Source organism: Pseudorhodoferax sp. Leaf274 (genome assembly GCF_001422445.1).
Lineage (GTDB): Bacteria > Pseudomonadota > Gammaproteobacteria > Burkholderiales > Burkholderiaceae_C > Pseudorhodoferax.
In genome coordinates, this window is record NZ_LMNA01000025.1 from 228704 (window position 1) to 340464 (window position 111761).

Below are 111761 nucleotides of genomic sequence, written 5' to 3' on the forward strand. Positions count from 1 at the left end.
TGCGCCGTGGGCCTGGCCGCCGGCGCATGCGCGCTGGTCACGGCCGCGGCCGCGGCTGCGGGCGCCTCTGCCGGGGCCTGGGCAGACGCCAGCGCGGCGACGAACATCAGGAAAACCGCCAACGCAGCGGCGAAGAATGGTTTCAACTTGGGCACCTTGGTCTCCTGGGGATGCTCCGGCATCCGTTCCAACTAAAAATAACAAGAATTGCATACGATGTATGCGAAACACGCCGAGCGTCGATTCTGCAGACTTTGCAATCGTTTGTTGTCTAGGGAAATCCCGCGTGGGATCATCGAAGCCGGCCTGCAATCAGTTGCATGCAGAATGCTGCCCGCGCATGCCGAAGCGGGCTTGCCGTGCACCCATCAAGCCGCGGCCGACCGCCGCCGCCTCGACCCAGGAGTCTGACCAAGTGACTGTGCCCATTGCGCGACGCCAACCGACCGACCGCCTGCAGATGGCAGACATCGCGCGGCTCGCTGGTGTGTCCGTGTCCACGGTATCCCGTGCGCTGACCGGCAGCCATCTGGTCAACGAGCGCACGCGGCAGCGCGTGGCCGAGCTGGCACAGTCGCTCAACTACTCGGTCAATGTCGGCGCGCAGAACCTGCGCTTGAAGCAGAACAACACGGTCGCAGTGGTGGTGCCCTACGGCACCGGTGGCGGGCAGGACTTCTCGGACCCCTTTTTCCTGTCCTTGCTGGGCGGCATCGCGGAAGCCTGCAACCAACTGGGCCACGAGATGCTGCTCACCAGCATCAAGCCCGACCGGGGCGACGCGATCGCCCTGCCCTACCTGAGCGGCAGGGCCATCGGCATCATCTCGCTCGGGCAGAACCATCACCATGTGCAGCTGAATGACCTCGCCATGCGGGCCGTGCCATTGGTGGTGTTCGGCGCCAAGCTGCCGCACGATCTTTACTGCACCGTCGGCAGCGACAACGTGGCCGGCGGGGCGATGGCCACCGAGCACTTGTTGGCCCAGGGCGCCCGGCGCATCGCCTTCATCGGCGATGCAGACACGCCCGAGCCCGGCCTGCGCTACCAAGGCTATCTGCAAGCCCACCAGCGTCGGGGGCTGACACCCGATCCGGCGCTGTGCCGCAAGCTGCCCTTCGTCCGTGAGCTGGTCGAAGCCGATGTGGCCACCATGCTGCGCGACGGCCTCACGTTCGACGCCGTGTTCGCCGGCAGCGACATCAGTGCCATGGCGGCCATCGGCGTGCTGCTGCGGCACGGCAAGCGGGTGCCGCAGGATGTGGCGGTGGTGGGCTATGACGACATCGTGCTGGCCCAGCTCGTGCAGCCCGCGCTGACCACCGTGCGCCAGTGCGTGCATGCCGGCGGCACGGCACTGCTGGACGCGCTACTGCGCCAGGTGAACGGCGAGCGCCCTTTGTCGGTCGTGCTGCCGACCACGCTGGTGCGTCGGGACAGCACGCGCTAGAGGCTTGCGGGCATCCAGCGGCCCGCTCCAGTTTTCAGCGCCCATCACGGCGGCAGCGCCCACACCTGCCCATCGGCCACCGCGTAGCGACGGCGCTGCGGTACCGCATCCACGCGCCAGCCCCCCGTGAATTCGCCGAACGCTGGCAGCCAGGCCTGGCCCGCCTCGGCCACGAAGCACGGCAGCCGCAGCCGGTCGCGGCCCGGGCCCTGGAGCACGCAGGCCGGGTGCACGTGGCCTGCCAGCACGAAGTGTGTGGCATGGCGCTGCGGATGGTGGCAGCACGCGAACGGGCCCAGGAGGTGCGGCTCGTCGACCACGGCGATGCCCAGGCCCGGCGGTGGATCGCCGGCATGGCTGTCGTGGTTGCCGCGCACCAGGGTGATGGCCAGCGCCGCATGCCGCGCGCGCCAGCCGGCCAACGCATCCAGCAGGGCCGGCGTGCGGGCCGTCTCGGCATGCAGGAAGTCGCCCAGCACCACGAGCGCCTGCGCGCCGTGCCGCGCGACCAGCGCGTCCAGCCGCGCGAGGTTGCGCTGCGTGGTGCCGGCCGGCACGGGCTGGCCCGCGGCGCGGAACGTGGCGGCCTTGCCCAGGTGCAGGTCGGCGAGCAGCAGCGTGCGGCGCGCCGGCCACCACAGCGCGCGCTCGGGCAGCAGCACCAGCGCCTCGCGGGCCCAGGCCACGGCGTGGCCGGGCATCACCGGCGCGCCCTCGCGCGGCGCGGCGCACGCACCGGTGTCGGCAGGTCGCTCTGCCGGCCGAACTGCAGGCTGGCCTGCACCTGGTCGGCGCCATCGCCACCGCCATTGCCACCACCATTCCCATCGGCAGCGCCGCCGGCGGCCTGTTCGAGCTGGGCCAGCATGCGGGCGATGCGGTCGGCCACGCGTTCGTTGGACAGCTGCTCGCGAAAGCGCTCGACCATGAGCGGAAACGCGAACGGCGTGGGCCGCGCCAGCGCGCGCAGCACCAGCTGGCGCTCGCCCATGCGCTGCAGCGCCGCCTGCAGCCGGCCGACTTCCAGCTCCTGCGCCAGCAGCTCCTGCTCGGCCTGCACCAGGAGCTGGTTGGACGGGTCGTATTGGCGGAACACCTCCCAGAACAGCGAGGACGAGGCCTGCAGCTGGCGGCTGCTGCGCCGCTCGCCCGGGTGGCTCTGGAAGATCAGCCCCGACACGCGCGCGATCTCGCGGAAGCGCCGCTGCGCCAGTTCGCCCGCGTTGAGGCTGGCCAGCACCTCGGCCAGCAGCGCGGGGCCGTCGTGGGCCTGGTGCAAGAGCGTGGGCAGCAGCGTCGGCCAGTCGACCTGTGCGGCGCTGAGCAGCTCGAAGCCGTAGTCGTTGACGGCGATGGAGAAGGTGCGCGGCGCCTGCTGCGCTGCGCGCCAGGCCAGCAGGCTGGCCAGGCCCAGGTGCACCTGGCGGCCGGCGAAGGGATACAGGAACAGGTGCCAGCCCTCGCGCGACTTGAGCGTCTCGGCCAGCAGCGTGTCGGGCGTGGGCAGGGCCGACCAGCGGCGCTGCACGTCGAGCAGCGGCTGTGCGCTGCGCATCTCCGGGCTGTCGTACCGGCCCTGGTCGGCATGCGCCAGCTCGACCACGGCCGCATCGGCCAGCAGCGAGGACAGCGGCATGCGCCCGCCATTCCAGCGCGGCACCGCCGCCTTGCGTCCGCTGGCGCGCCGCACCCAGGCCGTCATGTCGTGGATGCGCACCAGCTCCAGCAGACGCCCGCCGAACATGAACGCATCGCCCGGGCGCAGCCGCGCCGCGAACCCCTCCTCCACGCTGCCGATGCGCGCACCGCCCACGAACTGCACGACCATGCTCGCGTCAGCCACGATGGTGCCGATGTTGGCGCGGTGGCGGCGCGCCAGCCGCGCATCGGGCACGCGCCACACGCCGTCTGCGTCCGGCACCACGCGGTGGTAGTCCGGGTAGGCCGTCAGCGCCGTGCCGCCCTGGCGTACGAAATCCAGGCACCACTGCCAGCGCTGCGCATCGAGCTGCGCATAGGCATGGGTCGTGCGCACCTCGGCGTACAGGTCGTCGGGCAGGAAGCCGCCGCCCAGCGCCACCGTCACCAGGTGCTGCACCAGCACGTCCAGCGGCTGCGCCGGCGGCTCGCGCGCCTCCACCAGTCCGTCCTCCACGGCCGCGCGGGCCGCCGCACCCTCGACCAGCTCCAGACTGTGCGTGGGCACCAGGGTGATGCGAGAAGGCCGGCCCGGCGCATGGCCGGAACGCCCGGCCCGCTGCAACAGCCGCGCCACGCCCTTGGGCGACCCGATCTGCAGCACGCGCTCCACCGGCAGGAAGTCCACGCCCAGGTCCAGGCTGGAGGTACAGACCACGGCGCGCAGCTGGCCGGCCTTCAGCCCCGCCTCCACCCACTCGCGCACGGCGCGGTCCAGCGATCCGTGGTGCAGCGCGATGCTGCCGGCCCAGTCCGGCCGCGCCTCCAGCAGTGCCTGGTACCAGATCTCGGCCTGCGAGCGCGTGTTGGTGAAGACCAGCGCGGTGCTGCAACTCTCCAGTTCCTGCACCACCTGCGGCAGCATGGCAAGGCCCAGGTGCCCGGCCCAGGGGAAGCGCTCGGCGCGCGGCGGCAGCAAGGTGTCGATGGCCAGCTTCTTGGGCACGGCCCCGCGCACCAGGTGCCCCGGCTGGCCCGGGCCCAGCAGCACCTGCATCGCCTGCTCCAGGTTGCCCAGCGTGGCCGACATGCCCCAGGTGCACAGTTGCGGCCGCCATTGCCGCAGCCGTGCCAGTGCCAGCTGCACCTGCACGCCGCGCTTGTTGCCCAGCAGCTCATGCCATTCGTCGACCACCACCAGGCCCACGTGGGCAAACAGTTCGCGCGCGCCGGCCCTGGCCAGCAGCAGCGACAGGCTCTCGGGCGTGGTCACCAGCACCGAGGGCAGGCGCCGGTCCTGCGCGCTGCGTTCGGCCGACGTGGTGTCGCCGCTGCGCGCGCCGGCCGTCCAGTGCGGGGCCAGGTCGGCCAAGGGCTCGCGCAGTGCGCGCAGCGTGTCGGCCGCGAGTGCACGCATCGGCGTGATCCACAGCACCGTGAGCGGCGCGCCGGCCCCGCGCGCGGGCGGCTTGCCGGCGAATGCGCCGAGCGCGCCGAGCCACACCGCATAGGTCTTGCCCGCGCCCGTGGTGGCATGCAGCAGGCCGCTCTCGCGCGCGGCCAGGGCCTGCCAGACCTCGCGCTGGAACGCGAACGGCTTCCAGCCGCGTGCGGTGAACCAGGTGGACAGCGCCTTTTTCATTGCGCAGCAGCATGCCATGCGGCACGCGCGGGCCGCGCAGGACAAGCCCGCGATGCGAGGCCGGCCGCCGGGCCTCAGCGCGTGCCGTCCCGCTCGCGCAGCAGGTGGTACAGCACGATGGCGCCGAAGGTGGCGGTGCCGATGCCGCCCATCTTGAAGCCCGCGATCGACAGCGTGAGATCGCCTGCCCCCGCCGTGAGCGCCACGCCGGCCGTGATCAGGTTGCGCGGGCGCGAGAAGTCCACCTTGCTCTGCACCCAGATGCGCCCGCCCGTGGCCGCGATGAGGCCGAACACCACCAGCGCCAGGCCGCCGATCACGGGCACCGGCAGCGTCAGGATCAGCGCGCCGAACTTGGGCGAGAAGCCCAGCAGCAGCGCCACCAGCGCGGCCACCACGAACACCAGCGTGGAGTAGATGCGCGTGACGGCCATCACGCCCATGTTCTCGGCATACGTCGTCACGCCGGTGCCGCCGCCCGTGCCCGAGACCATGGTGGCGATGCCGTCGGCCATGAAGGCGCGGCCCATGAGCGGGTCGAAGTTGCGGCCCGTCATGGCGGCCAGGCCCTTCACATGGCCCAGGTTCTCGGCCACGAGGATCACGGCCACGGGTGCGATCAGCAGCATGGCCGTGCCGTCGAACACCGGCGTGCTGAACCTGGGCAGGCCGAACCAGGCCGCCTGCCCCACGCCCGAGAAATCGATGGGCTTGGCCCAGCCCAGGCCGTTGGCCGCGATCCAGTACAGCGCGTAGCCGCACAGCGCGCCCAGCAGGATCGGCAGCCGCCCGGCCACGCCGCGGCTGCGCACCGCGATCAGGCCCACGGCCAGTGCCGTCAGCAGGCCGATGGTGGTGTCCACGGGGGTGGCGCCGAGCATCCGGACCGCCACTGGCGCCAGGTTCAGGCCGATGGCGGCCACCACCGTGCCCGTCACGATGGGCGGCATGAGCCGCTCGATCCAGCCGGTGCCCGCCACCTGCACCACGAGGCCGATCAGGAAGTACAGCAGCCCGCAGGCGATGATGCCGCCCAGCGCCACGCCGATGTTGGCGTTGGGCCCGCTGCCCGCGTAGCCCGTGGCCGCGATCACCACGCCGATGAAGGCGAAGCTCGAGCCCAGGTAGCTCGGCAGCCGGCCGCCCGTCATCAGGAAGAAGATCAGCGTGCCGATGCCCGAGAAGAAGATCGCGGTGTTGGGGTCGAAGCCCATCAGGATGGGCGCCAGCGCCGTGGAGCCGAACATCGCGACCACGTGCTGCACGCCCATGGCGATGGTCTGGCCCGTGGGCAGGCGTTCGTCGGGTGCGACTTCGCCGCCGGTCTTCAGGGTCCAGTTCGGGAACAGGCTGGCCATGGCAGATCTCCTTGTTGTTGCCTTGTCATGGTGGCGCACACGGTGCCGGGCGGCGGGCGCCGGCGCGATGGTGCGACCGCGCGATTGTGTGCCAGGGCAACGGCCGGGCGTGGCCGGCAAGGAGGTTGAAGGCGCTGCGGCAGCAACGTGCCGCAGCGCCTGTGGCGGGCGCGGCTCAGCGCGCGGCCAGCGTCGGCTGTGCCGCCAGCAGCGTCGGCTGCTGCGGCGCGGCCACGGCACCGATGTCGGCACCTTCCGCCGTCGGCGGCAGCGTGCCCTCGCGCTGCGCCTGCTCCAGCTGGGCGAGCACTTCGGCCCGCGTGAGCGTGCTCGGCGCGCTGGCGACGGGTGGGATGTAGCCCACCTCGCCGGACGCGTGCACGTCGGCAAGGCAAGGCGTGGCGACAAAGGCGGCGGCCATCCAGGCCGACGCGATCCATTGGGTGTTCATGGTTCGGTCCTCGCAAGTTGGGTTGCAGCTTCTCATCCAACGCAGCGGACCCCATGCCCGCGGCGTGCTCGATGAGTTCCCGGGTATGCGCACCTCACCGATGGCTGCATTGTGGAATTCGAGGGACCGACCGACATCCTCACTTCGAACGAGCCGCTAGGGCCGGCCGCCGGCAGGCTGCGGCGGCACCACCAGCACGTCGCTCTGCGCGAGTTCCAGCACGCGCTCGGCCACGCTGCCCAGCAGCAGCCCGGTGAGGCCGGAGCGGCGCTGCGTGCCCAGCACCACCAGCTCGCCCGGGTGCTCGGCGCCATGCTCGCGCAGCAGCAGGCCGGGGTCGCCGTAGGCCAGGCGCAGCGTGGTGCGCGCACGCACGTCGGCGGGCAGCGGTGTGGCGTCCAGGAACATCCGCGCCTGCTCCTCGGCCGCGGCGCGTCCGGCCTGGCGCGCCTGCTCCACGTCCATGCCGGCCAGCAGCGGGTAGGGGTTGCCGAAGGCGTGGAACAGCGTGAAGCCGGCCTGCGGGAACAGCGCCACCGCCGTCTGCAGCGCGTGCCGCGCATGCGCGGAGAAATCGCTCGTGACCAGCACCTGGGTGTAGGCCGCGCGCGCGCGTTCGCGCACCACCAGCAGCGGCACGGGCGCGCGCCGCGCCAGCGCCTCCACGGTGGAGCCCAGCAGCGCGCGCGCCAGCGCCTCGTGGCGGGCCACGCCGGTGACGACCAGGCCGCAGCGCTCGGCCTTGGCCACCGCCAGCACGGTGCTGGTCAGCTCGCCCTGCTCCACATGCACGATGGGCGGCACCGAGGCGTCGGCCAGGTCGGCACGCAGGCGCCGCTCGGCCTGGCGGCGCGCGGCGCGCTGCGCCACCGCGTCGGACGACAAGGCCAGCACCGGGTGCGTGACCAGCCCGGCCGCGGGCGGCACCACGGTCAGCGCCACCAGCGGCACGCGCCACGCGCGCGCCAGCAGCAGTGCGCGGTCCAGCGCGCGGTCGCTGCGCGGGCTCAGGTCGGTGGCCAGCAGCACGCTCTGGTGCATGGCTTCGGTCATGTCGCTTTCCCTTTCAATTCTTCGAACCTCCGGCGCCACCATCGGGCGCGTCGGCGGCCATGGGCCATCGGCCATGGTAAGGCGCTGTGCAACGCGGGCCCACGCGCGCCGGTGGACAATGCCGGCCGGAGACCATGCAGCCCACAAGACACCGGCCGGCCCCGTTGCGGGCCCACACAGCGCAGCCACCGCGGGGCATCCGGCCCTGCGCCGCGCACGCCCCCACCCCCGGCCCGGGAGGCCTGCCATGACGCTGCTGAGCCTGTCGATGGTGGTGCTTGCCGCGCTGATCCACGCCACCTGGAACCTGCTGGCCAAGCGCGCCGCCCATGCCGGCACGGCCTTCGTGGGCGCGAGCACGGTGGTGGCCTGCGCGGCCTACCTGCCCTGGGTGGCATGGCAGCTCACGCACGGCGGCATGCCCATCGACGGGCCGGTGCTGGCGTGCATCGTCGCCAGCGGGCTGCTGCACCTGGTCTACAGCATGTGCCTGCAAAAGGGCTACCGCGTGGCCGACCTGTCGGTGGTCTACCCGGTGGCGCGCGGCACCGGGCCACTGCTGTCCTCCATCGGCGCTTTCGTGCTGCTGGGCGAGGCGCCCTCGTTGCACGGCCTGCTGGGCCTGGCGGCCATCGTGCTGGGCATCGCGCTGATCTGCACCGACGGCCGGCTGGCCATGTTCCGCCAGCCGAGCGCGTTGGCCGGCGTGCGCTGGGGCGGCGCCACGGGCGCGCTGATCGCGGGCTACACCGTGGTCGACGCCTATGGCGTGAAGGTGCTGGGCGTGGGCCCGGTGGTGCTGGACTGGTGCTCCAACCTCGTGCGGCTGTGCGTGCTCGCGCCCTGGATGCTGCGCAACCGCGCCGCCGCGCTGGCCGCCATGCGCGGGCACTGGTGGCTGGCGGTGGCGGTGGGCCTGCTCTCGCCGCTGTCCTACATCCTGGTGCTGGCCGCGCTGGAGATGGGCGCACCGCTGAGCGTGGTCGCGCCCACGCGCGAGATGTCGATGATGGTGGGCGCGCTGTTTGGCATGCTGGTGCTGCGCGAGCGCGTGGGCCCGGCCCGGGCCGCGGGCTGCGTGCTCGTGGTGCTGGGCGTGGTGCTGCTGAGCGGGGCCTGAGGCAGCATGCAGCCTCCGTCGTCGACGCCCATGCTGTCGTCCTCCCAACCGTCGGCCTACGCATCGTGGGACGCCGCACGGGCGCTCAGCGCGCCGTGGCTGCACAACACGGCCATCGGCACGGTGCAGCGGCTGGCCAGCGGCGAGGTGCTCTACGCGCAGGGCGACCTGCACGACTGCTTCTACCTGGTGCGCGCCGGCTTCGTCCACACCACGGTGCTGCGCAGCGATGGCAGCCATCTGCTGCTGGAGATCTTCGGTCCCGGGGCGATCTTCGGCGAAGCCTCGGCCTTCATCGACAAGCCGCGCTACGTCACCGCCACGGCCGTGACCGACGCGGTGCTGACCCGCTACCGCGCCAGCGAGATCCAGCAACTGCTGTCCGGCCATCCCGAGCTGCTGGTCTCGCTGCTGCAGCTGCTGGGCATCAAGCACCGCATCCTCATCGACAAGCTGGCCAGCTTCACGTCGGCCAGCCCGCAATCGCGGCTCGTCGACCTGTTCGCGCGCGCCGCCATCGGCCAGCGCCACCAGGACGCGCCACAGCTGCGGCTCACGCATGCGCAGATCGGCGCCATGACCGGGCTCAGCCGCGTGACCGTGACGCGCGCCCTCAAGCCGCTCGCGGCGCGGGGCTGGGTGGCCACGCGCGCCAAGGGCGTGGAGATCACCGACCCCGAGGCCTTCATCGCGCTGTTCGAGGCGCGCTGAAAAACCGGCCCGGTTTTGTATCGCTGGATACGCCCGGGCCGGCGTGCCGCCCCTATCGTGGCGGCATCGACAACGGATGGACGGAGACGGGATGCTGCTGCACCGACAACTCGCGCTGGTGACCGGCGCTGCGCGCGGCATGGGCGCTTCCATGGCCCAGGGTCTCGCGGCAGCGGGCGCCGACGTGGTCGTCACCGACCTAGATGCGCAGGGCGCGCAACGCACCGCCGCCGCGATCCGGCGGGCCGGCGGCACGGCCCACGCGCTCGCGCTGGACGTGACCGACCCGGCGCAATGCGCCGCGGTTGCCGACGCCACCGGGGCCTGGGGCGGGCTGTCCATCCTCGTGAACAACGCCGGCGTGCGGCCGCGCCATGCGTTCGACAGCGCCGACCGCGACCTGCAATGGCGCCGCGCCATGGACGTGAACCTGGACGGCGTGCGCCACATGACGCTGGCCTGCCTCGCGGCGTTGAGCGCCAACCGCGGCAGCGTCATCAACATCACCTCGATCACCGCGTTCCAGGCCTCGCCGATGTCGCTGGCCTATTCCACTTCGAAGGCGGCGGCCGCGATGCTGACCAAGGTGCTGGCACTGGAGCTCGCGCCGCGCGGCGTGCGCGTCAACGCCATCGCCCCCGGCGTCATCGCCACCGAGATGACCGCTGCCGCACGCCAGGACCCCGCGCGCAGCCAGTACCTGATGGGCCGCATCCCGATGGGCCGCTACGGCCAGCCCGGCGACTTGGTCGGGCCGGCCGTGTTCCTGGCCTCGTCCATGTCCAGCTACATGACGGGCGCCGTCCTCAACGTCGACGGCGGATACCTCGCCGCCTGAGCCTCGCACAACCACCTGGAGACACCATGGACCTGCATCGACGCCAACTGATCCTGGCCGCCTCGGCGGCCGCCGCCCTGCCTGCCGCGCGGGCACAGGCCTACCCCGCCAAGACGGTCAGGCTCATCGTGCCCTACCCGGCCGGCAGCACGCTGGACTTGGTGGCGCGCATCTTCACGGACGGCTTCTCGCGCCATTTCGGCCAGAGCGCCATCGTGGTGAACCAGCCGGGCGGCTCGGCCGCCATCGGCACGCGCGCCGCGGCACAGGCCGCAGCCGACGGCTACACCCTCCTCATGGGCACCAACCAGACACATGGCGCGAACTCGGCCCTGCTGCCCCAGCTGGGCTACGACCCGGTCCGCGACTTCGCGCCGGTGGCCGGCATCGGGCGGCTGCAGCACGTGCTCGTGGTGCGCAATGACCTGGGCGTGCAGACGCTGGACGCCTTCATCGCGCTGGCGCGCAAGCCAGGGCACAAGATCAACTACGGCTCCAGCGGCAACGGCTCGGCCTCGCACCTGGCGGCCGAGATGTTCAAGATCGCCACCGGCGTCCAGATGGCGCACATCCCGTACAACGGGAGCGGCCAGGCCGCGCAGGCACTGGTGGGCGGCCACATCGACGCCACCTTCACCACCATGCCCAGCGTGCTGAGCTTCATCAAGGCCGGCAGCATGACCGCGCTGGCCCTCGCGTCCAGCGACCGCGCGCCGCAGCTGCCGGCGCTGCGCACGCTGGCCGAACAGGGCGTGCGCAACGCCGAAGCCGACGCCTGGGCTGCGCTGTTCGCGCCCGCGGCCACGCCACCGGCGGTGCTGGCCACACTCACCGACTTCACGGTCAAGGCCTTCTCGACGCCCGCGCTGCAGGCCAGGCTGGACGCCACGGGCTTCGTGCCGATGGTCGTGCCCGGCGATGCGTTCCGCGTGTTCCTGGCGGCGGACATGCGGCGCTGGGCCGACGTGGTGCAGGCCGCGAACGTCAAGTTGGAGTGATGCGCGCCGCGCAGGATGCCGGCGCATGCCGTCCGCCGCCGGCGCGTCCCGGGCGGACCGCAGGCCGGCTCAGGGCGCGCGCACCAGCGCGTCGCGCAGGATGCGCCGGATCTCCAGGATCGCCAGCGGATGCTCCTGCACGCTGTGCTCGGAGGGCAGCACGCGCTCCGACGCGGCGCCCGCCAGGTGCGCGCTGGCATAGGGCACGATGCCGTCGCTCCCGTCGGCCAGCGGCAGCGTGGCGTCGGCCTGGCCGATGATGGAGTGGTAGCGCACACGCGGGCCGATCGGCAGCGCGGCGGCGGCCTGCACGAAGGGGTCGGTGTCGCGCAGGTTGTCGATGCTGTTGGGAATGCGCTGCGGCCCCGGCTCCTGGCCATCGGGGCCGGGCCGCCCGAACAGGCCGGTCACATCGCCGACCTGCTCCAGCATCGCCAGCGGCAGCGTCACGAAGTTGGCGATGCGGCGCGCCAGCCGGCTGCCCGCGAACGGCGTGCCCCGGTGCGGCGCGGCGATGAAGACGGCCTCGCTGACCTGCGGCAGCGGCTCGAACGAAAAATAGGGCGCCAGCCGCTCGCGCGCCTCGCGGACCGCACGCGCCTCGCTTGTCTCGTGTCTCTCGCGTGCGTCTTGCTTCTCGCCTGCGTCGGGCGCCGACAGCGCCGCGCGCGCCGCAGCCGGCAGCGTGGCCCACAGCCCGTCGCCGGAGGACGACACCAGCAGCCGCGCGAGCACGCCGCCCATGCTGTGGCCCACCAGCACCATGTCGCGCGAGGCCTTGGCCCGGCCGCCCGGATCGAAGTGGGCCAGCGTCTGCAGCAGCACATCGCGGATGGCCTTCTGGTTGAAGGCCAGCGGCGCGTTGCTGGGGTAGTAGACCTGCCAGATCTGGTAGTTCTGGCGCAGCAGCTCGTCGCCCAGCACCTCGTTGGCCACGTTGATCCAGGCCTCGGGGCTGCTCGCCAGGCCATGCAGCATGACGATGGTACGGCGATCCGGGTCGTAGGGCTGCATGAGCTGGATGCGCGGGCGCACGATGCCGTCGGACAGGCCGAACAGCGTGCGCAGCGATTGCGTGGCAAAGCCCGCGCGCGCCAGCCACAGGCCGTAGCCGGCCGTGAAGTTGGCGGCCAGCGGCACGCGCTCGGCGGCCAGCGGCGCCTGGGCGCTGCGGTACGGGTCGTACAGCATCAGCTGCACCGCGCGGCCGGCCAGGACGTCGGGCAGCGTGTCGCCCTCGAAGCGCAGCAGCGCCGTGATGGCCGGAAAGCGCGTGGCGTCGAAGGGCCGGGCCGCGTCGGCATCCCGGGGTTGCGGCAGCACGGCCACGAGTTCGGCGCCGAAGCCGTCGCGCCGGTAGGTGTTGCGCAGGCCCGTGAAGCGCAGCGAGGACGCCGGCAGCAGTTCGTCGGGCATCGGCGCGTCCGGCGGCAGGGCGAGGTCGTCGGCGTGGCTGTCGATGCGCCAGCCGCCCAGGGCCAGTGTCTCGCCACGCTGCGCGGCCGGCGTGCGGCTGTACACCTTGAACAGCAGCGTCACGGTCTGCTGCACGGCGTAGTTGTAGTAGTCGCGCACCTGGGTCTGGCGGTCTTCGAAGGCGCGCTCGCCGGGCCGGCGCGCGGTGAAGAACAGGTAGGCGTAGGCGTGGCGCGCGGTCTCCAGCCAGGCGTCGAGCACGATCTCGTCGGTGGCCAGCGCCTTGTCCGCCGCCAATGCGTTCTCCAGCCACAGCTCGGCCAGGGCCGACAGGCGCTGCTCCTCGCTGATGCCGCCCGAGATGCCGAGCGCGCCGCGGCAGGCTACCGGACGCTCGCGGCAGTCGGCGATGCCGACCACGCGCAGCACCTCCTGCGCCGTCTCGCTGAGCCGGCCGGTGGTCAGCACATCGCCGCGGCGCTCGGCCAGGTACTTGGCCGGCGAGACCGATGAGACCGTCACGCCGGCGCAGCCCGCCAGCAGCACGAGGGCCAGCCAGGCGGACATGCACGGGAGCAGCCGGGCCAGCCGCGTCACGGTGCGGCCTCCATGCCCGGCACGCCGCGCCGGATCGCCTGCGAGAACTGCGGATCGGCGTCGGCGGCCCTGGCGCGGTCGGTGATGCGGCCGGCACTGCGCAGTTCCTCGACCGTGTGGCCCGGCACCAGGCCGTCCACGCCGTGCATGTACTCGGGCAGGTAGCCCGAGGCCAGCAGCCGCCAGTCCAGCGGCAGACCGCCGACGATGCGCCGCGCCATCTCGTAGACGATGGTGGTGCAGTTGGCCGTCAGCGTGTCGTAGAAGCGCGGCTGGCGCGCCAGCGCGTCGGCCTCGGCCAGGTAGGCCAGGAACAGCGCGCGCTGCGCGGCCGGCGCCAGCTGCACGCGGTACAGGTAGACGTCTTCGCCGCGCACGTTGGTGCGCACGCGCAGGATGTCGCGTTCGTCGGCCGCCACCAGGCTCAGCTCGTACTGCTTGAAGAAGCCGGCAACGGCCGAGAACGACTCGCCGCGTTCGCGGCGGATCTCGATGGAGAACGCCAGCTGCCGGCCATCGTCGAAGCCGAACGAGACCAGCGTGTGCGCGATGGCCGGCCCCATCCAGTACGACAGCGCCATGTCGACCGAGCGCAGCCGGTCCAGGTCGTAGCGCCGGGTCTCCCAGCGCGCCGTGTAGTCGTCGTCGCTGCGCCAGTCGAAGTCGCGCACGTTGGCCAGCGTCACCACGCTGCCGTCGACCTGCGCCTGCAGGTGCCGGGCCACGTCGTCGGACCAGACGCGCGTGTCCGAAGGCGCGATGCGCACCCACCAGCCCAACAGCAGCACGAAGGCCACGGCGTAGGCCAGCACGGGCCGCGCCGCGCCGTCGCGCCACAGCAGGGCGATGGCGGCCAGGGCGAACACGGCCCAGCCGAGTGCCGCCACGCTGGCCCAGGGCGTCGGCAAGGGCAGGCGGTAGTGCAGCGCGGGCACGGCCCACAGGCTGGACAGCAGCAGCACCAGGGTCCAGGCGGCGCGGCCGATCATCGCGGTGTCGAAGGCAGGTTCATGGTCGGGCCGGATTATCCGGAAACACCCCTCAGCGGCTGGCGGCCTGGCGCGCCACCGCCAGGCGCCGACGCAGCGAGACCTCGGCCAGGTCCAGCTCGCCCACCAGCGTGCGCAGCGATGCGTCGTTGATGCGGTGCGCCTGGCGTTCGGCGTACAGGGTGTTGCGCTCCACGTGCAACGCGTTCAGGCGCAGCTCCATCTCCAGCAGGTAGCGCTGGCGGCGCTGGCGCACGGCCTCGGGCGACTCGGCCTGCGCCTCGGGCGTGGCCGGCGCGGCCGGGTCTTCCAGCAGGTCGATGCGCTTGCGGTAGTCCTGCGTGAGCCGGCCCACGGCCTCCTGCACCTGGGCCTGGCGCTCGGCGTCATCGGCGCCCGGCACCTGCTGCGCCATGTGCGCGATGGCCGCCCTGCAGGCCGCCAGCCGGGCGCTGCGCTCTTCCTGCACCGAGGCCGGCTCGCCGGGCGGCGGCAGCCGGCGCAACACCAGCGGCAGGCCAACGCTGCCGATCGCCAGCGTCAGCAGGATGGTGGCCGTGGCCAGGAAGACCAGGTGGTCGCGCGCCGGGAAGCCCGCGCCCCCGGGCAGCAGCAGCGGCACCGACAGCGCACCGGCCAGCGTCACGGCGCCGCGGATGCCGGCCAGCGTGGTGGCCAGGGCCAGCAGCGGCGAAGGCTGCTCGGCCATGGAGCCGCGCTCGTGCGCGCGCCACAGGCTGCCGCGCACGCCCAGCGTGAGCCAGATCCAGCGCAGGCCCAGCAGCGCCAGCGTGATCAGCAGCGCCTGGCCCGCAGGCAGCCACCAGTCCTCGCCGGCCGCCGCCAGCGTGGTGCCCACGATGGAGGGCAGCTGCAGGCCCAGCAGCAGGAAGATGGCGCCGTTGAAGGCCGCCTCCACCATGGTCCAGATGCCCTCGGTCTGCATGCGCTCGGCGACGAACTCGCCGCGCCGCAGGTCGGCGAAGTTGGTCGTGACCCCGGCCGCCACCGCGGCCAGGATGCCGGAGGCGCCGATGTGCTCGCCCACCAGGTAGGCCGCGAACGGCAGCAGCACGAGCAGCAGCACCATCTGCGTGGCCGCCACGTCGCCCACGCGCCGCGTGACGGTCTCGCGGCCCACGGCGAAGGCCCAGCCCAGGCCGGTGCCCACCGCCAGGCCGCCCAGCGCAACCCACAGGAACTCCTTGCCGGCGTCGGCCCACGAGAACGCGCCGGTCAGCGTGGCGGCCACGGCGAACTTGAGCGCCACCAGGCCCGAGGCGTCGTTGAGCAGCGATTCGCCCTCCAGCACGTGCATGGTCTTGGCCGGCATGCCCAGGTTGCGCGTGATGGCCGAGACGGCCACCGCATCGGTGGGCGAGACCACGGCGGCCAGCGCGAAGGCCACCGTGAGCGGCATCGCCGGGATCATCCAGTGGATCAGGTATCCCAGGCCGACCACGGTGAACAGCACCAGGCCCAGGGCGAGCCGCAGGATCGGCCGGTGCAGCGCGAAGAACTCGCGCTTGGGAATGCGCCAGCCGTCCGCGAACAGCAGCGGCGGGATGAACAGCAGCAGGAACAGCTCCGGGTCGAAGGCGATGTGCAGGCCCTGCTGGGGCCAGGACAGCGCCGCGCCCAGCGCGATCTGGATCAGGGGCAGCGGGATGGCGCGCAGGTAGCGCGCCGCGATGCCGGTCATCGCCCCGAGCAGGAGCACCAGCAGCACGGTTTCGACGGTATGCATGGACGGGAGTGGGAAGCGGACGGCCGCAGCGGCCGCAGGGGCGGACCCAGTATGCAGAAAAAGGCTGACACCGGCCTGGCGCCGCCGGTCGCGACAATGGCCGTGCATGCCTTCGCCGCGCCCTGCCCCCGCACTGCCAGCCGCCCTGCTGCTGCTCGCCGCCCTGCTGCTGGCCGGCTGCGCCCGGTTGCCGCCACTGGAAGGCCGCAGCGAGAGCCGCCTGGACGCCGACACCGCCGGCACGCGCCTGGGCCGCGCCGTGCAGCAGGCCGCCGCGCCGCATGCGGCCGGGCACTCGGGCGTGTTCCTGCTCGACCAGGGCCGCGACGCCTTCGCCACGCGCGTGCTGCTGGCCGAGGCCGCCGAGCGCAGCCTGGACGTGCAGTACTACATCTGGCGCGACGACATGTCGGGCCGGCTGCTGTTCGAGGCCCTGCGCCGCGCGGCCAACCGCGGCGTGCGCGTGCGCCTGCTGCTGGACGACCTGGGCAGCGCCGGCCTGGATGCGCCGCTCGCCGCGCTCGACGCGCACCCGCGCATCGAGGTGCGGCTGTTCAACCCCTTCGTGCAGCGGCGCTTCAAGCCGCTGGGCTTCGTCACCGACTTCATGCGCGCCAACCGGCGCATGCACAACAAGTCGTTCACGGCCGACGACCAGGCCACCGTGGTCGGCGGACGCAACGTGGGCGACGAATACTTCGGCGCCGAGGTCGACACCTTGTTCGTGGACCTGGACGTGCTGGCCGTCGGGCCGGTGGTGCAGGCGGTGTCCAAGGACTTCGACCGCTACTGGGCCAGCGGCTCCGCGTATCCGCTGGCGATGCTGGTGGACGCCGGCCCGGCCGCCCCGCCGCCGCCCAAGGACCTGCAGAACCTGCCCGAGCGCACGCGCGCCTACCTGGAGGCGGTGGCGCGCTCGGCCTTCGTGGCCGACCTGCTGGCGGCGCGGCTGCCGCTGCACTGGGCGCCGGTCGAGCTCGTCAGCGACGACCCGGCCAAGGGCCTGGGCGAGGCCGCCGACGCCGACCTGATGTACATGCGCATGGCCCGGCTGGTGGATGCGCCGGCGCACGAACTCAAGCTGGTCTCGCCCTACTTCGTGCCGACCGCGCGCGGCACCGCGCTGTTCGAGAAGCTCGCGGCGCGTGGCGTGGAGGTCAGCATCCTCACCAACGCGCTCGAGGCCACCGACGTGGCCGTGGTGCACGCGGGCTACATCCCCTGGCGCGTGCCGCTGCTGCGCGCCGGCGTGCAGCTCTACGAGATGCGGCGCGAGGCCGACACCCAGGCGCCCGACGCCAAGCTGCGCCTGGGCAGCAGCTCGGCCGAGAGCCTGCATGCCAAGACCTTCGTGGTCGACCGGCGCCAGCTGTTCGTGGGCTCGTTCAACTTCGACCCGCGCTCGGCACGGCTCAACACCGAGCTCGGCTTCGTCATCGACAGCGCCGTGCTGGCCGCGCAGCTGGACCAGCAGCTGCGCGAGAAGGCCCGCCAGCGCGGCTACCAGCTGCAGCTGGACCCGCAGGGCCGGCTGCAGTGGCTGGACGGGCGCAGCGATCCGCCGCTGGTGCTGGCGCAGGAGCCCGGCACCAGCCTGTGGCTGCGGCTGGGCGTGCGCGTGCTGTCCTGGCTGCCGATCGACTGGCTGCTTTAGCCTGGATTCGGCACCGTCAGGCGCATCCCACCGCCCGAATCCAGGCTCAGTCGAGCCGGATCGGCGGGCGCACGCGCGCCTGGATGCGGTCGGCCAGCCACAGCAGCCCGCCGCGCCAGAAGCCGTGCAGCCGCGCCTGGTGGCTGCGGTACAGCATGGCGTGGCTCAGCTGCGCGAGCCTGCCGCGGATGATGCCGCCGTCGAAGAAGCCGAACTGGCCCAGCGAGCCGAAGGCGTCGTAGTCGGCCAGCGAGACCAGCGCGCCGAAGTCGCGGAAGCGGAATGGCGGCACCGTGCGGCCCGCCGCCAGCACGTCCGGCAGGTAGCGCACCAGGTGCTGCGCCTGCTGGTGGGCCACCTGCGCGGTCGGTGGCAGCGGCCGCTCGCTGCCCGGCAGCGTGAGCGCGGCGCAGTCGCCCACGGCGTAGACGGCTTCGTCGCGCGTGGTCTGCAGCGAGGGATGGACCAGCAGCTGCTGGTTGCGGTTGGTCTGCAGGCCGTCCAGCGTGGCCAGCACGGCGGGGGCCTTCACGCCGGCCGCCCAGACCTGGAGCGTGGACGCCAGCAGGCTGCCGTCGGCCAGCTCCAGGCCCTCGGCCCGCGCCGCCTTGACCTGCGTGCCGGTGCGCACGCGCACGCCCAGCGACTGCAGGCGCTTCTGCGTGGCGGCCGAGATGTCCTGCGGGAACGAGGCCAGCAGCCGCGGCCCGGCCTCCACCAGCGTGATGGTGAGCCGCTCGGCCAGGCCGGTGGCGCCGTAGGCCTGCGCGGTCTCGGTCAACTGCACGAGTTCGGCCGCCAGCTCCACGCCCGTGGCACCGCCGCCCACGATGGCGATGGACAGCGGCTGCGCCATGGCCACGCACTGCAGCATGCGCAGCCGCACCTCGCGGCAGAAGGCATCGGCCTGCAGCCGCGAATCGATGGCGTGGCAATGCTGCGCCACGCCCGGCGTGCCGAAGTCGTTGGCCTGGCTGCCCACGGCCAGCACCAGCAGCTCATAGGGCAGTTCGCGCGCCGGCACCAGCAGGCGGCCGTCCTCGGCATGCAGCGGCGCCACCTGCACCACGCGCCGCGCACGGTCCAGGCCGCTCAGCGCGCCGGGCTGGTAGACGAAGCCCGCATCGCGGGCCTGGGCGACATAGGTGGTCTGCTGCTGGGCGATGTCGCGCGTGCCCGCCGCGATGGTGTGCAGCATGGGCTTCCAGACATGGGCCGCGTCGCTGTCCAGCAGCGTGACCGTGGGGGCACCGGGCCGGCCGCGCCAGCGCCGCCCGAGCGCGGTGGCGATCTCCAGCCCGGCAACGCCCCCGCCGACGACGAGCAGCCGCGCCCCGGGTGAATCGCGCGTTCCGAATCCAGCATCGACCATCGGTCGATTACAGCACCCGCACCCGGGGCAGGCGCCAGAACCTCGCCGGCCCGCAAGGGATTCGGGCCGACGCCCTCAGGCCACCGCAGGCTCGGCCGCCGCCTCGCGCTGCAGCCACTCTTGCAACACGTCGCGCTCCATCGGCCAGGCGATGTGGTAGCCCTGCCCTTCGTGGCAGCCCATCTCGGCCAGGGCCTGCCAGGTGGCCGCGTCCTCGATGCCCTCGGCCAGCACCTGCAGGCCCAGCTTGCGGCCGAGCTGGGTCACGGTCTCGGCGATGCGCGCGCCCTGGGCCTCGCGGATCTGGCGCACGAAGCCGCGGTCGATCTTGATGCGGTCCAGCGGCAGCCGCTCCAGGTAGCTCAGCGAGGAATAGCCCGTGCCGAAGTCGTCGATCGCGATGGTGATGCCCTCGGCGCGCAGCGCCGACAGCGTGGATTCCAGCAGCTGCGTGGGCAGCACGGCCACCGATTCGGTGATCTCCAGCTCCAGGTGGCGGCCCTGCAGGCCATGGCTGGCCAGCGCGGCTTGCACGGTGTCGAAGAAGCCCGGGTCGCGCAGCTGCGCCACCGACACGTTGACCGCCATGCGCCCCGGCGCGTAGCCGGCGTCCAGCATCTGGCGCATGGTGGCGCAGGCCGTGGCCAGCACCCACTGGCCCAGCGGCACGATCAGGCCGGAATGCTCGGCCACCGGGATGAAACGGTCGGGCGGCACGATGCGGCCGTCCTCGGTGCGCCAGCGCAGCAGCGCCTCCAGGCCGACCAGCGCGCCCGTGCGCAGGTCGCGCTGCGGCTGGTAGACCAGGTACAGCCGCGCATGGTCGATGGCGGTGCGCAGCTCGGACAGCAGCAGCGCGCGGTCGCGCGCCTCCGCGCCCATCTGCTCGGCGTAGCGCAGGTCCTGGCCACGGTGGTCGCGCTTGGCGCGCTTGAGCGCGATGGTGGCGTCCTTGACCAGGTCGGCACCGGCCTGCGCCGCATGCGGCAGCAGCACGTGGCCGCAGGTCAGCGTGACCTTGTGCGGCACGCCGTCCACCAGCAGCGGCTCGCGCACGCATTCCAGCAGGCGCTGCGGCATCACCTGCTCGGTGCTGCCGAGCACGCCGAAGGTGTCGGGCCCCACGCGCGCCAGCAGCACGCCGGGCGCCAGCGCCTCGGCCAGCCGCCGCGCCACGGCGGCCAGCAGCCGGTCGCCGAAACGGTGGCCCATGACGTCGTTGGCGGCGCTGAAGTCGTCGATGTCCAGCAGCGCCAGGATGTGGTGGCGCGCGCCGAGCCGTGCGCAGGCGTCGACCTTCTCGATGAAGTGCGCGCGGTTGGGCAGGCCCACCAGCGTGTCGAAGTAGGCCGACTGGTGCAGCCGCTCGAGCAGGCCGCGGTTGTGCCGCAGCGTGCGCAGGTTGGTGCAGAACACGTCCAGCAGCTGGCGGTCGGCCGTGCTGCGCAGGCGCGGGGCCTGCACGTAGACGGCCATGTCCTGCCCGTCGCGGCGCCCCATGTAGAGCGCGACGCCGCCCTGCTCGCCGTAGACGTTGCCGCCCTGCACCAGCGCACGCCGCAGCAGCTGGGCGGCCCGGCTCGCGGGCAGCGCCTGCAGCGGCTGGCCTTGCAGCCCGGCGAAGCGGCCGGCCGCCGCCAGCACCTGGCCGGTGCCCGCCGCGCCGGCCCCGGCTTCGCGCAGGGCGACCAGCCCCTCGCCGGGCACGTCCAGCACGGCGGCCAGCTGCGCGATGACGGCGCCGGCGAAGGCGTGCAGGTTGGTCTGCTCCAGCAGCGCCGCGCCGGACTGCACGATGCGCTCCAGGCTGCGCCGGCTGGCCTCGGTGTTGCACAGCTGCTCGTAGGCGCGCAGCGCCGCCGCCACGGTGGCCTGCAGGCGCGCCGGTGCCAGCTCGGCCTTGCTGCGGCAGTCGCCGATGTCGTAGCGCAGCAGCGTCTGCAGCGCGGGGCCCTGCAGTTCCGTGCGCAGCACGATGCGGGTGTGGTGCAGGCCCAGGCCGTCGCGCAGGAATTCGACCAGGCCGAAGTCGGTGTCCGGCGGCGCGGCCACGGCGAGCAAGGCGACCGCCAGGTCGCGTTCGTGCCGCAGCACGGCGCGTGCCTCGGCCTCGGTGCGTGCCTGCAGCAGCGCCACGGGGCGGCCGAACAGCACCAGGCCCTGCAGGCCGGCCTGGGCGGCGGCGTGCACGTCCTCGTCGCTGTCCACCACCAGCACGCGCCAGTCGCGCGTGGGCATCGCCGCCAGGATGGCGCCCGGCCAGGCCGGCGCCGGTGCGGGTCTGGGCATCTCAGCCGGTCTGCAGTTGCAGGTTGCCGCCGGCATGCGCCACGCGGTTGCGTCCGCCGCGCTTGGCGGCGTACAGCGCCTCGTCGGCCTGGCCATAGGCCTCGTCGAAGCTGGCACCGCAGGGCATGCAGCTGATGCCGAAGCTGGCCGTCACGCGGCTGCCGTCGGGCAGGCCGAAGGCATGGCCTTCGATGGTGCGCCGCGCGCGCTGGGCCACGGCCTCGGCGGCCTCGGGCTCGTCATGCGGCAGCAGCAGCGTGAACTCCTCGCCGCCGACGCGCCCGATGAGGCCCTGCGCCGGCACCGATTGCTGCAGGCAGGCCACCACGCCCAGGATGACCTTGTCGCCCACGGGATGGCCGAAGCTGTCGTTGATGCGCTTGAAGTGGTCGATGTCCAGCACGATCAGCGTGAGGCCGCCCCGCGCGAACAGCTGGTTCACGCGCTCGATGATGGCCGCGCGGTTCAGCACGCCGGTCAGCGGGTCGTGCGTGGCGCGGTGCCGCAGTTCGCCGGCCAGGTCCTGCAGCCGCTGGTTGAGCTGCGTCATCTCCAGCTCGGCCCGGTCGCTGCGGCGCACCAGGCGGCGCGTCTCGCGCAGCAGGCGCTCGTAGGCGGCGAGCAGCTCGCCCAGCGCCTCGTGGGCACAGGCCGGCCCGGCCGCATGGGCAGCGCGCGCGGCCAGCAGCGCGCGGTGCTCGGCATCGAACAGGTCGGGCGCTTCGCCGGGCGTGTCCATTTCAGGCCTGCCCCACCGGATGGCTGGTGAACGCGATGGCCGGGAAATCGTCGTGCAGTTCCTGGCCGAACTCGAGGATGGTGTCGTCCTCCGCGTCGTGGTACCAGTGCAGCGCGACCTGGTTGCCGGCCTCCACGGCATCGTCCAGCGCCTCGATCAGGTTGAACAGCATCTTGGTGCTGGAGCTGTTGAAGTAGGCCAGCGCGATGTGCACGGCGATCGCGCGGCCGTGCTGCCCGGCCAGGTAGGCCTTGAGCTGCGCGATGACCTCGCCGTAGAAGGCAGCGGCGTTCTCGGGGTAGGACTCGCCGCGCAGGTGCAGCTGGTGCGTGTCGAAGCGGAAGTCCACCTCCGGCGAACTGGGCGTCGGGGCGATGTAGAAGTTGTCCATGCGGGGTCTCGTGTCGGGGCTCAGATGGCCGCCTTGAGGTAGAAGACCGGCGCGCCGCCGGCCGCGTCGGCGGCGTCGAAGTCGAACTGCAGCGGTTCGCGCGCGTCGCGCGCCACGGTCAGCAGGCCGATGCCGGCGCCCTTGCTGCCCTCGGGCGTTTCCTCGCGCAGCGTCTTGCGGTAGGCCTGCTTGATCTCGTCCAGCGTCATGCTGCGCAGCGCCTCGAGCTTGCCGCGCAGCTCCTCGGCGATGCGCGACTCCACCGGGTTGGCGCACAGCAGCAGGAAGCTGCCGTCGCTCTCGCGCCGGATGCAGACCGAGCCGTGGCGCACTTCGCCCTCTCGTTGGGTCGGCGAGGTCAGCGCATCGGCCGAGTAATGCACGATGTTCTGCGCCATCTCGATGAAGCACGAGAACAGCTTGCGCCGCGTGGGCCCGGCCACGCCGGTGACCTCCAGCTGCAGCTTCACGGCATCGGCCATGGCCGCCACGATGTGCTGCGAGAAGTAGCCCATGTAGTAGAAGATGACCTGGTGCTCGCGCGCCAGGTTGAAGAAGGAGCCGTACTTGTCGGCGATGGGGTTCGGTGGCATGGCGGTGCTCAGGCGGAGAAGCTGAAGAAGGTCAGGTCGTCGCGGCGGTGGTGCTCGCCCTGCCAGGCGCCCAGGGCCTGCTGCACCGCGCGGTTGACGGCCACGGGCGTGCGCGCCGGCGCGCCCAGCACGGCCTCGCGCACGCGCTTCTTGCCCAGGGCGATGGCGCGCGGGCCGCCCACCTGGTCGATCAGGCCGTCGGTGGTCACGAACACCAGGCTGCCGGGCTCGAGCACGAGGCTGTGGTTGTGCCAGACGTAGCCGGCCTCGCTGTCCACATAGCCGACGCCCTTGCGCTGGCCCTCGACGAGTTCCACCTCGGCCGCACCGGGGCGCAGCACGAACAGCGCCAGCCGCGCACCGGCGAACACCAGGCGGCGGCTGCCGGGCTCATACCAGAAGAAGGCCGCGTCCATGCCGTCGTCCGAGCCCGGCGTGGCGTCCACGCCGCCCTGCTGGCCCAGGGTCTGCTTGATGCTGCGGTTGACCGCGCCCAGCAGCTGCGCCGGGTCGCGCGGGCCGTGCTGGTCGAGCGCCTGCGTGAGGCTGCTCGAGGCGATCAGCGTCATGAACGCGCCGGGCACGCCATGGCCGGTGCAATCGGCCACCGCGCCGAACCAGCCGCCCTCGCCTTCGCTGAACTGGTAGAAGTCGCCGCCCACCACGTCGCGCGGCTCCCAGACCAGGTCGGCCGAGGGGCAGACCCGCGCCAGCGCCTCGCGCGAGCTGCGCAGCGTGGACTGCTGGATCACGCTCGCGTACTCGATGCTGTGCATGATCTGGCGGTTGCGCGAGGCCTGCATGTCCGCCACCACGCGCATGAGCTGCAGGCCGTTGCCCACGCCGAGGAAGGCGCCGCCGCGCGTGATGATGAAGCCGTCGGACAGTGCCTTCTCGCCGAACTCGACCGCCTTGAAGGTCAGCGTGTCGATGTCCATTGCGGCGTCGACCACCAGCGGCTCCTTGTCCATGAAGGCGATGCAGCTCTTGCGCCCGTACAGCTCCATGCGGAACTGCTTGCTCATCTGGGACAGGAAGATGCTGCGGTTGATGAGGCCGATGGGCCGGCGCCCTTCGACCACCGGCAGGCTGACCAGGTCGCGGTGCCGGTTGAACATCTCCATGACCTTCTCGTTGGTCTCGTCGGTGGTCATGCACGGTACCGTGGCGCAGAGGTCTGCCGCGCTGGGCTGGCGGAATCGGGGGCGGAAATCGGTCAGGTACTCGGCGGCGGCGGACATGGCAAACGCTTCCTCAAATGTGAGGAAATGTTATGAACGCCGCGTGTCATTCAGATGACACAAGCCAAAAAGACACACCGCCTGCGGCGTGGCGGCTACGCCGGGCCGGGTGGCCTGTCGGTGGTGCGGCGGGCCGCATGCCGCTCGGCGTCCCGGTGCGGGGGGCGCGTGTATCGGCCCGTGCGCCGGGCCATGCGCCGCGCGGCGCGCTTGCGCAGCCAGATTGCCACGCCGGTGCCGCTGAGCACGGCCACCGCCAGCCCGGCCAGCAGCAGCACCGTGCGCCAGATCCATCCGCCCACATGGCCCATGTGCAGCGCCCCGAGCCAGTTGCTGACCGTGTTGCCGGGCTGGTCGCCCGTGGGCAGCCAGTGGCCGCGCACGGCGCCGGTCTCGGCGTCGATGAGCAAGGCGGTGTTGCCCACGTCAGGCCGCAGGTCGGCGCTGCTGTGCACCCAGTAGGCGTACAGGCCGCGCGCGGGGTTGTACATCAGCAGTTCCTCGGCGCCGATGCGCAGGCCGCGCTGCGCTGCGAAGGCGGCCATGCGCGCCCGTGCCACGTCCAGCGCGGCGGCCATGTCCAGCGGCGGCTGTGCCAGCGGATGGGCGCGCGCCGGCACGTCGCGGTAGGAGGTGTCGAAGGCCAGCCAGGTGCGCATGACCGGCATGTAGACCGGCTCGCGCAGGTTGAACATCACGCCGGACCAGGCCAGCCCGAACAGCAGCGCCCACAGCCACAGGCCGCCCGCGCGGTGCAGGTCGACGGTGCGCCGGTGGCTGCCGGCACCGCGCTTGAGCGTCCAGGCGCTGCGCCAGCGCGTCCACCACCCGCGCCGGCCGGCGGCGCCGGTCGGCAGGGTCAGCCAGGCGCCGGCCAGGCAGTCCAGCGCCCACAGCAGCGCGACGACGCCCATCAGCCCTTCGCCCCAGGGCGAAGGCAGCGCCAGTGCGCAGTGCACGCGGAACAGGAGCGGCACGATGTGCACCGCATCGAAGCGCAGCGCGCCGTTCAGGCGCCGGCCCTGGATGGCGCCGGTGGCCGGGTCGACGAAGACCTCGTCGTAGTCCAGCACCCGGGGCCGGCCGGTGGCGGGATCGGGCAGCGGCCGCACCGGCATGCGCAGCGTGCGGCCCGGCGTGGCGCGCAGGGCAACCAGCGCAGGTTCGGCATCCGGCGCCAGCTGCCGCGCGACGCGGGCGTGCAGTTCCAACGGATCGCGCAGCGGCGCGACGCCCGAGGCACTGCGGTGCAGCTGCGGCGCCAGCCAGGCCTCCAGCGTGTCGCCGAAGGCCAGCAGGCTGCCGGTCAGGCCGGCGGCCACGAGGAAGAACGCGGTGCACAGGCCCAGCCAGCGGTGCAGGTGCAGCACCGGCCCGCGCAGGCCCTTCACGACGGGATCACCACCGGTAGGTCAGCGTGGCGGCCAGTGCGCGGCGGTAGCCCCACTTGCAGCCATCGGCGAAGTAGCCGCAGGTGGCCACGTAGCGCCGGTCGGTCAGGTTGCTGGCGTTCAGCGCCAGCGTCCAGCGGTCATAGCCGGCGGCCCACTGGCCCAGCTCGAACAGCAGCGCCGCGTCCAGCAGCGTGTAGCCTGGCACGGCGACCGTCTCTTCCTCGTCGCCCCAGGTGCGGCCGACATGGCGCACGCCGGCCGACAGCTTCATGCCCGGCAGCATCTGCCAGCCCAGCCACAGCGAGGCCATCTGCCGCGGCGTGGCGCTGGGGGTGTGGCCCAGGTCCGTGCCGGTGCTGCGCGTGACCTCCACGTCGTTGAAGGTGTAGGCGGCCACGAGGTCGAGCCCGCGCGCCAGCGTGGCCTTGGCCTCCAGCTCGAGCCCGCGCGAGCGCACCTCGCCGCGCTGGACCGAGAAGTCCGGGTTCTGCGGGTCGCCGGTCAGCACGTTCTGGCGCCGCAGGTCGAACACCGCCGCCTGCAGCGCCATGCCCTGCCCCGCGGGCTGCCAGCGCACGCCGGCCTCGGCCTGGCGTGCGGTCTCGGGCCGGAAGGCGCGGTTCTGGGCGTCGGTGCCGACGGTGGGCGAGAACGAGCGCGCCAGGCCCACATAAGGCGCCCAGCCACCATCGGCCAGGTAGACGGCGCCGGCCCGCCAGGTGAAGGCGTGGTCGCGCTGGGCAGCGGTGGTGCCGTCGGCCAGCGTGGTGGTGCTGGTCTGCGAACGGTCCCAGCGCCCGCCCAGCGTGAAGGCCCAGCGCTCGCCGAGCTTGACCTGGTCCTGCAGGTACAGGCCGGTCTGCGTCAGGCGCTGGGAGCGGTCGTCGGCGGGCGCATCGGGCCCGATCGGCAAGGGCTGGCCGTAGACCGGGTTCATGAGGTCCAGCGACGGCATGGCGGCATAGGCCGCCCCGTCGCTGCCGCGAAAGCGCTGGTGGTCCAGCCCGGCCAGCACGGTATGGGACAGCGCGCCCTGGGTGAAGCGCCATTGCAGCTGGTTGTCCAGCGTGAAGCTGTGGATGCGCTCGCGGCCGGCCGAGCCGAAGCGGCGCACCAGCGGGCCGCCGTCATCGTAGCCGGCCTCGTAGATGCTGTTGGCCCGGGTCTCCTGCGCCGTGGCGCGCAGGTTCTGGCGCAGCGTGACGGACTCGTCCAGGCGGTGTTCGAACTGGTAGCCGGCCGAACTGCGCCGCTGGTCGAAGCGGTCAAATCCGGGCTCGCCGACGAAGCGGCGTTCGCTGATGGTGCCGAACGCCGCCGGCGCCAGGGTGCCCACGCGCGGCCACGCCTGGTAGCCCTGGCCGCGCGCATTGCGCTGGTGGTCCGCCAGCAGCGTGAGGCGGGTGTCGGCGTTGGGCTGCCAGGTCAGCGCGGGGGCGACGAAGAGGCGGTCGTCCTCCACGTGGTCGATCTGGGTGGCGCTGTCGCGCGCCAGGGCCGTCAGGCGCCAGCTCCAGGGGCTGTCGGGGCCGAAGCTGCCGCCCAGGTCGGTGGCGGCCTGGCGGCGCTGGTGCGAGCCCAGTTGCAGCTGCACCTCGCGCAGGTCCTCGCGCGTGGGGCGTTTGCTGACCAGGTTGACCGTGCCGCCGGCGTCGCCCTGGCCGTAGAGCACCGAGGACGGGCCGCGCAGCACCTCGACCCGCTCCAGCCCGTACGACTCGATCACGATGCCGCCCTGGCCGTTGAAGGCGAAGTCGCGCAGCCCGTCGCGGAAGGCCGAGCGGCTGCCGGCACTGAAGCCGCGCACGCCGATCACGTCGGCGCGCGGGTCGGGGCCGTTGGCCTCGGTCATCACGCCGGCCGTGTAGCGCAGCGCGTCGCTGACGGACTGCGCGTTCTGCGCGTCCATCTGGGCGCGCGTGACGATGCTGACGGATTGCGGCGTCTCGGCCAGCGGCGTGTCGGTCTTGGTGGCGGTGGCCGTGCGCCGGGCGACGAAACCTGCCGCCGGGCCGGTGGCGCTCTCGCGGTCGGCGAAGGCCTTGACGCGCACCTCGGGCAGCGCGGCGCCGCTGGTCGGTGTCGCCGATGCGGCCGGGGCCGGCGCCGGGGGTGCCGCAGGGGCCGCCTCGGCCGGGGCGCCAGGGCGCACGGTGAAGCTGCCGCTGGCCGTGACGGCCAGCACCAGCCCGCTGCCGGCCAACGCGCGCAGCGCCGCCTCCTGCGCGTCGAAGCTGCCGCGCAGCGCGGGCGCGGCCTTGCCGCGCAGCAAGGCCGGATCGGCCACCACGCCGCGGCCGCTGCGCCGCGCGATCAGCGCCAGCGTGCTGTCGAGCGGGCCGGCGGGGATGTCCCAGGCCTGGGCGGCGCGGGCTGGCGGCGGGCCGGCAGAGGCGTCCTGCGCGAAGGCGCCGGCATGGAGTGCGGCGAGCAGTGCGGCGGATGCGGCGGTGCGCAGCGCGGGCCGGGCGCGCGGACGGGAGAGAGGAGGCATGCGGAGGTTTCCTGCGGTCGGGGTCGGTGGAACAGTGCGGTCTCCAGCACTTGTCCAACGGGCGGGCCGAAACCCCTCATGCGGACAACGCGGATCACGCGGACCACGCGGCTCGCACGGATCCGGCCGATCAGGCCGCGCGTGGCTCGATCAGCGTCACCAGGCTGCCCCACTGGCGCACGCGGATCGGCTGGGTGTCCACCAGGTCCTGCAGCACGCGCTGCGGCCGGTCGAGCGCGAACACGCCGAAGATGCGCAGGCGCGCGGCCTGCGGGTCCACGCGCAGCAGGCCGGCGTGGTAGGGGCGCAGCGCGTCGACCACCTCGCCGAGCGAGAGGTCGCGCGCGTCCAGCAGGCCTTCGGTCCAGGCCGCCTGCGCCGTGGCGTCGACCTGCGCCAGCACGCGCACGCGGGTGGCGTCGAACACCGCGCCCATGCCTTCCTCCAGCGTTTCGGCCGCACCGCTGCGCGGCACCAGGTGCAGCCCCTGGGCCAGTGCGGTCGCGCGGGTGCAGCCGTCCTCCTGGCGCACCAGCAGCCGCGTGCCCCAGGCCTGGACGCGGCCTTGCGCCGTCTGCACGGCGAACGGGCGGCCGGTCGGGTCGTCGGCAACCTGCACCAGGATTTCGCCCGCGCGCAGCAGCACCACCCGTTCGCCGGCCGCGAAATGCATGTCGACGGCGGAACGGGCGTTGAGCGTGAGCTCGCTGCCATCGGGCAGCACGGCGGTGCGGCGCTCGCCGGTGGCGGTGCGCAGCTGCGCGGCCAGGGTCTGCAGCGGTGTGTGGCGGTTGACGAGCGCTGCCGCCGCACAGGCGGCGACGGCGGCCGCCCCGCCGCCCAGCACCGCGCGGCGGCCACGGCGTGACGGCCCGGCCGCCAGCGCCTGCAAGGCCGAGGCGGCCTGCCCCGGCTGCTGCTGCTCGGCCGCGCGGATGCGGGCCAGCGGCGCGGCAAGCAGGCGCTCGGCCGCCTGCAGCCGATCCCAGGCGGCGCGGTGCGCCGCGTCGGCGGCGAGCCAGCGCGCGAACGCACCCTGCATCTGCGCGTCGGCACGGGGCGACTGCAGCCGCACGGCCCAATCGGCGGCGGCGGCCAGCGCGGGATCGGCGGCCAGGCTCACCGGTGCCCCCGCCGGCCTGCGGGCCGCCCCGCCATGCGGGGGCGTGCCGGCGTGAAGCGCCCAGGCCCACGGTTCAAGGGACCACCTGCGCTTCCTGCAGCGCCAGGTGCAGCAGTGCCTGGCGCATGTAGCGCTCGATGGTCGCCAGCGACATGCCCATGTGCCGCGCGATGTCGGGATACGTCAGGCCCTCCAGCCGGCTCAGCAGGAAGGCCTGCCGCACCTTGGGCGGCAGCGCGCCCAGGTGCTGGTCCAGCACCGCCAGCGCCTCGCGTACGGCGGCCAGCGTTTCGGCCGAGCAGGCCATCTCGTCGCTGCAGCTCACGGCCAGGGCCTGCAGGTAGGCCTGCTCCAGCTCGCGCCGGCGCCAGAAGCTGTACAGCACGCGCTGCGCCAAGGTGGTGAGGAAGGCCCGCGGCTCCTCGATGCGCAGGGTCTGCGCCTTGGGCAGGAGGCGCAGGAAGGTGTCGTGCGCGAGGTCGGCGGCCTGGTGCGGGCAACGCAACCGCCGCTGCAGCCACAGGCGCAACCAGCCGTGGTGTTCCACGTACAGCGCGTGCAGCGGATGGGGCGGTTGCGGATTGGACACGGCGGCAATGAATGAGAACTCTTCTTATTCTATGGGCCAGTGCCGGGCGCGCCGCGGAAACAAAAAAGCCGGGCACGCGGCCCGGCTGGGTGGGAGCGGAGCGCCCGTCAGTCCACCAGGCGCAGTTCCACGCGGCGGGCTTCCTGGTCGGAGCCCGAGCCGGTCGAGATTTCGGGCTTGCGCAGCGCGATGCGCGAGGCGTCGATACCGGCGGCGACCAGCGCGGCGCGGACCGACAGTGCGCGCTGCTTGGCCAGCTCGGCGTTGCGGGCGGCGTCGCCGGTCTCGTCGTGGAAGCCCGACAGCACGATCTTGCGCGCCGGCGCGGCGGCCAGCGCCTGGGCCACGGCGGCGATGGCCGGTGCGGCCTCGGCCGGCAGTGCGGATTCACCGGTGCCGAAGTACAGCGTGGCGGCCAGGTCGCCGGCCAGCGGCGCTTCGATCAGCACGATCTCCTCGACGAGCAGCACGGCGGCCGGTGCGACCACCGCGGCGGCGGGCGCCGGCGCCTCGATGCTTTGCAGCTGGCGCACCACCATGGCGCTGACCGTGCTGATGACCACCAGGGCCACGACGCCGAAGGTGATCCACAGACCCACGCGCGTGGTGTCGTCCTTGTCTTCCTGGTACATGCTCAGAGTTCCTCGTCCGGATTGGTTTGCAAACAGCCGGCGATTCTAGACGGACGTGTATTCACCAACTGGCGCCGAACTGGCGCCGCAACCCGTCGATCTGCCCCGCATCCAGCGGCGGGGGCTGCACCAGCAGCCACAGCCGCGCGGTCTCCTCGAGTTCCTCCAGCGTGGCCATGGCCGCGGCCGGGCTGTCGTGCCAGACGTTGGGGCCCAACCGCGCCAGCATCACGGCGCGGATCGGCCGGCCTTGCTGCTGGTAGCGGGCGATGGCATCGGCCACGGCCTCGGCGGCCTCGGGCGCGCCCGGGCGGTGGTAGGCGATGTGCGGCACGCGCCCGACCTTCATGACGAAGTACGGCGTGATCGGCGGCAGCAGCTCGGCGGCCTGCTCGTCGCGCAACGAGCAGGCCACGAGGTGGGTGCTGTGCGTGTGGACGATGCAGCGCGCGGGCTGGGCCGTGGAGGCGCTGGCTCCGTAGATGCGCCGGTGCAGGACGATGGTCTTGCTGGCGCGGTCGCCGCCGGTCTGCCTTCCCTCTTCGTCGAGCCGGGCCAGGCGCGCCGGATCGAGCAAGCCGAGGCAGGCATCGGTCGGCGTGATCAGGTAGCCGTCGGCCAGGCGCACGCTGATGTTGCCGGCCGTGGCGTGCACGTAGCCGCGCGCGAACAGGCTGGCGCCCACGCGCACGATCTCGGTGCGGGCCGTGGCCTCGTCCAGGAAGGCCGTCATCGCCCGGCGAACGCCCTGGTGAAGAAATCCGGCGTGCCGAAGTTGCCCGATTTGAGCGTGATGTGCAGCCCCTGCGGCGCGGCCGGGCTCAGTGCATGGCACCAGGGCACGCCAGGGTCGATCTGCGCGCCGATGCGCATCTGCGCGATCTCCAGGGCCTGCACGCACGCGCCCGAGGTCTCGCCGCCGGCCACGACCAGCTGGCGCACGCCGAGTTCGACCAGGCCGCGCGCGATGCCCGCGATGGTCTGCTCGACCATGGCGCCGGCCTGTTCCACACCCAGGCGGCCCTGGATGGCGCGCACCGCCGCCGGCTCGGCCGAGGAATAGACCAGCACGGGGCCGGCTTGCGCGTTCGCCAGTCGCTCCCTGGCCCAGGCCAGTGCCTCGCCGCGCACGTCGGCACCGTCGGCGATGCGCAGCGGGTCGATGGCCAGCGCGGGCCGGCCCGTGGCGATGAACTCGGCCACCTGGCGGTTGGTCGCGACCGAGCAACTGCCCGAGACCACCGCCTGCAGGCCCCCGGGCGGCGGCAGCGCGGCAGCCTGCGAGTCGGGCGCGATGCCGAAATTGGCCGGCAGGCCGATGGCCACGCCCGAGCCGGCCGTGACCAGCGGCATGCCCTTGAGCGCGGCACCGAGCGCGACGAGGTCGGCGTTGGCCAGCGCGTCGACCACGGCGATGCCCACGCCCTCGGCCTGCAAGGCCGCGAACCGCGCGCGGATCGCGTCCGCCCCCTGTGCCACGGCCTGGTAATCCACCAGGCCGACCTTGTGCCGGGTCTGCGGCTGCAGCACGCGCACGAGGTTGGGGTCGGTCATGGGCGTCAGCGGGTGGTCCTGCATGCCCGACTCGTTGAGCAGCACGTCGCCTGCGAACAGGTAGCCCTTGAACACGGTGCGCTTGTTGTCCGGGAAGGCCGGCGTGGCGACCGTGAAGCCGGTGCCCAGCGCCTGCATCAGCGCGTCGGTCACCGGGCCGATGTTGCCTTGGGGCGTGCTGTCGAAGGTCGAGCAGTACTTGAAGTAGATCTGCCCGGCCCCCTGCTCCTGCAGCCATTGCAGCGCGGCCAGCGACTGGGCCACGGCCTCGGCCGGCGCGATGGTGCGGCTCTTGAGCGCGACCACCACCGCGTCGGCCTGCGCATCGAGCGGCGAGCCGGGCACGCCGATGGTCTGCACCACGCGCATGCCTGCGCGCACGAGGTTGTTGGCCAGGTCGGTGGCGCCCGTGAAGTCGTCGGCGATGCAGCCCAGCAGCAGTGAGGGTTTCATGGTGCGCCGATGGTACTGGCCGGCCCCATCGGCGCCGCCCGGGGAAAGCCCCTGCCCAGCCCTACCCCGCCCGCCGCTGCCCCGCCAGCCGGCGCACCACGGTGGCCAGCTGGTCGATCTCGCCGAAGGTGTTGTAGAACGCCAGCGAGGGCCGCACCGTGGTCTCCACGCCGAAGCGGCGCAGGATGGGCTGGGCGCAGTGGTGGCCGGTGCGCACGGCGATGCCCTCCTCGTTGAGCGCCTTGCCCACCTCTTCGGTGCTGTAGCCGTGGAGCACGAACGACATCACGCTGGCCTTCTCGGCGGCCGTGCCGATCAGGCGCACGCCCGGGATCTCGCGCAGCCGCTCCATGCCGTAGACCAGCAGCTCGTGCTCGTAGCGCGCGATGTTCTCGATGCCGACCCGGTTCACGTAGTCGATGGCCGCGCCCAGGCCCACCGCGTCGGCGATGTTGCCCGTGCCGGCCTCGAACTTGTTCGGGATCGGCTGGAACACGGTCTTCTCGAAGGTCACGTCGGCGATCATGTTGCCGCCGCCCTGCCACGGGGGCATGTCCTCGAGCACCTCGCGCTTGCCCCAGACCACGCCGATGCCGGTGGGCCCGAACACCTTGTGGCCGGAGAACACGAAGAAGTCGGCGCCGATGTCCTGCACGTCCACGCGCATGTGCGAGACCGACTGCGCGCCGTCCACCAGCGCCTTGGCGCCGGCGCGGTGCGCCAGTTCCACGATCTCCTTGACCGGCACCACGGTGCCGAGCGCGTTGGAGACCTGGGTCACGGCGACGATTCTGGTGCGGTCGTTGAGCAGCTTGCGGTATTCGTCCAGCAGCACCTGGCCCGAGTCGTCGACCGGGATCACGCGCAGCTTGGCGCCCTTGGCGGCGGCCAGCTGCTGCCAGGGCACGATGTTGGCGTGGTGCTCCAGGTTGGAGACGATGATCTCGTCGCCCTCGCCCACGTGCTGGCCACCCCAGCTCTTGGCCACCAGGTTGATGGCCTCGGTGGTGCCGCGCACGAAGATGACCTCGTCCACGTCGGGCGCGTTGATGAACTTCTGCACGCGCTGGCGGGCGCCTTCGTAGGCGTCCGTGGCGCGCGCCGCGAGCGCGTGCGCGGCGCGGTGGATGTTGGAGTTCTCGTGTTCGTAGAAGTACGCGATGCGGTCGATCACCGACTGGGGCTTGTGCGTCGTCGCCGCGTTGTCGAACCACACCAGTTGCCGGCCGTTGACACGTTCCTGCAGGATGGGGAAGTCGCGCCGCACGGCGTTGACGTCAAACGCCGGATGGCGGCCCGCATCGGCCTGCGGCACCGCACCGTGGGGTGCGGGCTTGGCTGGCGTCACGTAGCCGCTGGGCAGCACGACGGCATCGACGAAGTAGAACTTCGGCTCGGTGGACGGCGTGGTCTGCGGCGTGGCGGTGCCTGCCACCGGGGCGGTGGCTCGCGGCGCGCTGGGCGCTGCGAACGGTGCGCGGGCCAGGCCGTCCAGCGGGTCGGCCGAGGGCCTGGCATCCGCGCCCACGCCGCCGGCCGAAGGCACGCCATGGCCGGGGCTCAGGAAGTAGAACGGCGCAGCGCCGCTGGCCGGGTGCGTTGCGGCCTGCTGGGCGCTGGCGCCCGAGGCCTCGGGCACACCGAGCACGGCGCCGCCCAGGCGGGGCTCATAGGCCGGCAGCGCGCTGAAGACGGTGTCGGGCACCCCGTTGCCGGCCTGCGCATGCGGCAGCAAGGCCGGTGCGCGGTGCCCCAACGATGCCAGCGGCGTGGGCGAAGCCGGCAGCAGATTCACGCCGGGAATGATGCCCTGCGGAATCGGCGTGCCGGGCACCGACGGGCCGAAGCCCGCCGGGCTCACCAGCGGCGAACCGGGTGGCGCGATGTTCACGGGCGCCTGCACGCCGGCCGGCACGCCCGCCGAACCCAGCGCAGGCAGGGACGATGGGGGCGTGCCCGGCAGGGCTGCGAACAAGGCGTTGGCCATGCGCGCGAGCACCGCGGGATCGATCGGCGCCTCCGGCCCCACACCCTGGGACGGCAGAGAAGCAATGGTCATGAAACGCTACCCGTTCACTTGTAAGTGTCGAGCACGGAGTAGTCGTGGTAGCGGTTGATCTCCACGTCGTCCAGCACCGCGAGCGCGTCGGGCGTCAGAACCGCCAGCGAGCAGTACTGCGAGATCAGGTAGGAGGCGATGGCGTGGTTGTTGATGCCCATGAAGCGCACCGACAGGCCGGGGCCCTGCTCGCCGGGCAGACCGGGCTGGAACAGGCCGACCACGCCCTGGCGCTTGTCGCCCACGCGCAGCAGGATGATCTTGCTCTTGCCGTCGGCCACGGGCACCTTGTCCGAGGGGATCAGCGGCACACCGCGCCAGGTGATGAACTGCGAGCCGAACAGGCTCACAGTGGGCGGCGGCGTGCCGCGGCGCGTGGCTTCGCGGCCGAAGGCGGCGATCGTCAGCGGGTGCGCCAGGAAGAAGGCCGGCTCTTTCCAGACCTTGGTCAGCAACTCGTCCAGGTCGTCGGGCGTGGGCGCGCCGCTCAAGGGAAAGATACGCTGCTCGTCCGTCACCTGGGCCAGCAGGCCATAGTCCGGGTTGTTGATGAGCTCGCTCTCCTGGTTCTCCTTGATCGTCTCGATCGTCAGGCGCAGCTGCTCCTTGATCTGGTCGTGCGGGCTGCTGTACAGGTCGGAGATGCGCGTGTGCACGTCCAGCACGGTGCTGACCGCGTTCAGGAAGTACTCGCGCGGGTGCTCTTCGTAATCGACCCAGGTGCGCGGCAGCTGGTTCTCGGATTCCTTGGCCGTGCAGGTGACCTTGATGGCCTCGGGGTTCTTGACCTTGTTCAGGCGGTAGATGCCCGCCTCCACGGGCACCCACTGCAGCAGGTGCGTGAGCCAGCGGGGCGTGATCGTCGCCAGCTGGGGAACGGTCTTGGTGGCGTTGGCAAGTTGGCGTGCGGCGCCATCGCCCAGGGCGGTGGTGCCGCCTACGGTTGCAGTCATTCAAACTCCAGAGGTGTACACGGGAAGACGGCGGCCAGTGTCCGGCGCACCGCCGGCGGCCTCAACCGCCTATAGCCGCCAAGGCAGCCAGGGCCTCGTGGTGCGCACGCCGCACCGAGGCCACCTGCTCGCCGCGCGCCAGCAGCGAGGCGGGCGCCAGCTGCAGCGCCACGGCCAGCTTCTGCACGGTGAGGATGGACACGATCACGCGCCCGCGCTCGATCTCGCCCACGTAGCTGCGGTTCAGGTCCGACAGCGCGGCCAGGTGTTCCTGCGACCAGCCGCGCTGCTCGCGCAGCTGGCGCACGGCAATGCCGAAATGCTCGACCAGGGTGCTCATGGGGGTGCCTTCGCCCTCGGCTGCGGAGCAGGCGCCTTCGGGCGGCGGGGTGGCGCGCATGGCTCAGCGCGGCAGCGGTGCGTTCTGCAGGCTGGCCTGGGTCACGCTGGCGCCGCGCGGCACGTCTTCGGTGATCCAGACATTGCCGCCGACCACGGCGCCCGCGCCGATGGTCACGCGCCCGAGGATGGTGGCACCGGCGTAGATCACCACGTCGTCCTCGACCAGGGGATGGCGCGGCAAGCCCTTCTTGAGCTTGCCGTCGCCATCGGTCGGGAAGCGCTTGGCGCCCAGCGTCACGGCCTGGTAGATGCGCACGCGCTGGCCGATCACGGCCGTCTCGCCGATCACGACGCCGGTGCCATGGTCGATGAAGAAGCCCGCGCCGATGCTGGCGCCCGGGTGCAGGTCGATGCCGGTCTGCCCATGGGCCAACTCGGCGATGATGCGCGCCAGCAGCGGCAGGCCCAGTCCGTACAGGGTGTGGGCCAGCCGGTGGTGGATGATGGACAGCACGCCCGGGTAGCACAGCAGCACCTCGTCCACGCTGCCGGCGGCCGGGTCGCCCTGGAAGGCGGCCAGCACGTCGCTGTCGAGCAGGCGGCGCGTGGCCGGCAGGCTGGCGGCGAAGGCGTTGACGGCCTCCAGCGCGCGCTGCGCGGTCTGCTCGGCCGGCAACGGCGCGTGGCGGTGCGCGTAGTTCAGTTCCAGCCGCGCCTGCTGCAGCAAGGCATGCAGCGCGGTGTCCAGCTCATGGGCGACGTAGTAGTCCTCGCTCTCCACGCGCAGGTCCGGCGGGCCCAGCCGCATCGGGAACAGCACGCCCTTGAGGCCTTCGACCACGCGCGCCAGCGCATCGCGCGACGGGAACTCGCGCCCGCCGGGCTCGCGCGAGCGTTTCTGCGCCGCGCGCCATTCGTCGCGCACGCCATGCAGGGCGCGCACGACCTCTGCGACTTCGAACTGGGCCATTGTTTTCCTTGTTGTTGTGGTGGCGGACTGTGGTGGTGAAGGGCCGGTCAGTCCTGTACCCAGGGCAGGCCGTGGAAGCGCCAGCCGTCGCCATGGCCGCGCTGGCCGTTGGCGTCGATCTCGCCCTCGAAGCCTTCGAGCACGTTGTAGACGTGGGTGAAGCCAGCCTTGGCCGCGGCATCGGCGGCCAGGGCCGAGCGCTTGCCGCTGCGGCACAGCAGCAGTACCACGGCTTCCTTGCCGCCGGCCTTGGACAGCCTGGCTTCCAGCTCGCGCACGAAGCGCGGGTTGCGCGTGAGCGCCGTGCCGGTGGCCCAGGCCACGTGCTGGCTGCCGGGCACCTGGCCGACGAACTTGAGTTCCTCGGCCGAGCGCACATCGACCAGTTGCACGGCGCCGTCCTGCAGCAGCTTCCAGGCCTGTGGCGGGGTCACGCCGCCGGCATAGGCCAGTCCCTGCTCCGCGGCTTGCGCGCGGGCGTGTTCGAGGGCGGCGGGCAAGACGATTTCAGCGAGATCGGACGACATCGGGGCTCCTGGGGAAACGGGCATTGCGAGATGGGGTGAAACGAATGTAGGGGCCGCGCGCCGCAGGGCAAACGACTGTTTTTTCGTTTCCTAAGAACCCCAATGCATAAGCGATGGCCGCACGAAAAAAGGCCGCACGCCGGCCCCCGTTGGGAAACCTGCGTGCGGCCTTTTCCTGCGGTTGCGCCGCGCGGCCGAGGCTCAGACCGCGGCCAGCGCCTGCTCCAGGTCGGCCTTCAGGTCGTCGATGTGCTCGATGCCCACCGACAGGCGCACCGTCTCCTCGGTCACGCCGGTCTTGGCCAGTTCCTCGGGCGACAGCTGGCGGTGCGTGGTGGACGCCGGGTGCGTGGCCAGCGAGCGCACGTCGCCGATGTTGACGAGCCGGGTGAACAGGCCGAGCGCGTCCAGGAAACGCGCGCCCGCCTCGCGGCCGCCCCCGTGGCCCTGGACGCCGAAGGTCAGGATGCCCGAACCCGTGCCGCGCAGGTACTTGCGGGCCAGTGCATGTTCAGGGTGGTCCTCCAGCCCGGCGTAGTTGACCCAGCTGACCTTGGCATGCCCCTGCAGATGCTGGGCGATGGCCAGCGTGTTGGCCGTGATGCGGTCCATGCGCAGCGCCAGCGTCTCGATGCCCTGCAGGATCAGGAAGGCGTTGAACGGCGAGATCGCCGCGCCCGTGTTGCGCAGCGGCACCACGCGCGCGCGGCCGATGTAGGCCGCCGGGCCCAGGGCCTCGGTGTAGACCACGCCGTGGTAGCTCACGTCGGGCTCGTTCAGGCGCTTGAAGCGCGCCTTGTGCTGGGCCCAGGGGAACTTGCCGGAATCGACGATGGCCCCGCCGATGCTGTTGCCGTGGCCGCCCAGGTACTTGGTCAGCGAGTGCACGACGATGTCGGCGCCGTGCTCGATGGGCCGGCTCAGGTAGGGCGAAGGCACGGTGTTGTCGACGATCAGCGGCACGCCGTGGCGGTGCGCGATGGCGGCAATGGTGGCGATGTCGGTCACGTTGCCGGCGGGGTTGCCCAGCGACTCGACGAACACGGCCTTGGTCCGGTCGTCGAACAGCTTGTCGAAACTGGCCGGGTCGCGGTGGTCGGCGAAGCGCGTGGTGATGCCGAACTGCGGCAGCGTGTGCGCGAACAGGTTGTAGGTGCCGCCATACAGCGCGGTGCTGCTGATGATGTTGTCGCCTGCCTCGGCGATGGTCTGGATGGCGTAGGTCACCGCGGCCTGGCCCGAGGCCAGCGCCAGCGCGGCGATGCCGCCTTCGAGCGCCGCGACGCGCTGCTCCAGCACGTCCTGCGTCGGGTTCATGATGCGGGTGTAGATGTTGCCCGGCACCTTGAGGTCGAACAGGTCGGCGCCGTGCTGCGCGCTGTCGAAGGCGTAGGCAGCCGTTTGGTAGATCGGCGGCACCACGGCGCGCGTGGTCGGGTCCGGCGAGTAGCCGGCGTGCACCGACAGGGTCTCGAATTTCCAGTCTTTGGACATGTGTCTCCTTGGGATGATTTCAGTCTCTGATGGCGCAACGCGCCGTCTGCAGGATACGGAACCGGCATGCACGCCCTGGTTCCGAAGGCCGCGGAGCAGGCCATGCCAGCGGCCGCCGCGGAACTGGCTCTGCCAGGCCGCTGGCGGCGCCCCCTGGGGGGTATGGGACTTCTACACGCAGTGATAAGTCCAGACGGGGGGATATCAATTCACGTCGGGCTCGACGAACTCGAGCCGGTTGCCCGCCGGATCGTGCACGAAAAATCGCAGGTAGCCCGGCAGCGGCTGGTGCTCCTCGAGCGGGAAGGCCGCGTCGAGCAGGCGCTTGCGCAGCTGCGGCAGGCCCTGGACCTCGAACGACAGCGGTGTGAACCCGGGCGCCGCTGCGGCCGCCTGTTCGGTGGCGACCAGGTCCACGCGCTGGCCGCGCGCGGCGAAGCGCAGCACCTGGTCCGGCGGATGCGGCATCTGCGTGAGGCCCAGCAGCTCGCCATAGAAGTGCGCGACCGCGCCGGCCAGCGCCGGTGGATACGGCAGCTGCACGCGGTTGATGGCCTGGATGTCCATGGCCGCGCTCACCACGAGTGCGCCAGGGCCGGCACGGCCGGGCGCAGCGCCGCCAGCGCGGCAGCGCGCAGCCGGGCACGGCGTGGCACGTAGCCATGGGGCGCGCGGCGCGCCAGGGCCTGCGCCGAGCGCGGCGCCAGCTGCCAGGCGCTGGCGGTCACGTCCAGCACGCGCGCGGCCCAGTCTGCGGGGGTGGAGGATGGGTCGGATGGAAAGGTCACGGCAAGGACCATGGAAACAACTCCTGCAAGGGACGGCGGCCACGCAGGCCACCGTGAAGGTCGGGCGGATTGTGTGCAGCCGCCCGCCGCAAGGGAACGAACCAATCGTTAGAACCTTATGCGTGTAGCGCTGGCGACACCGCCCCGCACGGCGGGCCCACAAGAATCGGCGCGCGAACACCGCTTTCGCCCCTCAACGATGCGCGCCGCAGGCCCGGCGCGCCGCACCGGAGACCGCATGCCCCTTCACGTCCTTCCCGTCCCTGCTGCCCCTCACGGCGGCCGCCGGCGCCGCGCGCTCTGCGCCGCCACCCTTGCCCTGCCGCTGGCCTTCGCGGCCGGCCTCGCACCCGCCGGCGCGGCCGCGCAGTCCGACCGCCCGTACAAGCTGCTGGTGCCCTACGCGCCCGGCGGCGTGACCGACCAGCTCGCGCGCCTGGTGGCCGGCAGCATGGCCACGCAACTGGGCCAGCCGGTGGTGGTGGACAACAAGCCGGGCGCCAACACCATCATCGCGGTCGACGCGCTGATGCGCGAGCCGGCCGATGGCCACACGCTGCTGATGGGCGCGGGCTCCACCATGGTGCTGAACCCGCTGCTGATCAAGAAGCTCTCCTACCAGCCCCGGCGCGACCTGCGCATGCTGTCGGTGGTGGTCGACACGCCCATGGTCATGGTCGTGCCCGCCGCCCTGCCGCCCAACAACGTGGCCGAGTTCCGCCGCTATGTGCAGGCCAACCCGGACAAGGTCAACTACGCCTCGGTCGGCGTGGGCGGCTCGCTGCACCTGGCGGGCGAGCTGTTCGCGCAGAAGGCCGGCGTGGCGATGACGCACGTGGCCTACAAGGGCAGCGTGCCGGCCGTGACCGACCTGATCGGCGGTCAGGTGCAGCTGATGTTCGACGCGCCGGCCACCAGCCTGCCGCAGGTCAAGGCCGGCAAGCTCAAGGCCCTGGCCGTGACCACGCGCGAACGCATGCCGCTGCTGCCCGACGTGCCCACGGTGGGCGAGACGCTGCCTGGCTTCGACGCTGCGCTGTGGTTCGGCGTGATCGTGCGCGAGGGCACGCCGCCGGCCGTGGCCGCGCGGCTCAAGGCCGCGGTGGACCAGGCCCTGCTCGATCCGGCGCTGCGCCAGGCCATGGAAGCCCAGGGCAACATCGTGCGCAAGCCGCAGCCGCAGGAGGAGATCAATGCCTTCCTCGCCCGCGAGGAAGCGCAGTGGGCCGCGTTGATCAAGGCCGGCAACATCAGCCTCGACTGAGCATCTGCCTGTTTCGCAGGCACCGTGTCGCAGGCCGCGCCAGGCAAGGGTTTGCGGAGAATCCCCTGCCCTTGTCCACAGCCTTGCCCACGGTAAACCGGGACAAGCAGGCGTGCTGGAAACATGCCCAGAAACACCGACCAGAAACGAAAAAACCGCCCGAAGGCGGTTGTCTCGATGCGAAGGCGCAAGCGCCCTGGCGATCAGTAGTTGCTGCGGCCGCCGCCGTAGCCGCCACCACCGCCACCGCCGTAGCCGCCGCGGCCACCACCGCCGCCGCCGAAGCCACGGCTACCGCCGCCTTCTTCACGCGGGCGTGCTTCGTTGACGGTCAGCGCACGGCCATCGGCCATGGCGCCGTTCAGGCCATTGATGGCGGCCTGTGCTTCTGCTGCAGAGCCCATCTCTACGAAGCCGAAGCCCTTGGAGCGGCCGCTGTCGCGGTCTTGCATGACTTGTGCGGACTTGACTTCGCCGTAGGCGGCGAAGTTTTCGCGCAGGGAGTCGTTGGTGATGCTGTAGGCCAGATTGCCGACGTAGATGCGTGTGCTCATGATGTTTCCTTGAGTGTTAGGGGGTTAGCGTCTGAATTGCGGGCGGGCCGGAGCACCGCCTGCGCGAGGTTCGAGGTGCCGGAAGGTGATCCGGCCCTTGTTGAGGTCGTAGGGCGAAAGTTCGAGGGAGACGTTGTCGCCCGCAAGGATGCGGATGCGGTGCTTGCGCATCTTTCCGCCGGTGTAGGCCACGAGCGTGTGGCCGTTTTCCAGCACGACGCGAAAACGGGAATCGGGCAGGACTTCGGCAACCTTGCCGCGCATCTCGATCAGTTCTTCCTTGCTCATTCGGCTCCTTGGGTGCAAAGGGGAAGGACACCCGATGCACCGAAGCGCGGGCGGATGTAGTCGATGCCCTCGGCCAGGGCTTGGCGACGGGCGGTCTCCGGCGTGCGGAAGCAGCCGATGAGGCGCAGCACGCGGTCGTGGGTGCCGCTGCCGCGGCCGCTCCTGATCGACACGGAGGCGTTGTAGCCACCGCCTTCGGCAATGCGGATCAGGGGCGAAATGAGGTACTTGCCGACCGTGAGGTTGGCGCTTGAAACAATGGACATGAAGGGCGTTCCAGCCGGCACGGCCACAACGCGGTGGGAGACCCGGCGATGAAGCCGGAGCGGTGATGCTCGCCGTGAGAGGATTCGACGACCGCGAAGTACCGGCGGGGCCGGTCATGAAGGCGTGGCGCGGGCCCCAGTGGGGGCGCGTGCATGTCAGACGACAGCTGCCGTGTAGGAGAGCAAGTCACGGCAGGCCCGCGAGTGTAACCTCTTTGGCCTTTCGTGCCGAATCCCACGGTCGAAAGGGTCAAATAAGGTGCAGGTGTGGTTCAGGCACCACCGGCCAGGTCCACGCTGACCTGCATCTCGACCACCTGCATGTCGGCATAGTTCGAGAGGAAGGCCACGTCGGCCGCATCGCGTCCATAGGCCATCACCACGCGGCCGCCGCGCGGCGTGGCCTGCGTGGCGTCGAAGGTGTACCAGCGCCCGCCCACGAAGGCCTCGAACCAGGCATGCAGGTCCATCGGGTCGAGCTGGTACAGGTAGCCGACGACGATGCGGGCCGGAATGCGCAGGCTGCGGCACAGCGCCGCGCCGATGTGGGCGAAGTCGCGGCACACGCCGGCCTTGGCCTGCATGGTGTCCAGTGCGTCGGTGCTTTCCTCGCTCACGCCGTAGCGGTACTCGTGGTTCTCGTGGATCCACCGGCGGATCGTCTCGACCTGGGCATAGCCCGGCGCGACACCGGCCACGATCTCGCGGGCACGCGATTCGAGCTTGTCCGACGGGCAATATCGGCTTTGCAGCAGGTAGACCAGCACGTCGTCGGGCAGCAGGTCGATGGGCGTGTGCCCGGCCTCGGGTTCCACGGCGAGATGTTCGTCGACCTCGACCTGCGACTGCACGTCCAGCGTGGTGCGGCCCGGGGGCACGGTGAAACGCTGGCACACGTTGCCGAAGGCGTCCTCGTACTCGCGCGGCCGGGCCCAGGGGGCGATGTCGTAGCGTTCCGAGACCACCCACTGGGCGGCTCCGCTGCGCGGGCGCAGCATGGCCACGACCGGGCAGGCATGGGGGCATTCGACGGTGATGGTGGCGCGGGTGTTGAGCAGCATCCGCGCAAGTTATCCAGGCGCGTGGCGCGGCGCTGTCGGCGGCCAGCGCCAGATGGCGCGCCGCCAGTCCTACACGCCGAGGATCAGCCGCCCTGGCGCCCCTGGCCGCTCAGCCGCTGGCGCGCCCGCTGCAGCAGGCCCATCGGCGCGGGCGCGGGCGGAGCCTTGGCCTTGCGGGGTGGCGTGGGCGAAATGTCGACGCAGGTCTCGGCCGCCAGTTGCGCATGCAGCGCGTCGCCGCGTTTCAGGGCGGCGAAGCGGCGCTCCGGCACCACGTCGGCCTGCACGTGCTGGCGCAGCGCGCCCGACTTGAGCAGCTTGCGCAGCGCCTGGTCGAGCGCCTCCCGCTCGGGCGCGGTCTCGACGTACACCAGCAAGAGGTTCAAGGTGCCGCTCTCCGGGTTCTCGCCCAGGATGAATGCGCGCTGCACCGATCCGCGGAACTTCGCCTGCAGCATCGCGCGCAGCGGCTCGGCCGCCGCGAACGACTTGAGCGCGATGCGGCGCAGCTCGGGATAGAACACGAAGCCGGCATTGGCGCAGAAGGCCTCGGGCTGCCCTTCCCTGGCATCGCCGCGCAGCAGCACGCCGTTGTCCAGCAGTTGTGCGATGGCCTGCTCGACGGTCGGCATGTCGAGCTTGCACAGCTTGGCCAAGTCCGCGGCGGCGAATGGCCGGGCTGGCTCGGCCAGCACCGGCTTGAGGATTTGCTGCAAGGCGGGAGAGAGAAGGAAGTCGGCGGCACCCATCGGCCTATTCTTTCCCATCCGTGGCCCATCGCCCGCCCGTCCGTGCCTATCCCTTTACTGATCAGCCCATGCCTGGGCCGCACGGAACGATGCGGTGCCGTCCGACCGACAGGCGCTCGTGGCGGTGGTATTCATGGCGGCACTGTTTTCTAGCCCCCGCAAGCCCAACCCCTGGAGTCCAACGACATGAAGCTCGCGCGTTCCGTCCTCGTCTTTGCCAGTCTGGCCGGTGGCCTGGTGTGTGGCCCGGCCTCTGCCAACGAGCCTTCCGAGACCACGCTGTCGGCGGCGGCCCGTGCCAAGACCAGCGCCAGCTGCCGCACCGGCGACAGCGGCTTCTTCCGCGACCAGGGCCTGGGCATGAAGCTGGCCAGCAAGCTCAAGTTCAGGAAGAAGCTGCTCAGCGAGCAGATCGACGCGCGCGTGAGCAACGGCATCGCCACGCTGTCCGGTGGCGTCTCCAGCCAGCAGCACATCGTGCTGGCCCTCAACATCGCGTCGGACGTCGAGGGCATCCATTGCATCAACAATTTCCTGCGCGTGGGGCCGCCCCAACCGGCCCCCGACGCGCTGCGCTGACAGCAGGCCTCAGCCGCCGTCGATGTCCTTGAGCATGGCCGTGCTGATGCTGGCCAGTTGCTTGTCGGTCATGGCCGAGAAGATGCCCTGCCAGGCGCTGCTGGACGTGCTGTAGCTGCGCGTGCCGACCGGCGTGCGGCCCGGGCCCACGTAGAAGGTGGCGTCCGCGTTCACGTAGGCGTTGCCCGTCATCGCGCCCAGGCCGTAGCGCGCGCCGGTGCTCAGGTAGCGGTAGTCCTTGACCTGCACCACGACCAGGGTGCTGCCGGCCGGCGTGGTCTGGGGCTCGGCCTCGAGATACTGGAACTGCTTGCCGGCGGTCCTGGCGGCCTCGGCCATGGCATCGCGCCAGGCGCCGCGCAGCGCCTGCCAGTCCGAAGACCTGGCGATCTCGGGGCTGGCCGCGCGCACCACGAGCGCCACGCTGGCCTGGGCCCGCGCGGGCACCTGCAAGGCATTGGCAGCCGTGCCGGGCCGTTCGACGTTGGCGGCGCAACCTGCCAGAGCACCGGCCAGGGCCGCGCACAGGGCCAGCGCCGGCAGGCGCAGCCAGGAGGAAGACGATGGGTAGGAGGATGGATCGGGCGTGTTCATGCGGGCCACTCTAGCGGCCCACCCTGCATGCCCTTGTCGGACGCGGCCTGAACCTGCCGCTCACTTCACCTGCTGGACCGTCTCGCCGGCCAGCAGGCCATGGTCGCGGATGTTCGCCCCGCGCCGGCGCCAGCCGCGCCAGCTGCGCAGCGGGTGGCCCAGCGAGATCATGTAGTAGATGGCCTTGAACATGCGCAGTGCGCCCCACAGCGGCGTCTTGCCGTAGATGTCGCCGGCCAGCAACGACATCAGGGCCTCCTTCACGCGGAAGGGGTTGGCCGGGTACATGAACATCTCGCGGATGGTCGGGTTGGTCACGCGGTAGATGAACCACGAATACTCGCGCGGGCCCTTGCGCATCATGGCCTCGAAGGCGCGGCAGGCGGCCGGGTATTCGGCCGGCGCGTCCAGCGCCTTGGCCACGAGCCCGGCGCCGTCGAAGGCGCTGTGCATGGCCAGGTAGACGCCCGACGAGAACATCGGGTCGATGAAGGTGAAGGCATCGCCCAGAAGCACGTAGCGCGGGCCGGTGGCATGCGTGCTGCTGTACGAGAAGTTGCCGGTGGCGTGCACGGCGCCGTCGACCAGGGTCGCGTCCTTGAGCCGGTCGGCCAGCTCCGGGCACAGCGCGATGGTCTCGCGGAAGTATTGCTCCAGCGTCTTGGCGCCGCGCGCCTTGAGGTAGTAGGCCCAGCAGACCGCGCCCACGCTGGTGGTGCCGTCGGCCAGCGGGATGAACCAGAACCAGCCGTGCGGGAACCAGCAGATGCTGATGTTGCCCTCGCGCTTGCCTTCGAGCCGGCGCACGTTGCGGAAGTGGCCGAACAAGGCCGTGCTGTTGTGCGCCGTGTTCTTCTTCTTGCTGCGCAGCTGGTTGGCCAGCAGCGTGTCGCGGCCGCTGGCATCGACCACGTAGCGCGCGCGGAACTGCCGGCGCGTGCCGTCGGCCAGCTGGGCCTGGGCGCTGGCGCCGTCGGCATCGAAGTCCACGCTGCGCACATGGCAGCGCTCCAGCGTGCGCGCGCCGCAGGCCGCCGCGTTGCGGAACAGCACCTCGTCCAGCTCCGAGCGGCGCACCTGCCAGGCGAACGGCATGTCCTTGTTGAAGGCGTCGGCGAAATCGACATAGCTGCAGTGCGCGTGCTCGGGCGAGACGAACTCGATGCCGTACTTGGGCATGCCGATGCGCTCGACCTCGGCGCGCACGCCGAGCTGGTCGAACAGCTGCACGTTGGCCGGCAGCAGCGATTCGCCGATATGAAAGCGCGGATGCTGCTCCTTGTCGACCAGCAGCACGTCGCGGCCCTGGCGCGCCAGCAGCGCGGCGACCGTGGAGCCGGCCGGTCCGCCGCCGATCACCAGCACGTCGCAGGCATCGGTCGGCTCGGGAGTGGAAACAGAAGGTGACAACGGCATCGCGGCGGTGGCTGCAAGTGGCGACAGGAGGGAGCGGGATCATAAGATAGCCACCCGGGGCTCCCGCCCGGCGCCCGGACCTGCCGGGCGCCGCACCCCGGTGGCTATACTTCCGGCCCGCCGCAGGGTTGCCGCAGGGCCGGCGCCAAGCCCTTTGCCGCCAACAGACCCCTGACCGCATGAACCCCACACAAACCGACCTGCAACGCGAAGTCGCGTCGCTCCTCGTCGAGGCACTGAACCTCGAGATGGCACCCGAGAGCATCGACCCGGCCGCCCCGCTCTACGGCGAAGGCCTGGGCCTGGACTCCATCGACATCCTCGAGGTGGCACTGGTGGTGTCGCAGCGCTACGGCTTCCAGCTGCGCTCGGACGACGAGGACAACGTGCGCATCTTCGGCTCGCTGGCCAGCCTGGCCGAACACATCGCCGCGCACCGCGCGCCCCTTGCCTGAGACGCGCGGCACCATGCCGCGCGCGCTGTCCATGCCCGTTCGCATCCTGGCCATGCTGCTGCTCAGCGTGGCCTACATCGCTGCCTCGCACTGGCTCATGACGGCGGCCCCGGCCACGCCATGGAATGCCGTGCTGGTGCTGGCGCCCATGCTGGTGACGATCGCCTGGGGCGCCTGGCGCGGCGGCCAGCGGCCGCTGGCGGCGCTGAGCGCGCTGTCGGTGGTGGCGCTGTGCGTGCAGGCCAGCCTGCCGACGCCGCTGTCCTCGCAGGTGCTGTACCTGGCGCAGCACGTGGGCATCAACGTGTTCCTGGCGGTGGGCTTCGGCAGCACGCTGCGCGCGGGCCAGCAGGCGCTGATCACCACGCTGGCCGCGCGCGTGCACCGCCAGTTCACACCCGAGATGGCGGCCTACACACGCAAGCTCACGCTGGCCTGGACGCTCTACTTCGTCGCCATGGCGCTGCTGTCGCTGGGCCTGTACGCCTTCGCGCGTTTCGAGACCTGGGCGCTGTTCGCCAACGTGCTGACGCCGCTGGCCGTGGCCGCCATGTTCGGTGGCGAATACTGGCTGCGCTACCGGCTGCACCCCGACTTCGAACGCGCCAGCCTGGCCGACGCGATCCGCAGCTACATGCACAGCGGCAAGCCGGCCGCCGCGGCACAGCCCCAAACCGACACCCCGCCATGACACTGGCCCCGCTGATCTCCGGCGCCGACCTGGACGCCCCCATCGCCTGGCGCGCCGGCGCACCGATCGCGCGGCGCCGCTACCTGGCCGACGTGCAGGCCCTGGCCGCGCAGCTGCCGGCCGAGGGCGCGATGCTGAACCTGTCGGGCGACCGCTACCGCTTCGCCGTGGGCCTGGGCGCCGCCATGCTGCGCGGCCAGCCCAACCTGATGCCGCCCAACCACCAGCGCGAGACCGTGGCGCGGCTGCGCAGCCTGATGCCGCAGGCCTATGCGCTGGTCGATGCCGGCGGCGGCGAGGTCGCGCTGCCGCAGGTGCACTATGCCGATGCCGCCGATGCCGCCGATGCCGCCGCCCCGGCCGCCGGCCAGCCGCCCGCCCTGCCCCGCGCGCAACTGGCCGCCCACGTGCTGACCTCGGGCTCCACCGGCCAGCCGGTGCCGCACCCCAAGCTCTGGGGCCCGCTGGTGGACTGCACCGTGGCCGGCGCACAGCGCCTGGCCGAGCACCTGGGCCGGCCCGACCTCGAAGGCCTGAGCCTGGTGGCCACGGTGCCGCCGCAGCACATGTATGGCTTCGAATCCACCGTGCTGATCGCGCTGCTGGGCGGCGCGGCCTTCGATGCCGAGCGGCCGTTCTACCCGGCCGACATCGCCGCCGCGTTAGCCCGGCTGCCGCGCCCGCGCATGCTCGTCACCACGCCCTTCCACCTGCGCATGCTGCTGGAAGCCGGCATCGCCCTGCCCACCGTGGACCTGGTCCTCAGCGCCACGGCGCCGCTGTCGCCCCAGCTGGCGGCCCGCGCCGAGGCCGCGCTGCACGGCCAGCTGGTCGAGATCTACGGCTGCACCGAGGCCGGCCAGGTCGCCACGCGGCGCACCACCGACGGCCCGGAATGGCGCACCTACGCCGGCCTGGCGCTGTCGGGCGATGGCGAGCACAGCCAGGTGATGGGCGGCCACGTGGTCGTGCCCACGCCGCTGGCCGACATCCTGGACGTGCTGGAGCCCAGCCGCTTCCGGCTGCTGGGCCGCTCCAACGACCTCATCAACATCGCCGGCAAGCGCAACTCGCTGGCGCACCTGAACTTCCACCTCAACAGCACGCCCGGCGTGGCCGATGGCGCGTTCTGGCTGCCGGCCGACGAGGCCGGCGAGGCCGACGGCGGGGTCGCGCGGCTGGTGGCCTTCGTGGTCGCGCCCGGCCTGTCGCAGGCCGCGCTGCAAGAGGCCGTGCTCGCGGGCCTGCGCCCGCGCGTGGACCCGGTGTTCCTGCCGCGCCGCATCGTGGCCGTGCCGGCGCTGCCGCGCGAGCCGTCCACAGGCAAGCTGCCGGCCATCGCCTTCGGCGCTTGGGCGCGGCGCCAGTTGGCCGGATGACGGACGCCGCCGCGCCGCGCAGCCTGCCGCTGCACATCCCGGCCGACCACCCGGCCTTCGCCGGCCATTTCCCGGGGCAGCCGCTGCTGCCCGGCGTGTCGCTGCTGGCCGCGGTGCTGGAGGCCGTGCTGGCCGACCCCGCGCTGGCCGCGCGCGTGGGCCCCTCGCCCCGCCTTGCCAACGCCAAGTTCCTGGCGCCCGTGCGGCCCGGTGCCGCGCTGGAAATCCGGCTGGAGGGCAGCGGGCGCGGACTGCGCTTCGCGGTGTGCGACCTGTCCAGGGACGCGCGCGTCGCAGCCAGCGGCGTGTTCGAAGCCACGCCATGAGCGAAGTGCAGGGCCGCTCCCAGCAAGCCCGCTCCGCCGCGGGCAGCGGCGAAGCGGGCGCCGCCGGAAACCTCGGCGCCGCATCCCCCGCTCCTCCAGCCGACTGGGCGACCCAGCGCGAACGCAGCAACCTGTGGGTGCTGCGCTTGATGGGCGCGATCGCCGTCTACGCCGGCCGGCCGCTGGCGCGGCTGGTGCTGCACCCGATCGCGCTGTACTTCCTGGTCGCCAACGGTCCGGCGCGCCGCGCCTCGCGGGCCTACCTGGCGCGCGCGCTGCAGCGGCCGGCCGGCTGGCGCGACAGCTACCGCCACATCCACAGCTTCGCCGCGACGGTGCTGGACCGCGTCTACTTCCTGAAGGGCCGGCTGGCGCAGTTCGAGATCGAGAGCCACAACGTGGCCGCGGTCGAGGCCGTGCTGGCCGAGGGCCAGGGCGTGATGCTGCTGGGCGCGCACCTGGGCAGCTTCGAGGCCCTGCGCGCCGGCGCGCAGAGCGTGGGCACGCGCGCGGCCATGCTCATGTACGAGGACAACGCGCGCCTGATCAGCGCCACGCTGCGTGCCATCGCGCCCGACGTGCAACTGCACACCATCGCGCTGGGCCGGCCCGGCGCCATGCTGGCGCTGCGCCGCTGGCTGGCCGACGGCGGCATGGCCGGCCTGCTGGCCGACCGCACGCTGCCCGGCCATTCGGGCCGCTCGCGCACGCTGGTGCTGCCCTTCCTGGGCCAGCCGGCGCCGTTCTCCGACGGCCCGCTGCGGCTGGCGGCGCTGCTGCGCCAGCGCGTGTTCTTCATGGCGGGCCTGTACCACGGCGGGCAGCGCTACAGCCTGTGCTTCGAGCCGCTGGCCGACTTTCGCACCACGTCCGGCCCGGCCCTGGAAGCGCAGATCCAGGCCGCGGTGCAGCGCTATGTGGCGCTGCTGGAATCCACCTGCCGCGCAGCACCGTACAACTGGTTCAACTTCTATGACTTCTGGGCGAGCGATGCCACATCCACTTCCGCCACACCGGATTGAACGCCGCGGCCTGCTGCTGGCGCTGGCCGCCTGGCCGCTCGCGCTGCCGCTGGGCGCGCGCGCGCAGGTCTTCGACCTCGTGCAGCTGATGCGCCTGCTGGCCCAGGTGCAGTCCGGCGAGGCCAGCTTCGTTGAGCAGCGCCACTCCAGCGTGCTCGACCGGCCGGTCGAAAGCACGGGCCGGCTGTCGTTCCAGGCGCCGGACCGCTTCACGCGCGAGACGCTCAGGCCGCGCAGCGAAAGCATCAGCGTGGTCGGCAACGAGGTGACCATGCGCCAGGGCAGCCGCAGCCGCACCGTGCAGCTGGACAGCGTGCCCGAGGCCGCCGTGATCGTCGAGGCCATCCGCGGCACGCTCACCGGCAACCGCGAGGCCATCGAGCGCCATTTCGAGACCCAGGTCGGCGGCTCGCCGGGCAGCTGGCAGCTGCTGCTGGCGCCGCGCGACCCGGGCCTGCGCAAGCTGGTCGTGCAGGTCGCGATCCAGGGCCGGCAGTCGGCACCGCGCGAGATCACGATCTCCATGGCCGACGGCGACTATTCCGTCATGCGGATCACGCCGCAATGAGCGCACGGGCCCCGTGCTGATGCGCCACGTGCACCGCTTGCGCCACACCGCCCTGCTGCTCTGGCTGGTGTTCGTGCTGGCCGCGGCGGCCATCACCGCGCGCACGCATTACGTGGCCGACCTGTCGGCCTTCCTGCCGCGCAACCCGAGCGCCGAGCAGGCCGTATTGCTGGACCAGCTGCAAAGCGGCGTGGCCTCGCGGCTGGTGCTGGTCGGCATCGCCGGCGGCAGCGCCGAGCAGCGCGCCCAGGCTTCGCTGCGGCTGGGCCAGGCGCTGCGCGCCAGCGGTGCCTTCGACGCCGTGCACAACGGCGACAACAGCGGCCTGGCCGACACCGCGCAGTTCCTGTTCGCCAACCGCTACCTGCTGAGCCCCGGGGTCGACGCCCAGCGCTTCACGGCCGAGGGGCTGCGCGAGGGCATCGACGAGACCACCGGCCTGCTGGGCACGCCGGCCGGCAGCCTGGTCAAGCCCATCCTGCTGCGCGACCCCACGGGCGAGACACTGCGCATGGCCGAGCACATGCTGCCGGCGCAGGCGCCGCGCAGCGAAGGCGGCGTCTGGGTCGCGCGCGACGGCCAGCGCGCCGTGCTGCTGGCCACCACCCACGCCGACGGCAGCGACCTGGACGGCCAGGAGCGCGCGCTGGAACTGGTGCGCACCCGTTTCGCGCCCGACGCGGCGGCCGGCCTGCAGCTGCAGGTCTCGGGCGCCGGCACCTTCGCGGTCGCCTCGCGCGCGCAGATCAAGACCGAGGTCGAGCGGCTGGCGCTGGCCGGCGGCGTGATCGTGGTCGGCCTGCTGCTGCTGTCCTTCGGCGGCTCGCTGCGCACCCTGTTCACGGCGCTGCTGCCGGTCAGCACCGGCGTGCTGGCCGGCATCGCCGCCGTCAGCCTGGTGTTCGGCAACGTGCACGGCATCACGCTGGGCTTCGGCACCACGCTGATCGGCGAGGCGGTGGACTACGCCATCTACTACCTGATCCAGGCGCGCGGGGGTGCCGGTGGCGCCGGACCGGCCGGCGGCGCCCGGCTGTGGCTGCGCGCGAGCTGGCCGACCGTGCGCCTGGGCCTGTGGACCTCGCTGTGCGGCTTTGCCGCGCTGCTGTTCTCCGGCTTTCCGGGGCTGGCGCAGCTGGGCCTGTTCTCCATCGCCGGCCTGGCCGGCGCGGCGCTGACCACGCGCTTCGTGCTGACCACCATCGCCCCCAAGGGTGCGCCCGGCATGGGCCTGCGCCGCCACCTGGGCCGCGCCCTGGCCGCCGCCATGCCGGTGCTGCAGCGCCTGCGCTGGCCGCTGGCCGCGTTGGCCGTGGCGGCGGCGCTGGCGCTGGCCTGGATGCCCTCGCCCTGGCGCGGCGACCTGGCGGCGCTGAGCCCGGTCGGCGACGAGAAGATGGCACTGGACGCCGCGCTGCGCGCCGACCTGGGCGCCAGCGATCCGGGCGTGGTGGTGGCCGTGTCGGCCGCCGACGAGGCCGGCGTGCTGCAGGCCGCCGAGGCGGCCGGCCAGCGGCTGGACCGGCTGGTGGCCGACGGCCAGCTCGCCGGCTACGCCTCGCCGGCGCGCCTGCTGCCCAGCCCGGCCGTGCAGCAGGCCCGGCGCGACGCGCTGCCCGATGCCGACGCGCTGCGCACGCGGCTGCAGCAGGCCACGGCCGACGGCCCCATCGCCGCCGCACGCCTGCAGCCCTTCCTGGACGACGTGGCCCGGGCGCGCACCCAGCCGCTGCTGACCCGCGCCACGCTGGACGGCACCGCGCTCGCGGCGGCCTTCGATGCGCTGATCGTGCCCGGCCAGGGCGCACGCCCCTGGCGCGGCCTGCTGACGTTGAACCAGGGCACGCGCCCGCTGGACCAGGCCGCGCTGCGCGCCGCCTTCGCCGACATGCCGCAGGTGCAGATCGTCGACATCACCGGCGAGCTGCGCGGCATGTACGCGCGCTACCTGCACGAGGCCGGCGTGCAGGCCGGCTTCGGCGCGCTGGCGCTGTGCCTGGTGCTGCTGGCGCACCTGCGCTCATGGGCACGGCTGTGGCGCATCGCGCAGTCGGTCGGCGCAGCGGCGCTGATCGTCATCGCCACGCTGGCGCTGGCCGGCGTGGAGCTGGGCATCCTGCACCTGGTCGGCCTGCTGCTGACGGTGGCGATCGGCTCCAACTACGCCTTGTTCTTCGACCAGTTGCGCACCGACGGGCCGGCGCAGCCGATCGACCACGACATGCTGGCCTCGCTGGCGCTGGCCAACGTGACGGCCGCCACCTCGTTCTTCCTGCTGGCGCTCTCGGACATCCCGACGCTGAACGCGCTGGGCCAGGTGGTGGCGCCCGGCATCGTGCTGTGCCTGCTGCTGTCCGCGGCCTTCATTCCTACACGGCCGGCCAGGCCCAGCGTGTAAATTGCTCGCCGCCATGCACGCCACCAACCCCGCCGCTGCCGACCGCGCCCCCACGCGCTGGCGCGCGCCGCTGCGGATCAAGGCCAGCGCCGCCTGCCACCTGGGCGCGGCCGCGCTGGTGGCCGCCGCGCCGCCGCTGTGGCCCTGGGCGCTCGGCGCCGTGGCGCTGGACCACGCGCTGCTGACCGCCACCGGCCTGTGGCCGCGCTCGACCTGGCTGGGCGCCAACCTGCTGCGCCTGCCGGATGCCGCCGCAGCGCGCGGCGAGGTCGCCGTCACGCTGGACGACGGGCCCGACCCCGCCGTCACGCCGCAGGTGCTGGACATCCTGGACGCGCACGGCGCGCGCGCCACCTTCTTCTGCATCGCCGAGCAGGCCGTGCGCCACCCGGCGCTCGCGCGCGAGATCGTGCGGCGCGGCCACAGCGTGCAGAACCACAGCCTGGGCCACCGCCACAACTTCTCGCTGCTGGGGCCGGCCGGCCTCAGGCGCGAGATCGGCCAGGCGCAGGACCGGCTGGCCCAGGCCACGGGCCAGCGGCCCACCTGCTTTCGCGCGCCGGCCGGCCTGCGCAACGTGTTCCTGGACCCGGTGCTGCATGCGCTGGACCTGCGGCTTGTCAGCTGGACGCGGCGCGGCTTCGACACCCGCGAGGCCGATCCGCAGACCGTGCTGGCGCGCCTGACCCACCTATTGGCCGCTGGCGACATCGTGCTGCTGCACGACCGCCACGGCGCCTGCATGGCCGATGGCCGCCCCGTGGTGCTGCAGGCCCTGCCGCTGCTGCTGACACGGCTGCGCGGCGCCGGCCTGCAGGCCGTCACCCTTCCCGAGGCACTGCACCCTTGAATCCCTCCCAAGCCTGGACATCCCTGCGCGACCTGGCCTGCGCGCCCTACCGCGCGGCCGGCCGCTTCGCCTGGCATTTCGCGCGCGGCAAGCTGTCCATGGACCCGGTGTTCCGCCACCTGATCGAATCCGGCCACCTGCGCCCCGGCGCGCGCGTGCTGGACATCGGCTGCGGCCAGGGCCTGCTGGCCAGCCTGCTCGCCAGCAGCGGCGCCCTGGCGCGCGACGGCCGCTGGCCCAGCACCTGGCCGCCGGCGCCCGTGCCCGCGCATGTGACCGGCATCGAGCTCATGCCGCGCGACGTCGACCGCGCACGCGCGGCCTTGGCGCCGCTCGGCGATGCGGCGCAGTTCGTCTGCGGCGACATGCGGCACACCGCCTTTCCGCCCGTCGATGCGGTGGTGATCCTGGACGTGCTGCACTACATCGGCATCGACGAGCAGGACCAGGTGCTGGCGCGCGTGCGCGCGGCGCTGGCGCCCGGCGGCCGGCTGCTGCTGCGCGTGGGCGATGCCAGCGCGCGGCGCGGCTTCGCCGTCAGCCAATGGGTCGATGCGGTGGTGACGCGCATCCGCGGCCACCGCGTGCTGCCGCAGTACGGCCGCACGCTGGCCGAATGGTCGGCGCAGCTGGAACGCCTGGGCTTTGCGGTGCACAGCCAGCCCATGAGCGCCGGCACACCGTTCGCCAACGTGCTGCTGGTGGCCGAGGCCCGGCCATGACGCCGCTGGCCATCACCGCCTTCACGCTGACCACAGCCCTGGGCGCCGGGCGCGCCGAGACGCTGCAGGCGCTGCGCGCGCAGCGCTCGGGCCTGGCGCCGCTGCGCTTTCTCGACCTGCCGCTGGCCACCTGGACCGGCGAGGTCGACGGGCTGGACCAGACCCTGCTGCCGCCGGCCCTGGCCCACCACGACTGCCGCAACAACCGGCTCGCCTGGCTGGCCCTGTTGCAGGACGGCTTCATCGAAGCGGTGGCCCGCGCCCGGGCGCGCTGGGGTGCGGGGCGCGTGGGCGTGTTCCTGGGCACCAGCACCTCGGGCCTGCTGCAGACCGAACTGGCCTACCGCAACCGCCAGGGCGACGGCGCGCTGCCGGACGGCTTCCGCTACGCCGAGACGCAGAACACCTTCTCGCTGGCCGGCTTCGCGGCCGAGGCGCTGCAGCTGGCCGGGCCGCGCTGCGTCGTGTCCACGGCCTGTTCGTCCAGCGCCAAGGTGTTCGGCAACGCCCAGCGCATGCTGCAGGCCGGCTGGATCGACGCGGCCGTGGTCGGCGGCGTCGACAGCCTGTGCCTGACCACGCTGTACGGCTTCAATGCGCTGGAACTGCTCGCGCCCGAGGCCTGCCGGCCCTGGGATGCGGCGCGCGCCGGCCTGTCGATCGGCGAGGCCGCCTCGTTCATGCTCATCGAGCGCGAGGCCGATGCCGCCGAGGGCTGGGTGCTGGGCGTGGGCGAGACCAACGACGGCCACCACATGAGCACGCCGCATCCCGAGGGCACGGGTGCCATCGGTGCGATGCGCGCCGCGCTGGCCGCCGCCGGGTTGCAGCCGGGCGACATCGACTACATCAACCTGCACGGCACCGCCACGCCGACCAACGACGCGTCGGAAGACCGCGCCGTGCGCGCCGTGTTCGGCGCCGACACGCCGCCGTGCAGCTCCACCAAGGGCGCGACCGGCCACACGCTGGGCGCGGCCGGCGGCGTGGAGGCCGCGATCGGCCTGCTGGCGCTGCAGCACGGCTTCATGCCGGGTGGCCTGAACCGCCGGCAGCCCGACCCGGACCTGCACGCGCACTACCTGGACGCCAACCGCGCCGCGCCGCTGCGCCGGGTGCTGAGCAACTCCTTCGGCTTCGGTGGCACCAATGCCAGCCTGGTGCTCGGCAAGGAGGCGGCATGACTTCTGCCCTGTACATCGAAGGCGTCGGCCTGCTCGGGCCGGGCCTGCCCGATTGGCAAGCGGCGCAGCCCGTGCTGCGCGGCGAGGCCGCCCACCAGTTCGCACCGACCCAGCTGGCCCCGCCCGCGCGCCTGCCGCCGGCCGAGCGCCGCCGTGCCGGCCCGGTGATCCGGCTGGCCATGGGCGTGGCCGACGCGGCCGTCGCCCAGGCCGGCGCCGACCCCTCGACGCTGGCCACCGTGTTCAGCTCCTCCGGCGGCGAGGGCGCCAACTGCCATTCGCTGTGCGAGGCGCTGGCCGTGCCGAACCCGCTGATCTCGCCGACGCGCTTCACCAACTCCGTGCACAACGCGGCGGCCGGCTACTGGCACATCGCGGTGGCCAGCCAGGCCAGCTCGACCAGCCTGTGCGCGCACGACGGCAGCTTCGGCGCCGGCCTGCTCGAAGCCGCGGCCAGCGTGCACGCCGACGGCCATCCGCTGCTGCTGGTGGCCTACGACCTGCCCTACCCCGAGCCGCTGCACGCCAAGCGGCCGATCGCCGAGAACTTCGGCCTGGCGCTGCTGCTGTCGCCCGTGCGCACGCCGCGCAGCCTGGCCGGGCTGTCCGTGCAGCCGGTCGCCGCCGGCGGCGCACCCAGCACCTGTGCCGATGCCTCGCTGGAAGCGCTGCGCCGCGGCATCCCGGCCGCCGCCGCGCTGCCGCTGCTGCAGGCACTGGCGCAGCGGTCGTCGGCCACGCTGCTGCTGCACTGCATGGACGACCTGGCGCTGCAGGTGGAGGTGGCCGCGTGCTAGAGCGGGCCGGCATCGCGCGGCTGATCCCGCACAGCGGCAGCATGTGCCTGCTCGCGCGGCTGGAGCACTGGGACGCCGAGCGCATCGTCTGCAGCGCCACCAGCCACCGCGACGCGGCCAACCCCTTGCGCACGGCCTCGGGCCTGCTGGCGCCCTGCGCCATCGAGTATGCGGCCCAGGCCATGGCGCTGCATGGCGCGCTGATCGGGCAGGAAGCCGGCAGCGCGGCCAGCCCGGGCTTCCTGGCCAGCGCGCGCGGCGTGCAGTTCCACCGGCTGCGGCTGGACGACCTGGCGGGCGAGCTGCGCATCGAGGCGCAGCGCCAGGCCGGCGATGCGCAGCAGATCCTCTACCACTTCCGCGTGCAGCACGCGGGCCAGCCCGTGGCCGAAGGCCGGGCCGCCGTCGTGCTGAACACGCCGCTTTCCGCATGACCACCACGACTTCCAAGCCCAAGCGGGCGCTGGTCACCGGCGCCAGTGGCGGCCTGGGCCGCGCCATCGCCCTGCAGCTGGCCCGCGACGGCCACCATGTCATCGCCCATGCCAACCAGCGGCTGGCCGCGGCCCAGGCCCTGGCCGACGAGATCGTCGCCGCGGGCGGCAGCGCCGAGGCCGTGGCCTTCGACGTGACGGACGCCGAGGCCAGCGCCGCGGCATGCGCGCAGCTGCTGGCCGCCGGGCCGGTGCAGATCCTCGTCAACAACGCGGGCCTGCACGACGACGCCGCCTTCCCCGCGCTGCGGCCGGCGCAGTGGCACCAGGTCATCGACGTCTCGCTGAACGGCTTCTTCCACGTCACGCAGCCGCTGACCATGCCCATGGTGCGCACACGCTGGGGCCGCATCGTCAACATCTCCTCGATGTCGGCCGTGGCCGGCAACCGCGGTCAGGTCAACTACGCGGCGGCCAAGGGTGCGCTGAACAGCGCCACCAAGTCGCTGGCGCTGGAGCTGGCCAGCCGCGGCATCACCGTGAACGCGGTGGCGCCGGGCATCATCGCCACCGGCATGGCGCAGGACTTCGACAAGGCCACCATCGAGCGCATCGTGCCCATGAAGCGGGCCGGCACCGGCGAGGAGGTGGCGGCGCTGGTCGGCTTCCTGGCCTCGGACGCGGCCGGCTACATCAGCGGCCAGGTCATCTCCATCAACGGCGCCATGGTGTGAAGGAGCCCGCCATGTCCACGCAGCACCACGATGTCGTGATCCTCGGCGGCGGCCTCGCCGGCCTGACGCTGGCGCTGCAGCTGCGCCGGCGCATGCCCGGCCTGGACGTGCTGGTGCTCGAGCGCCGCAGCCACCCGCTGCCCGAGGCCGCGCACAAGGTCGGCGAATCCTCGGTCGAGATCCAGGCCCACTACCTGTCGCAGGTGCTGGGGCTCAAGGACTACCTCGATCGGCGCCAGCTCAAGAAGTTCGGCTTCCGCTTCTTCTTCTCCGACGGTGCGCCCGACCTCACGCAGGTCACCGAGCTGGGCGCCAGCACCTTCCTGCCCACGCAGAGCTACCAGCTCGACCGCGGCATGCTGGAGAACGATCTCGCGCAGATGGTGCAGCACGCGGGCGTGCACCACCGCGACGGCGCGCTCGTGCACGACTTCACGCTGGGCAGCAAGGGCGCGCGCCACCAGGTGCGCTACGCGCACGGCGGCAGCACGCACGAGGCCACGGCCGACTGGCTGGTGGACGCCAGCGGGCGCGCCGGCCTCGTCAAGCGCCGGCTCGACCTGGCCCAGCCCAACGACCACGCCGCCCACGCCGTCTGGTTCCGCATCGACCGCCGCGTGGACGTGGCCGAATGGACGCAGGACGCCGCATGGCTGGCCCGCTGCAACCCGCCCAACCGCTGGCTGTCGACCAACCACCTGGTCGGCGCCGGGTATTGGGTGTGGCTGATCCCGTTGGCCTCGGGCTCGCATTCGGTCGGCATCGTGGCCGATCCGGCGCTGCACCCCATCGAGGGCATGAACAGCTTCGACAAGGCGATGGACTGGCTGCGCGTGCACCAGCCGCAGCTACATGCCGACCTCGACGCCAAGCGCGACGGGCTGCAGGACTTCGCGTTCTTCAAGCGCTTCTCGTACGGCTGCAAGAAGGTCTGGAGCGGCAGCGACCGCTGGGCGCTGACCGGCGAGGCCGGGCTGTTCCTGGACCCGTTCTATTCGCCGGGCGGCGACTTCATCGCGGTCTCCAACACCTTCGTGACCGAGATGGTCGAGCGCGACCGTGCCAAGGCCCCGGTCGGCATGCTGGCGCCCATGTACGAGCGCATCTACTTCTCGCTGTACGAGGCCATGCTGCCGATCTACACGGGCCAGTACCCGCTGTTCCACAGCGCCGAGGTGATGCCGCTCAAGGTGCTGTGGGACTACACCTTCTACTGGGGCGTGATGTGCCAGCTGTTCTTCCAGAACCGGCTGGTGGACGTGCAGGCCATGGCGCGGCTGCAGGAGCCGCTGGCCTGGTCGCACCGCCTGAACGTGGCGGTGCAGGACTTCCTGCGCGCCTGGGGCGCCGTGGACGACGGCGCGCGCCCGCGCCGCATGCTGGACCAGGCCAGCCTGGACTGGTTCGCCGAACTCAACCGCGGCCTGACGGACCAGCTGGACGCCGCGCAGTTCGAGGCCCGGCTGCAGGCCAACCTGCAGCTGCTGCACCAGCTGGCGGCGCAGTTGATCGACCGGGCGCTGCGCCGGCATCCAGGCCTGCCCAGCGACGCCTTGCGCGCCGTGATGGCGCAGCGCACGGCCGCGCCCGCTGCGCAAGACCTGCTTTTTCCCGAACTCAGTCCTGCGTGAACAGCAGCACCGCGTTGGTGCCGCCGAACGCAAACGAGTTGCTGATCGCCGCCGACAGCTGCGGCGCTGCAGCCCCGCCGGCCGGCACCAGCGGCACGCGGCATTGCGGGTCGGGCTCGCCACAGTGGGCATTGGGCGGAAGGCGGCGCTGCGCCAGCGCCTGCACCGTGACCACGGCCTCCAGCGCGCCGGCGGCGCCCAGCAGGTGGCCGTGCAAGGCCTTGGTGGAACTCACGGCCAGGGCGGGCAGCGCATCGCCGAAGACCTGGGCCAGCGCCTCGCATTCGACGACATCGCCGGCGCGCGTGGCCGTGCCGTGCGCATTGCAGTAGCCGACATCGCGCGGCGCAAGGCCGGCGCGGCGCAACGCGGCGTTCAAGGCGCGGGCCTGGCCGGCGGCGTCGGGCTTGGTCAGGTGCGTGGCATCGCTGGACAGGCCCCAGCCCGCCAGCCGGGCATGGATGCGGGCGCCGCGGGCACGCGCATGATCGGCCGACTCGAGCACCACGAAGGCCGCGCCCTCGCCCAGCGCGAAGCCGCTGCGGTCGCGCGCGAACGGCCGCACGGCCGTGGCCGCGGCCCCGGGCTCGAAGCCGGCCAGGGTCTGCATGGCCTGCCAGGCCATGACCACGCCGGGCAGGACCAGGGCTTCGCTGCCGCCGGCGATGGCCACGTCGAGCTCGCCACGCTGCACGGTGGCGGCGGCCTCGGCGATGGCCACGGCCGACGAGGCACAGGCCACGGAATACGTCAGCACGGGCCCCAGCACCTTGTGGCGCATGGCCACGTGGGCGGCCGGCGCATTGGGCATGAAGGCCGGAATCGTGAGCGGCGGCACGCGGCCGTTGCCGCGGTAGGCGGCCTCCAGCGCGGCGGCGCCGCCCATGCCGCAACCGGCATAGACGCCCACGCGCTCGGCGTCCAGGCCGTCCAGCGTGTCGGGCACGCCGGCGTCGTGCAGCGCGCGCGCGGCCGCTGCCACGGCCAGCTGGCTCACGCGGTCCACGCCGGTCAGCTGCAGCTTGGTGAAGTACGCGAGCGGGTCGAAGTCCACGGTGGCGGCGCAGGCCGGCCTGGGGAGATCGGGGAACACGGGCGCGATGGCCGAGCGGCCCTGCAGCAGCGCATCGAACAGGGTTGCGGCGTCCGGCCCGTGGGGCGAGACCACGCCCAGGCCGGTGACGGCAACCCCGAGGCTCACGCGGCGGCCTGCTTGTCGGCGACCAGGCGGTCGACCACGGCCGCGAACTCGGCCAGCGTGTCGATGCTGGTGTTGTCGTCGGGCACCGAAATGCCGAACTGGTCTTCGACCGCGAACACGAATTCGACCAGGGCCAGCGAATCGAAGCCCGACTCGCGCATGGAGGTGTCGGGCTGCAGCGTGGCGGCGTCGATGCCGAACTTGCTGTGGATCAGCTCCTGGAGAGCAGGCAGGGAACTCATGGATGGCGTTGTTCTACGGGCGGTCGGCATGATAGCTGCTGGCCGGACGCCAGCGCAGCGAGAGCGCGGCGACCGCCAGCCCCAGCATGGCCCCGCCCAGCACGTCCAGCGCCACATGCTGGCGCACCGCCACGGTCGACCAGGCGATCAGCACGGCCCAGACCGCGTTGGCCAGCCGCAGCGTGGCCGGCGCGCCGATCTCGCGCAGCACGGCGTGCACCCGCATGGCCGTGAACACGGCCGAGGCCACGTGCATGGACGGGCTGGCGTTGCCGCTGCCGTCCACGCCCTCCAGCAGCGCGAAGCCCGGGTGGCCCGCGCGGTCGATCGTCAGCGGCGGCACGGCCGTCGGCCAGAAGTGGAAGATGAGCAGGCCGCCGCCCATCAGCACCATGGTCCACAGGCCGTAGACCAGCAGCTGCCGGAAGTCGCGCTGCAGGCCCGGCGCGATGCCGATGTAGAACCACAGCGACAGGTAGGGCCACAGCATGGCCGGCTGGAACGGCACCGCCCGGTCGACCCAGGTCAGCGGCATCACGGTCACGGCGTACGCGGGGTGGCGCAGCAGGTAGAAGTAGCCCACGAAGAACAGCGTGGTCCACAGCGTGGTGCCGAGCAGCTTGAGCCAGAACAGCTTGCGCACGCGGTACGCCAGCTCGGCCCGCCAATCCGGGCGGACGGCAACGGCCATCGCCGTCACGGCTGGAACGGCGGGCGCCGCGTGGCCCGGCGCCAGGCCAGCAGCGGCAGGCGCGCCACGAACTCGAGCATCAGCCGAAAGTGCATCCAGCTCAGCAGCGCGTTGTCGCGGCCATAGCGGAAGTGCGAGACGCCGCCCTCCTCGGCCGTCAGGTACTTGACGGGCGCGGCCAGGTTGACGGGCTTGACGCCGCGCCAGGCCAGGCGCACCACGGCCTCGGTGTCGAAGTCGAAGCGGCGCATCCAGGGCTGGCGGCGCATCACGGCCACGAGGTCGGCGATGGGGTAGACGCGGAAGCCGTACAGCGAATCGTCGATGCCGGCGCCCAGCGTCTCCAGATTGGTCCACCAGTTCGACACGCGGCGCCCGCGCACGCGCAGCAGCGGCGCCGAGGCGTCGAACACCGGGCGGCCCAGCACCATGGTCTCGGGCCGCGCGATGGAGGCCTGCATGAATGCCGGGACCAGCGCGGCCGGGTGCTGGCCGTCCGAGTCCATGGTCAGCGCGTGGGTGAAGCCGGCCTGCTGCGCCCGCCCGAGCCCCTGCAGCAGCGCCGCGCCCTTGCCGACATTGGCCGGCAGCGCGATGACGAGCAGGCCCGGGTCCTGCGCGGCCATGGCCTGCAGGCCGGCCGGCGTGCCGTCCGTGCTGCCGTCGGTCACGACCCAGACCGGGTTCCAGTGCGCCCGCGCAGCGGCCACGGTCTCGTACACCTTGGGGCCGGTGTTGTAGCTGGGGATCAGCAGCACATGGCTGGTGGAAGGCGTGGGCATCGGGAGTCCTTCGCCCGCTCGGGCTTCGGCGCGAACGCCGTCGGGTGGCCGGGCGGCGTTCATGGGCGCAGTTCCTCGGCAAAGTAGTGTTCCAGCCGCTGGAGCAGCCCCGCGTGGTCTGCCTCGGGTGCGAAGCGCTGGCCCAGCCGGACCGTGAACGCCATCGGGAACTGCGGCGCGCGCCAGATCGGCCAGCCCTTGCGCAGGTAGCCGGTGCTGGTCTCGATGAACACGGTCTGGATCGGCACCCGCGCCATGTGGGCCATGAGCGTGATGCCGGGGCGGAACGGGTTGATCGGCGGCTCCACCGTGCGCGTGCCTTCGGGGAACAGCACCAGCTGGCCGCCGGCACGCAGGTTGTCCACCGCGCCGCGGATCATGCCGCGCGGCGGGTCGTTGCGGATGTAGCGCGCCATGCGCGCGCCCGCGCCCAGGAAGGGGTTGCGCATCAGGCTGGCGCGCATGATGCAGATGCCGCGCGGCACCCGCGCCACGATCAGCAGCGCGTCCAGCATGCAGGGGTGGTTGGCCGCGATGATCAGGCCCTGGTCGCGCGACAGCGCGTCGAGCGCCTTGTAGTCGATGCGCATCAGGCCCAGCCACTGCGCGCAGGTCCAGAAGCCGCGGTAGACCGACGAGATCGCCGCCCGGCCGACCACCGTGCCATGGGCACGCGGCAACAGCGGATACAGCACCAGGCACACCAGGTTCCATGTCAGCGACATGGCGCCCAGGTGCGCAAGCAGCAGGTAGAACAGCGCGCACTGCCAGACACGGCGCAGCATGCTCATGCGGCGCGCCGCCATGGCGACTCCCAGGAATTTCTCGACACTGGCCCGCTCAATCCTTTGCCGCCACCCGCTCGGACGAGGTGGCCAGGATCCACGACACGCCCAGGCCGGCCGACAGCGCCGACTTGCGCCGCATCAGCGGGCTGTCGTCGAACGCGGCGCCGTCGAGCCGGTCGTAGCGCACGAAGGCGCCGACCCAGGTGTTGCCGAAGCGGCGCGAGGTGGAGGCCAGCGCCTGCCAGCCGCCATAGCCGCCGCGCGCCTCGTAGGCCGGGCGGCTCGCGGTGGCGTCGCCGGCGCCCACGCCGTAGAAGTAGGCGTGGTTCCTGCGGTCGCCGAAGACCGGTCCCGTCAGCATGCCGACATTCCAGCCGCCTGCGGCGTTCGCCAGGTCCAGGTTCAGGTGCGGCGAGAAGGTGGTGCCGGCGAAACGCGGCGACTTCTCCAGCGTGAAGGCGGCACGCAGCGGCAGGCGCAGGTCCAGCTTCCAGCGGTCCTGGGCCGAGCGCGCCAGCGCCAGGTTGAGGTTGGGGCCGATCTCGGCCAGTGCCTTGAGGTCGCGCATGCCGCGGCGGGCAGCGTTGTCCTTGCTGCGCGCGGGTGCCGAGGCGGCCAGGCTCAGGTCGAACTTGACGCGCGGGGTGTCCAGCAGCACGGCGCGCGCGCCGTCGCGGTCGGCCCGGAGCCAGTCGCCGCGGTAGACGATGTAGGGCAGCGGCAGCACGTAGTTGCGGCCCTGGTCCGCGCCGCGGTAGTCCGGCAGGCGCAGCGCTGCGGCGCCCAGGCCCAGCTCCCACAACGGGCGCTGGCCCGCGGCCAGGCCATCGTCGACGCCGGGGCCGGCACCGATGGGCTCGGCGGCCAGCACAGCGGCAGGAAGGGCCGCGGCCCATGCGGCGACATGCCGCAGGCGTCGGTGCGCACGCACGCGCATCAGGCCTGGGCGCCAAGCGTGGCGCGCGTGCGTTGCTGGGGGGGATGGGTCAAGGCGGTCTCCGTGGGGCTGTGGGGCTGGGTGGGTGACCCCATGCCGAAGCGGGCGATTTTCCACGGTTTTCCGGACGCCTCCGGCGCGGCCTGCCCGGCCCGCCTGCTACCAACTGTCACGGCTGCCAACGCGGGCCATCGAAAATAATGCCGGCATGAACCCAACAGGACAGAGGCCTTGCGCACTGGCGCCACACGCACCGCTGCGTGCCTACTACGCCGACGAATCCGAACGCGACCGCTACCTGCGCCGCATCTTCGACGCGACCGCGGGCGACTACGACCGCATCGAGCGCCTGCTGGCACTCGGCACCGGCCCGTGGTACCGGCGCTCGGCCTTGCAGCGCGCAGGACTGGGCAGCGGCGCGCGCGTGCTGGACGTCGGCATCGGCACCGGGCTCGTTGCGCGCGAAGCCCTGCAGCTGATCGGGCTGGAGGGCCGCCTGGTCGGCGTCGACCCCAGCCCGGGGATGATGGGCGAAGTCCGCCTGCCCAACGTGCAGCTGCTCCAGGGCCGTGCCGAGGCCCTGCCGCAGCCCGATGGCAGCCACGACTTCCTGAGCATGGGCTATGCCCTGCGCCACATCGGCGATGTGCATGCGGCCTTCGCCGAATTCCACCGCGTGCTGCGCCCGGGCGGGCGCCTGCTGATCCTGGAGATCACGCGCCCCGAGCACCGCGGCGGCCGCGCCCTGCTGCGGGCCTACATGCGCGCCTTCGTGCCGCTGGTGGCACGGGTGGTGGGCCGCCGGCGCGACACGGCCGAGCTGTGGCGCTACTACTGGGACACGATCGACGCCTGCATCGCGCCCGCCTCGGTGCTGGCCGCGCTGCGCGAGGCGGGTTTCGAGCAGGTGCAACGCCACACCGAGCTGGGCGTGTTCTCCGAGTACACGGCGCGCAAGCCGGACTGACGACGCGCCAGGCCGGCCGGGGCGGCCCGGCGGTGGCCACACCGGTAGCGCCCCTGGGCCGCGCCGGCCGGCCTGCGCCTCAACCGAGCGCCGCCAGCCGGTCCACGCGCTGCAGATGTTCGCGCAGCACCTGCCGGGCCGCGCCTTCGGCCTTGTCGCGCAGGCCGCCGGCGGGCTGCTTGAGGATGTCTGCAAGCACCGTGCGCACGTTGCCCAGGCTTGCCAGCACCGCCGCGCGCAGCTTGGCGATCTTCTTGCGCTCGTCGGCCAGCGCGCCGTCCAGCACCTCGAGCTCCTGGGCCTGCCCGTCGGTGGCCTTCTCGGCCAGAGCGTCGCGGCGCATCCGCACGTCGACGAAGGCGCTGGCTGCCGTGCCCACGTCGGCCTGCGTGTCCAGCTGGTAGGCCAGGTCGCTGAGGCTGGCCTGGGCGCGCACGAGGTCGTTGCCGTCGAACGTCTTGAGCAGCTTGTCGGCCACGTTGCCGAAGAAGCCGTCGATGCGCTCGAACAGCCCGGCCACCGTCCTGAGTTTCTCGGCGGCCGCATCGCGGGCACTGCTCCACGAGGGCGGAACGTCGCTCTCGCCGAACTTCTTCATGAGGTAACGCTTGACGATCTTCGGCGAGCTGCGCCGGATCATCGATTCGTCGAGGCCATGGGTGCTCAGCACCTGCAGCGCCAGCGCGTCGCCCTCGCTGGCCATGATGGCGAGGATGCCCTTGGCGTAGCGCGGGTGGAAGCGGAACAGCTCCGAGCGCGCGCCGCCGTCGCCGGCCTGCGCGCGTTCGAGCAGGGCCCGCGCCTGCTCGCCCTCGCCGCGGTCGACGATCTGCTCGCCGACGCCCTGCACCGCGCCGACGCCCGTGGCCACGCCCTTCATCGCCGTGCTGGCCACCACGCCGACCCCGGTGAGGTCGACCACGCCGGCCGCGGCCTTGACCATCGCGACGCCGGTCTTGGTGGCGGCACGCGCCGCCAGGTGCTTGTCGCGGCGGGCGAACTGCGCGATGGCGGCCTCGCCGCGGTGCTTGCCTTCGACCGCCTGCTCGTGCGATTCGGCATCGCGCACCGATTCCTCGATGCGCGCGGCCGAGTCGACCATGCCCTTCATCACCTCGCCGAAGCTCACCGCCACGCCGATGCCCGGCAGCAGCGCGGAGATCTGCTTGACCACCACGCCGCCGATGTCCATGGCCTTCATGTCCTTGGCCGAGCCGGTCAGCCCGCCCAGCAGGTCGCCCAGCGAGGCCATGAACTCGTCCTGCAGCATCAAGGCCTCGACGGGATCCTCGGTCTCCATCGCCTTGCCGCCCGTCTCGATGGCCTTGAGCGGCGCGCCGAGCACCGTGGCCAGCTTGCCGGCCAGGCTCAGCGCCTGCTCGAATTTCTCCGACAGCTCCTTGGTCGACTTCAGCTTCTCTGCGATGTGCTTGACGATCTCGGGGCCCTTCTCGCCGTACTCGACACCTTCCTTGATCTTGCCGAACAGGCCCTCGCCGCTTTCCAGCTTGCTCTTGAACAATTCGATCTTCTCGTCGACCGCGGCCAACCGGGTCGAGGTTTCCTTGCGGAAACCGTCCATCGTCTCCTCGTCCAGCAGGCCGCGCATCGCGACCCAGTTCTTCTCCTCCTCGCGGAAGCGCGGCGGCAGCCAGAGCTCGGGCACGCCCTTGTAGACGGCCTGCAGCTCTTCCATCGTGGCGCCGTTGTCGACCAGCTTCTGGAAGTCGTTGATCAGCTTCTGGCTCAGCGTGTAGAGCCGGTCGTAGTTGGCCTTGCCCAGCTTCTCGAGCAGCGCCTTGCTGCCCTCCCAGATCGGCACGTCCTCGACGCCCTTCAGCGCTTCGGTCAGCTCCTGCGCCGCGGTGGTGGCCTTGGGCAGTGTCTGCACCACCTGCAGGCGGCGCGCGGCCTCGTCGGCCTGGCCGGCCAGCGCCAGGGCCTGGGCGTCGGCCTCGCGCAGTGCCTGGGCCGCCCGGCGCAGTTCGGCGTCGGCTTCGTCCAGTGCCTTCTGCGCCTGCACCAGCGCGGGATCGGCACCGGACGTGCGCAGGCGCTCGTCGATGGCATCGGCCAGGGCCGCGAGCCGCTTGCCCACGTCGATCCCGGCGTTGCGCAGCGCATCCTGCCGGCCACGCAGCCGCCCCCTGGCGTCGGCGATCGGGACGGTGTATTTCTCCAGCACATCCAGCGAGGCGTCGATCTCTTCGCCTCCGGGTGCATCCTTGGCGCCGGCGGCGTAGCGGTCGACCAGGGCCTGGTGCCTGGCGTACACCTCCCCGAGCCCCTGGACTTCCTCCTCGACCTGCAGGAGCTCGCTCTCCCGCTCGCCCAGCGCCTTGCGCGCCTGGACCAGCGCCGACTGCGCGTCCTTGAGCGCCGGGTCGTTGGCGGCGGCCTCCTCCAGCAGGGCCTGCGCGTGCGCCACGCCCTCCTTGCGCGTGCCGACCTCGACCTGCTGGGCCTGCGCGGTCTCCTGGGCCACCTTGCTCGCGCCCTGCAGCGATTTGGCCTGCTCCTCCAGCTTGCCGTGCTGGTTCGGTGCGACCGGCGCGATCTCGTAGCCCGGCATCAGCGCCAGCACCGCCTCGCGCTGGAGCAGGTAGGCCTCCAGGATCTCCTGCCGCGACGCCAGGTCGCCCTTCAGGCTCTCGGCCTCGCGCACGTCGTGCCGTGCGGTGGCTTCGTGCAGCAGGTTCTTCAGGTTGGCGACCTTTTCTTCGGCGTCGCCCACCTTCTGGTTCTCCAGCTCCAGCCGCTGCTCGAGCCGCGCCTGCGTCATCACCTTCTCGAGCTCGCCCTGCAGGCCCTCGAAGTCGCCGCTCTTCTTGCGCTCTTCGAGGTCCTGGATCTGCTGCGCCAGCCCCTCCGACTGGAATTTCAGCACCTTGACCGCCGACTTCGCCTCCTTGAAGGCCTGGCTGGCCTCCTCGGCCCGGCGGACCGCCGCCTCGTAGTCGCGCTGCGCCGATGCACGGCCTTCCACCGTCAGGGTCTTCTGGAAGATCTCGTCGCGCTCGACGCCCGCGGCGTAGCGCTTGGACTCGGCGTCCTCTGCCACATGGCCGGCATGCTTGGCCTTGTCCTCGGCCTGCCGGATCGCCTTGCCCGTCTCGGCCTGCTGCCGGCCCAGGCTGGCGCTGGCGTTCTTGATGATCTTGGGGCTGACCGGCGGTGTTTCCTTCATCACCTGGTAGAAGGCGAGGGTCCAGGCCTCCAGGCTCAATTTGGCCATGCATCACTCCTGTGTCTCTTGAACCGGCATGGCCGGCGGTGCCGTTGACCGCCCCTGCCCTGTGGAACCGGCTGTGCCGGGCCGTTGCAAGCGCGTCCTGCGCGCTCGTTGCTCACTGCAATGCGTCGAGCTGTTCGTCGATGCGCCGGAGCGCGGCGCCCAGGGTCGGGCGCAGCTCGACGCTGATGTCGAAGGGGTTCTCATCGCACAGCTGCACCGCCGGGTCGGTGGCCAGGAAGCGCCGGAAATCGCCCACGCTGGCACGCAGGCGCTGCGCGGCAGGCGCCTGCTTGTCGCGGTCGGTCGCGAGTGCGAACTCCTGCAGCGCCACCCGCAGCCCCACCTGCAGGCCGCGGCTGACGCCGGCCAGCCCGTACTCGGCAATGCGTTGCAGGGCCGGGTCGCCAGCGGACTTGAGCGCCGACTGCAGCCGCGACAGGCCCACGTCGGCGGCCTCCTTGGCCTGCAGCCAGGTCTCCAGGCAGGCCTTGGCAGCGGCCTTGACCGCAGCCCCCGAAGGGCCCGCTGGGCCGCCCGCCGGGAGCGACTCCAGCGCCGCCTCCACGGCATCCAGCAGCGACTGCGCTGCCGCGTGATCGCCCTTGCGCGCCAGCGCACCGGCCTCGCTCGTCTTGAGCTTGATGTCCTGCCCCGCCGGCCCGGCCGCGGCCATCGCTTCCTTGATGCGCGGCAGCAGCGCGGCCAGGCGGGCGTTGAACGCGGCACCCGCATCGACCTTGGCACCGCCTTCCTTCGCGACGCCAGCAGGCGCATCGAGCAGCTTGTGCAGATGCTCCAGGGCTTGCGTGGCGGCCGCATAGTCCTTGGCCGCGGCCTTCTCGCTCGCAAAGCCGATCAAGGCGCGCAGCTTGGTGGCCTCGGGGTGCTGGCCCGCCAACGCCTGCCGCAGCGGCTCCTGCACCTGGCCCAGGCGCTGGTCGTAAGCCAGCTGCGCGGACGAAGGCGCGTCGGGCGGGGTCGGGGCCGGTGTGTCGGGGCCGGCGTCGGCGCCGGCGCTGCCCTGGCCCTGCGGGGCGTCGCCCTGGCCTTCGCCGTCGGCGTGGCCTTGCTCTTCGTCGGCATCGTCCCCGTCTTCGCCACGCACCCGCACCGCCAGCCGCAGCGCGGTCTGTTGCAGCAGCGCGGCCTTGATCTTGCGGGCCAGCCCGCCGGCGGACGCCTGCACGATGAAGGTCAGCGCATTGGCTTCGTAAGTGCACTCGCCGCGGATGAATTTCAGGCCGCTGGCGTTGTGCATCTGCTCCTTCAGCAGCTTGCCGCGCGCGGGCGAGATCGCGCGCCGGGACAGCAGCACCACGGTCTCCTTGCCGGTCGTCGCGATCAGCGACTGCATCACGGCCTCGCCTTTGCGCAGTTCGCGGATCAGCGGAATCATCTTGGAGGTGAGCAGCGCAGGGCTCTCCTCATCGTCGTCCGCCTCGGCCGAGGCCCGCGTTGTGGCCTGGGTCTTCTTCAGTTCGGCCTCCGCCGACCCGAGCAGCGCATAGAGCTTGTCCTTGACCTCGCCGAAGATCTTGTCGCCAAGCTCCTTCTTGCGCTTGGACTGCGCCACGACCTGCTTCTTCAACAGGTCGACGACGTCCTCGAGGGCTTGGGAACGGGGCTCGGGCTTGCCCTCGTCGCTCTTGTCGAAACGGGCCAGCGCCTTGACCAGCGCGCCGTCGTCCAGGTCGAGCTTGTTCTTCTTGGTAAAGCCGGTCCACGCTGCTTCGCTGAGCTTGTCTGCCATGAAGGTCTCCTCCGGTTTCAGCGCCGCGCCGCAAGAGGCGCGCCGTGCGGGCGGCGATTATGTCTGCGAAGCGGCGGAGGGTCGAGCCGACTGCTGCGGTCAGCCGCAGATGCAGGTCAGCCGTTCGGCGGTCATGGCGTAAGGGCTGGCCGCCATCGCAGAAAGGCTGGCTTTCACGGCAGCAGTGTCCGACACGGCAGGTCCATACGGTGCGGGCCACATTGCGGCAAAGGCTGATTGGAAGAACGCCGTCGGCAGGTAGCGGCCCGTTTTCACGTCCCAAATGTCCGTCACGTTGTTGCCGTACTGGTAGCCCAATTCGGGAATGCACAGAGGCTTGCCGTGCGCCGCGGACAGCGCCACGATGGCCGTCCAGCACTTGAGCGGCATCCCGCTTGCGCCCAGAAGCGAAATGTCTCCACTGCCGCGGTTGTCATAGGTGTCCATCGAGACGATGTCCACATACGACGGGCCAGGCCAAAACTGTTGGGGATCCACGCCCGTGCTTGCGTCCACATTCCAGCAGTACAGGGCATTCGTGACGCCCTTCGTGGTGCGCAGGTAGTCGACCATCTTGCGCCAGACCACGATGAAGTCGGCCGCACGGTCGACACCGTTCCACCAGAACCAGTCGCCTGTGACCTCGTGGAACATCCGCACCACGACGGGAATCTTTCGGCCTTTGGCATCCACCAGCGTGGCCAAGAACGTGGCAAGCCGGTCGAGGAAGGCGAGGAACTGCGCCTCTTGCGCTCCGCCCGTCTTGATGGCGGCCAGCGGTGCGCCGGTGCGGTCACCGAAATAGCCCGGATCAGACGGGCTGGGCGCCGGGCTGGTCTGACCTGCACGCGACATCGCGCCACGGACTGGGTTGCCGGGGTGGTTGTGCAGCGCAATGATGGAGCCCTTGGCGTGGGCCCCGATGATCAGGTCGCGCAAGAAATCCGTCGCATCCTGCCCCCAGCGCGTCGCCCACTGCGGATCCTGGTATTCCAGGCCGACCACGCCGGGATAGCGGCCCGTCACAGCCTGGAAGTTCGCCAGAGAGCCAGTGAGCGTGGGCCTGGCATTCTGCGCAGGCATGCCCGCGAGATGATCGTTCACGCCGAGCGCATAACGGTAGTGCTGTCGCGCCGTGTCCAGCCACTGGTAGAGGCTGACCGTCTGTGCCGTCGCGCCGCTGGTGATCGGAAGCGCCCGGCTGGGATCCAGTCCCATGCACTTCATACGTTCCGTCCCAGCGCCGTCATCGGGGTCTGCATGCGGCCGTAGAGTGCCACACGCCCGCTACGTTGGAATGCCTGGGCGCGGCCGGCAGCTTCAGCCGCAGATGGACCGGGCCACCTGCGCCGGGTTGGCAACACGTCGAGCTCAAGCAGGATGTCGAGCACAGGCCGCGCAAAAGAAGAAGGGGTCGGCAGATCTTGACCTGCCAACCCCCGCGAATGTGGTCGGAGCGAAAGGATTCGAACCTTCGACCCTCTGGTCCCAAACCAGATGCGCTACCAGACTGCGCTACGCTCCGAAGGGCGGCATTCTAACCTCGGCATCGGGCCGTTCTGGCCGCGGGAGACAAAACAACATGGGCATCCGCGTCGTCCGCCTCGGTTCCCCGCGTGCGCCTGGCGAAGGGCTGCGCATCGGTACGGTGCGCCGGCCACCGCGCGGGGTGCCCAGATCGCAGTTCGCCACGCAGGATTGGTACGACTGCTGGTACCCCAACCTCGCGCCCAGCGCCGAAACGATGGCGCTGGGGCAGGCCGCCCAGTCCTCGGGCGACTTGAAGCAATGGGCCGGCTTTCGCAAGCGATACCTGCGCGAGATGAACACCCCCGAGGCCAGCCGCAACCTGGATCTGCTGGCGGCCCTGTCGCACGGCGCCGATCTCTCGGTGGGCTGCTACTGCGAGCACGAGGAACTCTGCCACCGCGCGCTGCTGCGCGAACTGCTGGCCGCGCGCGGCGCCGCCATCGCCTGAAAACATCACAACATGATAGGATCGCCGCCCTTTGCGCCCTTTGCCATGGGCCGCATCGGCCGGCATTGCGCTTGAAACCCTCCGCCTTCCTCACCCTGCTCGCCCGCCTGCGCGCCATCGCGCACGGCGTGTGGACCACCGGCCTCGTGGCCGGTGGCCGCGTGAGCCCGCGCGAGATCGGCCGCGCCGCACTGGGCAGCGCGGTTGGCATCCTGGTCGCGTCGCTGGTGGCGCATGCGCTGGCGCCCGGCCTGCCGGCGTTGGGGCTGATCGCGCCCATGGGCGCCACGGCGGTGCTGGTGTTCGCCGTGCCGGCCAGTCCGCTCGCGCAGCCCTGGCCGGCCATCGCCGGCAACACGGTATCGGCCCTGGTGGGCGCGCTGTGCGCACGCTACGCCGGCGACCTGGGCCTGGCCGCGCCGGTGGCCGTGGGGCTGGCGATCGCGGCGATGTTCGCGCTGCGCTGCCTGCACCCGCCCGGAGGCGCCACCGCGCTGCTGGCTGCGCTGTCGGGCGTGGAGCCCGGCTTCGCGCTGTCGCCGGTGTTCGTGGACACGCTGGTCATCGTGCTGGTGGGCGTGGCCTACAACCGGCTCACGGGGCGCGCCTACCCGCACACCGTGCCCCTGCGCCCGGCGGCAGCCACCGGCGCGCCGGCCCGCTTCTCGGCGGCAGATCTGGACGCGGCATTGGCGCATTACGACCAGGTGCTGGACATCAGCCGGCACGACCTGGAACGGCTGCTGCAATTCGCCGAGGCCGCGGCCTACGAACGCAAGTTCGGCGAACTGCGCTGCCGCGACGTGATGTCCACGCCGCCGCTGACGGTGCCGTTCGGCTGCGCGCTGGACGAGGCCTGGCAATTGATGCGCGAACGCCGCATCAAGGCCCTGCCTGTGACCGACCGCGCGCAGCGCATCGCCGGCATCGTGACCGTGGCCGACTTCATGAAGCATGCGGACTTCGCGTCCATCGACGGCCTGGGCGCGCGGCTGCGCAGCCTGATCCGCGCCAGCGGGCTGTCGCACGACGACAAGCCGCACGTGGTGGGCCAGATCATGACGCGCCAGGTGCGCATCGCCAGCGCCGACCGCTACATCAGCGAACTGCTGCCGCTGTTCTCCGAGGCCGGGCACCACCACATCCCGGTGCTCGACGAGGAACGCCGCGTGGTCGGCGTGATCACGCAATCCGACCTGATCCGCGCGCTGCACCGGACCGTGCGGGCCGCGTGAGCACGGGCGCCTGGGAGGCGCTGCCGCGCGGCTATGCTCCGCACATGCAACTGAAGATCCTTGTCGGCACCGTCACCGGCAACGCCATGTCCGTGGCCCAGGCCATCCAGCTGGACTGCACCGACCTCGTGCCAAACATTGCCGTCGATCCCATGGACGGGCTGGACATCGGCGTGTTCGAGCAGGGCGCGCTGTTCCTCGTCTGCACCTCCACCACCGGCGCGGGCGACGTGCCGGACAACGCGCAGGCGCTGTATGCCTCGCTGCTGAACGAGCCGCGCTACCTGGGCGCGGTGCGCTACGGCCTCATCGCGCTCGGCGATGCCGGTGCCCATGCCGCCACCTTTGCCGAAGGCGGCCTGAAGTTCGACGCCGCGCTGCAGGACCTGGGCGCGCGCCGCATCGGCGAGGTCTTCACGCACGACGCCAGCGGCGAGGAAGATGCGGAAGCGGCCGGCATCGCCTGGTGCCGCAGCTGGCTGGCACTGGCCCTGGCGTGACACCATGACCCTCTCGTCCTACCTGCTCTACCTGGCCGCCGTGCTGCTGCTGGTCCTGACGCCTGGCCCCACCATGCTGATGTGCATGACGCGCGCGCTCCACCACGGCCCGCGCGCCGCGCTGACCAGCGTGGCCGGCTCGGTGACGGCCGTGCTGTGCGTGATGCTGCTGTCGGCGCTGGGCCTGGGGGCGCTGCTGGCCGCCTCCGACACCGCCTTCCTCGTGGCCAAGGCGGTGGGCGCGGCCTACCTCGTCTGGCTGGGCATCAAGACCTTGCGCAGCCCGGCACCCGCGCTGCAGGTGGAGGCGGCGGCCGGGCCCTCGCGCCGCTCGTCCTATCTGCAGGGCTTCCTGGTCGGCGCCAGCAATCCCAAGGCGCTGCTGTTCTTCGCGGCGTTCTTCCCGCAGTTCCTGAACCCGGCCGCGCCCATGCTGCCGCAACTCGCGTTGCTCGCGCTGAGCTTCATGCTGATCGAGTTCAGCGTGCTCACCGCGTGCGCGCTGGGCGTGGCGCGGCTGGCGCCCTGGCTGTCGCGCAGCGGGCCGGCGCGCTGGATCAACCGCGTGTGCGGCGGGCTGTTCGCGTTGATGGGCGCGCTGCTGCTGTTCGCGCGGCGCAGCGCGTGAGGTCACTGGGGCACCCTTCGGCCTACGGCCTGTCGCGCCGGGCGGGAGCGAGCTTGCTTGGAGCGGCCCGGCGCGGCGCTCACTCCAGCGCGTGCATGCGCCCCTTCGCATCGCGGCGCCAGCGCGCAAACGGCGGCAGCGCGGCCAGCAGCCGGCGGCCGAAGGCCGTGCCGGCCAGGCGCCGGTCGTAGCAGTGGATGCTGCACTGGTCGTCCTCGGTGCGGATGGCGCGGCCGGCCCATTGCGCCAGCCGCATCGCCGTGGCCGGCAGCACCAGTTCGCTGAAGGCATCGCGGCCGTTGCTGCGCAGCCAGGCCGCGCGCGTCTCGCCGACCGGGTCGTCGGGCGAGGCGAAGGGCAGCTTGGTGATGAACAGCTGCTCGCACTGCGCGCCGGGCAGGTCCATGCCCTCGCCGAAGGACTGCAGGCCGAACACGATGGACGGGCCGCCCGCCGCCACCGCCGCGCGGTGCCGCTCCAGCAGCACGGTGCGCGGCAGCTCGCCCTGCACCAGCACCAGCGCGCGCAGCGCGGCCGGCAATGCGGCCACGGCCTGGCGCATCTGCTCGCGCGAGGTGAACAGCACCAGCGCGCCGCGGCGCACCTCGGCCAGGTCGGCCAGCAGCAGGCCCACCATCTCGGGCGTGAAGCGTGCCGCGTCCTTGGGGTCGGCGCGCGTCTCCACCACCACGAAGCGGCCCTGGCGCGGGTAGTCGAAGGGGCTGGCCACGGCCAACGTCGTCACGGCCTCGTCGCCTGCCAGGCCCGCCTCGCGCAGGAAGAAGTCGAACGCATCGCCCGCGCGCAGCGTGGCCGAGCTCAGCACCACCGCCCGCGCGCCGCTCCACAGCTGCGTGCGCAGGCTGCCGCCCGGCAGCACATGGCTGGCGTGGGCGCGCACGCGCGGGCCGCGCACGCCACCGCCGTGCAGGCTGAACCACTTGGCCACCGGCGCGGCGGTGGCCGGCTGCTCCTGCAGCAGCAGCTGCGCCGTGGCGTGCACCTGCTCCAGCCGGGGCGTGAGCATGCCCAGCTGGGCATACAGCACCGACAGGCGGCGCGCCTCGTCGGGCATGTCGCGGATCTGCGCGCGCAGCGTCTTGGCCACGCCCGACAGCGCGGCCAGGAAGCTGTCGGCCATGGCGCAGACCAGTTCCAGGGGCTCCAGCAGCACCTGGGGTAGCCGGCCCTCGGGCACGCGCACGCGGCTGCCGTCCGGGCCTTCGCGCGCCTCGGCGAACTCGGCCGCGTAGGCGTCCAGCACCAGCCGCTGCAGGTCGTGCAGGCTTTGCTGCAGCTGCGTGGCCTGGCGCGGTGCGTCGGCCGCCTCGCTCACCTGCATCAGGCTGCCGATGCGCTTGCAGCGGGCGCCCAGGGTCTCGATCCAGGCGGTGGCGGCCAGGTCCATGCTGCAGGCGAAGCGCTCCAGCGCCACCGATGGCAGGTGGTGGGCCTCGTCGAGCACCAGCAAGGCGTTGTCCAGCGCCGGCAGGTTGCGCCCGCCCAGCGAGGCCAGCAGCAGGTCGTGGTTGACCACGATGACCTGGGCGCCGACCAGCTCGCGCCGCTTCTCGAAGTAGGTGCACCCGTTGAACACCGGGCAGTGCTTGCCCGTGCACGAGCTGGCCTCTGCCGCCACGGGCCACCAGGCCTCGGGCGCGGGCTGCTGGGCCAAGCTGTCGCGGTCGCCGTCCCACTCGCGGCCCAGGCTGCGGGACAGCGCGCCGTAGAACTGCAGCCGGGCCTGGCGCTCGGCGTCGGAGCCGGGCGGCAGGCCGCTGCCATCGTCGCCGGGCTCGTCGGCGAACAGGTCGTCCTCGCCGCCGCCCTCCTCGCCGGCCTGGCGCGCGAGCTTGAGCTTGCAGACGTAGCGCCCGCGGCCCTTGGCCAGCGCGAAGCGGAACGGCTCGTCCATCGCGGCGGCCAGCGCCGGCAGGTCCTTGTGCACGAGCTGCTCCTGCAGCGCCACGGTGGCGGTGGAGATCAGCACACGCGTCTTGCGCGCCAGCGCCAGCGCGATGGCCGGCGCGGCATAGGCCAGCGACTTGCCCACGCCCGTGCCGGCCTCGATCACCGCGATGGCACGCTCGGGCTCCTCGCCGTCTTCTGCCTGGCCCAGCGTGGCGCTGGCGAAGGTCTGGGCCACGCATTCGGCCATCTGGCGCTGGCCCGCGCGGGCGCGCAGGCCCGCGTTGCGTGCCAGAACGCGGTCGAACGCGCCGAGCGCGCCATGGGCCAGCACGGCAGGCGCGGGACTGGAGTCAGGAATCGGGGGAGGCACGGGAGCTGTAGCCAGGAGCGATGCCGCGGCGCCGGGATCGGCCGCGGGCCGCAAGTGTAGGGGCAGCGGTGCGGCGCCGAGCGTGGCCGGCCGGCAACCGCCCTGCCCGCCCCGGCTAGCGCGCAGCGCCCGCCCGAATCCGGTACAGGCAGTGCGCCGACAACCGGTGGTCCTGCGGCAGCGCCGGGTGGCGGAAGGTACCGGGATCCCGCACCATGCCCAGGCGCTGCATCACGGCTTCGGAGCGGCGGTTGTCGACGGCGGTGAACGCCACCACCTCGGCCAGCTGGAGCGTCTGGAACGCGAACGGCATCTCATCGGTCGCGCTCTGCGGCCTGTGTCGGGATAGGGGGCGGCCGATTCTGGCACCCACGCGGCCCTGCCGCGGACCGGCGCAGCATCCGGTCGACCGCGACGACTGCGACCGCACCGGCACCGGCACTGACAGGCAGCGCTACAGCTGCTCCTCGCCAACGAACAGCGAACTCAGCCAGTTCCAGATCTCGGCCATCCAGCTGGTGCCGGGGTTGTCGGTGTGCACGGTGAAGCCGCCGTCCTCGCGCGGCTCCAGCCACTCCACGCGGCCGCTGTCGGACAGGCGCAGCCGGTAGGCCGACTGGAAGCCCCGGGCCGGGATCAGGCGCTTGAACTCGCGCACCACCTCGGCGCTCTCCACCACCAGGCCGATCTCGGTGTTGATGCGGGCCGAGCGGCTGTCCAGGTTCATCGAGCCGACGAAGATGCGGTCGTCGTCGACCACCGAGATCTTGGCGTGCAGCCGCGAGATCGAGCTGCCGAACGCACCCAGGTGGGTCGCGCTGCCCAGGTGCGGCGCCACCTCGTAGATCTCGAAGCCCAGCTTGAGCAGATCGTCGCGGTAGCGCGCATAGCCCAGGTAGACCAGCGGCTCGTCGGTGGAGCTCAGCGAGTTGGTGTAGATCGTCACCTTCACGCCGTTGCCCACCGCCCGGCCCAGGCGCTGCATGCCGATCCGGCCCGGGATGAAGTACGGCGAGATGATCAGCACCTGCGAGCGCGCCGAATCCATGAGTTCCATCACCCGCAGCGTCACGCTGCCGGCCAGCCGCTCGTCGGCATGGGTCCGCGTGATCTTGTCGGGATCGTCCACCAGCACCGTGGCCTTGGCGAACATCAGGTCCAGCCGTCCCTCGGCCAGCTGCTGGCGCACGGCGGTCTTGCCCAGCGCGTCCTGCGAGCGCACCGCGATGTCGGGCGGCGGCGCGCCGACGATCTCGTCGAAGCGCTCGCGCGCACGCTCGGGCGCCAGGTAGGGCGGCACCACCTGCGCGATGGGCCAGACGTGCGCGCTGTTCCAGTACAAATCGAACGCGGCCGACTGCTCGCGCACCACCGGCCCGGTGGCCAGCACATCGGCGTCGATGAAGTTGGCCGTCTCGCTCTGCATGAAGTATTCGTCGCCGATGTTGCGGCCACCGGCCACCGAGATGCTGTTGTCGGCGATGAACAGCTTGTTGTGCATGCGGTGGTTGATGCGCGAGAACGCCGACGCCGAGCCGATGAAGCGGCCCAGGAAGGAGCCCTTGCGCTCGGGCAGCGGGTTGAACAGCCGCACCTCGACGTTCGGGTAGGCGTCGAGCGCGCCGAACAGCTCGTCCTGCCCGGCGGTGTAGAAGTCGTCGACCAGCAGGCGCACGCGCACGCCGCGTGCGGCCGCGTCGCGCACGGCACGCAGCAGGCGAAAGCCCACGCTGTCGCTCTGCAGCTGGTAGTACTGCAGGTCCAGCGACTTCTGGGCTGCCGCGGCCAGCGACAGCCGCGCATCGAGTGAGAACGGGCCTTCGGGCAGCATGCGCAGGCCCGACTTGCCCGTGGACCCGGCCGGCGTGCTGGCGGCGGCCAGGCGGGCCAGGGCGGTGGCGTCCACGTCGGACAGCGCGTAGGCCGCGGGCGGCGGCTGCCGCGCGGGCAGCGACGCGCAGCCCGAAAGCCAGGCCATGCAGGCGAGCACGCATGCCAGCAGCAGCGATCTTGTGTTTGTCATGGTCCGCCTGCCTAGAAATCCAGCGGCGGCCATCGTAGCCTGACCGGCGTCAAGCCACACGGGCGGTGCTTGCTGCCGACTGCGCGTCCGGCTTCCCGAGCCTCAGTCCCCCGCCACCAGCCGCCGCACCAGCCCGCTGGGTTGCGCGTGCGCCTTGTCCAGCATGGCCGCGTAGTACGGCCACAGGCGCTCGGCCGCCGCGTGCGTGGCCGCCCATTGCGACTGGATGGCCGGCAGCAGGGCGCGGATCTCCTCGCGGATGGCGCGCGTGTCGATGCGCTGGTGCCGGCCGTCGCGCACCACCAGCTCGCCGTTCACGAGCACATGCCGCACCGAACTGCCGTCCTCGCTGTAGACCAGCTGGCGGCGCAGGTCGTTGCAGGGCGTGAAGGCCCACCGGTCGAGGTCGAGCAGCGCGATGTCGGCCAGCGCCCCGGGGCGCAGCACGCCGAGCTGGCCGGCGCGGCGCAGCGCCCGCGCGCCGCCGGCCGTCATCGCGCGCAGCACCTCGGCGTGGCGCGGCCACCGTGCCGGGTCGGCGCTGGACAGGTTGTGGACCAGCCCGGCCATCTTGCCGGCCAGCCAGACGTTGGCCGTGTCGTCCGTGCACAGCTCGTCGGTGCCGATGGCCACGGGCACGCCGGCGTCGTGCAGTGCGCGCCAGGGCATCACGCCGCTGCCCAGGCGCAGGTTGCAGACCGGGTTGTGCGCGACGACGGCGCCGCTGTCGGCCAGCAGGCCGATGTCGTCCTCGTCGATCCAGATCGCATGGATGACCTGGCAGCGCTCGTCCAGCACGCCGGCCTCGTGCACATGGCGCAGCAGCGAGCGGCCGAAGCGCTCCTGCCCGGTCGCGCGCTGCAGCTTGGTTTCCAACACGTGCAGGTTGTAGGGCAGGTCGTGGCGCCGGCTGAGTTCGCCCAGCGCCTGCAGGTAAGGCAGGGTCACGCGCTGCGGCGCCGAGCACGACACGGCCGCCGCGAGCCGCCCGTGCTCGGCCCCGTGCCAGCGGCTGAGCAGGCGGTCGTACAGCGCCAGCAGTTCCTCCTGCGTCTGCAGCGGCGCCTGCCGCATCTCGGCGCGCATGCCGTCGGGCAGCAGCTCGCGCAGGTAGGGGAACTTGTCGTACTCCACGACGTTGGGCTGGTCGATCGCCACGGTGGCGCGGATGCCGGCGTCGGCATAGGCCTGCATCACGGTGTCGATGCTCTCCACGGTCGCCTGCGGCACGTGGTAGGCGTCGTCGTGCACGCTGGTGATGCCGCGCTCGAGCATCTCCAGCGCGCCCATCAGCGTGCGCAGGTAGGCCATGCGCTGGCCATCCCCGCTGCCGGCCAGCGGCGGCACCTCGTACAGCATGAACAGCTCCAGCGGCAGGCCGTCGAGCTGGCCGCGCATGAGGTTGCCCGGCGAGTGGAAGTGCGCGTTGACGAGGCCCGGCATGGCCAGCAGGCCCTGCGCGTCCAGGCGCGGCGTGCCGGGCGGAACCGGCAGCGCCGGGCCGATGGCCTCGATGCGGCCGCCTGCGACCAGGATGTCGGCCTCGGGCCATTCGCGGTCCTGCGCGTCCAGGCTGAGCACGCGCGCACGCTCGATCAGCAGCCGGCCGGCGGGCGGGCTGCGCGGGGGGGCGGTAGCGGTCATCGGACGGCGGCCTCCTGCTCGGCGAACGCGCGGTCCACCTCGTCGGCCAGCAGCTCGGCCAGACGGTCGTGCAGCGCATGGAAGGCCGCGTCGCGCGGATTGCGCGGGCGCGGCAGGTCGACCGGCACGATCTCCTTGACGCGGCCCGGCCGGGCCGTGAACACAAGGATGCGGTCCGCCAGACCGATGGCCTCCTCGATCGAATGCGTGACCAGCAGCATGGAGGTGCCGCCTTCCGCGCTCTCTGCGCCGTCGGCCCCGGCCGGCCGGGCACCGCTCTGGCGCCACAGGTCCAGCAGGTAGTTCTGCATCTTGGCGCGCGTCTGGATGTCCAGCGCGGCGAACGGCTCGTCCAGCATCAGCACCTTGGGCGACAGTGCCAGCGCCCGCGCCATGGCCGCGCGCTGGCGCATGCCGCCCGACAGTTCGGACGGGCGCTTGTGCTCGAAGCCGGCCAGGCCCACGCGCGCGATCAATGCCCGCGCCGTCGCCTCGCGCTCGGCGCGGGCCACGCCCTGCAGCGCCAGGCCGTAGGCCACGTTGCCCAGGATGTCCAGCCAGGGAAACAGCGCCGCGTCCTGGAAGATCATGCCGCGCTCGGGGCTGGTGCCGGTGATGGGCCGGCCCGCGCTGAGCAGCTGGCCGCGCGTGGCCTGCTCCAGCCCGGCCAGCAGGTACAGCAAGGTGCTCTTGCCGCAGCCCGAGGGACCCAGCAGCACGACGAACTCGCCGGGCCGCACCTCCAGGTCGATGTCCTTCAGCGCGACGAAGGGCTTGTCGCCATCGGCGTTCCAGACCTTGGAGACGCCACGGCAGGAGATGGCGGCCGGGGCCGCCTGCGTGGAACCCGTCATGCGTCCCTCCCGCCGGACTTCTGCCCATCCAGCCACCACAGCATGCGCCGCTGCACCCAGCCCAGCGCCTGGTCGAACAGGAAGCCCGACAGCCCGATCAGCGTCATCGTGAAGAACACCAGGCTGGCGTTGAAGGTGTTGCGCGCCATCATGACGATCTGGCCCAGGCCGCTGCCCACGCCCGCCGCCTCGGCGATCAGCACCACCATCCAGGCCGCGAACAGGTTGATGCGCAGCGTGACGAACAGCCCCGGCAGGATGGCCGGCAGGACCACGCTGGTGTAGAGCTGCCGTTTGCTCGCGCCCATGATGCGCGCCACGTGCAGGTACGACGCGGGCACCGCGTCGATCTGCGCCAGCGTGGCGATGACCATCACGAAGAAGATGGACACGAAGACCATGAAGATGGCCGGCCTGTCGCCGATGCCGAACAGGAACACCGCCACCGGCAGCCAGGCCACGGGCGAGATCGGCGCGAACATGGTCACGGCCGGCAGCGTGAGCTTGCCGAACGGGCGCCAGTAGCGGATGCCCACGCCCACGGCCAGGCTCAGCGCAAAGCCCAGCGCCAGGCCGACCAGCACGCGCATCGAGGTCCACAGCACCACCGAGAGCACCGCCAGCCAGCTGCCGCCGGCGCTTTCCGAGCCGATGGTGTTGGCCATGTCGAAGAAGCGCAGCTGCTCGTGCCAGTTGCCCAGGAACACGTGCGGCGCCGGCATCAGCAGCGGATCGGCCCAGCCCATCCAGGCCGCCCACTCCCACAGCGCGACGATGCTGCCGATCGAGGCCAGCGTCCAGCCGGCCGATGCCAGCCAGGCGCCGAACCGGCGCCGCTGCGCAGCGGAGATCGCGGGCGCGGGGGCCATGGCGGCCCCCTGCCCCATCAGTTGCGATGGCATGGCGTGCCGGTCAGGCCGACTTGAGCTTGAGGCCATCGAACATCGCGCGGTCGGCAGCGACCACGGCCTCCAGCGGCTTCCAGTCGAAGATCTCGGTGCCGGGCAGCTTCTTGATGTAGCCCATCTCCTTCATCGACTGCGCGCGCGCCAGGATGAAGTCGCCCTGGTTGCGCTGGTCCGTCATCACGGGCTGGCGCCGCGCCGCCGCGGTGGCGGCCTCCAGGCTGGTCTTGTAGTACTTGCCCACGGTCTGCTTCAGCGCACCGGGCAGGTCGGCCTCGATCTGCTGCTGCGCCTTGAACAAGGCCTTGACCACGGCGCGCACCACCTCGGGCTGCTTCTGCAGCAGCGGCGTGCGCACGGCCAGCACGCAATCGGCGTACTGCGGGCCGTACAGGTCGGTGCCGTCGCTCAGCACGGCCGCGCCCTTGCGCGCGGCCACGGTCTGGCTGGCGTAGGGCTCCACCGCGCAGATCGCGTCCACCGCGCCGCCGATGAAGGCCTGGGCCATCTCGGGCGAGGTGTTGAAGTAGCGCACCTGCACGTCCTTGAACGACAGGCCGGCCTTCTTGAGCCAGTCGTAGGGCAGCACCTCCAGCGTGTCGGCCTGGAAGGTGCCCAGCGTCTTGCCGCGCATGTCGGCCGCGCTGCGGATGCCTTCGCGCGCCACGACCAGGCAGCCGTTGACGCCGCCGCCGGCCACGATCTTGACGGGCGCCCCGGCGTCCACCAGCGACAGGAAGTTCGAGTACGGGATCATCGAAATGTCGACCGCACCCACGCCGAACAGCGTCACGATGTCGGTGTTGGTCGGCGTGACCACGAACTCCAGTTCCACGCCCTCGCCCTGCGCCAGCTGGCGCTCCTTGGCGATGAAGATGCCCATGTTGCACAGCCCGGCGCCATGCGTGGCCTTGATGCGCGTGGCACCGGCGGCCGCCGCCTGGGCGATCGGCAGCACGGCCAGCACGGAGCCGGCCGCCAGCGCGCGCAGCATGTCGCGGCGCCGCGCGGAAGAAGGAGAAGAAGATTGCAGGGCTGCGTAAGCCCCGCCATGACGTTCGCACATACCAGTACCTCGTTTCCGACAGTTGAGGACACCTGGTCGGAACTCGGCGGTACGGTCAGGCGGATGGATGCCTGGTGCGCGGGCCGAGATTCCGGACAGGCCCAGAATTCGGCACGCCAACCGTAGAAGCTCAACGCCTGCGCTGGCTATCCCCAAGCACGTTGCGTGCCCAGTCGGCAGGGGCGCCATCGCCCGGCCATGCGCCAAAGCGGTGCAGCAGCGCCGGCGGCGCCATGCGCCAGGGGCACGGCGCGCACCGTGGCGGTGCGGCGCGCTACAGCAGGCTGCGCAGCTCGCGCGCGGCGTCCAGCATCGCCGGCAGCAGTTCGCGCTCCATCGCCTCGCGGCCCGTGCGCGCCGGCGAGGCCACCACGTTCAGCGCCGCCACCGTGCGGCCCTGCATGTTGCGCAGCGGCACGGCCAGCGCGTGCACGCCCAGCTCGTGCTCCTCGATGGCCACGCAGTAGTCCAGCCGGCGCACCTCGTCGATGAGCTGCCGAAAGCGCCGGGGTTCGGTCGCGGTGTGCATGGTCAGCCGCTGCAGCGCCCTGCCCTTCATCCAGGCCGCGAAGGCCGTACGCGTCTCGGCGGCCAGCAGCACGCGGCCCGTGGACGTGGCGTGCAGCGGCAGCCGCGCGCCCAGATGCAGGCCGTAGGCCAGCATGCGCAGCGTGCCGCTGCGCGCCACGATGACGACCTCGTCGCCATCGCGCACCACGGCGGAGAAGGATTCGCCGGTCTGCGCGGCGAGCCGATTCAGCGTGGGCTGCAGCGCGCGCGGCAGGCGCGCCGAGGCCAGGTAGCTGCCCGAAAAGCGCAGCACCTTGGGCGCCAGCCAGAAATGGCTGCCGTCGGTCTCCAGATAGCCCAGGTGGGCCAGCGTGAGCAGGTGGCGCCGCGCCGCGGCCCGCGTGATGCCGGCGCGCTGGGCCGCCAGCGTGGCGTTCAGGCGCTGGCGCTCGGTGTCGAAGCTCTCCAGCACGGCCATGCCCTTGGCCATGCCTTCGATGAGGTCTGCCTTCGCGATGGTCATGCGGTGCGTCGGGCCGGTGGGGAATTGCGCGATCATCGCGCAGCCAGGCCGATGATCGCACAACGGCAGCGCCCAGCAGGCCCGCGCCGGGCGCTGCCGCCCTACGCTCGTGGCATTCCCATTTGCCCCCTGCGGAGACATTCATGCGCACCCAAGTCGCCATCATCGGCGCCGGCCCCTCGGGCCTCCTGCTCGGCCAGCTGCTGCACAAGGCCGGCATCGACAACGTGGTCCTGGAGCGCCAGAGCGGCGACTACGTGCTGGGCCGCATCCGCGCCGGCGTGCTGGAGCAGACCACCATGGATCTGCTGCAGGCCGCGGGCGTCAACCAGCGTGCCCTGGCCGAGGGCCTGCCGCACGACGGCATCGAGCTGCTGTTCAAGGGCCAGCGCCACCGCATCGACCTGCACGGCCTGTCGGGCGGCAAGCGCGTGACGGTCTACGGCCAGACCGAGGTGACGCGCGACCTGATGCAAGCGCGCGCCGCCGCCGGCCTCACGACCATCTACGAAGCCAAGGACGTGGCGCTGCACGACTTCGACGGCACCAGCCCCAGCGTCAGCTTCACGCAGGACGGCCAGCGCCAGACCTTGGAGTGCGACTTCATCGCCGGCTGCGACGGCTACCACGGCATCAGCCGCCAGAGCGTGCCGGCCGGCGCCATCACCGAGTACGAGAAGGTCTATCCGTTCGGCTGGCTCGGCATCCTGGCCGACGTGCCGCCCGTCTCGCACGAGCTGATCTACGCCAACACCGAACGCGGCTTCGCGCTGTGCAGCCAGCGCAGCGCCACGCGCAGCCGCTACTACGTGCAGTGCCGCCTGGACGAAAAGGTGGAGGACTGGAGCGACGAGGCGTTCTGGAACGAGCTGCGCAGCCGGCTGGACCCCGAGGCGGCGGAGCGGCTGGTGACCGGCCCTTCGCTGGAGAAAAGCATCGCGCCGCTGCGCAGCTTCGTGGCCGAACCCATGCGCTTCGGCCGGCTGTTCCTGGCCGGCGACGCGGCCCACATCGTGCCGCCCACGGGGGCCAAGGGCCTGAACCTGGCGGCCTCGGACGTGGGCTATCTGTGGCACGCGCTGCGCGAGTTCTATGCCGACAAGTCCAGCGCCGGCATCGACCACTATTCGGCCACCTGCCTGCGCCGGGTCTGGAAGGCCGAGCGCTTCTCATGGTGGTTCACCTCGCTGATGCACAAGTTCCCCGACACCGGCGCCTTCGGCCAGAAGATCCAGGAGGCCGAGCTGGACTACCTGGTCCGGTCGCACGCCGCGTCGACGGCGCTGGCCGAGAATTACGTGGGCCTGCCCACCGGGTGGTGAGCCAGGCCCTATTCCCTGCCGATGAAAGGAACGCCGACACGCTGAACACCCCGCCGCTGCCCGTCCGAGCCACAGACCAGAACGATATTGGAGACAAGATGCAGACACTGCCATCCCCGCTGCCATCGCAGCCATCGCAACGCAAGACCCTCGTTGCCGTGGCCATCGCCGCCGCCCTCACCGCTTGCGGCGGCAGCGACGACGACGACAGCTTCGCCACGCCATTGGTCGTCGCCAACCCCGCCAGCGCCTGCGCGGCCCTGGCCGGCCAGTCCGTGGAGGCCGCCAGGATCGGTGAGCCGACCACCGGCGCGACCGTCAAGTCCGCCACGCTCAAGCCGGCCGTGGCCGATGCGCCCAACGGCGCCGGCACGGCCACCGTGCTGGGCACGCCCGAGTACTGCGAAGTGCTCGTCGAGATCAAGCCGGTGGACCCGGCGGCGCCGCTGGTCAACACCCAGCTCAACCTGCCCAGCAGCTGGAACGGCAAGAAGCTGCAGTTCGGCGGCTCGGGCTACAACGGCACGCTGGTGACCGGCCTGGACCCCAGCCGCAACGCGCCGCCCGACGTGCCGCGCCCCATCACGCGCGGCTACATGACCACCGGCACGGACTCGGGCCACCAGACCCAGGCGGGGGTGGAGGCCTATGCCTTCGCGCTGAACCAGGAGGCGCTCGTCAACTTCGCCTACGCCGCCTACAAGAAGACGCACGACGTGGCCGTCGCCCTGGGCCAGCGCTACTACGGCAAGCGCCCCATGAAGAGCTACTACATGGGCGGCTCCGAAGGCGGCCGCGAGGCCATGATGATGGCCCAGCGCTACCCCGACGACTACGACGGCATCGTCTCCATCGACCCGGTCATGAACTGGACGGGGCTGCAGACCTTCGGCAACTGGATCGGCGGCATCCGCCAGAGCGCGCCGGGCGCCTGGCTGGGCGGCAAGACGCAACTCGTGCACGACACCGTGCTGGCGGCCTGCGACAGCCTGGACGGCATCGCCGACGGCGTGGTCAGCAACTACGGCGCCTGCAAGGGCGCGGCCGAAGCGGCGCTGGCGGCCAAGGTCTGCGCCTCGGGCAACGACGAGGGCACCAGCTGCCTGTCGAGCGCGCAGCTGGCCGTGGTCCAGTCCGCGCACGCGGGCTACCGCTTCAGCTTCCCGGTGGCCAACGGCATGCAGGCCTACGCAGGGTTCGGCTTCGGCGGCGAGGGCCTGGCGGGCAACTGGTCGAACTGGCTGGTCGGCACGGCGCCGCCCACCGACGGCCCCACCGCCAACGGCATCAACCAGGTCTACCGCTTCGGCAACGGCTACGTGCGCTACTTCATCGCCCAGAACGCCGCGTTCGACCCGCTGGGCTACGAGCCCGCGAACTTCCGCGACCGCGTGCTGCAGGTCTCGCAGTGGATGGACGCCACCAACCCCGACCTGACGGCGTTCCGCGCCAGCGGCGGCAAGCTCTTGCTGCGCGAGGACATGAGCGACACGGCGCAGAGCCCGCTGACCGGCTTGAACTACTTCGACGCCGTGGTCGCGCGCATGGGTGCGTCCAGCGTGGGCGAGTTCTTCGCGGCCTACGCGGCCACCGGCCTGCCGCACACCTCGGGCGGCGTGGCCGCGGGCGCGGCCAATGCGCCGGCCTACGGCATCCCGGGCCGCGTGGACCTGCTGGCCGTGGTGGAGAACTGGGTCGAGAAAGGCATCAAGCCGGCCACGCAGTACACCCTCACCAACAAGAACGCGCTGGCGCCGTTCGCCGAGATCGCGTCCAAGCCCCTGTGCCAGTACCCGCTGTACCCGCGCTACACCGGCTCGGGCGCGGGGGCCGGTGCCTCGGCCGCCAACTTCAGCTGCGTGGCCAACTGAAGCGGGAGCGGTCCGGGTCGGCGCAATTGCCGCGCCAGGCCGGCCGCCGGCCGTGCGGTCCGCTGCGCGGTACCGCAGCGCCTCGGCTGGAACACCTGGCCCTGGGCGCCTGCCGCTGTGTGAAGATCACGGCCATCACAACACGCGGCGCTGCCGCGACGGGAGCGGCCATGGACCCAAGGCTGGTGGTGATGGGCGTGTCAGGCTGCGGCAAGTCTTCGCTGGGCGCCGCGCTGGCACAGGCGCTGGGTGGGCAGTTGATCGAAGGCGATGACCACCACCCGCCGACCAACCGCCTGAAGATGCAGCAGGGCATCGCGTTGACCGACGACGACCGCTGGCCCTGGCTCGACGTGCTGGGCGCGTTGCTGCGCGATGTGGCCGGCGGCCCGGCCGTGCTGACCTGCTCGGCGCTCAAGCGCCGCTACCGCGACCGGCTGCGCGCGCTGGCGCCCGGCCTGCAGTTCGTCTTCGTCGACATCACCGAAGCCGAGGCCCTGGCACGCGTGGCGGCGCGCCAGGGCCACTTCTTTCCGGCCCGGCTGGTCGCCGACCAGTTCGCGGCGCTCGAGCCGCCGCTGGGCGAGCCGGGCGTGGTGCGCGTCGACGCCACGCTGCCTTTGCAGGCGCAGCGCGATGCCGTGCTGCAGCAGCTGGCGGCGGCGCGCCCAACGCCCTGAGGCATGAACGTGCCGGCGTGCGGCTACTGCAGCGCCTGGGGACCGACGCCGGCGCGGCGCTCCGCATCGCCCAGCGGCTGCGGCGCGCCGAACAGGTAGCCCTGGTAGCCGTCGCAGCCCAGACGGCGCAGGAAGGCGAACTGGCCCTCGGTCTCCACACCCTCGGCCACCACGCGCAGGCGCAGGCTGCGCGCCAGCGAGACGATGGTGCGGGCGATGGCCGCGTCGTCCGGGTCGGTGGTGATCTCGGCCACGAAGGCCTTGTCGATCTTGAGCTGGTCCAGCGGCAGGCGCTTCAAGTAGCTCAGCGACGAGTAGCCGGTGCCGAAATCGTCCAGCGCGAAGCGCACGCCGAGGCCCTGCAGCGCCGCCACGCGGGCGATGGTCTCTTCCAGGTCGGTGTGCAGCATGCTCTCGGTCAGTTCCAGGCACAGCCGGCGCGGATCGGCGCCGCAGCAGGCCAGGGCCCGCTGCACGCTGGGCACGAAGCCGTCGTCGCGGAACTGCCGCGCGCTGACGTTGACGGCCAGCGTCCAGCCGCGCGTGGCCGGCCCGCGTGCCCAGCGCGCCAGCTGCGCGCAGGCCTGGTCCAGCACCCATTGGCCGATGGGCAGGATCAGGCCGGATTGCTCTGCCAGGGGGATGAAGTCGCCCGGTGAGACCAGGCCGCGCACCGGATGCCACCAGCGCAGCAGCGCCTCGAAGCCGGTCACCTGCCGGTCGGCCTGCACGATGGGCTGGAAATACAGGCGCAGTGCGCCCCCGGCCTGGGCCTGGCGCAGATCGGCCAGCAGTCCGGCGCGGGCGTCGACCTCGGCCTGCAGCGCCGGGTCGAAGAAGCAGACCTGGTTGCCGCCTGCGCCCTTGGCCTTGTAGAGCGCGATGTCGGCCTGCTTGAGCACCTCGTCCACACCGTCCGCATGCCCCGGCAGCAGCACCACGCCGGCGCTGGGCGGCGCATCCACGCGCAGGCCGTCCAGGAAGTAGGGTTGCTCCAGCTGGCGGCGCAGCTTCTCGGCCAGGTCGGCCGCGCGCTGCGTGGCCTCCGGCAGGCCGGGGCCGAGCTCTGCGAGCAGCAGCACGAACTCGTCGCCGCCCAGCCGCGCCACCGTGTCGCCCTGGCCCACGCCAGATTGCAGGCGCTGCGCCGCCACGCGCAGCAAGGCATCGCCCTGGCTGTGGCCCAGCGTGTCGTTGACCTCCTTGAAGTTGTCCAGGTCGATCAGCACCAGCGCGCCGGGCTGGCCGTGGCCGCGCGCGCGGCCCAGCAGCTGCTGCAGCCGGTCGAGCATGAGGCGCCGGTTGGGCAGCCCCGTGAGCATGTCGTAGAAGGCCATGCGCTGCGCCTGCTCCTCGGCCCGCTTGCGCTCGGTGATGTCGGTGCGGATGGCGATGTAGCGCGCGGGCCGGCCGTCGGCGTCCAGGAAGGGCACGATGGTGGTGGACACCCAGTACAGCGAACCGTCCTTGGTCCGGTTGCAGATTTCGCCGTTCCAGACCTGGCCGCGCGCGATGCAGTGCCACATGCCGGCGAAGAACGCCGGCGGGTGCACACCGGAATGGACGACGCGGTGCGTACGCCCGACCAGCTCCTCGCGGGCATAGCGCGAGATGGCGCAGAACCTGTCGTTGACGCGCACGATGACGCCGCGCGCATCGGTCACGGCCACGATCGCGTGGGCGTCCAGCGCGGTCCGCAGATCGCTGGCCTCGCGCAAGGCGTCGACCAGCGGCAGCTGCGTGCGGGGGCGTTCGCCGCGGCCGGCGACATCGGCGTGCGGCGCCGGCAGGGCCGCACCGGTGCGCAGTGCCGGCACGGTGCCTGCCGGTTCGCCCGCCTGGCCGACCTGGGTTTGTTCCATGGGTGCAGTGCTTGTCGCAGATCTCGAGAAAACGGACGCCTTCGCATTTGGTGCTTCAGACGCAACAAACCTTGCGGGTATGAATACATCGATGCATCAAAAAAGGAAAAACGCATTTGATCATGCGTTTCAGGCAACACAGCTCGCTTGACACCGGTCAAGCTTGATCCAGGTCATGCCCTGCGTTCCGCGCGCGGATGCAGCCGCAAGGGCATGGGCGGGCCTGCCGGACAATGCCGCGATGAACGACGAAGCAACTCCCCCCTCGGCCGAGGCCGACAGCGATGGCCCGGTCCAGCAAGCCCGTTTGTGGCGCGATGAGCGCTGGACGGCCGAGGTCATCAAGAACGAGGACGACGACGGCTGGGCCGTGGCCATGACCTTGCGCGGCGAGGCTGAGCCGGCCCTGGTCGGGCCCTGGACCATGGGCCGCGACAAGAAGAACCCCAAGCCGCTGGACGCACCGGCCTTCCACACGCTGGTGAAGACGGCCAATGAAGTGCTCCGCCGGCACGAGCAGCAACTGCATGCACGGCTGCACAAGGAAGTCAGCGTGGGCGCGGGTGCCGGACGCATCCGTGTGGCGCTGGCCATCGTGCCGGACGAGGAGTACCCCTACGCGGTGCTGACGGCGGTGGACGAGGCCGGAGACACGCTGGGCGAGGCGCGCGTGGCCGCCGACTTCAAGCTCAACCAGGCCAAGGCCGAGGCCTGGATCGACAGCGGCTACGCCGCGCGCGTGCGCTGAGCAAGCGGCTTGTGCGTCAAACCCCGACAAGCCGGCTGGCTGCGGCTGCGGGGCCATGGCCACACCGCTCGCCATGCAGCGCCATGCGCCGTCGTGCCTTGAAGCACGCACGGCACGCCCCGTCTCGTGGCATGACGCAGGCTCTCGCGCGCAGCACCATCGTCGTTTGAAGCAGGCCGTACGTCGACGCTTCTCGGGGTTTGAATCATGCCAGCGCCCCTCTGCGCGACCGGCCATGCACGGGGCCTTGCATCGGCAGTTGAATCAGCGCGCGTCGTGGGATGAGGCCGGCCGCATCGCGGGATGAAGCTGGACGGCTCGTCGGATGAGGCTGCAGGCTTCGGCGGATGAATCGGGCCACTTTCAGAAATATCCTTTCGGATCAATGGCTTGGCGCCCGAAATCCACCCCGCTAATCACTCTCTAATCGGCTTTTAATCCTTTCTTTCTTAATCAAATTCTTAATCCTTGACGCAGCCGCCGTCGATTCCGGCTTGCCGGAATCGATGGCGGAAGGGGTCCGGGGCTGGCCCCGGGCGGTTCCTGGCGCAGGCACACGCGCGGCGCGGGCGCAAGAAGCTGTCTCAAACCACGAAACGCGTGTCTGCCAGGCCAGTGTCAAACCACGAATGCACTGCCCTGCGTCAAACCACGAGCCCGGGCGCCGCAGACCGGCATTGCGGGCAATGAAAGCGGTGTCAAACCACGAAAGCAGGCATCGATGGCCGAGCCCGGGCCACGCCGGCCCCAGGGCGGGCTGCGTCAACCCACGATGTCCCTGTGTCAAACCACGAGGCTTGTGCCTCAAGCGACGACAAGCCGCTGCTATCGTCGCGCCCCGATGACCGAACTCGCCACCCTTCCCAAGCCCAAACGCAAGTCCCACGGCATGCTGCTCGCCGGGCCGACCCAGCTGCCGCTGTGGGGCGAACGCGTGCGTGGCGCGCCGAATGCCCTGGCCCGCTCGGCCCTGTTCACCTGCGCCGACAAGCGCAAGCCGCGCCGCAGCTTCGACCGCCAGGTCATCGTGTCCGTGGCCGGCCAGGAGATCCGCTACACCGGCAAGGAGCTGCGCCAGGACGACCTCACCGTGTGGCTGCAGGTGGTGCACCTGGCCCGCATGCAGCCCATCGGCGACCAGGTGGAGGTCTCGGCCAGCTCGCTGGGCGTGGCCATCGGCTGGGGCAACAGCGGCGACACCTACAAGCGCCTGCGCGACTCCATCGCCCGCATGCGCGAAGGCTCGGTCTGGGTCGACAAGCCCAACGGCAAGGGTTTCTCGGGCAACCTGATCATGCGGCTGGAGTGGTCCGATGCGGGCTCCAAGTCGCGCGAGAAGTGGCGGCTCTACCTCGATCCCAACATCCTGGAGCTGTTCCAGCCCGACGCCTTCACGCTGCTCAACGGCGAAGAGCGGCTGGGCCTGACGCCGCTGGCGCAGTGGATCTACGGCTTCTTCAGCACGCACGAGACGCCGTTTCCCTACAAGGTGGAGACCTTGTTCGGCCTCAGTGGATCGACGGCCACCTGCCTGTCGGGCTTTCGCCGCAACCTGCTGGAGGCGCTGGACGTGCTCAAGGAACGCCGGCTCATCTCCGACTTCATCTACGACACCAAGACCAAGACCGTGCACGTGCTGCGCCGCCCGCACCACCCCGTCATCGAGGGGCCGCTGGCGGCCTGACAGCGCGCTGCGTCAAACCACGAAGCGATGCTCGTGGTTTGAGGCAGATGCCCAGCACCACGGAAGCCCGCCGCCCGGCGCGTTCGGGGTTTGAGGCAGGCGACGGTGCCGGCGCGGCAGGCCCCGTGACGCACTGCACTACAGTCGCGGCCTGATCCACAGGCCCCGGCGCACGCGCACGGTGGCGCAACCAGAGCACGTGTCGGTCCCAGCGGATTCCCTTTCCATCGAGAACCAGTGGCTGCGGCGGCCCCGGCGCCATCCGGGCGCCGGGCTGCTGCGTGGCGTGCTCGGGTCGCTGCTGGTGCATGCACTGGTGCTGAGCCTGACCTTCGGCAGTGCGGAGTACGGCCTGCCCGGCCTGGTGTTTCCCTGGCAGGAACGGCGCGGCGCGCTGCCGGAACTGCGCGTGGTGCTGCAGGCGGACACCCCGGCCGCCACAGATCCGACCCTTGGGGCTGCGGGCACCGCGCCGACGGCGGCTGACGCGGCACCGGTACCTGCTGCGGCATCGCCGGCACCACGACCTGCGTCCACAACCGCGCCCGCGACCGCAAACACCACCGCGCCAGCGCCCATCCGTGGGCCAGCGGCGGCCGTGCTGACGGTGCCTCCTTCCGATCCCACCATGCCTGCGCCAGTGGTCGACACCGCCCAGCCGGATGCCGCACGCGAGGACCAGGCCCGGCGCGAAGCCGCGCGTGCGCAAGAGGCCCGCGCAGCCGCTGTCCTGCGGGCGCAGGAACAGCAGCAGGCCGATCTGGACGCCGCACGCGCCCGGGCCGCGCAGGCCGAATCGGCCCGCGCCGAAGCCGAACGCCAGGCCACCCTGCAGGCGGAACAGGCCCGGCGCGAGGCCGCGCAACTGGAGGCATCGCAGGCCGAGGCCGAGGCCGCGGAGCGCGAGCGCGAGGGCGAACGCCAGCAAGCCCTGCGGCGCGAGGCCCTGCGGGCACAGGAGGAACGCGAGCTGTCAGCGCAGCAAGAGGCGGCGCGCCAGCAGGCGGCGCAGGCCGAGGCAGCGCGCCAGCAAGAACTGACACGCCGCGAGGCTGCGCGGCAGGACGCGGAACGCCAGGCTGCCGAGCAACAGGAAACCTCGCGCCAGTTGGCGGCCCGCGAAGAAGCGGCGCGGTCCGAGGCCGCCAGCCGCGAAGCGCAACGCCAGGAAGACGCACGCCGGCAAGAGCTGGCACGCCGCGAGTTCGCCCGGCTGCAAGCAGACCGCCAGGCTGCTGCGCAACAGGAAGCTGCGCGCCAGGCGGCGGCCCGCGAAGCAGCAGCGCGTGACAGCGCAGCACGTGAAGAGGCCGCGCGCCAGGAGGCCATGCGTGCCGAAGCCGCCCGGCGCGAGGCCGCGCGCCAGGAGACCGCGCGGCAGGCTGCAGCACGCGAGGACGCCGCGCGCCGTGAACAAGCGCAACGCCAGGAGGCCGCACAGGCCGAAGCAGCCCGCCAGGAAGCGGCGCGACAAGAGGCCGCGCAAGCCGAGGCCACTCGGCTGGCGGCGGAACGCCAGGCCAGCGCCCAGGCGCAAGCCGCGGCCGAACAGGCCCGAGCCCAGCAAGCCGCTGCGCAGCAGGCCGCGGACCAGGAAGCTGCCCGGCGCGCCGCAGCCCAGGACACTGCCGCCCGGCAAGACGCAGAACAGCGCCCAGCGATCGCCAAGGAAGCCCAAGGATCCCAGGCCACCCAGGCCGAGGCCGCCAAGCGCGCAGCCGCACGCGCCTACGAGGCCCAGCGCGACGAGCGGCTGCGCGCGATCGGGCGCCAGCTGAACGCCGAGGCGGACCAGCGCGCAGCGGCGGAGTCGGCTGCGCGGTCCACGCCCGACCTGCCCGCGTCGTGGGGCAACGCCCGGCGCGGCCGCAACCTCGGGCGTGGCGACCCGAACGAGGAACTGCGCCTGTACGGCGACGCCTGGAGCCGCAAGATCGAGCTCAACATGACCTTCGACACGGTGCGCGAGCTGGTCCGGCAGCCGCACCAGCCCCCGGTGGTGACGGTCGCGGTGCGCCGCGACGGTTCGGTGGAATCCATCACCTTCGTGCGCTCCAGCGGCGTCGCGGCCATCGACGAGGCGGTACGGCAGATCATCCGCGGCCAGGCCAATTACCCGGCGTTCCCGCCCAACCTGGCCCGCGACTTCGATGTGGTGGAGATCCGCCGCACCTGGCATTTCGACGTGGCGATCCGGCTGTACTAGCAGCCCACCAGGCCAGGGCCGCCGGGTCGGCCGCGCGACAACCAAGCCTGGCTCCTGCGGGGCCGCTGCGTGGCCTGCGCGCGCTCGGCGACGCCGTGTCCGCGGATCGGCGGCTGCCGGCCTACGCCAAGCTGCTGGACCACCGCGCGGTGCAGACCGACACCGAGCCGCATGAGCGACACCCCCGCCAGGACCTGCTGGCCGGCGTGCGGTAGATTGCGGCCTTTTTGGCCGCAGCATCCGCATGACCACGACAGACACGCAGGCATCCGCCACCGGCTCCGCCCGCCCCGCCCGCGCACCCCGCCCCCTGGCCAACGTGCGCATCCTGAGCCTGGCGCTCAACCTGCCCGGCCCCGCCGCGCTGATGCGCCTGCGCGCCATGGGCGCCACCTGCGTCAAGCTGGAGCCGCCCGCGCCCGACGGCGGCGCGGGCGACCCCATGGGTGTCTACGCGCCGCAGGCCTATGCGGCCATGCACGAGGGCGTGCGCGTGCTGCAGGCCAACCTCAAGACCGGGCCGGGCCAGAAGGCCCTGCACCGCGAACTGGCACGCACCGACGTATTGCTGACCTCGTTCCGCCCCTCGGCCCTGGCCAAGCTCGACATCGGCTGGCGCAAGCTGCACAAGCTCTACCCACGGCTGTCGCAGGTGGCCATCGTCGGCGCACTGGGCGAACGCGCCGAGGAGCCGGGCCACGACCTGACCTACGTGGCCGAGCACGGCCTCGTCACCGGACTGGACCTGCCAGCCACGCTGTACGCCGACATGGGCGGCTCGCTGGCCGCCAGCGAAGCCGTGCTGCAGGCGCAGCTGCTGCGCGCGGCCAAGGGCAAGGGCGTGTTCCTGGAGGTAGCGCTGGCCGACGCCGCGGGCTACCTGGCCCTGCCGCGTGCCTGGGGACTCACCGTGCCCAAGGGTTCGGTCGGCGGCGCGCATGCCGGCTACCGCATCTACCCCTGCAAGGACGGCCGCGTGGCCGTGGCCGCGCTGGAGCCGCATTTCGCCAAGGCGCTGTGCGCGGCGGCCGGCGTGGACGATGCGTCGCGCAAGGGCATGCTGGCGGCCGGCACCCACGCCGCCGTGGCCGCGTTCTTCGCCACGCGCACGCGCAAGCAGCTGGACAAGCTGGGCCGCGAGCAGGACATCCCGCTCCACAGCCTGCCGCGCTGACGCGCAGGTGCACCGACGCGCGGGCCCGTCGGTGGCGCGCGGCCGGCGCCGCGCCGGCGTTGGCGCCTTACTTCCTGGCCTTGTCCAACTCCTCGCGGTAGAGCTTGACCAGAGCCGGGTCGTAGCTCGCCGCGAACTTGTCGGCCACGGGCGCGGTCAGCTCGCGCATGCGCGCGAGCACGGCGGGCGGCACGTCGTTGACCTGCATCTTGCCTTCCAGCTCCTTGCGCGCGGCGACCGAGGTGTCGCGGCTCAGCTTGCGCTGGTAGGCGCCGGCCTCGGTGGCGGCGTCCTGCAGGATCTTCTGTTCGGTGGCGCTGAGCTTGTCCCAGAAGCGCTTGCTGACCAGCACCGGGCTGGCGGTGTAGACGTGGTTGGTCACGCTCAGGTACTTCTGCACCTCGTAGAACTTGCTGTTGAGGATGATCGCGAACGGGTTCTCCTGCGCGTCCATCGCGCGCGATTCCAGCGCGCCATACAGCTCCGGGAACGCCATCGGCACCGGGTTCGTGCCCAGCGCGGCGAAGCTCTCCACGTACATCGGATTCGGGATCACGCGGACCTTCAGGCCCTTGAGATCCTCGACGGTCTGGACCGGCCGGCGGCTGTTGGTGAACTGGCGGAAGCCCGCCTCCCAGAAGCCCAGGCCGACCAGCCCCTTGTCGGGCAGGCGCTTGAGCAGTGCCTGGCCGAACGGGCCCTGCAGCAGCGCATCGACCTGCTCGCCGCGCGAGAACGAGAACGGGATGTCGAGCAGCGTGAACTCCTTGACCACGGCGCCCGTGACGGTGGCCGACAGCACCGTCATCTCCTGCACCCCGCCCTGCGCGGCGCTGAACTGCTGCTGCTCGCCGCCCAGCACGCTGGCGGCGAATTCCTTCACCGTGATCTTGCCGCCGCTGCGCGCCGCCACGAGCTCGGCGAACTTCTGCACGCCCAGCGACAGGTGGTGGCCCTGCGGGTTGACATGGCCGAACTTGATCACGCGCTCCTGGATGTCCTGGGCCGATGCCGCCGCGCAGGCGGCCAGCAGCAGAACGGACGCGATGTGCTTCTTCATGTTCAAAACGGTCTCCTTCGAATGGTCGGCGGCGATTCTAGGCGGCAGAATTGAACGCCTTTCAGATCAGAAAATACTTTCCAGGAGATCGAATGCAAACATCCGACGGGCTGCGCTGCGTGGTGCCGGGCACCGACGTGCTGGGCGAGACGCCGCTGTGGTGCGAGAAGACCCAGAGCCTGCTGTGGCTCGACATCGAGGAGGCGAAGCTGCAGCGCTTCCATCCCGCCAGCGGCCGGCACGACGTCTACCAGTTCGACGAACGCCATGTGGGCTCGGTCGCGCTGCTGCGCCAAGCGGGTCGGGTGCTGCTGGGCATCGACCTGGCGCTGGAGACCTTCGACCTGGGCACGGGCGCGCGCGAGAAGCTGTGCCAGGTGGAGGCCGTGGGCACCGACAACCGCCTGAACGACGGGCGCTGCGACAGCCGCGGGCGGTTCTGGGTCGGCACCATGGACAACCAGCTCGCGCGCGGCAACGGGTCGCTGTACCGCGTGGACCCGGACGGCAGCGTGCACCACCAGTTCGGCGACGTGATCGTGGCCAACACGGTGGCGCTGTCGCCTGCGGAAGACACGCTGTATTTCTCCGACACGCGCCGCTACACCACCTGGCGCCTCCCGCTGGACGTGGCTGCCGGCACGCTCGGCCCGCGCGAGGTCCTCGTCGACTACACGGCCGAGCGCGACCGCCCGGACGGCGCCTGCACCGACAGCGAAGGCTACGTGTGGAACGCCATCTTCGGCGGCGGCCGCGTGGTGCGCTACGCGCCCGACGGCACGGTCGACCGCGTGCTGCAGCTGCCCGTGAGCAACCCGACCTGCGTGTGCTTCGGCGGCCCGGACCTGCGCACGCTGTACATCACCACGGCGCAGCGCTTCCTGACGCGCGCGCAACTGCGGGAGCAGCCTTGGGCCGGCTCGCTGCTGGCCATCGATGTCGATGTGCCCGGCCTGCCCGAACGGCGCTTCGGCCGCGATTGAGGCCTGCGGCCGCTTCCACGCCGCTCACGCCCTGCTCGCCCGCCGCGCCAGCAGCGCAGCCAGAGCCAAGCTGGCGAACAGCCAGATGGCGGCCGAGGCCGTGGCGCCCTCGCCAGGCGTTGCCACTCGCCTGCTGTGGCGTGCATGGCGCCGCGTGCCTGGCGCCCTGCCCGCGAGGCCGCCCGCCGCGGTTCAGCCCAGCCGCAGCCAGTGGTTGTCCAGCCGCAGCGCCGGCACGGGCCGGGTGGCGATGGCCGATGCGTCGGCCACCAGCGCCTCGTCGCGCCCGCCGGCCCACAGCCGGCCCGACTCGGCCGCCAGCGCGCAGGCCTCGGCCAATGCCGTGAAGCCCTGCCAACGGCCGTCCGCGCCATAGCGCGCGAAGCCGTCCACCTTGGGCGTGCTGACCACGAAGCCGCCGTTGGCCCAGGCGATGTCGCCGCCATAGCCGCCCAGCGACCGGGGCGCCGCAGCCGTGCGCAGAGATTCGCCGTCGAACAGGCCCAGCAGCGGCGCGGCCAGCTTGGCGGCCGGGTCGCTGTGCTCGGCCTGCAGCGCGATGCCGAGCACGCGGCCACCCCGGTTGCCCTGGCCGCCGTGGCCGCCGTGGCCACCCCAGGCGATGTGGCGCAGGCTCAGGCGCGGGTCGGCCAGGCGCCACTGGCCCAGCAGCGCGCCACCGCGCGTGTCCAGCCGCACCAGCGAGGCGTCCATGCGCTCCAGGCCGATCTTGAGGCGGCCGGTCTCGGGCAAGGTGGGGATGCCGCCGTTGGCCACGACCAGGCTGCCGTCGGCGTCCAGCAGCAGCTCGTGCGGGTCCATGCCGTGCGTGGACCACTCGGCCACCTTCTCGAGCGTGGCGGCATCGCGCACGCCGACCAGGCCTGCGCCGGTCTCCAGGTCCGTCTCGGTGGTGTACAGGCGCTGGCCGTCGCTGCTGGCGATCACGTGGCCGTTGAAGGCGCGGTCGGGCTCGATCCAGGCGGTCTGCGGCTCGGCCCCGTCGGGCGCCCCCGGTCTCCAGCGCAGCAGCCAGTCGCCCGGGCGGCGCGCCACGGCCAGCACCGTGCCGCCCGTCTCGGCCAGCAGGCCGTGGGCGCGCGTGGGCACGTCGAGTGCGCGGGCCACGACCAGCGCGTCGGCCTGGGCCGCCAGCAGGCCGACCTGGTAGCGCGCGGCCTCGGCCGTGTCCCGCGGTTCGCATTGCCAGGCGGCCAGCAGGCGCGGCAAGGCCGCGGGCGCCGCCCACGCCGAGCCCGCCGGCGCGGCCAGCACGGCCATGCCCAGGGCCAGGCACTGCCGGCGCGAGAGCATGGCCTCAATCCCCGTCGGCATCGGAGAACCCGATCCGGATGTTCAGCGCGGGTGCCAGTTCGGCCTCGGCGAGCTGCTTGAGCCCGGCCACGGCCCGGGACGCGGCCTGCACGCTGGCAGGCGCATCGGGCCGCGCGGCGGCCATGGCCTCGTCGACCTTGCGCACGGTGGCGGCCCAGCGGTCGGCCAGCGGGTTCAGGCCGCGGCCGCGCATGTAGGTCTCCAGTGCCACGAGGTCCTTGCCCGGCGCGGGCACGGTGTCGTCGGGCGCCACGGCCAGCGTGCGCAGGCCCTGCCACTGGGCGGCCCAGGCCTCGCGCGACAGGCCGCTGGCGGCGCGCGGATAGGCGGGCGGCTTGCCCTTGGGCGCGCTCTTGAGCGGCTTGTCCATGAACGGCCAGCGCAGGCGCTCGACCCCGCCGACCCACTGGTTCACGAGCTCGGACATGGCGACGGCCGAAGCCTGGTCGGCCTCCTCGTCGTCGGGCTCGGGCTGCGCGTTGGCCAGCGCCGTGAAGGCCTGTGCCAGGGCCTGCGCCTCGGCCAGCACGTTCTCGGCCAGCAGCTGGGCATAGCGGCAGGCCGGCGTGCCGGGCGCGGCCGGCTGTGTCCAGAGCAGCCACTCGAGCGCGGGCAGCCCCTTGGCGGGCGTGCCGATGCGTTCCAGGGCGGCCGCATCGGCCGGCGCCTGCGCGATGGCGCGGCGGATCAGTTCGGGCCGCGTGGGCGCGAAGTCGATCTGGCGCAGCGTGCGCCGCTGCAGCAGTGGGCCGACCGAGACGGCCGACAGGCGGCCCAGCGCCTGCGCGGTCTCGCCCCAGGCCGTGCGCGCCTCGGCCAGCGCGGCACTGTCGCCTGCCGGTGCCGCGCACTGGGCCGACAGCGCGGCCACCAGGGCCTGCGCGCGCTGCGCGACATCCTGCGCGCGCGGGGCGTACCAGCGGCGCCAGGCGCCCTGCATGAAGTCTGGCGGGCCATAGAACGGCAATGCCACATTGCCCGGCAGGTGCTGGGCCGCCGCTGGCAGCGCCATGGCGGCCAGGCCGCCCAGCACGAGGCGGCGGCGGGTTGCATCGGTGTGCATCACAGGGACTCCACGAACTTGGCCAGGGCTGCGCGCTCCTCGGCCGTGAACTTGAGCACCGCATCGCGGCTGGCCTGGGCCTCGCCGCCGTGCCACAGCACGGCCTCGAGCACGCCGTTGGCGCGGCCGTCGTGCAGCAGCCGCGTGTGGCCGTTGACGTCGTGGATCAGGCCGATGCCCCACAGCGGCGGCGTGCGCCACTGGCGGCCGCTGGCCTGGAAGTCGGGCCGGCCGTCGGCCAGGCCTTCGCCCATGTCGTGCAGCAGCAGGTCGGTGTAGGGATGGATGGCCTGGCCCGCCAGCGCCTTGCTCGTGAGCCGCGGGAACGGCCCCTCGGCCGTGGTGTAGCTGGGCCGGTGGCAGACCGCGCACTGGGCGTCCCGGAACAACTGCTGGCCGCGCAGCACCTGGGCGTCGGTGGCGTTGCGGCGTGCGGGGGGCGCCAGCGTGGCGGTGTAGAAGACGACGTCTTCGAAGGTCTTGTCGTCGACCTCGGGCTGCTTGCCCAGGGCGCCGCGCGGGGCCGCCAGGCAGTCCTTCTGCGTCGGCGTGCAGGTCTCGTCCGGGAACAGGCTGGAGGTGATGCCCATGTCGCCGTGGAAGGCGCCGGCCGTCTGGTGCGCGACGGTGGCCACGTTGGCTTTCCAGCCGAAGCGGCCCAGCATGATCTTCTGCGAGGGCTGGTCCCAGACCTCGTTGACCTGCCCGCGGATGGGCCCGCCGGCGGCGGCCTGCGCGCGCGCATTGCCGCGGATCTCGTCCTCGGGAATGGCTTCGAGCAGGCCCATGCCGATCATCTGCGGCGCGAGCCGGGGGCTGACCATGACGTCCTTGGCCATGGGGCCGTAGTTCAGGCCCTTGAAGCCGTAGACCGGCTTTTGCAACGTGTAGCGCGTGCCGTCGGCGAAGCGGCCGTGCTGGGCTTCGTAGCGGATCGTGATGCTGCCCTCGGGCTTGACGCCGTTCACCGCGAAGTTGGAGAACTGGTCGCCGTAGACCGGGTCGGGCAACGGGCCGCCGGCCTTGTCCTGGCCCGGCACCGACAGGCGCAGCAGCAGGCCCACGGGCTGGTCGGACAGGCCCTTCGTGAAGTCCGGCGGCTGGCCGCGGCCGTCCTGCGTGTGGCAGCCGCCGCACGAGCGCGCGATGAAGTGCGGGCCCAGGCCGTCGCGCGCCTTGGTCGAGGCCGGCGCCTGCACCCAGTTGCGCTTGAAGAAGGAGTTGCCGATCACGAAGCGCGTGCGCTCCGGGTCGGTCAGGTTGGCGGCGGGAAACGAAAACGCGTTCTGGCCGGTGGCGTAGACGGTGGTGGCACCGCCGACGGCCACGTCGTCGGCGGGGGCCGGATCGCCCGCCGCCCACGCCAGGCCTGCGGACACCAGCGCGGCCACGCAAGCCAGCGCCAGGCCGCCCGGCGCGCCCATGAGGCGACGTGGGTTCAAGGTTGCACCAGCGTCAGTTTGGTGATGCCCAGCGCGCTGGCGGCTTCCACGATGTCCTTGGACTGCTGGGTCAGGCTGTCGATGGTGGCCTGGATCTTGGCGCGGCCCGGGTTGCCGGCCTTGATGGCCTGGTCGAACGGCGCGGGAATCGCCTCGGCCGCGGCCACGGACACGGCGATCTGCTTCGTCGTGCGCTCGGCCACGGCCGCATCGCGCGCGGCCACCAGGTCGCGCAGGCCGGGGCCCTGCACCTGGCTGCCGTCGCGGCGCTTGAACTGGCCGAGCCAGACGTTCTGGATGCCGGTGGCGTTGGCCACGGCGTCGCGGTGGGTGTTGTCGGAGAAGCAGGAGTGCTCGTCTTCCTGGTCCTGGCTGGCCAGCGCGACCTCGAGCCGCTCGCCGGCCAGTTCGCCGCGCGACAGCGAGCCCAGGCCCACCAGCATCTTGCGCACCGATTCCATGCCGCCGCGCTCGAAGCGCGCGCGGTAGTTCTTGGCCTGGTTCGGCGCCCAGGCGCGCGCCACGGAACGCAGGTCGTCGACCAGCAGCTCGGTCACCACGCGCAGGTACTGGCGGCGGCGGTCGGCGTTGGGCTTGCCGCCGTCCACGTAATCCGTGTAGGGGCGGTCGCCCGGCCCGGTCTCCGACAGGTCCTGGCCCCAGAGCAGGAACTCGATCGCGTGCCAGCCGGTGGCGATGTTCTCCTCGCCGTCGCGCTCGTTGAGCGAGGACAGCTGCTTCTTGGTGATCTGCACCTTGCGGTTGTTGATGATGCCGGCGTTCGGCGCGTCGACCACGTAGTCCACGTAGGACTCGTCCATGGGCCAAGAGTTGATGCGGCCCTCGGGGCCGTCGTCGCCGTCGATCGGGCCGCCGTAGAAGCGGAAGGCTTCGGTCTGGCCGTAGAACTCGCGCGCCTGGAGCCAGGCCTTGCGCGCGGCGTCCAGGCCTTCCTGGGAAGGCTTGTCGAGGAAGGCGTGGATGGCGACCTGCAGCGCCTGGGCGCCGGCCAGCGCGTCGTCGTAGGCGGCGCTCACGAGCACGGCGTGGTGGCGCACGGCGGGTGCGATGTCGGCCGCAACGGCCTTGCTGGCGACGGCCGGCTTGGCGGCAGGGCTCTGGGCCCAGGCCGGCGCGCATGCCGCAGCCGAGGCGGCAAGAATCCAGGCGATGGTGGAATGCTTCAAGGGTTGCTCTTTTGGAGTTGCGGGCAGGGAGCCCGATTCTAGATGCGAGTGATTATCAAATTAGCACGGCTGACGGCTGGCTGACCACGACAGGGCGGGTCGCCATGCCCGATGTGCGATCATCCCGGGTTTGTCAACGTCCGATCTGGAGAACACCATGGGCAACAAACTCGTCACCGAAGCCGACCGCCGCGCCACCCCCGCACCCACGCCCTCTGGCGGCCTGAGCGCCCGCCGTGCCGGCAACGGCCAGCGCGTGAGCCTGGAGCGCGGTGTCGCCACGCGCAGCAAGAAGAACCCTGGCAAGCGCCCGCACAAAGGCGGCTGATCGGGCCGTCGATCGGCGCCTGATCGCCCCCCGAGCGGCCCGTGCAACGCGGGCCGCCTGCGTGCCACCTCCTCGACCCACCCCGTGAGGTATCCGGCCATGGCCACGCAATACGACATCCACCACACCACCACCTACCGCTACCGTTCTCCGGTGCGCTTCGGCCTGCACCGCGTGATGTTCCGCCCGCGCGACAGCCACGACCTGCGCGTGCTGGCGACCGACCTGCAGGTCAGCCCGACCGCGGCGGTGCGGATGATCCAGGACCCGCACTCCAACTCCGTGGCGCTCGTGCAGCCGCATGGCGAGGCCACCGAGCTGGCGATCGTCTGCGCGTTCACGGTCGAGCATGTGCCCTCCCCCGGCGACCTGCTCACGCTGGACCCGACGGCCGAGTTCCTGCCGTTCGCCTACGCGCTGCAGGAACGCACCGACCTGGAGCACTACCTGCGGCCGCACCACGACGACCCGGACGGCCTGCTGATCCACTGGGCGCACCAGTTCCTGCTGCACGACGCGCCCAACAGCACGCGCGATACGCTCAAGCGCATGAACGCGCACATCCGCGAGCATTTCACCTACCAGTCGCGCGACGAGGAAGGCACGCAGACGCCGCTGCAGACGCTGGCCGCGCAAGGCGGCAGCTGCCGCGACTACGCGCTGCTCATGATGGAGGCGGCGCGCCGCCTGGGCATCGCCACCCGCTTCGTCTCAGGCTACCTGTACGACCCGGCGCTGGACGCGGCCGGCCAGCAGGCCGGCGACAGCATGGTGGGCGCCGGCGCCACGCACGCCTGGCTGCAGGCCTACTTGCCCGGCGCGGGCTGGGTGGCGTTCGATCCGACCAACGACCTCATGGGCAGCGGCCACCTGCTGCGCGTGGGCGTGGCGCGCGACCCGGCCCTGGCCACGCCGATCAGCGGCAGCTGGTATGGCGAGAAGGACGCCTACGCCGGCATGGACGTGGCCGTGAAGGTCACGCGGCGCCAGGGCTGAGCCGGGCCCAGCGCGGCGCCGTTGAACGGCGCTATGGCGGGCCGTCAGGTCAGCGCGGCTTGCCGGGTTTGCCAGCCTTGCCGGCGGCGGTGCCGGCGCGTGGCGGCAGGCCCGTGTGCTGGGTGAGCAGGCGGCCCTTGACGACCTTGTCCGCCACGGTCCTGGGCTGCTGCGGCGCCGGCGTGGAATTCTTGCGCCGCGCGCTCTGGTAGCCACCGTCGCCCAGCGGCTGCCAGGTCGGAATGAGGTGGTGCTTGCCGTTGCCGATGAGGTCGGCCCGGCCCATGGCCTTGAGCGCCTCGCGCAGCAGCGGCCAGTTGTTCGGGTCGTGGTAGCGCAGGAAGGCCTTGTGCAGCCGGCGCCGCTTCTCGCCCCGCACGATGTCCACCGCCTCGCTGTCCCGCGTGACCTTGCGCAGCGGGTTCTTGTTGGTGTGGTACATCGCCGTGGCCGTGGCCATGGGGCTGGGGTAGAAGGTCTGCACCTGGTCGGCGCGAAAGCCGTTCTGCTTGAGCCAGATGGCCAGGTTCATCATGTCCGAATCGCTGGTACCCGGGTGCGCGGCGATGAAGTACGGGATGAGGTATTGCTTCTTGCCCGCCTCGGCCGAGAACTTCTCGAACATCTGCTTGAACTTGTCGTAGCTGCCGATGCCGGGCTTCATCATCTTCGACAAAGGACCCTGCTCGGTGTGCTCGGGCGCGATCTTCAGGTAGCCGCCCACATGGTGCTGCACGAGTTCCTTGACGTACTCGGGCGACTGCACCGCCAGGTCGTAGCGCAGGCCCGAGCCGATCAGGATCTTCTTGATGCCGCGCAGCCCACGCGCGCGCCGGTAGATCTTGATCAGCGGGCCGTGGTCGGTGGTCAGGTTCTGGCAGATGCCGGGGTACACGCAGCTGGGCTTGCGGCAGGCGGCCTCGATCTCGGGCGTGCGGCAGCCGATGCGGTACATGTTGGCCGTGGGGCCGCCGAGATCGGAGATGGTGCCCGTGAAGCCCGGCACCTTGTCGCGGATCTCCTCGATCTCGCGGATGATGGATTCTTCCGAGCGGCTCTGGATGATGCGGCCCTCGTGCTCGGTGATCGAGCAGAACGTGCAGCCGCCGAAGCAGCCGCGCATGATGTTCACCGAGAAGCGGATCATCTCCCAGGCCGGGATCTTGGTCGCGCCGTCGTGGCCGCCGTGCTCGTCGGCATAGCGCGGGTGCGGGCTGCGCGCGTACGGCAGGTCGAACACGTGGTCCATCTCCGCCGTCGTCAGCGGGATCGGCGGCGGGTTGATCCACACGTCGCGCGCCGTGTGCCCCTCGCCGTGCGCCTGCACCAGCGCGCGCGCATTGCCGGGGTTGGTCTCCAGGTGCAGCACGCGGTTGGCGTGGGCGTAGAGCACGGCATCGGACTTGACCTGCTCGTAGCTGGGCAGGCGGATCACGCTCCGGTCGCGCGGCGGCGGCTTCAGGGCCACGCGCGGGTTGGCGACGAACTGGATGGTCTGGATCGGCGGGTTGACCGCATTGGCCTGGTCGGCCACGGCCTGGGCCTCGTCTTCCTTGGCGCAGGTGGCGCCGTTGGCCTTGGCCTGCTCCGACACCATCAGGTAGGGGTTCACATGCGCGTCGACGCGGCCCGGCAGGTCCACGCTGGTCGAATCGATCTCGAACCAGCCCTCCGGCGTCTCGCGCCGCACGAAGGCCGTGCCGCGCACGTCGGTGATCTCGGCCACGGGCTGGCGCGCGGCCAGTCGGTGCGCCACCTCGACGATGGCGCGCTCGGCGTTGCCGTACAGCAGCAGGTCGCACTTGGCATCCACCACGATGGAGCGGCGCACCTTGTCGCTCCAGTAGTCGTAGTGCGCGATGCGGCGCAGGCTGCCCTCGATGCCGCCCAGCACGATGGGCACGTCGGGAAAGGCCTCGCGGCAGCGCTGCGAGTAGACGATGGCCGCGCGGTCGGGCCGCGCACCGCCCACGTCGCCGGGGGTGTAGGCGTCGTCGCTGCGGATCTTGCGGTCCGCCGTGTAGCGGTTGATCATCGAATCCATGTTCCCGGCGGTCACGCCCCAGAACAGGTTGGGCTTGCCGAGCGCGCGGAAGGGCTCGGCGCTGGTCCAGTCGGGCTGGGCCACGATGCCCACGCGAAAGCCCTGCGCCTCCAGCATGCGGCCGATCACGGCCATGCCGAAGCTGGGGTGGTCCACGTACGCATCGCCCGTCACCAGCACGATGTCGCAGCTGTCCCAGCCCAGCGCCGCCATCTCCTCGCGCGAGGTCGGCAGGAACTTCGCCGTGCCGAAGCGGGCCGCCCAGTACTTGCGGTAGCTGGTCAGCGGCTTGGCGGCGCGCGCGAAAAAGGAAACGTCGACCGGGGCGTTCATCGGGTGGGGTTTGTCCTCGGGGTGGGACGGCAGGCGGGGGAGGAACGCGATTTTAGGCGGCAGCGCCATGTTCTTGCCGGCGTAAGGGTGGAAAGGGGCGGCCTGTGCTACATATATTGGTTGCGATCAGACACAAATCTTCTACAAATGTCGCCAAATTTCCAGGAAGCGGTCCAAAAACTCGTGGAGGACCGCGCCCCGACCGCCGTCAACGCCATCTACAGCTCCCAGGGCATCAAGTTGATCGACCGCGGTGTGAAGGTCGATCCGCGGCTGTACGAGCGGCTGCTGCGGCACCAGCTCGCCGCCCCGCTCGAAGACGCCCTGCAGGCGCAGGACAGCATCAACGGCAAGGCGCTGCGCGGCGCGGCCGAACGGCTGATCGAGCGCCGGCCCCTGCTGGCCTACCTGCTGCAACACGCGGGCCAGCAAGCGCAGCTGCTCGATGCGCTGGAGGCCATTCCGCTGCCGGTGCCGGTGGCGTTCCAGCTCAGCGTGGCGCGCGACGTGCATCCGGCCCTGTTCCAGTACTCGGTGTGCACGTCCATCGTGGCTGGCTGGCTGGTGCTGCGGCCGGGCATGGTGCGCTATGACGTGATCATGCCGATGGCCGCCGGCCTGCTGCAGGACCTGGGCATGATGCACATCGATCCGGTGCTGCTGCAACCCAAGGGCGAGATCACGTCCGAGCAGCGGCGCCAGCTGTATTCGCACCCGCTGGTCTCCGCACTGCTGCTGGAGCGCCACCACGAGTACCCGCGCGAGCTGATCCGTGCCGTGCGCGAGCACCATGAGCTGCTGGACGGCTCGGGCTACCCCGCCCACCTGGCCGGTGACAAGGTCAGCCCCTGGGGCCGCGTGGTGTCGCTGGCGCAGGTGATGTCGGCACTGCTGCGGCCCGGGCGGGGGCTGTCGGCGCTGCGCCTGTCGCTGTTGCTGCGCACCAACCGCCACCAGTTCGACCCGGCCCTGGGCGACCGCGTGCTCAACGCGCTGCGCGGCATGGCGAACGAGAACGTGCCCGCCTCGGCCACCGAGCTGGCCTCCCTGGAGCCGGTGGCCTCGCCCGTGGCCCAGCTCATCGCCATCGACCGGCTGCTCGCTGCGTGGCCGGCCGCGCTGGCCCGCGACGCCGCCGCCACGCCGGCCCGCGTGCAGGGCATGGCCGCCATCGGCCAGCAGTGCGACCAGATGCGCCGGCTGCTGGCCGACGTGGGCGCCAGCGGCGACCAGCTGCTGATGCTGGGCGACGACAAGGACCCGGACCTCATGAGCGAGCTGTCGCTGATCACGCAGGAAATGGGCTGGCAGCTGCGCACGCTGTCGCGCAATGCCAGCCGCCGCTGGGCGCCGGCGGTGGGCGAGGAACTGCCGGCGCTGCTGTCGGCGTGGCTGGACGAGGTCGACGGCTGCCTGGCCGGCCTGGCCTGACCCCGCGGCGGCGCCGCCGGCGGCGCGTGGGACACTGCGGTGCGCTTTTGCCAGCGCCGCCGCCCCGATGAACTCCCCTGCCCCCTCTCCTTCCCTGGCCCGCCAGTTGCTGCCGCTCATGGCCGTCATGGTCCTGGTGCACCTGGCCTTCACGGGCGGCCGCGTGGCGCTCTCGCTGTACGCCATCGCGCTGCACGCCCCCACCATCGTCGTCGGCCTGCAGGTCAGCCTGCTGTCGGTGCTGCCCATGCTGCTGTCGGTGCGGCTGGGGCGCTGGATCGACCGCGTGGGCATGAAGCGGCCGGCCCGCATCGCGATCGCCACCACGGCCGTCGGCACGGCGCTGCCGGCGCTGTGGCCTTCGGTGCCGGTGCTGTGCGCGGCCAGCATGCTGCTGGGCAGCGGCTTCATGCTGCTGCACATGACGGTCTACAACGAGGTCGGCCACAGCACCAACGACCAGACACGCGTGCGCGCCTTCACGCTGCTGGCGCTGGCCTTCTCGACCTCCACGGTGATGGGACCGGTGATCGCCGGCATCGCCATCGACGGCATCGGCCACCGCTGGACCTTCGCGCTGCTGGTGCTGTTCCCGCTGCTGGCCCTGGCGGTGCTGGTGGCCCTGCGCATCCGCGTCGCCCCGCGCCAGGCACCCGGCGGCGCGTCCGGCGCCGGCAGGCTGATGGACCTGCTGCAGGCGCCACGCATGCGCGCCGTCTTCATCATCAGCGGCCTCTTGTCCATGGGCTGGGACATGTTCACCTTCATGGTGCCGGTGCAGGGTGCGCGCATCGGGCTGTCGGCCTCCACCATCGGCCTGATCATGGGCTGCTTCGGCGTGGCCACCTTCGTCGTGCGCCTGGCCATGCCGGTGCTGCAGCGCCACATGAACGAATGGCAGACGCTGACCTGGTCGCTGGGCATCACGGCCGCCGTCTACCTGCTGTTCCCGCTCACCACCTCGGTGCCGCTGCTGCTGGCGCTGGCCTTCGTCAACGGGCTGAGCCTGGGCGCGACCCAGCCCATGGTCATGAGCCTGGTGCACCTGGTGGCGCCGCCGGGCCGCTCGGGCGAGGCGCTGGGCGTGCGCTCCACCATCATGAACGCCAGCCAGGTGTTCCTGCCCATCCTGTTCGGCGGCCTGGGATCGGCGGCCGGCATGGGCCCGGCGTTCTGGACGCTGGCGGCCGTCCTGTCGGGCGGCACGGCCTACGCGCGCCGCTTCTCGCGCGCCGACTGAGCCCCGGCGCGGCCTGGTCCTACAGGCGCCGCGCCGCGGGGCTGATCGTGTCCCGCCACGCGGGGCGGATATAAACCGCCGATGCTGTTTTCCGATTGGTTCCACACCACCCTGGTGCTCGGCGTGCCCATGTCGCAATGGGTCGTTGCCGCCGCTGCCGCCCTCGCCGCCTACTTCTTCATGCGCACCGCACTGCGGTTCGCGCGCGGGCGCATCCGCCGCAATGCCGAGGCCGACACCGCCATGCGCGGCCTGGGCCAGGTGCGGCCCACGCTGGCGCAGATGCTGGACGCCACCAACGGCCTGCTGCTGACGGTGGCCTCGGTGCTGGTCGGCCTGTCGCTGCTGGACCTGCCGGCGCGCTGGTCCGACCGCATCGCCCAACTCTGGTATGTGACGGTGGCGCTGCAGCTGGCGCTGTGGGGCGCGCGGCTCATCGACGTGCTGATGCAGCGCCAGCTCATGCGGCACGCCGCGCCGGGCAGCTCGCCGCAGGCCACGGTCTCCAGCACGCTCATCGGCTGGGGCCTGAACACCGCGCTGTGGGCGGTCGTGGCGCTGGCCGTGCTGTCCAACCTGGGCTTCAACATCACGGCCTTCGTGGCGAGCCTGGGCATCGGCGGCATCGCCATCGCGTTGGCGGCACAGAACATCCTGGGCGACCTGTTCGCCTCCATCGCCATCGCGCTGGACAAGCCCTTCGAGGTCGGCGACTCGATCAACAACGGCAGCGTGAACGGCACGGTCGAGCACGTGGGCATGAAGACCACGCGCCTGCGCAGCCCCAGCGGCGAGCAGATCGTGGTGTCCAACACCGAGCTGCTCAAGGGCTCGCTGCGCAACTTCAAGCGCATGTCCACGCGGCGCATTGAGTTCACCGTGGGCGTGAGCTACGACACCACGCCCGAACAGGCGGCCGAGATCCCGGCCGTGATCCGCCGCGTGGTCGAGGCCCAGCCCGCGCTGGTGTTCGACCGCGCCCACTTCGCGCGGCTGGGCGAGAGTTCGCTCGACTACGTGGTGGTCTACATCATGCAGACGGCCAACTACGGCCAGTACATGGACAACCAGCAGGCCATCAACATCGGCCTGATGCGCGAGTTCGCCGCCATGGGCGTGGAGTTTGCCTTTCCGACGCGCAACGTCGTGCTGTCCGGCTTTCCAGAACAACTGGCTGACGCAGTCAAGTAAATTGGCTAGACTTCGTCAACCATGGACGAAGTCATCGCCGAGCAGGTCAAGGCACTGCGCGCCTTCAACCGCAGCTACACGCGCCACATCGGCCTGCTGGAGCCCTACCTGGACAGCGCGCTCTCGCTGACCGAGGTGCGCGTGCTGTACGAACTGGCGCACCGCGACCAGAGTTCCGCCAGCGAGATCGGCCGCGAACTGGGGCTGGACGGCGGCTACCTGAGCCGCATCCTCAAGCGCTTCGACGCGCGCGGCTGGCTGGCGCGCAGCAGCTCCGCGCTGGACGCCCGCCAGCAGCTTCTGCGGCTGACGCCGGCCGGCCACGCCGCGTTCGCGCCGCTGCAGCAGAAATCGCGCGATGCGGCGCGTGCGCTGCTGCAGGGCCTGCCCGCCGGCGCGCGTGTGGACCTGGTCGAGGCCATGGCGCAGGTGCAGCGCCTGCTGGCGCCGCCGGCCGTGGCGGCCGCTCCGCGCCCACGCACCGCCGTGCTGCGCGAGCCGCGCCCCGGCGACATGGGCTGGGTGGTCCAGCAGCATGGCGAGATCTACGCCCGCGAATACGGCTGGGACGCCCGCTTCGAGGCCCTGGTGGCCGACATCGCCGCGCGTTTCGTGCGCGGCTTCCAGCCCGGCTGGGAACGCTGCTGGATCGCCGAGCTCGACGGCCAGCGCGTGGGCTCGGTGTTCGTCGCGCGCAAGAGCGCCAGGGTGGCGCAGCTGCGCATGCTGATCCTCGCGCCGGCCGCGCGCGGCATGGGCCTGGGCGCCAGGCTGACCGACGAAAGCCTGGCCTTCGCGCGCGCCAAGGGCTACCGCAAGATGGTGCTGTGGACCAACAGCTGCCTGACGGCGGCCCGCGGCATCTACGCGGCGCGCGGCTTCGTGCGCACCAAGAGCGCGCCCTACGAGGACTTCGGCCAGTCGCTGGTCGGCGAGACCTGGGAGCTCAAGCTCCAGTAGCCTGTCAGGCCGGCGGCCGTGCGGCCCAGGCCTGCAGGAAGCGCTCGCGCTTGCGCCGGTCCTGGTAGACCAGCAGGCCCGGCCCCAGCGGGATCGGCCGCAGCGGGCCGGCCGGGCGCCCGGCGGCGGCCACGTCGTCGCGGATCGGCAGGATGCGCGCCTGCTGCGCCAGCACCTGCTGGCCCGCGCGCGACAGCAGGTAGTCGAGGAAGCGCTTGGCTTCCTGCACATGCGGCGCGCTGCGCGGCACGATGGCCGTG

The 111761-nt window shown here is 71.8% G+C and carries 103 protein-coding genes and 1 tRNA gene (2 of these 104 running past the window's edge); 41 read left to right on the top strand and 63 right to left on the bottom strand.

Annotated features, from left to right (window positions below; genetic code table 11):
• Positions 1–107: the beginning of a MotA/TolQ/ExbB proton channel family protein gene (locus tag ASF44_RS20100; RefSeq protein WP_082524938.1), read on the bottom strand. Its footprint begins 664 nt before the window's first position; only the first 107 of its 771 coding nucleotides appear in the window; it begins with the start codon at positions 105–107; the stop codon falls past the left edge of the window.
• A 353-nt stretch (positions 108–460) separates the two neighbouring features.
• Between ASF44_RS20100 and ASF44_RS20105 the strand changes: the two genes are divergently transcribed.
• Positions 461–1450, top strand: coding sequence for a LacI family DNA-binding transcriptional regulator (locus ASF44_RS20105; protein WP_056901020.1), 990 nt, complete (start codon positions 461–463; stop codon positions 1448–1450).
• Positions 1451–1494: 44 nt separating this feature from the next.
• On the opposite strand, the gene pdeM is transcribed toward ASF44_RS20105, so the two are convergent.
• The 5 genes from pdeM to ASF44_RS20130 all read right to left on the bottom strand — a co-directional run bounded on the left by pdeM (position 1495) and on the right by ASF44_RS20130 (position 7592).
• Complete coding sequence (gene pdeM / locus ASF44_RS20110; protein ID WP_056901021.1) at positions 1495–2151, bottom strand: ligase-associated DNA damage response endonuclease PdeM; 657 nt, start codon at positions 2149–2151, stop codon at positions 1495–1497.
• A complete protein-coding gene (locus ASF44_RS20115) occupies positions 2151–4730 on the bottom strand; it encodes a ligase-associated DNA damage response DEXH box helicase (RefSeq protein WP_082524921.1) in 2580 nt (859 codons plus the stop codon). Before ASF44_RS20115 ends, pdeM begins: the two co-directional genes overlap by 1 nt.
• A gap of 74 nt (positions 4731–4804) precedes the next feature.
• Positions 4805–6088 carry a solute carrier family 23 protein gene (locus ASF44_RS20120; RefSeq protein WP_056901022.1) on the bottom strand — a complete coding sequence of 428 codons (1284 nt, stop codon included), beginning with the start codon at positions 6086–6088 and terminating at the stop codon, positions 4805–4807.
• 175 nt (positions 6089–6263) lie between these two features.
• Positions 6264–6539 (bottom strand): DUF4148 domain-containing protein, encoded by a 276-nt coding sequence (locus tag ASF44_RS20125; RefSeq protein WP_056901023.1) that lies wholly within the window; start codon positions 6537–6539, stop codon positions 6264–6266.
• Positions 6540–6695: 156 nt separating this feature from the next.
• The gene (locus ASF44_RS20130) at positions 6696–7592 is read right to left on the bottom strand and encodes a universal stress protein (RefSeq protein WP_056901024.1); all 897 of its coding nucleotides are present in this window, start codon (positions 7590–7592) and stop codon (positions 6696–6698) included.
• A gap of 247 nt (positions 7593–7839) precedes the next feature.
• On the opposite strand from ASF44_RS20130, the gene ASF44_RS20135 reads away from it, so the two are divergent.
• The 4 genes from ASF44_RS20135 (at position 7840) to ASF44_RS20150 (ending at position 11259) form a co-directional block, all read left to right on the top strand.
• The gene (locus ASF44_RS20135) at positions 7840–8712 is read left to right on the top strand and encodes a DMT family transporter (protein ID WP_056901025.1); all 873 of its coding nucleotides are present in this window, start codon (positions 7840–7842) and stop codon (positions 8710–8712) included.
• A gap of 30 nt (positions 8713–8742) precedes the next feature.
• Positions 8743–9423 (top strand): Crp/Fnr family transcriptional regulator, encoded by a 681-nt coding sequence (locus tag ASF44_RS20140; protein ID WP_235579285.1) that lies wholly within the window; start codon positions 8743–8745, stop codon positions 9421–9423.
• Between the two features lie 91 nt (positions 9424–9514).
• Positions 9515–10261 carry an SDR family NAD(P)-dependent oxidoreductase gene (locus ASF44_RS20145; RefSeq protein ID WP_056901027.1) on the top strand — a complete coding sequence of 249 codons (747 nt, stop codon included), beginning with the start codon at positions 9515–9517 and terminating at the stop codon, positions 10259–10261.
• A gap of 26 nt (positions 10262–10287) precedes the next feature.
• On the top strand, positions 10288–11259 hold the full coding sequence (locus tag ASF44_RS20150; RefSeq protein WP_056901028.1) for a tripartite tricarboxylate transporter substrate binding protein: 972 nt from the start codon (positions 10288–10290) through the stop codon (positions 11257–11259).
• Between the two features lie 69 nt (positions 11260–11328).
• Here the strand turns inward: ASF44_RS20150 and ASF44_RS20155 are convergent, their stop codons facing one another.
• From ASF44_RS20155 to ASF44_RS20165, 3 genes are read right to left on the bottom strand one after another with little or no spacing between them, the layout of a single operon-like run.
• Positions 11329–13242, bottom strand: coding sequence for a triacylglycerol lipase (locus tag ASF44_RS20155; protein WP_056901136.1), 1914 nt, complete (start codon positions 13240–13242; stop codon positions 11329–11331).
• Between the two features lie 26 nt (positions 13243–13268).
• On the bottom strand, positions 13269–14261 hold the full coding sequence (locus ASF44_RS20160; protein WP_056901029.1) for a DUF4105 domain-containing protein: 993 nt from the start codon (positions 14259–14261) through the stop codon (positions 13269–13271).
• Positions 14262–14313: 52 nt separating this feature from the next.
• A complete protein-coding gene (locus ASF44_RS20165; protein WP_056901030.1) occupies positions 14314–16008 on the bottom strand; it encodes a Na+/H+ antiporter in 1695 nt (564 codons plus the stop codon).
• A gap of 106 nt (positions 16009–16114) precedes the next feature.
• On the opposite strand from ASF44_RS20165, the gene ASF44_RS20170 reads away from it, so the two are divergent.
• A complete protein-coding gene (locus ASF44_RS20170) occupies positions 16115–17662 on the top strand; it encodes a phospholipase D family protein (RefSeq protein ID WP_056901031.1) in 1548 nt (515 codons plus the stop codon).
• Between the two features lie 46 nt (positions 17663–17708).
• Here the strand turns inward: ASF44_RS20170 and ASF44_RS20175 are convergent, their stop codons facing one another.
• The 21 genes from ASF44_RS20175 to ASF44_RS20275 form a co-directional block, all read right to left on the bottom strand.
• Positions 17709–19034 (bottom strand): NAD(P)/FAD-dependent oxidoreductase, encoded by a 1326-nt coding sequence (locus ASF44_RS20175; RefSeq protein ID WP_056901032.1) that lies wholly within the window; start codon positions 19032–19034, stop codon positions 17709–17711.
• A 75-nt stretch (positions 19035–19109) separates the two neighbouring features.
• Positions 19110–21323, bottom strand: coding sequence for a bifunctional diguanylate cyclase/phosphodiesterase (locus tag ASF44_RS20180; protein WP_056901033.1), 2214 nt, complete (start codon positions 21321–21323; stop codon positions 19110–19112).
• 1 nt (position 21324) lies between these two features.
• Positions 21325–22062, bottom strand: coding sequence for a GGDEF domain-containing protein (locus ASF44_RS20185; RefSeq protein WP_056901034.1), 738 nt, complete (start codon positions 22060–22062; stop codon positions 21325–21327).
• 1 nt (position 22063) lies between these two features.
• A complete protein-coding gene (locus ASF44_RS20190; protein ID WP_056901035.1) occupies positions 22064–22453 on the bottom strand; it encodes a DUF1987 domain-containing protein in 390 nt (129 codons plus the stop codon).
• Positions 22454–22473: 20 nt separating this feature from the next.
• On the bottom strand, positions 22474–23046 hold the full coding sequence (locus tag ASF44_RS20195) for a SiaB family protein kinase (protein WP_056901036.1): 573 nt from the start codon (positions 23044–23046) through the stop codon (positions 22474–22476).
• 8 nt (positions 23047–23054) lie between these two features.
• On the bottom strand, positions 23055–24287 hold the full coding sequence (locus ASF44_RS20200; protein WP_056901037.1) for a SpoIIE family protein phosphatase: 1233 nt from the start codon (positions 24285–24287) through the stop codon (positions 23055–23057).
• A gap of 95 nt (positions 24288–24382) precedes the next feature.
• Positions 24383–25678, bottom strand: coding sequence for a PepSY domain-containing protein (locus ASF44_RS20205; protein WP_082524925.1), 1296 nt, complete (start codon positions 25676–25678; stop codon positions 24383–24385).
• 7 nt (positions 25679–25685) lie between these two features.
• Positions 25686–28175: a TonB-dependent siderophore receptor gene (locus ASF44_RS20210; RefSeq protein WP_056901038.1), complete on the bottom strand. Its 2490-nt coding sequence runs from the start codon at positions 28173–28175 to the stop codon at positions 25686–25688.
• A 130-nt stretch (positions 28176–28305) separates the two neighbouring features.
• Complete coding sequence (locus tag ASF44_RS20215) at positions 28306–29298, bottom strand: FecR family protein (protein ID WP_056901039.1); 993 nt, start codon at positions 29296–29298, stop codon at positions 28306–28308.
• A gap of 73 nt (positions 29299–29371) precedes the next feature.
• Positions 29372–29887 carry a sigma-70 family RNA polymerase sigma factor gene (locus tag ASF44_RS20220; RefSeq protein ID WP_056901040.1) on the bottom strand — a complete coding sequence of 172 codons (516 nt, stop codon included), beginning with the start codon at positions 29885–29887 and terminating at the stop codon, positions 29372–29374.
• A gap of 107 nt (positions 29888–29994) precedes the next feature.
• Entirely contained in the window at positions 29995–30519 is a 525-nt protein-coding gene (locus ASF44_RS20225) for an OmpA family protein (RefSeq protein ID WP_056901041.1), read from the bottom strand.
• Positions 30520–30580: 61 nt separating this feature from the next.
• Positions 30581–31240, bottom strand: coding sequence for an aldolase (locus ASF44_RS20230; RefSeq protein ID WP_056901137.1), 660 nt, complete (start codon positions 31238–31240; stop codon positions 30581–30583).
• An 8-nt stretch (positions 31241–31248) separates the two neighbouring features.
• On the bottom strand, positions 31249–32526 hold the full coding sequence (otnK, locus tag ASF44_RS20235; protein ID WP_056901042.1) for a 3-oxo-tetronate kinase: 1278 nt from the start codon (positions 32524–32526) through the stop codon (positions 31249–31251).
• Positions 32527–32587: 61 nt separating this feature from the next.
• Complete coding sequence (locus ASF44_RS20240) at positions 32588–34585, bottom strand: family 2A encapsulin nanocompartment cargo protein cysteine desulfurase (protein WP_082524926.1); 1998 nt, start codon at positions 34583–34585, stop codon at positions 32588–32590.
• 14 nt (positions 34586–34599) lie between these two features.
• Positions 34600–35538 (bottom strand): family 2A encapsulin nanocompartment shell protein, encoded by a 939-nt coding sequence (locus ASF44_RS20245; RefSeq protein ID WP_056901043.1) that lies wholly within the window; start codon positions 35536–35538, stop codon positions 34600–34602.
• 61 nt (positions 35539–35599) lie between these two features.
• Positions 35600–35878, bottom strand: coding sequence for a helix-turn-helix domain-containing protein (locus ASF44_RS20250; RefSeq protein ID WP_056901139.1), 279 nt, complete (start codon positions 35876–35878; stop codon positions 35600–35602).
• A gap of 63 nt (positions 35879–35941) precedes the next feature.
• Positions 35942–36850, bottom strand: a complete 909-nt coding sequence (gene epsC, locus ASF44_RS20255) for a serine O-acetyltransferase EpsC (RefSeq protein WP_056901044.1) — start codon at positions 36848–36850, stop codon at positions 35942–35944.
• 47 nt (positions 36851–36897) lie between these two features.
• Positions 36898–37377 (bottom strand): rhodanese-like domain-containing protein, encoded by a 480-nt coding sequence (locus ASF44_RS20260; protein ID WP_056901045.1) that lies wholly within the window; start codon positions 37375–37377, stop codon positions 36898–36900.
• A gap of 201 nt (positions 37378–37578) precedes the next feature.
• Positions 37579–38871 carry an O-acetylhomoserine aminocarboxypropyltransferase/cysteine synthase family protein gene (locus tag ASF44_RS20265; protein ID WP_056901046.1) on the bottom strand — a complete coding sequence of 431 codons (1293 nt, stop codon included), beginning with the start codon at positions 38869–38871 and terminating at the stop codon, positions 37579–37581.
• A 204-nt stretch (positions 38872–39075) separates the two neighbouring features.
• The gene (locus ASF44_RS20270) at positions 39076–39438 is read right to left on the bottom strand and encodes a hypothetical protein (protein ID WP_056901140.1); all 363 of its coding nucleotides are present in this window, start codon (positions 39436–39438) and stop codon (positions 39076–39078) included.
• An 8-nt stretch (positions 39439–39446) separates the two neighbouring features.
• Positions 39447–39671 (bottom strand): hypothetical protein, encoded by a 225-nt coding sequence (locus ASF44_RS20275; RefSeq protein ID WP_056901047.1) that lies wholly within the window; start codon positions 39669–39671, stop codon positions 39447–39449.
• Positions 39672–39897: 226 nt separating this feature from the next.
• Between ASF44_RS20275 and ASF44_RS20280 the strand changes: the two genes are divergently transcribed.
• On the top strand, positions 39898–40923 hold the full coding sequence (locus tag ASF44_RS20280) for a tripartite tricarboxylate transporter substrate binding protein (protein ID WP_162243851.1): 1026 nt from the start codon (positions 39898–39900) through the stop codon (positions 40921–40923).
• 203 nt (positions 40924–41126) lie between these two features.
• Here the strand turns inward: ASF44_RS20280 and ASF44_RS20285 are convergent, their stop codons facing one another.
• The 5 genes from ASF44_RS20285 to ASF44_RS20305 form a co-directional block, all read right to left on the bottom strand.
• Entirely contained in the window at positions 41127–41477 is a 351-nt protein-coding gene (locus ASF44_RS20285; RefSeq protein ID WP_200930633.1) for an RNA-binding protein, read from the bottom strand.
• A 24-nt stretch (positions 41478–41501) separates the two neighbouring features.
• Positions 41502–41765: a translation initiation factor IF-1 gene (gene infA, locus ASF44_RS20290; protein ID WP_056901050.1), complete on the bottom strand. Its 264-nt coding sequence runs from the start codon at positions 41763–41765 to the stop codon at positions 41502–41504.
• Positions 41762–42031: a hypothetical protein gene (locus ASF44_RS20295; RefSeq protein WP_056901051.1), complete on the bottom strand. Its 270-nt coding sequence runs from the start codon at positions 42029–42031 to the stop codon at positions 41762–41764. Before ASF44_RS20295 ends, infA begins: the two co-directional genes overlap by 4 nt.
• A 272-nt stretch (positions 42032–42303) precedes the next feature.
• Entirely contained in the window at positions 42304–43092 is a 789-nt protein-coding gene (locus tag ASF44_RS20300) for a transglutaminase family protein (protein WP_056901052.1), read from the bottom strand.
• An 83-nt stretch (positions 43093–43175) separates the two neighbouring features.
• Complete coding sequence (locus tag ASF44_RS20305) at positions 43176–43841, bottom strand: hypothetical protein (RefSeq protein ID WP_056901053.1); 666 nt, start codon at positions 43839–43841, stop codon at positions 43176–43178.
• A gap of 186 nt (positions 43842–44027) precedes the next feature.
• On the opposite strand from ASF44_RS20305, the gene ASF44_RS20310 reads away from it, so the two are divergent.
• A complete protein-coding gene (locus ASF44_RS20310) occupies positions 44028–44420 on the top strand; it encodes a BON domain-containing protein (RefSeq protein ID WP_056901054.1) in 393 nt (130 codons plus the stop codon).
• 9 nt (positions 44421–44429) lie between these two features.
• Here ASF44_RS20310 and ASF44_RS20315 read toward each other — a convergent pair whose 3' ends face one another.
• The gene (locus tag ASF44_RS20315) at positions 44430–45014 is read right to left on the bottom strand and encodes a DUF4410 domain-containing protein (protein WP_056901055.1); all 585 of its coding nucleotides are present in this window, start codon (positions 45012–45014) and stop codon (positions 44430–44432) included.
• A gap of 60 nt (positions 45015–45074) precedes the next feature.
• Positions 45075–46430, bottom strand: a complete 1356-nt coding sequence (locus tag ASF44_RS20320) for an NAD(P)/FAD-dependent oxidoreductase (protein WP_156374611.1) — start codon at positions 46428–46430, stop codon at positions 45075–45077.
• Between the two features lie 179 nt (positions 46431–46609).
• Between ASF44_RS20320 and ASF44_RS20325 the strand changes: the two genes are divergently transcribed.
• Genes ASF44_RS20325 through ASF44_RS20390 form a run of 14 tightly spaced genes read left to right on the top strand, consistent with a single transcriptional unit; the run spans position 46610 to position 59621 of the window.
• The gene (locus ASF44_RS20325; protein ID WP_056901057.1) at positions 46610–46885 is read left to right on the top strand and encodes a phosphopantetheine-binding protein; all 276 of its coding nucleotides are present in this window, start codon (positions 46610–46612) and stop codon (positions 46883–46885) included.
• Positions 46878–47576 (top strand): hypothetical protein, encoded by a 699-nt coding sequence (locus ASF44_RS20330; RefSeq protein ID WP_156374612.1) that lies wholly within the window; start codon positions 46878–46880, stop codon positions 47574–47576. The genes ASF44_RS20325 and ASF44_RS20330 overlap by 8 nt, the downstream gene beginning before the upstream one ends.
• Entirely contained in the window at positions 47573–48955 is a 1383-nt protein-coding gene (locus ASF44_RS20335) for an AMP-binding protein (protein ID WP_056901059.1), read from the top strand. Before ASF44_RS20330 ends, ASF44_RS20335 begins: the two co-directional genes overlap by 4 nt.
• Positions 48952–49281, top strand: a complete 330-nt coding sequence (locus ASF44_RS32955; RefSeq protein WP_056901060.1) for a MaoC/PaaZ C-terminal domain-containing protein — start codon at positions 48952–48954, stop codon at positions 49279–49281. The genes ASF44_RS20335 and ASF44_RS32955 overlap by 4 nt, the downstream gene beginning before the upstream one ends.
• Entirely contained in the window at positions 49278–50303 is a 1026-nt protein-coding gene (locus ASF44_RS20345) for a hypothetical protein (RefSeq protein ID WP_056901061.1), read from the top strand. Before ASF44_RS32955 ends, ASF44_RS20345 begins: the two co-directional genes overlap by 4 nt.
• A complete protein-coding gene (locus ASF44_RS20350; RefSeq protein ID WP_082524928.1) occupies positions 50272–50871 on the top strand; it encodes a LolA-related protein in 600 nt (199 codons plus the stop codon). The genes ASF44_RS20345 and ASF44_RS20350 overlap by 32 nt, the downstream gene beginning before the upstream one ends.
• A gap of 19 nt (positions 50872–50890) precedes the next feature.
• Positions 50891–53269, top strand: a complete 2379-nt coding sequence (locus ASF44_RS20355; RefSeq protein WP_056901142.1) for an MMPL family transporter — start codon at positions 50891–50893, stop codon at positions 53267–53269.
• Positions 53270–53282: 13 nt separating this feature from the next.
• Complete coding sequence (locus ASF44_RS20360) at positions 53283–54119, top strand: polysaccharide deacetylase family protein (protein WP_056901143.1); 837 nt, start codon at positions 53283–53285, stop codon at positions 54117–54119.
• On the top strand, positions 54116–54841 hold the full coding sequence (locus ASF44_RS20365; RefSeq protein ID WP_056901062.1) for a cyclopropane-fatty-acyl-phospholipid synthase family protein: 726 nt from the start codon (positions 54116–54118) through the stop codon (positions 54839–54841). Before ASF44_RS20360 ends, ASF44_RS20365 begins: the two co-directional genes overlap by 4 nt.
• Positions 54838–56025, top strand: a complete 1188-nt coding sequence (locus ASF44_RS20370; RefSeq protein WP_056901063.1) for a beta-ketoacyl-[acyl-carrier-protein] synthase family protein — start codon at positions 54838–54840, stop codon at positions 56023–56025. The genes ASF44_RS20365 and ASF44_RS20370 overlap by 4 nt, the downstream gene beginning before the upstream one ends.
• Positions 56022–56822, top strand: a complete 801-nt coding sequence (locus ASF44_RS20375; RefSeq protein ID WP_056901064.1) for a beta-ketoacyl synthase chain length factor — start codon at positions 56022–56024, stop codon at positions 56820–56822. The genes ASF44_RS20370 and ASF44_RS20375 overlap by 4 nt, the downstream gene beginning before the upstream one ends.
• Before the next feature lie 41 nt (positions 56823–56863).
• Positions 56864–57256, top strand: a complete 393-nt coding sequence (locus ASF44_RS20380; RefSeq protein ID WP_235579291.1) for a hydroxymyristoyl-ACP dehydratase — start codon at positions 56864–56866, stop codon at positions 57254–57256.
• Positions 57253–57990, top strand: coding sequence for a 3-oxoacyl-ACP reductase FabG (gene fabG, locus ASF44_RS20385; RefSeq protein WP_056901065.1), 738 nt, complete (start codon positions 57253–57255; stop codon positions 57988–57990). Before ASF44_RS20380 ends, fabG begins: the two co-directional genes overlap by 4 nt.
• An 11-nt stretch (positions 57991–58001) precedes the next feature.
• On the top strand, positions 58002–59621 hold the full coding sequence (locus tag ASF44_RS20390) for an NAD(P)/FAD-dependent oxidoreductase (RefSeq protein WP_056901066.1): 1620 nt from the start codon (positions 58002–58004) through the stop codon (positions 59619–59621).
• On the opposite strand, the gene ASF44_RS20395 is transcribed toward ASF44_RS20390, so the two are convergent.
• From ASF44_RS20395 to ASF44_RS20420, 6 genes are read right to left on the bottom strand one after another with little or no spacing between them, the layout of a single operon-like run.
• Complete coding sequence (locus tag ASF44_RS20395) at positions 59608–60822, bottom strand: beta-ketoacyl synthase (RefSeq protein ID WP_056901067.1); 1215 nt, start codon at positions 60820–60822, stop codon at positions 59608–59610. The genes ASF44_RS20390 and ASF44_RS20395 overlap by 14 nt on opposite strands.
• Positions 60819–61064 carry an acyl carrier protein gene (locus ASF44_RS20400; protein WP_056901068.1) on the bottom strand — a complete coding sequence of 82 codons (246 nt, stop codon included), beginning with the start codon at positions 61062–61064 and terminating at the stop codon, positions 60819–60821. The genes ASF44_RS20395 and ASF44_RS20400 overlap by 4 nt, the downstream gene beginning before the upstream one ends.
• Positions 61065–61077: 13 nt before the next feature.
• Positions 61078–61755: a phosphatase PAP2 family protein gene (locus tag ASF44_RS20405; RefSeq protein ID WP_056901069.1), complete on the bottom strand. Its 678-nt coding sequence runs from the start codon at positions 61753–61755 to the stop codon at positions 61078–61080.
• 5 nt (positions 61756–61760) lie between these two features.
• Positions 61761–62537, bottom strand: coding sequence for a glycosyltransferase family 2 protein (locus ASF44_RS20410; RefSeq protein WP_056901070.1), 777 nt, complete (start codon positions 62535–62537; stop codon positions 61761–61763).
• Positions 62538–62596: 59 nt separating this feature from the next.
• Entirely contained in the window at positions 62597–63328 is a 732-nt protein-coding gene (locus tag ASF44_RS20415) for a lysophospholipid acyltransferase family protein (RefSeq protein ID WP_156374617.1), read from the bottom strand.
• A 49-nt stretch (positions 63329–63377) separates the two neighbouring features.
• Positions 63378–64262, bottom strand: coding sequence for a MipA/OmpV family protein (locus ASF44_RS20420; protein WP_056901071.1), 885 nt, complete (start codon positions 64260–64262; stop codon positions 63378–63380).
• A 208-nt stretch (positions 64263–64470) separates the two neighbouring features.
• Between ASF44_RS20420 and ASF44_RS20425 the strand changes: the two genes are divergently transcribed.
• Positions 64471–65229 carry a class I SAM-dependent methyltransferase gene (locus ASF44_RS20425; protein ID WP_056901072.1) on the top strand — a complete coding sequence of 253 codons (759 nt, stop codon included), beginning with the start codon at positions 64471–64473 and terminating at the stop codon, positions 65227–65229.
• 79 nt (positions 65230–65308) lie between these two features.
• Here the strand turns inward: ASF44_RS20425 and ASF44_RS20430 are convergent, their stop codons facing one another.
• The 4 genes from ASF44_RS20430 to ASF44_RS20445 form a co-directional block, all read right to left on the bottom strand.
• On the bottom strand, positions 65309–68464 hold the full coding sequence (locus ASF44_RS20430; protein ID WP_056901073.1) for a hypothetical protein: 3156 nt from the start codon (positions 68462–68464) through the stop codon (positions 65309–65311).
• 112 nt (positions 68465–68576) lie between these two features.
• Entirely contained in the window at positions 68577–70214 is a 1638-nt protein-coding gene (locus ASF44_RS20435; protein ID WP_056901074.1) for a hypothetical protein, read from the bottom strand.
• A 99-nt stretch (positions 70215–70313) separates the two neighbouring features.
• Positions 70314–71432, bottom strand: a complete 1119-nt coding sequence (locus ASF44_RS20440; RefSeq protein ID WP_162243852.1) for a glycoside hydrolase family 26 protein — start codon at positions 71430–71432, stop codon at positions 70314–70316.
• 230 nt (positions 71433–71662) lie between these two features.
• Positions 71663–71739, bottom strand: a tRNA-Pro gene (locus ASF44_RS20445).
• A gap of 57 nt (positions 71740–71796) precedes the next feature.
• Here ASF44_RS20445 and ASF44_RS20450 point away from each other — a divergent pair.
• From ASF44_RS20450 to ASF44_RS20465, 4 genes are all read left to right on the top strand, one after another.
• Complete coding sequence (locus ASF44_RS20450; protein ID WP_056901076.1) at positions 71797–72192, top strand: DUF488 domain-containing protein; 396 nt, start codon at positions 71797–71799, stop codon at positions 72190–72192.
• 71 nt (positions 72193–72263) lie between these two features.
• A complete protein-coding gene (locus ASF44_RS20455) occupies positions 72264–73427 on the top strand; it encodes an HPP family protein (RefSeq protein WP_082524929.1) in 1164 nt (387 codons plus the stop codon).
• A gap of 44 nt (positions 73428–73471) precedes the next feature.
• Positions 73472–73927: a flavodoxin domain-containing protein gene (locus ASF44_RS20460; protein ID WP_056901147.1), complete on the top strand. Its 456-nt coding sequence runs from the start codon at positions 73472–73474 to the stop codon at positions 73925–73927.
• Between the two features lie 4 nt (positions 73928–73931).
• Positions 73932–74555, top strand: a complete 624-nt coding sequence (locus ASF44_RS20465) for a LysE family translocator (RefSeq protein WP_056901077.1) — start codon at positions 73932–73934, stop codon at positions 74553–74555.
• A 79-nt stretch (positions 74556–74634) separates the two neighbouring features.
• Here ASF44_RS20465 and dinG read toward each other — a convergent pair whose 3' ends face one another.
• The 8 genes from dinG to ASF44_RS20505 all read right to left on the bottom strand — a co-directional run bounded on the left by dinG (position 74635) and on the right by ASF44_RS20505 (position 84361).
• Positions 74635–76836, bottom strand: coding sequence for an ATP-dependent DNA helicase DinG (gene dinG / locus ASF44_RS20470; RefSeq protein WP_235579286.1), 2202 nt, complete (start codon positions 76834–76836; stop codon positions 74635–74637).
• 115 nt (positions 76837–76951) lie between these two features.
• Positions 76952–77149 carry a GNAT family N-acetyltransferase gene (locus ASF44_RS20475; RefSeq protein WP_056901079.1) on the bottom strand — a complete coding sequence of 66 codons (198 nt, stop codon included), beginning with the start codon at positions 77147–77149 and terminating at the stop codon, positions 76952–76954.
• Between the two features lie 141 nt (positions 77150–77290).
• Positions 77291–78859: a phosphatidylserine/phosphatidylglycerophosphate/cardiolipin synthase family protein gene (locus tag ASF44_RS20480; RefSeq protein ID WP_162243853.1), complete on the bottom strand. Its 1569-nt coding sequence runs from the start codon at positions 78857–78859 to the stop codon at positions 77291–77293.
• 102 nt (positions 78860–78961) lie between these two features.
• Positions 78962–80503, bottom strand: a complete 1542-nt coding sequence (locus ASF44_RS20485; RefSeq protein WP_200930636.1) for an amidohydrolase family protein — start codon at positions 80501–80503, stop codon at positions 78962–78964.
• A complete protein-coding gene (locus ASF44_RS20490; protein WP_056901081.1) occupies positions 80500–81357 on the bottom strand; it encodes an ABC transporter ATP-binding protein in 858 nt (285 codons plus the stop codon). The genes ASF44_RS20485 and ASF44_RS20490 overlap by 4 nt, the downstream gene beginning before the upstream one ends.
• A complete protein-coding gene (locus ASF44_RS20495; RefSeq protein ID WP_056901082.1) occupies positions 81354–82259 on the bottom strand; it encodes an ABC transporter permease in 906 nt (301 codons plus the stop codon). Before ASF44_RS20495 ends, ASF44_RS20490 begins: the two co-directional genes overlap by 4 nt.
• Positions 82260–82269: 10 nt before the next feature.
• On the bottom strand, positions 82270–83256 hold the full coding sequence (locus ASF44_RS20500) for an ABC transporter substrate-binding protein (protein ID WP_200930637.1): 987 nt from the start codon (positions 83254–83256) through the stop codon (positions 82270–82272).
• A 346-nt stretch (positions 83257–83602) separates the two neighbouring features.
• Entirely contained in the window at positions 83603–84361 is a 759-nt protein-coding gene (locus tag ASF44_RS20505) for an IclR family transcriptional regulator C-terminal domain-containing protein (protein ID WP_056901149.1), read from the bottom strand.
• A 143-nt stretch (positions 84362–84504) separates the two neighbouring features.
• Between ASF44_RS20505 and pobA the strand changes: the two genes are divergently transcribed.
• The 3 genes from pobA to ASF44_RS20520 all read left to right on the top strand — a co-directional run bounded on the left by pobA (position 84505) and on the right by ASF44_RS20520 (position 88234).
• The gene (gene pobA, locus ASF44_RS20510) at positions 84505–85683 is read left to right on the top strand and encodes a 4-hydroxybenzoate 3-monooxygenase (RefSeq protein ID WP_056901084.1); all 1179 of its coding nucleotides are present in this window, start codon (positions 84505–84507) and stop codon (positions 85681–85683) included.
• 98 nt (positions 85684–85781) lie between these two features.
• Positions 85782–87554: a tannase/feruloyl esterase family alpha/beta hydrolase gene (locus tag ASF44_RS20515; protein ID WP_056901085.1), complete on the top strand. Its 1773-nt coding sequence runs from the start codon at positions 85782–85784 to the stop codon at positions 87552–87554.
• A gap of 170 nt (positions 87555–87724) precedes the next feature.
• Positions 87725–88234 carry a gluconokinase gene (locus ASF44_RS20520; protein WP_235579287.1) on the top strand — a complete coding sequence of 170 codons (510 nt, stop codon included), beginning with the start codon at positions 87725–87727 and terminating at the stop codon, positions 88232–88234.
• A gap of 23 nt (positions 88235–88257) precedes the next feature.
• Here ASF44_RS20520 and ASF44_RS20525 read toward each other — a convergent pair whose 3' ends face one another.
• Positions 88258–90096: a bifunctional diguanylate cyclase/phosphodiesterase gene (locus ASF44_RS20525; protein ID WP_056901087.1), complete on the bottom strand. Its 1839-nt coding sequence runs from the start codon at positions 90094–90096 to the stop codon at positions 88258–88260.
• A 241-nt stretch (positions 90097–90337) separates the two neighbouring features.
• Between ASF44_RS20525 and ASF44_RS20530 the strand changes: the two genes are divergently transcribed.
• From ASF44_RS20530 to ASF44_RS20545, 4 genes are all read left to right on the top strand, one after another.
• Positions 90338–90844, top strand: coding sequence for a hypothetical protein (locus tag ASF44_RS20530; protein WP_056901088.1), 507 nt, complete (start codon positions 90338–90340; stop codon positions 90842–90844).
• Between the two features lie 841 nt (positions 90845–91685).
• The gene (gene trfA / locus ASF44_RS20535) at positions 91686–92528 is read left to right on the top strand and encodes a plasmid replication initiator TrfA (protein ID WP_056901089.1); all 843 of its coding nucleotides are present in this window, start codon (positions 91686–91688) and stop codon (positions 92526–92528) included.
• A gap of 199 nt (positions 92529–92727) precedes the next feature.
• Positions 92728–94734 (top strand): TonB family protein, encoded by a 2007-nt coding sequence (locus ASF44_RS20540; RefSeq protein WP_056901090.1) that lies wholly within the window; start codon positions 92728–92730, stop codon positions 94732–94734.
• A 244-nt stretch (positions 94735–94978) separates the two neighbouring features.
• Entirely contained in the window at positions 94979–95908 is a 930-nt protein-coding gene (locus tag ASF44_RS20545; protein WP_056901091.1) for a CoA transferase, read from the top strand.
• Between the two features lie 67 nt (positions 95909–95975).
• Here ASF44_RS20545 and ASF44_RS20550 read toward each other — a convergent pair whose 3' ends face one another.
• Positions 95976–96968: a TRAP transporter substrate-binding protein gene (locus tag ASF44_RS20550; protein WP_056901150.1), complete on the bottom strand. Its 993-nt coding sequence runs from the start codon at positions 96966–96968 to the stop codon at positions 95976–95978.
• 92 nt (positions 96969–97060) lie between these two features.
• On the opposite strand from ASF44_RS20550, the gene ASF44_RS20555 reads away from it, so the two are divergent.
• Positions 97061–97951: an SMP-30/gluconolactonase/LRE family protein gene (locus tag ASF44_RS20555; RefSeq protein WP_056901092.1), complete on the top strand. Its 891-nt coding sequence runs from the start codon at positions 97061–97063 to the stop codon at positions 97949–97951.
• Positions 97952–98143: 192 nt separating this feature from the next.
• On the opposite strand, the gene ASF44_RS20560 is transcribed toward ASF44_RS20555, so the two are convergent.
• Genes ASF44_RS20560 through ASF44_RS20575 form a run of 4 tightly spaced genes read right to left on the bottom strand, consistent with a single transcriptional unit; the run spans position 98144 to position 102978 of the window.
• The gene (locus tag ASF44_RS20560; protein WP_082524933.1) at positions 98144–99286 is read right to left on the bottom strand and encodes a DUF1513 domain-containing protein; all 1143 of its coding nucleotides are present in this window, start codon (positions 99284–99286) and stop codon (positions 98144–98146) included.
• A complete protein-coding gene (locus ASF44_RS20565; protein WP_056901094.1) occupies positions 99270–100349 on the bottom strand; it encodes an imelysin family protein in 1080 nt (359 codons plus the stop codon). Before ASF44_RS20565 ends, ASF44_RS20560 begins: the two co-directional genes overlap by 17 nt.
• Complete coding sequence (locus tag ASF44_RS20570; RefSeq protein WP_056901095.1) at positions 100349–101773, bottom strand: di-heme oxidoredictase family protein; 1425 nt, start codon at positions 101771–101773, stop codon at positions 100349–100351. Before ASF44_RS20570 ends, ASF44_RS20565 begins: the two co-directional genes overlap by 1 nt.
• A gap of 14 nt (positions 101774–101787) precedes the next feature.
• Positions 101788–102978, bottom strand: coding sequence for an imelysin family protein (locus ASF44_RS20575; protein WP_056901096.1), 1191 nt, complete (start codon positions 102976–102978; stop codon positions 101788–101790).
• Positions 102979–103135: 157 nt separating this feature from the next.
• Here ASF44_RS20575 and ASF44_RS32590 point away from each other — a divergent pair, with 157 nt between their 5' ends.
• Both ASF44_RS32590 and ASF44_RS20580 read left to right on the top strand, forming a co-directional pair.
• Positions 103136–103306, top strand: coding sequence for a hypothetical protein (locus ASF44_RS32590; protein ID WP_200930638.1), 171 nt, complete (start codon positions 103136–103138; stop codon positions 103304–103306).
• 99 nt (positions 103307–103405) lie between these two features.
• Positions 103406–104302 carry a transglutaminase family protein gene (locus tag ASF44_RS20580; protein WP_056901097.1) on the top strand — a complete coding sequence of 299 codons (897 nt, stop codon included), beginning with the start codon at positions 103406–103408 and terminating at the stop codon, positions 104300–104302.
• A 49-nt stretch (positions 104303–104351) separates the two neighbouring features.
• Here the strand turns inward: ASF44_RS20580 and ASF44_RS20585 are convergent, their stop codons facing one another.
• Positions 104352–106679, bottom strand: a complete 2328-nt coding sequence (locus ASF44_RS20585) for a YgiQ family radical SAM protein (RefSeq protein WP_056901098.1) — start codon at positions 106677–106679, stop codon at positions 104352–104354.
• 147 nt (positions 106680–106826) lie between these two features.
• Here ASF44_RS20585 and ASF44_RS20590 point away from each other — a divergent pair, with 147 nt between their 5' ends.
• The 4 genes from ASF44_RS20590 (at position 106827) to ASF44_RS20605 (ending at position 111501) form a co-directional block, all read left to right on the top strand.
• On the top strand, positions 106827–108110 hold the full coding sequence (locus ASF44_RS20590) for an HD-GYP domain-containing protein (RefSeq protein WP_156374613.1): 1284 nt from the start codon (positions 106827–106829) through the stop codon (positions 108108–108110).
• A gap of 67 nt (positions 108111–108177) precedes the next feature.
• Entirely contained in the window at positions 108178–109350 is a 1173-nt protein-coding gene (locus ASF44_RS20595; RefSeq protein WP_162243854.1) for an MFS transporter, read from the top strand.
• Positions 109351–109431: 81 nt separating this feature from the next.
• Positions 109432–110541 (top strand): mechanosensitive ion channel family protein, encoded by a 1110-nt coding sequence (locus ASF44_RS20600; RefSeq protein ID WP_056901101.1) that lies wholly within the window; start codon positions 109432–109434, stop codon positions 110539–110541.
• Between the two features lie 21 nt (positions 110542–110562).
• Complete coding sequence (locus ASF44_RS20605) at positions 110563–111501, top strand: helix-turn-helix domain-containing GNAT family N-acetyltransferase (protein ID WP_056901102.1); 939 nt, start codon at positions 110563–110565, stop codon at positions 111499–111501.
• 4 nt (positions 111502–111505) lie between these two features.
• Here the strand turns inward: ASF44_RS20605 and ASF44_RS20610 are convergent, their stop codons facing one another.
• Positions 111506–111761, bottom strand: partial view of an ABC transporter substrate-binding protein gene (locus ASF44_RS20610; RefSeq protein WP_162243855.1) — the 3' portion only. The gene runs 851 nt beyond the window's last position; only the last 256 of its 1107 coding nucleotides appear in the window; its start codon lies off the right edge, out of view — the gene reads right to left on this strand; it ends in the stop codon at positions 111506–111508.

Excerpts from the sequence above, each read along its gene's own strand:
- ASF44_RS20105 (WP_056901020.1), top strand. The coding sequence starts at position 461 with ATGGCAGACATCGCGCGGCTCGCTGGTGTGTCCGTGTCCACGGTATCC.
- pdeM (WP_056901021.1), bottom strand. The coding sequence starts at position 2,151 with ATGCCCGGCCACGCCGTGGCCTGGGCCCGCGAGGCGCTGGTGCTGCTG.
- ASF44_RS20115 (WP_082524921.1), bottom strand. The coding sequence starts at position 4,730 with ATGAAAAAGGCGCTGTCCACCTGGTTCACCGCACGCGGCTGGAAGCCG.
- ASF44_RS20120 (WP_056901022.1), bottom strand. The coding sequence starts at position 6,088 with ATGGCCAGCCTGTTCCCGAACTGGACCCTGAAGACCGGCGGCGAAGTC.
- ASF44_RS20125 (WP_056901023.1), bottom strand. The coding sequence starts at position 6,539 with ATGAACACCCAATGGATCGCGTCGGCCTGGATGGCCGCCGCCTTTGTC.
- ASF44_RS20130 (WP_056901024.1), bottom strand. The coding sequence starts at position 7,592 with ATGACCGAAGCCATGCACCAGAGCGTGCTGCTGGCCACCGACCTGAGC.
- ASF44_RS20135 (WP_056901025.1), top strand. The coding sequence starts at position 7,840 with ATGACGCTGCTGAGCCTGTCGATGGTGGTGCTTGCCGCGCTGATCCAC.
- ASF44_RS20140 (WP_235579285.1), top strand. The coding sequence starts at position 8,743 with ATGCTGTCGTCCTCCCAACCGTCGGCCTACGCATCGTGGGACGCCGCA.
- ASF44_RS20145 (WP_056901027.1), top strand. The coding sequence starts at position 9,515 with ATGCTGCTGCACCGACAACTCGCGCTGGTGACCGGCGCTGCGCGCGGC.
- ASF44_RS20150 (WP_056901028.1), top strand. The coding sequence starts at position 10,288 with ATGGACCTGCATCGACGCCAACTGATCCTGGCCGCCTCGGCGGCCGCC.
- ASF44_RS20155 (WP_056901136.1), bottom strand. The coding sequence starts at position 13,242 with ATGTCCGCCTGGCTGGCCCTCGTGCTGCTGGCGGGCTGCGCCGGCGTG.
- ASF44_RS20160 (WP_056901029.1), bottom strand. The coding sequence starts at position 14,261 with ATGATCGGCCGCGCCGCCTGGACCCTGGTGCTGCTGCTGTCCAGCCTG.
- ASF44_RS20165 (WP_056901030.1), bottom strand. The coding sequence starts at position 16,008 with ATGCATACCGTCGAAACCGTGCTGCTGGTGCTCCTGCTCGGGGCGATG.
- ASF44_RS20170 (WP_056901031.1), top strand. The coding sequence starts at position 16,115 with ATGCCTTCGCCGCGCCCTGCCCCCGCACTGCCAGCCGCCCTGCTGCTG.
- ASF44_RS20175 (WP_056901032.1), bottom strand. The coding sequence starts at position 19,034 with ATGGTCGATGCTGGATTCGGAACGCGCGATTCACCCGGGGCGCGGCTG.
- ASF44_RS20180 (WP_056901033.1), bottom strand. The coding sequence starts at position 21,323 with ATGCCCAGACCCGCACCGGCGCCGGCCTGGCCGGGCGCCATCCTGGCG.
- ASF44_RS20185 (WP_056901034.1), bottom strand. The coding sequence starts at position 22,062 with ATGGACACGCCCGGCGAAGCGCCCGACCTGTTCGATGCCGAGCACCGC.
- ASF44_RS20190 (WP_056901035.1), bottom strand. The coding sequence starts at position 22,453 with ATGGACAACTTCTACATCGCCCCGACGCCCAGTTCGCCGGAGGTGGAC.
- ASF44_RS20195 (WP_056901036.1), bottom strand. The coding sequence starts at position 23,046 with ATGCCACCGAACCCCATCGCCGACAAGTACGGCTCCTTCTTCAACCTG.
- ASF44_RS20200 (WP_056901037.1), bottom strand. The coding sequence starts at position 24,287 with ATGTCCGCCGCCGCCGAGTACCTGACCGATTTCCGCCCCCGATTCCGC.
- ASF44_RS20210 (WP_056901038.1), bottom strand. The coding sequence starts at position 28,175 with ATGCCTCCTCTCTCCCGTCCGCGCGCCCGGCCCGCGCTGCGCACCGCC.
- ASF44_RS20225 (WP_056901041.1), bottom strand. The coding sequence starts at position 30,519 with ATGTACCAGGAAGACAAGGACGACACCACGCGCGTGGGTCTGTGGATC.
- otnK (WP_056901042.1), bottom strand. The coding sequence starts at position 32,526 with ATGAAACCCTCACTGCTGCTGGGCTGCATCGCCGACGACTTCACGGGC.
- ASF44_RS20240 (WP_082524926.1), bottom strand. The coding sequence starts at position 34,585 with ATGACCATTGCTTCTCTGCCGTCCCAGGGTGTGGGGCCGGAGGCGCCG.
- ASF44_RS20245 (WP_056901043.1), bottom strand. The coding sequence starts at position 35,538 with ATGACTGCAACCGTAGGCGGCACCACCGCCCTGGGCGATGGCGCCGCA.
- ASF44_RS20250 (WP_056901139.1), bottom strand. The coding sequence starts at position 35,878 with ATGAGCACCCTGGTCGAGCATTTCGGCATTGCCGTGCGCCAGCTGCGC.
- epsC (WP_056901044.1), bottom strand. The coding sequence starts at position 36,850 with ATGGCCCAGTTCGAAGTCGCAGAGGTCGTGCGCGCCCTGCATGGCGTG.
- ASF44_RS20260 (WP_056901045.1), bottom strand. The coding sequence starts at position 37,377 with ATGTCGTCCGATCTCGCTGAAATCGTCTTGCCCGCCGCCCTCGAACAC.
- ASF44_RS20265 (WP_056901046.1), bottom strand. The coding sequence starts at position 38,871 with ATGTCCAAAGACTGGAAATTCGAGACCCTGTCGGTGCACGCCGGCTAC.
- ASF44_RS20270 (WP_056901140.1), bottom strand. The coding sequence starts at position 39,438 with ATGGACATCCAGGCCATCAACCGCGTGCAGCTGCCGTATCCACCGGCG.
- ASF44_RS20275 (WP_056901047.1), bottom strand. The coding sequence starts at position 39,671 with ATGGTCCTTGCCGTGACCTTTCCATCCGACCCATCCTCCACCCCCGCA.
- ASF44_RS20280 (WP_162243851.1), top strand. The coding sequence starts at position 39,898 with ATGCCCCTTCACGTCCTTCCCGTCCCTGCTGCCCCTCACGGCGGCCGC.
- ASF44_RS20285 (WP_200930633.1), bottom strand. The coding sequence starts at position 41,477 with ATGAGCACACGCATCTACGTCGGCAATCTGGCCTACAGCATCACCAAC.
- infA (WP_056901050.1), bottom strand. The coding sequence starts at position 41,765 with ATGAGCAAGGAAGAACTGATCGAGATGCGCGGCAAGGTTGCCGAAGTC.
- ASF44_RS20295 (WP_056901051.1), bottom strand. The coding sequence starts at position 42,031 with ATGTCCATTGTTTCAAGCGCCAACCTCACGGTCGGCAAGTACCTCATT.
- ASF44_RS20300 (WP_056901052.1), bottom strand. The coding sequence starts at position 43,092 with ATGCTGCTCAACACCCGCGCCACCATCACCGTCGAATGCCCCCATGCC.
- ASF44_RS20305 (WP_056901053.1), bottom strand. The coding sequence starts at position 43,841 with ATGGGTGCCGCCGACTTCCTTCTCTCTCCCGCCTTGCAGCAAATCCTC.
- ASF44_RS20310 (WP_056901054.1), top strand. The coding sequence starts at position 44,028 with ATGAAGCTCGCGCGTTCCGTCCTCGTCTTTGCCAGTCTGGCCGGTGGC.
- ASF44_RS20315 (WP_056901055.1), bottom strand. The coding sequence starts at position 45,014 with ATGAACACGCCCGATCCATCCTCCTACCCATCGTCTTCCTCCTGGCTG.
- ASF44_RS20320 (WP_156374611.1), bottom strand. The coding sequence starts at position 46,430 with ATGCCGTTGTCACCTTCTGTTTCCACTCCCGAGCCGACCGATGCCTGC.
- ASF44_RS20325 (WP_056901057.1), top strand. The coding sequence starts at position 46,610 with ATGAACCCCACACAAACCGACCTGCAACGCGAAGTCGCGTCGCTCCTC.
- ASF44_RS20335 (WP_056901059.1), top strand. The coding sequence starts at position 47,573 with ATGACACTGGCCCCGCTGATCTCCGGCGCCGACCTGGACGCCCCCATC.
- ASF44_RS32955 (WP_056901060.1), top strand. The coding sequence starts at position 48,952 with ATGACGGACGCCGCCGCGCCGCGCAGCCTGCCGCTGCACATCCCGGCC.
- ASF44_RS20345 (WP_056901061.1), top strand. The coding sequence starts at position 49,278 with ATGAGCGAAGTGCAGGGCCGCTCCCAGCAAGCCCGCTCCGCCGCGGGC.
- ASF44_RS20350 (WP_082524928.1), top strand. The coding sequence starts at position 50,272 with ATGCCACATCCACTTCCGCCACACCGGATTGAACGCCGCGGCCTGCTG.
- ASF44_RS20355 (WP_056901142.1), top strand. The coding sequence starts at position 50,891 with ATGCGCCACGTGCACCGCTTGCGCCACACCGCCCTGCTGCTCTGGCTG.
- ASF44_RS20360 (WP_056901143.1), top strand. The coding sequence starts at position 53,283 with ATGCACGCCACCAACCCCGCCGCTGCCGACCGCGCCCCCACGCGCTGG.
- ASF44_RS20370 (WP_056901063.1), top strand. The coding sequence starts at position 54,838 with ATGACGCCGCTGGCCATCACCGCCTTCACGCTGACCACAGCCCTGGGC.
- ASF44_RS20375 (WP_056901064.1), top strand. The coding sequence starts at position 56,022 with ATGACTTCTGCCCTGTACATCGAAGGCGTCGGCCTGCTCGGGCCGGGC.
- ASF44_RS20380 (WP_235579291.1), top strand. The coding sequence starts at position 56,864 with ATGTGCCTGCTCGCGCGGCTGGAGCACTGGGACGCCGAGCGCATCGTC.
- fabG (WP_056901065.1), top strand. The coding sequence starts at position 57,253 with ATGACCACCACGACTTCCAAGCCCAAGCGGGCGCTGGTCACCGGCGCC.
- ASF44_RS20390 (WP_056901066.1), top strand. The coding sequence starts at position 58,002 with ATGTCCACGCAGCACCACGATGTCGTGATCCTCGGCGGCGGCCTCGCC.
- ASF44_RS20400 (WP_056901068.1), bottom strand. The coding sequence starts at position 61,064 with ATGAGTTCCCTGCCTGCTCTCCAGGAGCTGATCCACAGCAAGTTCGGC.
- ASF44_RS20405 (WP_056901069.1), bottom strand. The coding sequence starts at position 61,755 with ATGGCCGTTGCCGTCCGCCCGGATTGGCGGGCCGAGCTGGCGTACCGC.
- ASF44_RS20410 (WP_056901070.1), bottom strand. The coding sequence starts at position 62,537 with ATGCCCACGCCTTCCACCAGCCATGTGCTGCTGATCCCCAGCTACAAC.
- ASF44_RS20415 (WP_156374617.1), bottom strand. The coding sequence starts at position 63,328 with ATGAGCATGCTGCGCCGTGTCTGGCAGTGCGCGCTGTTCTACCTGCTG.
- ASF44_RS20420 (WP_056901071.1), bottom strand. The coding sequence starts at position 64,262 with ATGCGCGTGCGTGCGCACCGACGCCTGCGGCATGTCGCCGCATGGGCC.
- ASF44_RS20425 (WP_056901072.1), top strand. The coding sequence starts at position 64,471 with ATGAACCCAACAGGACAGAGGCCTTGCGCACTGGCGCCACACGCACCG.
- ASF44_RS20430 (WP_056901073.1), bottom strand. The coding sequence starts at position 68,464 with ATGGCCAAATTGAGCCTGGAGGCCTGGACCCTCGCCTTCTACCAGGTG.
- ASF44_RS20435 (WP_056901074.1), bottom strand. The coding sequence starts at position 70,214 with ATGGCAGACAAGCTCAGCGAAGCAGCGTGGACCGGCTTTACCAAGAAG.
- ASF44_RS20440 (WP_162243852.1), bottom strand. The coding sequence starts at position 71,432 with ATGGGACTGGATCCCAGCCGGGCGCTTCCGATCACCAGCGGCGCGACG.
- ASF44_RS20450 (WP_056901076.1), top strand. The coding sequence starts at position 71,797 with ATGGGCATCCGCGTCGTCCGCCTCGGTTCCCCGCGTGCGCCTGGCGAA.
- ASF44_RS20460 (WP_056901147.1), top strand. The coding sequence starts at position 73,472 with ATGCAACTGAAGATCCTTGTCGGCACCGTCACCGGCAACGCCATGTCC.
- ASF44_RS20465 (WP_056901077.1), top strand. The coding sequence starts at position 73,932 with ATGACCCTCTCGTCCTACCTGCTCTACCTGGCCGCCGTGCTGCTGCTG.
- ASF44_RS20475 (WP_056901079.1), bottom strand. The coding sequence starts at position 77,149 with ATGCCGTTCGCGTTCCAGACGCTCCAGCTGGCCGAGGTGGTGGCGTTC.
- ASF44_RS20480 (WP_162243853.1), bottom strand. The coding sequence starts at position 78,859 with ATGACAAACACAAGATCGCTGCTGCTGGCATGCGTGCTCGCCTGCATG.
- ASF44_RS20485 (WP_200930636.1), bottom strand. The coding sequence starts at position 80,503 with ATGACCGCTACCGCCCCCCCGCGCAGCCCGCCCGCCGGCCGGCTGCTG.
- ASF44_RS20490 (WP_056901081.1), bottom strand. The coding sequence starts at position 81,357 with ATGACGGGTTCCACGCAGGCGGCCCCGGCCGCCATCTCCTGCCGTGGC.
- ASF44_RS20495 (WP_056901082.1), bottom strand. The coding sequence starts at position 82,259 with ATGCCATCGCAACTGATGGGGCAGGGGGCCGCCATGGCCCCCGCGCCC.
- ASF44_RS20500 (WP_200930637.1), bottom strand. The coding sequence starts at position 83,256 with ATGCTGCGCGCGCTGGCGGCCGGCTCCGTGCTGGCCGTGCTGCCGATC.
- ASF44_RS20505 (WP_056901149.1), bottom strand. The coding sequence starts at position 84,361 with ATGACCATCGCGAAGGCAGACCTCATCGAAGGCATGGCCAAGGGCATG.
- pobA (WP_056901084.1), top strand. The coding sequence starts at position 84,505 with ATGCGCACCCAAGTCGCCATCATCGGCGCCGGCCCCTCGGGCCTCCTG.
- ASF44_RS20515 (WP_056901085.1), top strand. The coding sequence starts at position 85,782 with ATGCAGACACTGCCATCCCCGCTGCCATCGCAGCCATCGCAACGCAAG.
- ASF44_RS20520 (WP_235579287.1), top strand. The coding sequence starts at position 87,725 with ATGGACCCAAGGCTGGTGGTGATGGGCGTGTCAGGCTGCGGCAAGTCT.
- ASF44_RS20525 (WP_056901087.1), bottom strand. The coding sequence starts at position 90,096 with ATGGAACAAACCCAGGTCGGCCAGGCGGGCGAACCGGCAGGCACCGTG.
- ASF44_RS20530 (WP_056901088.1), top strand. The coding sequence starts at position 90,338 with ATGAACGACGAAGCAACTCCCCCCTCGGCCGAGGCCGACAGCGATGGC.
- trfA (WP_056901089.1), top strand. The coding sequence starts at position 91,686 with ATGACCGAACTCGCCACCCTTCCCAAGCCCAAACGCAAGTCCCACGGC.
- ASF44_RS20545 (WP_056901091.1), top strand. The coding sequence starts at position 94,979 with ATGACCACGACAGACACGCAGGCATCCGCCACCGGCTCCGCCCGCCCC.
- ASF44_RS20550 (WP_056901150.1), bottom strand. The coding sequence starts at position 96,968 with ATGAAGAAGCACATCGCGTCCGTTCTGCTGCTGGCCGCCTGCGCGGCG.
- ASF44_RS20555 (WP_056901092.1), top strand. The coding sequence starts at position 97,061 with ATGCAAACATCCGACGGGCTGCGCTGCGTGGTGCCGGGCACCGACGTG.
- ASF44_RS20560 (WP_082524933.1), bottom strand. The coding sequence starts at position 99,286 with ATGCCGACGGGGATTGAGGCCATGCTCTCGCGCCGGCAGTGCCTGGCC.
- ASF44_RS20565 (WP_056901094.1), bottom strand. The coding sequence starts at position 100,349 with ATGCACACCGATGCAACCCGCCGCCGCCTCGTGCTGGGCGGCCTGGCC.
- ASF44_RS20570 (WP_056901095.1), bottom strand. The coding sequence starts at position 101,773 with ATGGGCGCGCCGGGCGGCCTGGCGCTGGCTTGCGTGGCCGCGCTGGTG.
- ASF44_RS32590 (WP_200930638.1), top strand. The coding sequence starts at position 103,136 with ATGGGCAACAAACTCGTCACCGAAGCCGACCGCCGCGCCACCCCCGCA.
- ASF44_RS20580 (WP_056901097.1), top strand. The coding sequence starts at position 103,406 with ATGGCCACGCAATACGACATCCACCACACCACCACCTACCGCTACCGT.
- ASF44_RS20585 (WP_056901098.1), bottom strand. The coding sequence starts at position 106,679 with ATGAACGCCCCGGTCGACGTTTCCTTTTTCGCGCGCGCCGCCAAGCCG.
- ASF44_RS20590 (WP_156374613.1), top strand. The coding sequence starts at position 106,827 with ATGTCGCCAAATTTCCAGGAAGCGGTCCAAAAACTCGTGGAGGACCGC.
- ASF44_RS20595 (WP_162243854.1), top strand. The coding sequence starts at position 108,178 with ATGAACTCCCCTGCCCCCTCTCCTTCCCTGGCCCGCCAGTTGCTGCCG.
- ASF44_RS20600 (WP_056901101.1), top strand. The coding sequence starts at position 109,432 with ATGCTGTTTTCCGATTGGTTCCACACCACCCTGGTGCTCGGCGTGCCC.
- ASF44_RS20605 (WP_056901102.1), top strand. The coding sequence starts at position 110,563 with ATGGACGAAGTCATCGCCGAGCAGGTCAAGGCACTGCGCGCCTTCAAC.